Source organism: Streptomyces chengmaiensis (assembly GCF_029846775.1).
In the GTDB taxonomy this organism is placed as follows: Bacteria; Actinomycetota; Actinomycetes; order Streptomycetales; family Streptomycetaceae; genus Streptomyces; species Streptomyces chengmaiensis.
The window spans coordinates 1-114028 of the sequence record NZ_JARWBG010000007.1 but is presented as its reverse complement, the minus strand read 5'-3'; the positions used below and the strand labels follow the sequence as shown (position 1 = coordinate 114028).

General features: G+C 73.0%; 99 protein-coding genes and 3 pseudogenes (1 of these 102 cut by a window edge). 51 read left to right on the top strand and 51 right to left on the bottom strand.

The annotated features are described in order from the left end of the window. From QCN29_RS09030 to QCN29_RS08990, 9 genes are all read right to left on the bottom strand, one after another. Nucleotides 1-39 carry the 5' end (the start) of a glutaredoxin domain-containing protein gene (locus QCN29_RS09030; RefSeq protein WP_279927205.1) on the bottom strand. 267 nt of this gene lie to the left of the window's left edge, so the window shows 39 of its 306 coding nt (coding positions 1-39); it begins with the start codon at nt 37-39; its stop codon lies beyond the left edge, outside the window. Continuing rightward, nucleotides 39-1181: a pyridoxal-phosphate-dependent aminotransferase family protein gene (locus QCN29_RS09025; RefSeq protein ID WP_279927204.1), complete on the bottom strand. Its 1143-nt coding sequence runs from the start codon at nt 1179-1181 to the stop codon at nt 39-41. Before QCN29_RS09025 ends, QCN29_RS09030 begins: the two co-directional genes overlap by 1 nt. Continuing rightward, nucleotides 1178-1654 (bottom strand): YjbQ family protein, encoded by a 477-nt coding sequence (locus tag QCN29_RS09020; RefSeq protein ID WP_279927203.1) that lies wholly within the window; start codon nt 1652-1654, stop codon nt 1178-1180. The genes QCN29_RS09025 and QCN29_RS09020 overlap by 4 nt, the downstream gene beginning before the upstream one ends. Then, nucleotides 1651-2772, bottom strand: coding sequence for a hypothetical protein (locus tag QCN29_RS09015; RefSeq protein ID WP_279927202.1), 1122 nt, complete (start codon nt 2770-2772; stop codon nt 1651-1653). Before QCN29_RS09015 ends, QCN29_RS09020 begins: the two co-directional genes overlap by 4 nt. Continuing rightward, complete coding sequence (locus QCN29_RS09010; protein ID WP_279927201.1) at nt 2769-3704, bottom strand: isocitrate lyase/phosphoenolpyruvate mutase family protein; 936 nt, start codon at nt 3702-3704, stop codon at nt 2769-2771. Before QCN29_RS09010 ends, QCN29_RS09015 begins: the two co-directional genes overlap by 4 nt. Continuing rightward, nucleotides 3701-4726 (bottom strand): beta/alpha barrel domain-containing protein, encoded by a 1026-nt coding sequence (locus QCN29_RS09005; RefSeq protein WP_279927200.1) that lies wholly within the window; start codon nt 4724-4726, stop codon nt 3701-3703. The genes QCN29_RS09010 and QCN29_RS09005 overlap by 4 nt, the downstream gene beginning before the upstream one ends. Next, on the bottom strand, nt 4723-5295 hold the full coding sequence (locus QCN29_RS09000; protein ID WP_279927199.1) for a thiamine pyrophosphate-dependent enzyme: 573 nt from the start codon (nt 5293-5295) through the stop codon (nt 4723-4725). The genes QCN29_RS09005 and QCN29_RS09000 overlap by 4 nt, the downstream gene beginning before the upstream one ends. Nucleotides 5296-5298: 3 nt before the next feature. Next, a complete protein-coding gene (locus QCN29_RS37055; protein ID WP_398859160.1) occupies nt 5299-5625 on the bottom strand; it encodes a hypothetical protein in 327 nt (108 codons plus the stop codon). Between the two features lie 1385 nt (nt 5626-7010). After that, nucleotides 7011-7997 (bottom strand): LacI family DNA-binding transcriptional regulator, encoded by a 987-nt coding sequence (locus tag QCN29_RS08990; protein WP_279927198.1) that lies wholly within the window; start codon nt 7995-7997, stop codon nt 7011-7013. A 296-nt stretch (nt 7998-8293) separates the two neighbouring features. On the opposite strand from QCN29_RS08990, the gene QCN29_RS08985 reads away from it, so the two are divergent. Beyond that, nucleotides 8294-9268, top strand: a complete 975-nt coding sequence (locus QCN29_RS08985; RefSeq protein ID WP_279927197.1) for an ROK family protein — start codon at nt 8294-8296, stop codon at nt 9266-9268. Between the two features lie 15 nt (nt 9269-9283). Here QCN29_RS08985 and QCN29_RS08980 read toward each other — a convergent pair whose 3' ends face one another. Then, nucleotides 9284-9490 (bottom strand): hypothetical protein, encoded by a 207-nt coding sequence (locus tag QCN29_RS08980; protein ID WP_279927196.1) that lies wholly within the window; start codon nt 9488-9490, stop codon nt 9284-9286. A 141-nt stretch (nt 9491-9631) separates the two neighbouring features. Between QCN29_RS08980 and QCN29_RS08975 the strand changes: the two genes are divergently transcribed. Beyond that, nucleotides 9632-10672 carry an NUDIX hydrolase gene (locus QCN29_RS08975; protein ID WP_279927195.1) on the top strand — a complete coding sequence of 347 codons (1041 nt, stop codon included), beginning with the start codon at nt 9632-9634 and terminating at the stop codon, nt 10670-10672. Between the two features lie 168 nt (nt 10673-10840). On the opposite strand, the gene QCN29_RS08970 is transcribed toward QCN29_RS08975, so the two are convergent. After that, a complete protein-coding gene (locus QCN29_RS08970) occupies nt 10841-11545 on the bottom strand; it encodes a GntR family transcriptional regulator (RefSeq protein WP_279927194.1) in 705 nt (234 codons plus the stop codon). Between the two features lie 114 nt (nt 11546-11659). On the opposite strand from QCN29_RS08970, the pseudogene QCN29_RS08965 reads away from it, so the two are divergent. Further along, nucleotides 11660-11788, top strand: a pseudogene (locus QCN29_RS08965) (YbhB/YbcL family Raf kinase inhibitor-like protein); the annotation flags it as partial. Between the two features lie 51 nt (nt 11789-11839). On the opposite strand, the gene QCN29_RS08960 reads toward QCN29_RS08965, so the two are convergent. Further along, nucleotides 11840-12529: an MBL fold metallo-hydrolase gene (locus QCN29_RS08960; RefSeq protein WP_279927193.1), complete on the bottom strand. Its 690-nt coding sequence runs from the start codon at nt 12527-12529 to the stop codon at nt 11840-11842. Between the two features lie 97 nt (nt 12530-12626). After that, on the bottom strand, nt 12627-13994 hold the full coding sequence (locus tag QCN29_RS08955; protein ID WP_279927192.1) for a dipeptidase: 1368 nt from the start codon (nt 13992-13994) through the stop codon (nt 12627-12629). Between the two features lie 113 nt (nt 13995-14107). Here QCN29_RS08955 and QCN29_RS08950 point away from each other — a divergent pair, with 113 nt between their 5' ends. Continuing rightward, nucleotides 14108-15385 carry a geranylgeranyl reductase family protein gene (locus tag QCN29_RS08950; RefSeq protein ID WP_279927191.1) on the top strand — a complete coding sequence of 426 codons (1278 nt, stop codon included), beginning with the start codon at nt 14108-14110 and terminating at the stop codon, nt 15383-15385. 282 nt (nt 15386-15667) lie between these two features. Here the strand turns inward: QCN29_RS08950 and QCN29_RS08945 are convergent, their stop codons facing one another. Next, the gene (locus QCN29_RS08945) at nt 15668-16117 is read right to left on the bottom strand and encodes a nitroreductase family deazaflavin-dependent oxidoreductase (RefSeq protein ID WP_279927190.1); all 450 of its coding nucleotides are present in this window, start codon (nt 16115-16117) and stop codon (nt 15668-15670) included. Nucleotides 16118-16255: 138 nt separating this feature from the next. Between QCN29_RS08945 and QCN29_RS08940 the strand changes: the two genes are divergently transcribed. Continuing rightward, nucleotides 16256-16957, top strand: a complete 702-nt coding sequence (locus QCN29_RS08940) for a TetR/AcrR family transcriptional regulator (protein ID WP_279927189.1) — start codon at nt 16256-16258, stop codon at nt 16955-16957. A 481-nt stretch (nt 16958-17438) separates the two neighbouring features. Here the strand turns inward: QCN29_RS08940 and QCN29_RS08935 are convergent, their stop codons facing one another. The 4 genes and pseudogenes from QCN29_RS08935 to QCN29_RS08920 form a co-directional block, all read right to left on the bottom strand. Beyond that, complete coding sequence (locus QCN29_RS08935) at nt 17439-17759, bottom strand: DUF6332 family protein (RefSeq protein ID WP_279927188.1); 321 nt, start codon at nt 17757-17759, stop codon at nt 17439-17441. A gap of 59 nt (nt 17760-17818) precedes the next feature. Next, a complete protein-coding gene (locus QCN29_RS08930; protein ID WP_279927187.1) occupies nt 17819-18562 on the bottom strand; it encodes a maleylpyruvate isomerase family mycothiol-dependent enzyme in 744 nt (247 codons plus the stop codon). Beyond that, nucleotides 18549-19919 (bottom strand): MFS transporter, encoded by a 1371-nt coding sequence (locus tag QCN29_RS08925; protein WP_279927186.1) that lies wholly within the window; start codon nt 19917-19919, stop codon nt 18549-18551. The genes QCN29_RS08930 and QCN29_RS08925 overlap by 14 nt, the downstream gene beginning before the upstream one ends. Before the next feature lie 50 nt (nt 19920-19969). Continuing rightward, a pseudogene (locus QCN29_RS08920) lies at nt 19970-20438 on the bottom strand (endonuclease); the annotation flags it as partial. Nucleotides 20439-20563: 125 nt separating this feature from the next. On the opposite strand from QCN29_RS08920, the gene QCN29_RS08915 reads away from it, so the two are divergent. The 4 genes from QCN29_RS08915 (at nt 20564) to QCN29_RS08900 (ending at nt 24898) form a co-directional block, all read left to right on the top strand. Beyond that, nucleotides 20564-21778, top strand: coding sequence for an ROK family protein (locus tag QCN29_RS08915; protein ID WP_279927185.1), 1215 nt, complete (start codon nt 20564-20566; stop codon nt 21776-21778). Between the two features lie 205 nt (nt 21779-21983). Next, nucleotides 21984-22832, top strand: coding sequence for a YhjD/YihY/BrkB family envelope integrity protein (locus tag QCN29_RS08910; RefSeq protein WP_279927184.1), 849 nt, complete (start codon nt 21984-21986; stop codon nt 22830-22832). Nucleotides 22833-23087: 255 nt separating this feature from the next. Further along, complete coding sequence (locus tag QCN29_RS08905) at nt 23088-23291, top strand: cold-shock protein (RefSeq protein WP_030575165.1); 204 nt, start codon at nt 23088-23090, stop codon at nt 23289-23291. An 86-nt stretch (nt 23292-23377) separates the two neighbouring features. Next, the gene (locus QCN29_RS08900; RefSeq protein WP_279927183.1) at nt 23378-24898 is read left to right on the top strand and encodes a DEAD/DEAH box helicase; all 1521 of its coding nucleotides are present in this window, start codon (nt 23378-23380) and stop codon (nt 24896-24898) included. Between the two features lie 4 nt (nt 24899-24902). Here the strand turns inward: QCN29_RS08900 and QCN29_RS08895 are convergent, their stop codons facing one another. Next, nucleotides 24903-25517 (bottom strand): ATP-binding protein, encoded by a 615-nt coding sequence (locus QCN29_RS08895; protein ID WP_279927182.1) that lies wholly within the window; start codon nt 25515-25517, stop codon nt 24903-24905. A gap of 110 nt (nt 25518-25627) precedes the next feature. Then, nucleotides 25628-25945 (bottom strand): hypothetical protein, encoded by a 318-nt coding sequence (locus tag QCN29_RS08890; protein WP_279927181.1) that lies wholly within the window; start codon nt 25943-25945, stop codon nt 25628-25630. Between the two features lie 185 nt (nt 25946-26130). Here QCN29_RS08890 and QCN29_RS08885 point away from each other — a divergent pair, with 185 nt between their 5' ends. Further along, the gene (locus tag QCN29_RS08885; protein WP_279927180.1) at nt 26131-27264 is read left to right on the top strand and encodes a PLP-dependent cysteine synthase family protein; all 1134 of its coding nucleotides are present in this window, start codon (nt 26131-26133) and stop codon (nt 27262-27264) included. A gap of 113 nt (nt 27265-27377) precedes the next feature. On the opposite strand, the gene QCN29_RS08880 is transcribed toward QCN29_RS08885, so the two are convergent. Beyond that, the gene (locus QCN29_RS08880) at nt 27378-27869 is read right to left on the bottom strand and encodes an SRPBCC family protein (protein WP_279927179.1); all 492 of its coding nucleotides are present in this window, start codon (nt 27867-27869) and stop codon (nt 27378-27380) included. 60 nt (nt 27870-27929) lie between these two features. Next, on the bottom strand, nt 27930-28430 hold the full coding sequence (locus tag QCN29_RS08875; RefSeq protein WP_279927178.1) for an SRPBCC family protein: 501 nt from the start codon (nt 28428-28430) through the stop codon (nt 27930-27932). Nucleotides 28431-28584: 154 nt separating this feature from the next. Between QCN29_RS08875 and QCN29_RS08870 the strand changes: the two genes are divergently transcribed. After that, on the top strand, nt 28585-31149 hold the full coding sequence (locus tag QCN29_RS08870; RefSeq protein ID WP_398859159.1) for a hypothetical protein: 2565 nt from the start codon (nt 28585-28587) through the stop codon (nt 31147-31149). Here the strand turns inward: QCN29_RS08870 and QCN29_RS08865 are convergent. Then, a complete protein-coding gene (locus tag QCN29_RS08865) occupies nt 31076-33523 on the bottom strand; it encodes a right-handed parallel beta-helix repeat-containing protein (RefSeq protein ID WP_279927177.1) in 2448 nt (815 codons plus the stop codon). The two genes, QCN29_RS08870 and QCN29_RS08865, sit on opposite strands and share 74 nt — an antisense overlap. A gap of 292 nt (nt 33524-33815) precedes the next feature. Continuing rightward, nucleotides 33816-34295, bottom strand: a complete 480-nt coding sequence (locus QCN29_RS08860) for a DUF6643 family protein (protein ID WP_279927176.1) — start codon at nt 34293-34295, stop codon at nt 33816-33818. 347 nt (nt 34296-34642) lie between these two features. Here QCN29_RS08860 and QCN29_RS08855 point away from each other — a divergent pair, with 347 nt between their 5' ends. Next, nucleotides 34643-35947 (top strand): TerD family protein, encoded by a 1305-nt coding sequence (locus tag QCN29_RS08855; protein ID WP_279927175.1) that lies wholly within the window; start codon nt 34643-34645, stop codon nt 35945-35947. Between the two features lie 18 nt (nt 35948-35965). On the opposite strand, the gene QCN29_RS08850 is transcribed toward QCN29_RS08855, so the two are convergent. After that, nucleotides 35966-37156 (bottom strand): glycosyltransferase, encoded by a 1191-nt coding sequence (locus QCN29_RS08850; RefSeq protein WP_279927174.1) that lies wholly within the window; start codon nt 37154-37156, stop codon nt 35966-35968. 58 nt (nt 37157-37214) lie between these two features. Here QCN29_RS08850 and QCN29_RS08845 point away from each other — a divergent pair, with 58 nt between their 5' ends. The 9 genes from QCN29_RS08845 (at nt 37215) to QCN29_RS08805 (ending at nt 46533) form a co-directional block, all read left to right on the top strand. Beyond that, nucleotides 37215-38003 (top strand): glutamate racemase, encoded by a 789-nt coding sequence (locus QCN29_RS08845; protein WP_279927173.1) that lies wholly within the window; start codon nt 37215-37217, stop codon nt 38001-38003. Between the two features lie 27 nt (nt 38004-38030). Then, nucleotides 38031-38579, top strand: a complete 549-nt coding sequence (locus QCN29_RS08840; RefSeq protein WP_279927172.1) for a hypothetical protein — start codon at nt 38031-38033, stop codon at nt 38577-38579. Nucleotides 38580-38821: 242 nt separating this feature from the next. Next, a complete protein-coding gene (gene lnt, locus QCN29_RS08835) occupies nt 38822-40432 on the top strand; it encodes an apolipoprotein N-acyltransferase (RefSeq protein WP_398859158.1) in 1611 nt (536 codons plus the stop codon). Nucleotides 40433-40441: 9 nt separating this feature from the next. After that, nucleotides 40442-40921 (top strand): NUDIX hydrolase, encoded by a 480-nt coding sequence (locus QCN29_RS08830; RefSeq protein ID WP_240134675.1) that lies wholly within the window; start codon nt 40442-40444, stop codon nt 40919-40921. Nucleotides 40922-41116: 195 nt separating this feature from the next. Continuing rightward, nucleotides 41117-41806: a protein-L-isoaspartate(D-aspartate) O-methyltransferase gene (locus QCN29_RS08825; protein WP_279927171.1), complete on the top strand. Its 690-nt coding sequence runs from the start codon at nt 41117-41119 to the stop codon at nt 41804-41806. Between the two features lie 185 nt (nt 41807-41991). Beyond that, nucleotides 41992-42144, top strand: a complete 153-nt coding sequence (locus tag QCN29_RS08820; RefSeq protein WP_279927170.1) for a hypothetical protein — start codon at nt 41992-41994, stop codon at nt 42142-42144. 336 nt (nt 42145-42480) lie between these two features. After that, the gene (locus QCN29_RS08815; protein ID WP_279927169.1) at nt 42481-43791 is read left to right on the top strand and encodes a hypothetical protein; all 1311 of its coding nucleotides are present in this window, start codon (nt 42481-42483) and stop codon (nt 43789-43791) included. 39 nt (nt 43792-43830) lie between these two features. After that, on the top strand, nt 43831-45975 hold the full coding sequence (locus tag QCN29_RS08810) for a tetratricopeptide repeat protein (RefSeq protein ID WP_279927168.1): 2145 nt from the start codon (nt 43831-43833) through the stop codon (nt 45973-45975). Nucleotides 45976-45987: 12 nt separating this feature from the next. Continuing rightward, nucleotides 45988-46533 (top strand): flavin reductase family protein, encoded by a 546-nt coding sequence (locus QCN29_RS08805; RefSeq protein WP_279927167.1) that lies wholly within the window; start codon nt 45988-45990, stop codon nt 46531-46533. A gap of 102 nt (nt 46534-46635) precedes the next feature. Here QCN29_RS08805 and QCN29_RS08800 read toward each other — a convergent pair whose 3' ends face one another. Then, the gene (locus QCN29_RS08800) at nt 46636-47544 is read right to left on the bottom strand and encodes an AfsR/SARP family transcriptional regulator (RefSeq protein ID WP_279927166.1); all 909 of its coding nucleotides are present in this window, start codon (nt 47542-47544) and stop codon (nt 46636-46638) included. Between the two features lie 651 nt (nt 47545-48195). Here QCN29_RS08800 and QCN29_RS08795 point away from each other — a divergent pair. The 5 genes from QCN29_RS08795 to zwf all read left to right on the top strand — a co-directional run bounded on the left by QCN29_RS08795 (nt 48196) and on the right by zwf (nt 54903). Next, nucleotides 48196-49059, top strand: coding sequence for a universal stress protein (locus QCN29_RS08795; protein ID WP_279927165.1), 864 nt, complete (start codon nt 48196-48198; stop codon nt 49057-49059). A 145-nt stretch (nt 49060-49204) separates the two neighbouring features. Further along, the gene (tkt, locus tag QCN29_RS08790; protein ID WP_279927164.1) at nt 49205-51268 is read left to right on the top strand and encodes a transketolase; all 2064 of its coding nucleotides are present in this window, start codon (nt 49205-49207) and stop codon (nt 51266-51268) included. After that, the gene (gene tal / locus QCN29_RS08785) at nt 51265-52338 is read left to right on the top strand and encodes a transaldolase (RefSeq protein WP_279927163.1); all 1074 of its coding nucleotides are present in this window, start codon (nt 51265-51267) and stop codon (nt 52336-52338) included. Before tkt ends, tal begins: the two co-directional genes overlap by 4 nt. Before the next feature lie 62 nt (nt 52339-52400). Beyond that, a complete protein-coding gene (gene gnd / locus QCN29_RS08780) occupies nt 52401-53432 on the top strand; it encodes a phosphogluconate dehydrogenase (NAD(+)-dependent, decarboxylating) (RefSeq protein ID WP_398859157.1) in 1032 nt (343 codons plus the stop codon). A gap of 4 nt (nt 53433-53436) precedes the next feature. Further along, the gene (gene zwf, locus QCN29_RS08775; protein WP_279927162.1) at nt 53437-54903 is read left to right on the top strand and encodes a glucose-6-phosphate dehydrogenase; all 1467 of its coding nucleotides are present in this window, start codon (nt 53437-53439) and stop codon (nt 54901-54903) included. A 49-nt stretch (nt 54904-54952) separates the two neighbouring features. On the opposite strand, the gene QCN29_RS08770 is transcribed toward zwf, so the two are convergent. Both QCN29_RS08770 and QCN29_RS08765 read right to left on the bottom strand, forming a co-directional pair. Continuing rightward, a complete protein-coding gene (locus tag QCN29_RS08770; protein ID WP_279927161.1) occupies nt 54953-55948 on the bottom strand; it encodes a cytochrome d ubiquinol oxidase subunit II in 996 nt (331 codons plus the stop codon). Next, entirely contained in the window at nt 55938-57404 is a 1467-nt protein-coding gene (locus QCN29_RS08765; RefSeq protein ID WP_279927160.1) for a cytochrome ubiquinol oxidase subunit I, read from the bottom strand. The genes QCN29_RS08770 and QCN29_RS08765 overlap by 11 nt, the downstream gene beginning before the upstream one ends. 184 nt (nt 57405-57588) lie before the next feature. On the opposite strand from QCN29_RS08765, the gene QCN29_RS08760 reads away from it, so the two are divergent. The 5 genes from QCN29_RS08760 (at nt 57589) to QCN29_RS08740 (ending at nt 62027) form a co-directional block, all read left to right on the top strand. After that, nucleotides 57589-58332 (top strand): HAD family hydrolase, encoded by a 744-nt coding sequence (locus QCN29_RS08760; RefSeq protein WP_279927159.1) that lies wholly within the window; start codon nt 57589-57591, stop codon nt 58330-58332. Nucleotides 58333-58342: 10 nt separating this feature from the next. Then, nucleotides 58343-60781: a glycoside hydrolase family 65 protein gene (locus tag QCN29_RS08755; protein ID WP_279927158.1), complete on the top strand. Its 2439-nt coding sequence runs from the start codon at nt 58343-58345 to the stop codon at nt 60779-60781. Nucleotides 60782-60883: 102 nt separating this feature from the next. Further along, nucleotides 60884-61030, top strand: a complete 147-nt coding sequence (locus tag QCN29_RS08750) for a hypothetical protein (protein WP_240134661.1) — start codon at nt 60884-60886, stop codon at nt 61028-61030. Then, the gene (locus tag QCN29_RS08745; protein ID WP_279927157.1) at nt 61027-61587 is read left to right on the top strand and encodes a PRC-barrel domain-containing protein; all 561 of its coding nucleotides are present in this window, start codon (nt 61027-61029) and stop codon (nt 61585-61587) included. Before QCN29_RS08750 ends, QCN29_RS08745 begins: the two co-directional genes overlap by 4 nt. Beyond that, on the top strand, nt 61587-62027 hold the full coding sequence (locus tag QCN29_RS08740; RefSeq protein ID WP_279927156.1) for a PRC-barrel domain-containing protein: 441 nt from the start codon (nt 61587-61589) through the stop codon (nt 62025-62027). The genes QCN29_RS08745 and QCN29_RS08740 overlap by 1 nt, the downstream gene beginning before the upstream one ends. A gap of 24 nt (nt 62028-62051) precedes the next feature. On the opposite strand, the gene QCN29_RS08735 is transcribed toward QCN29_RS08740, so the two are convergent. After that, nucleotides 62052-62975 carry a glutamate ABC transporter substrate-binding protein gene (locus QCN29_RS08735; RefSeq protein ID WP_279927155.1) on the bottom strand — a complete coding sequence of 308 codons (924 nt, stop codon included), beginning with the start codon at nt 62973-62975 and terminating at the stop codon, nt 62052-62054. A 308-nt stretch (nt 62976-63283) separates the two neighbouring features. On the opposite strand from QCN29_RS08735, the gene QCN29_RS08730 reads away from it, so the two are divergent. Next, entirely contained in the window at nt 63284-66022 is a 2739-nt protein-coding gene (locus QCN29_RS08730; protein ID WP_279927154.1) for a LuxR C-terminal-related transcriptional regulator, read from the top strand. Nucleotides 66023-66143: 121 nt separating this feature from the next. Continuing rightward, the gene (locus QCN29_RS08725) at nt 66144-66344 is read left to right on the top strand and encodes a hypothetical protein (RefSeq protein ID WP_279927153.1); all 201 of its coding nucleotides are present in this window, start codon (nt 66144-66146) and stop codon (nt 66342-66344) included. Between the two features lie 168 nt (nt 66345-66512). Here the strand turns inward: QCN29_RS08725 and QCN29_RS08720 are convergent, their stop codons facing one another. The 4 genes from QCN29_RS08720 to QCN29_RS08705 all read right to left on the bottom strand — a co-directional run bounded on the left by QCN29_RS08720 (nt 66513) and on the right by QCN29_RS08705 (nt 71448). After that, complete coding sequence (locus tag QCN29_RS08720) at nt 66513-66923, bottom strand: SHOCT domain-containing protein (protein WP_279927152.1); 411 nt, start codon at nt 66921-66923, stop codon at nt 66513-66515. A gap of 75 nt (nt 66924-66998) precedes the next feature. Next, complete coding sequence (locus QCN29_RS08715; RefSeq protein ID WP_240134654.1) at nt 66999-67409, bottom strand: DUF7144 family membrane protein; 411 nt, start codon at nt 67407-67409, stop codon at nt 66999-67001. A gap of 502 nt (nt 67410-67911) precedes the next feature. After that, nucleotides 67912-68577 (bottom strand): hypothetical protein, encoded by a 666-nt coding sequence (locus QCN29_RS08710; RefSeq protein WP_279927151.1) that lies wholly within the window; start codon nt 68575-68577, stop codon nt 67912-67914. A 219-nt stretch (nt 68578-68796) separates the two neighbouring features. After that, nucleotides 68797-71448, bottom strand: coding sequence for a SpoIIE family protein phosphatase/ATP-binding protein (locus QCN29_RS08705; RefSeq protein WP_279927150.1), 2652 nt, complete (start codon nt 71446-71448; stop codon nt 68797-68799). Nucleotides 71449-71708: 260 nt separating this feature from the next. On the opposite strand from QCN29_RS08705, the gene QCN29_RS08700 reads away from it, so the two are divergent. From QCN29_RS08700 to QCN29_RS08685, 4 genes are read left to right on the top strand one after another with little or no spacing between them, the layout of a single operon-like run. Further along, nucleotides 71709-73067, top strand: coding sequence for an ABC transporter substrate-binding protein (locus tag QCN29_RS08700; RefSeq protein ID WP_279927149.1), 1359 nt, complete (start codon nt 71709-71711; stop codon nt 73065-73067). Continuing rightward, the gene (locus tag QCN29_RS08695) at nt 73064-74008 is read left to right on the top strand and encodes a carbohydrate ABC transporter permease (protein ID WP_279927148.1); all 945 of its coding nucleotides are present in this window, start codon (nt 73064-73066) and stop codon (nt 74006-74008) included. Before QCN29_RS08700 ends, QCN29_RS08695 begins: the two co-directional genes overlap by 4 nt. Next, nucleotides 74008-74841, top strand: coding sequence for a carbohydrate ABC transporter permease (locus QCN29_RS08690; protein ID WP_279927147.1), 834 nt, complete (start codon nt 74008-74010; stop codon nt 74839-74841). Before QCN29_RS08695 ends, QCN29_RS08690 begins: the two co-directional genes overlap by 1 nt. Nucleotides 74842-74879: 38 nt before the next feature. Then, complete coding sequence (locus QCN29_RS08685; RefSeq protein ID WP_279927146.1) at nt 74880-76070, top strand: ABC transporter ATP-binding protein; 1191 nt, start codon at nt 74880-74882, stop codon at nt 76068-76070. A 408-nt stretch (nt 76071-76478) separates the two neighbouring features. On the opposite strand, the gene QCN29_RS08680 is transcribed toward QCN29_RS08685, so the two are convergent. From QCN29_RS08680 to QCN29_RS08670, 3 genes are all read right to left on the bottom strand, one after another. Beyond that, a complete protein-coding gene (locus QCN29_RS08680) occupies nt 76479-77177 on the bottom strand; it encodes a hypothetical protein (protein ID WP_279927145.1) in 699 nt (232 codons plus the stop codon). Further along, nucleotides 77174-78841, bottom strand: coding sequence for a serine/threonine-protein kinase (locus tag QCN29_RS08675; protein WP_279927144.1), 1668 nt, complete (start codon nt 78839-78841; stop codon nt 77174-77176). The genes QCN29_RS08680 and QCN29_RS08675 overlap by 4 nt, the downstream gene beginning before the upstream one ends. Nucleotides 78842-79105: 264 nt before the next feature. Next, a complete protein-coding gene (locus QCN29_RS08670; RefSeq protein ID WP_398859156.1) occupies nt 79106-79600 on the bottom strand; it encodes a Tm-1-like ATP-binding domain-containing protein in 495 nt (164 codons plus the stop codon). A gap of 258 nt (nt 79601-79858) precedes the next feature. Between QCN29_RS08670 and QCN29_RS08665 the strand changes: the two genes are divergently transcribed. Further along, nucleotides 79859-80362: a flavodoxin domain-containing protein gene (locus QCN29_RS08665; RefSeq protein ID WP_279927143.1), complete on the top strand. Its 504-nt coding sequence runs from the start codon at nt 79859-79861 to the stop codon at nt 80360-80362. 16 nt (nt 80363-80378) lie between these two features. Further along, nucleotides 80379-80702 (top strand): DUF1876 domain-containing protein, encoded by a 324-nt coding sequence (locus QCN29_RS08660; RefSeq protein ID WP_279927142.1) that lies wholly within the window; start codon nt 80379-80381, stop codon nt 80700-80702. A 175-nt stretch (nt 80703-80877) separates the two neighbouring features. On the opposite strand, the gene QCN29_RS08655 is transcribed toward QCN29_RS08660, so the two are convergent. From QCN29_RS08655 to QCN29_RS08640, 4 genes are all read right to left on the bottom strand, one after another. After that, nucleotides 80878-81879 carry an Acg family FMN-binding oxidoreductase gene (locus tag QCN29_RS08655; RefSeq protein WP_279927141.1) on the bottom strand — a complete coding sequence of 334 codons (1002 nt, stop codon included), beginning with the start codon at nt 81877-81879 and terminating at the stop codon, nt 80878-80880. Between the two features lie 24 nt (nt 81880-81903). Continuing rightward, a complete protein-coding gene (locus QCN29_RS08650; protein ID WP_279927140.1) occupies nt 81904-82785 on the bottom strand; it encodes a universal stress protein in 882 nt (293 codons plus the stop codon). Between the two features lie 142 nt (nt 82786-82927). Then, complete coding sequence (locus QCN29_RS08645; RefSeq protein WP_279927139.1) at nt 82928-83629, bottom strand: DUF4389 domain-containing protein; 702 nt, start codon at nt 83627-83629, stop codon at nt 82928-82930. A 37-nt stretch (nt 83630-83666) separates the two neighbouring features. Beyond that, nucleotides 83667-84992 (bottom strand): nicotinate phosphoribosyltransferase, encoded by a 1326-nt coding sequence (locus QCN29_RS08640; protein ID WP_279927270.1) that lies wholly within the window; start codon nt 84990-84992, stop codon nt 83667-83669. Nucleotides 84993-85175: 183 nt separating this feature from the next. Between QCN29_RS08640 and QCN29_RS08635 the strand changes: the two genes are divergently transcribed. Further along, entirely contained in the window at nt 85176-87812 is a 2637-nt protein-coding gene (locus QCN29_RS08635) for a cation-translocating P-type ATPase (RefSeq protein WP_279927138.1), read from the top strand. Nucleotides 87813-87908: 96 nt separating this feature from the next. Here QCN29_RS08635 and QCN29_RS08630 read toward each other — a convergent pair whose 3' ends face one another. Further along, on the bottom strand, nt 87909-88619 hold the full coding sequence (locus QCN29_RS08630; protein WP_279927137.1) for an OsmC family protein: 711 nt from the start codon (nt 88617-88619) through the stop codon (nt 87909-87911). Nucleotides 88620-89040: 421 nt separating this feature from the next. On the opposite strand from QCN29_RS08630, the pseudogene QCN29_RS08625 reads away from it, so the two are divergent. The 3 genes and pseudogenes from QCN29_RS08625 to QCN29_RS08615 form a co-directional block, all read left to right on the top strand. Further along, nucleotides 89041-89286, top strand: a pseudogene (locus QCN29_RS08625) (DUF1918 domain-containing protein); the annotation flags it as partial. A gap of 23 nt (nt 89287-89309) precedes the next feature. Continuing rightward, nucleotides 89310-90197: a universal stress protein gene (locus QCN29_RS08620; protein ID WP_279927136.1), complete on the top strand. Its 888-nt coding sequence runs from the start codon at nt 89310-89312 to the stop codon at nt 90195-90197. Between the two features lie 122 nt (nt 90198-90319). Further along, on the top strand, nt 90320-91675 hold the full coding sequence (locus QCN29_RS08615; RefSeq protein ID WP_279927135.1) for a phosphoribosyltransferase family protein: 1356 nt from the start codon (nt 90320-90322) through the stop codon (nt 91673-91675). Nucleotides 91676-91779: 104 nt separating this feature from the next. On the opposite strand, the gene QCN29_RS08610 is transcribed toward QCN29_RS08615, so the two are convergent. Beyond that, entirely contained in the window at nt 91780-92202 is a 423-nt protein-coding gene (locus QCN29_RS08610) for an Hsp20/alpha crystallin family protein (protein WP_279927134.1), read from the bottom strand. A gap of 172 nt (nt 92203-92374) precedes the next feature. Between QCN29_RS08610 and QCN29_RS08605 the strand changes: the two genes are divergently transcribed. The 6 genes from QCN29_RS08605 to QCN29_RS08580 all read left to right on the top strand — a co-directional run bounded on the left by QCN29_RS08605 (nt 92375) and on the right by QCN29_RS08580 (nt 100580). Beyond that, a complete protein-coding gene (locus tag QCN29_RS08605; RefSeq protein ID WP_279927133.1) occupies nt 92375-93259 on the top strand; it encodes a universal stress protein in 885 nt (294 codons plus the stop codon). A gap of 186 nt (nt 93260-93445) precedes the next feature. Continuing rightward, nucleotides 93446-94306, top strand: a complete 861-nt coding sequence (locus QCN29_RS08600; protein ID WP_279927132.1) for a CBS domain-containing protein — start codon at nt 93446-93448, stop codon at nt 94304-94306. Between the two features lie 58 nt (nt 94307-94364). Then, complete coding sequence (locus QCN29_RS08595) at nt 94365-95114, top strand: SDR family oxidoreductase (protein ID WP_279927131.1); 750 nt, start codon at nt 94365-94367, stop codon at nt 95112-95114. Nucleotides 95115-95189: 75 nt separating this feature from the next. Beyond that, nucleotides 95190-97730 (top strand): SpoIIE family protein phosphatase, encoded by a 2541-nt coding sequence (locus tag QCN29_RS08590; RefSeq protein ID WP_398859155.1) that lies wholly within the window; start codon nt 95190-95192, stop codon nt 97728-97730. Beyond that, the gene (locus QCN29_RS08585; protein ID WP_279927130.1) at nt 97727-100231 is read left to right on the top strand and encodes a SpoIIE family protein phosphatase; all 2505 of its coding nucleotides are present in this window, start codon (nt 97727-97729) and stop codon (nt 100229-100231) included. The genes QCN29_RS08590 and QCN29_RS08585 overlap by 4 nt, the downstream gene beginning before the upstream one ends. A 100-nt stretch (nt 100232-100331) precedes the next feature. Continuing rightward, on the top strand, nt 100332-100580 hold the full coding sequence (locus tag QCN29_RS08580) for an SCO4226 family nickel-binding protein (protein WP_279927129.1): 249 nt from the start codon (nt 100332-100334) through the stop codon (nt 100578-100580). Nucleotides 100581-100646: 66 nt separating this feature from the next. Here the strand turns inward: QCN29_RS08580 and QCN29_RS08575 are convergent, their stop codons facing one another. From QCN29_RS08575 to QCN29_RS08550, 6 genes are all read right to left on the bottom strand, one after another. After that, a complete protein-coding gene (locus tag QCN29_RS08575) occupies nt 100647-101711 on the bottom strand; it encodes a trypsin-like serine peptidase (protein WP_279927128.1) in 1065 nt (354 codons plus the stop codon). 39 nt (nt 101712-101750) lie between these two features. Continuing rightward, a complete protein-coding gene (locus QCN29_RS08570; protein WP_279927127.1) occupies nt 101751-102875 on the bottom strand; it encodes a trypsin-like peptidase domain-containing protein in 1125 nt (374 codons plus the stop codon). Then, nucleotides 102872-105775: an ATP-binding protein gene (locus QCN29_RS08565; RefSeq protein WP_279927126.1), complete on the bottom strand. Its 2904-nt coding sequence runs from the start codon at nt 105773-105775 to the stop codon at nt 102872-102874. Before QCN29_RS08565 ends, QCN29_RS08570 begins: the two co-directional genes overlap by 4 nt. Next, nucleotides 105756-106883, bottom strand: coding sequence for a hypothetical protein (locus tag QCN29_RS08560; RefSeq protein ID WP_279927125.1), 1128 nt, complete (start codon nt 106881-106883; stop codon nt 105756-105758). The genes QCN29_RS08565 and QCN29_RS08560 overlap by 20 nt, the downstream gene beginning before the upstream one ends. 128 nt (nt 106884-107011) lie before the next feature. Next, the gene (locus QCN29_RS08555; protein WP_279927124.1) at nt 107012-107977 is read right to left on the bottom strand and encodes a hypothetical protein; all 966 of its coding nucleotides are present in this window, start codon (nt 107975-107977) and stop codon (nt 107012-107014) included. Between the two features lie 59 nt (nt 107978-108036). Further along, nucleotides 108037-108933 (bottom strand): DNA/RNA non-specific endonuclease, encoded by an 897-nt coding sequence (locus tag QCN29_RS08550; RefSeq protein WP_279927123.1) that lies wholly within the window; start codon nt 108931-108933, stop codon nt 108037-108039. A gap of 165 nt (nt 108934-109098) precedes the next feature. Here QCN29_RS08550 and QCN29_RS08545 point away from each other — a divergent pair, with 165 nt between their 5' ends. Then, complete coding sequence (locus QCN29_RS08545; protein WP_279927268.1) at nt 109099-109959, top strand: caspase family protein; 861 nt, start codon at nt 109099-109101, stop codon at nt 109957-109959. Nucleotides 109960-109997: 38 nt separating this feature from the next. Here the strand turns inward: QCN29_RS08545 and melC2 are convergent, their stop codons facing one another. Continuing rightward, a complete protein-coding gene (gene melC2 / locus QCN29_RS08540; protein WP_279927122.1) occupies nt 109998-110828 on the bottom strand; it encodes a tyrosinase MelC2 in 831 nt (276 codons plus the stop codon). Nucleotides 110829-110896: 68 nt separating this feature from the next. Then, nucleotides 110897-111316, bottom strand: a complete 420-nt coding sequence (melC1, locus tag QCN29_RS08535; protein ID WP_240134622.1) for an apotyrosinase chaperone MelC1 — start codon at nt 111314-111316, stop codon at nt 110897-110899. 388 nt (nt 111317-111704) lie between these two features. Here melC1 and QCN29_RS08530 point away from each other — a divergent pair, with 388 nt between their 5' ends. After that, nucleotides 111705-112166, top strand: a complete 462-nt coding sequence (locus tag QCN29_RS08530) for a cyclic nucleotide-binding domain-containing protein (RefSeq protein ID WP_279927121.1) — start codon at nt 111705-111707, stop codon at nt 112164-112166. Between the two features lie 424 nt (nt 112167-112590). Here the strand turns inward: QCN29_RS08530 and QCN29_RS08525 are convergent. Continuing rightward, a partial coding sequence (locus QCN29_RS08525; RefSeq protein ID WP_279927120.1) for a hypothetical protein occupies nt 112591-114028 on the bottom strand: 1438 nt, incomplete at its 5' end.

Genomic DNA, 114028 nt, shown 5'->3' with positions numbered 1-114028 from the left:
GCAGTCGGGGCAGGTCTCGCGCTGGAACAAGACAAGCATCAGCGGCCCTCCTCGTGGAACGTACGGATGATCTCGCCGACGCCGGAGCCCGGCGTGAACGTGTAGCCCAGGTCGAGCAGGGCCATTTCCAGGGCGCCGAAGATTCCGCTCAGGTCGAGGGCGTCGGCCGCGCCCACGTGCCCGACCCGGATGAGCTTGCCCTTGAGGTGCGCCTGGCCGCCGGTCATCGTGACGCCGTACGAGGTGGACAGCGTCTTCAGCAGCTGACCCGTGTCGATGCCCTCCGGCGCGAGGGCCGAGGTGATGACGTGGCTGCGCCGGTGCGGGGCCTGCACGAAGGTGCTGAACCCAAGCTTCAGCAGGCCGCGTTCGGCCGCCTTGCCCAGCACGGCGTGGCGCCCGCGGAAGGCCTTCATGCCCTCCTCGTCCAGCATCTTCAACGACTCGTGCAGGGCGAGCAGCAGGGACACCGCGGGGGACGAGGACGACATCGGGTAGAAGTGGCGCAGCCGCTCGAACGACCAGTAGTAGCTCGGTCCGGTGGACCGCTCCACGGCCGTCCACGCCTTGTCGGAGAGGGCGACGAAGGCGAGCCCCGGCGGCAGCATGAAGCCCTTGTGGGAGGCGGCGAGGACCACGTCCAGGCCCCACGCGTCCATCTCCAGCGGGTGCACCAGAAGACCGCTGATGGCGTCGACGACCACGACCACGTCGGTGTCGCGGAAGATCCGCCCGATCGCCTCGACGTCGTTGAGCGCACCGGTGGACGTCTCGCTGTAGACGACGAACGCGCCTTGGATCTCTGGGTGTTCGCGGTAGGCGGCCGCCACTCTCTCGGGGTCGGCGCTGGTGCCCCAGTCACTCTCGATGACGTGCACGACGAGGCCGTAGGACTTGCAGATCGCTTGGAAGCGCTCGCCGAAGTAGCCGTTGGAGACGACTAGGACCTCGTCGCCGGCCGAGAAGCAGCCCGCGACCGCGGCCTCCATCGCGCCGGTCCCGGAGGAGGCGATGGTGTACACCGGGGCGCTGGTGCCGAACAGCGGGGGCAGGCCGCCGCTGATCTCGTGTATCAACTGCTGCATCTCGGTGGAGCGGTGGTGGATGATCTCGCGGGCCCCGGCCAGCAGCAGGCGCTGCGGCACTTCGGTGGGTCCGGGTGTGGCAAGCCGCAGCTTCACCGGCTGTTCTCCTTAACGTTGGTCGTCACGTCGGTGTCGTGGGCGCTGGTCGCCCCGATGCGGGGCGCGTCGATGAAGACACGGCGGGTGGCGGGCTTCAGGTCGAAGTCGAAGAGCACTACGCGGTGGCTCGGTGACATGGCGAGGCGGCCGTCCCGGAACGGGACGAGCAGACTGGTGCCGAGCAGCGACGACTTCAGGTGGGAGAAGCCGTTGGGGTCGGCGGTGGTCAACTCGTGCAGATAGCGGCTGCCGTCAGCGGGGGACTCCGGGGCGATGCGCTCCAGGGCCCGCAGCAGGTCCTGCACGGCACCCGGTTCGTAGCGCATGACGGCGAGTCCGATGGTGCTGCCGTGCGCGAACACCCCGGCCAGACCGTCGCCCGTGCCGTGCTCCTGGAGAGCGGCGGCGATCCGGTCGGTGAGGTCGTAGTGAGAGTTGAGGCCTGTGCTCTCCACCGTCAGTTCGATCACCGGGCCACCTCAGTGGGCCCGCCGATCGTGGGCGGCACGTTCTCGGCCGTCAGGTCGCCCGGTCCGGTCAGCGTCCAGGCGGGCACCCCGGCCAGTATGTCGGTGATGCGGGTGAGCAGCTTGGTGTGGGCGGCGCGGCCGTCGTCGAGGTAGTGGTGCCAGCCGGCGTTGGCTCCGTCGAACGCCGATTCCACGTTGGCGCGTAGCACTTCGGCGTGCTCCTCGCGGCTGCCCGGCAGTGGTTCGACGGCCGTGCGCTCGCCAGGGCCGATCGCCGGGTGCAGGATCGCCGCCACCGGTACGCGCACGCCGACCGGCGCGCTCGGGAAGCGGTCCCGGAACGGCAGCGGGTCCACCGCGAACTTCCCCACCGGCGAAAACGCGTGGCTCTCGGCGGGCACGTAGTCGTCCCCGATGCTTGCGATCTCCTTCAGGCCTGGGTACTTGGCGACGGTGCCGTAGCCGAGGTGCGGGTAGTCGGGCCAGCCGGCAGCGACGACCGAGCCGTCCGGCAGCTCGTGCAGCACGGTCTTGTCGCCACTGAGCACCTCGTACCCGAAGTGCTCCACCAGCTCCAGGAGCACCGTGCTCTTGCCGGCCCCCTTCGCCCCGGTGACCAGCACGACCTCACCGTCCCGGTAGGCGGCAGTGGCGTGCAGCACCGCGGCGCCGGTGTTCTCCTGGTGCTTCAGCACCAGGTCGCGCACCAGCTCGACGAGGTCCATGTGCCCGCCGACCCCAAGCACCACGTCGATCACGCGGGCGGCGCGGTCGAAGACGAAACGGCTGCCCGTCTTGGTGCACTCCAGGTACTCGCGGCCGTCCACCGAGGCCCGCCGGGCCGGCACGGTGAAGAACTCGCTGGCGCTCTTGCGGAGGTAGATGTCTTCCTGCAGAATCCCGGCCGATGGCGCGAGGCGCTCGGGGCCGAAGGCGTGGACGCGCAGGGTCGCGACCGGCTCGCGGCCGCTCTCGTCGGGCTTGGCCTCCTCGGCGGTCAGATGCGTGGCGAGGAAGGCGAGCGCGTCCTCGACGCCCGAGCCGGCACCGGGCGCCACCTCCAGGTCGAGCTGGGTGCCGTGGAAGTCCAGCCGCAGGGCGGTGGGGTGGGTGGTCACTGTGCGGCCTCCGCGAGTTCGCGTCCCAGGGACTCGTATCGCTCCTGCTGCTCCAGCATCTGGGGCATGCGCTGCAGGTCGAAGATCTCCTTGACGGGGACGAGCTCAGGCTCCACGTTCAGCGTGGTGCCGTCCCGCATGATCCGGGTGAGGGTCTCCCGCATGGCTCGAATCGAGCTGCGTAGCGCCTGGTTGGCGTAGATCGCCATGGCGAAGCCGCGCTGCTCCAGCTCCTCGACGGTGACCTGGTTGTAGGTGGTCGGCACGACGATCACCGGGAGGGCGCCGCGGTAGGCCTCGCGGAAGGCGAAGACCTCCTCGGGGTCCTTGCTCTTGGAGTGGATGAGCAGGGCGTCCGCCCCAGCCCGCTCGTAGACGTCGGCCCGGCGCAGCGCCTCCGCAATGCCCTGCCCGGAGATCAGCGCCTCCAGGCGGGCCACCACGGCCATGTCGGTACGGGTCTCGGAGGCGGCCCGTATCTTGCCCGCAAAGTCGTCCAGCGGGGCGAGGTCCTGATTGCCCTCGACGAAGCTGTTGAGCTTGGGGAACTGCTTGTCCTCTATGCACACGCCGGCCACGCCGCGCGCCTCGTAGGAGCGCACCATGTGGATGACGTTGTTGACGTTCCCGAACCCGGAGTCGCAGTCCGCGAGGACGGGGATGTCTACCGCGGACGCGAGGTCCGCCGCCGCGTCGAGGCACTCGCCCATGGCGAGGATGTTGGCGTCGGGCACGCCGGCCGTGGCGGAGATCTCCAGTCCGCTGGACCAGACGATGTCAAAGCCGGCCTCCTCGGCGAGCCGTGCGCTGAGCGGGCTGTGCGAGCCCATGGCACGTGTCAGCCGCGGGGCGGCGAGCGCTGCGCGCAGCCGCTGTGCCGCACTCGGCACCTGGTCGGTCTGTTCCTGCTGGGGCGGTCGGCTCCCGGTCATGCATCCCCTCCGTTGGTCTGTTTCGTCTGTTCGGCCAGTTCCCGGCACACGTCCTCGACCGTCTCGTCGAGGACCTTGCGCGGCCGTGCCGCACCGGTCCTGCGCCCGACCTCCCACGGGTCGAGTCCGTGGGCGGCGCTGATCTTCTCGATGCGGTCCTGGAAGTAGAAGTGGTGGTCGTTGATCCCAGCCGCGATCTCGGCCCGGCGCACTGTCATGGGACGCGGCAGCACCTGCTCGGCCACATACTCCGCGGCCTCGCAGACCAGGGGCAGATTGGCGTGGGTGTCGTACTTGGGCCACGCGGTGAGGAAGGCCGCGGCCTGCTCGGTGGCGAGGTTCCCGGCGCCCCGCGCCATGGCGCACAGCGAGGCGTCCAGCCAGCTCACGCCCGCGTCCAGCCCGGCGACCGCGTTGGCCGCAGCTAGGCCGAGGTTGTTGTGGGCGTGGATGCCGAGCGGTGTCGGCAGCCGCTCGGCCAGCAGCTCGACGCGCCGGTGGACGTCGTCTGGGGTGAGCGCGCCGAAGGAGTCGGCGATGTAGAAGACGTCTGGCGCTTCCGCGGCCACGACCGCGGCGACCTCGGCCAGTTGCTCCTGGGTGGTGTAGCTGACGGCCATCATGTTGACGCCGACCTTGAGGCCGAGCGCTCGCACGGCACGGACGTACTCCGGGACCCCGTCGATGTTCCACGGGTAGGCGGCGATGCGCACCATGGACACCGGGCTGTCGGGCAGGTCGTCCATGGCCCGTACCGGGCACACTGTGGGAACGACCATCACGGCCAGCTCGGCGTGCGAGACGGCCGGCAGCGCCGCGAGGTACTCGGGCGTGCAGTGCGCCGAGGGTCCGGCGGTGGCGCTGGCCCTGCTACCGGAGCCGCCGCGGTAGCCAACCTCGATGACGTCGATGCGGGCGGCGTCCAGGGTGGTCACGATGGTGTGGACGTCGGTGGAGGTGAACTGCCAGTCGTTCTGGTTCCCGCCGTCGCGCAGGGTGCAGTCGAGCAGGGTGGGTTTCACACGGCTCCTTCCAGGTGCGCCGCAGGATCGGTCAATTGAGAGCGGAAACGTTTCACCAGCTCCTGGGGCGTCTGCTCCACGCGCCTTCCGGCGGGGTGGCTGCGCGGCTTGCAGCGGATCCGCACCAGCGTGGGCGTGCCGGTCAGGTCCAGGGCGGCCAGCTGGTCGAGGTCGGCCACGGTGTAGGCGGCGGCGTAACCGGCCGCGAGGGCCATGGCCGCCGGGTCGCCGAGGGCGACGGTGCGCTGGCCGCCGGTGCTCTCATGGGCGCCGTTGTCGAGGACGACATGAACCAGATTCGGCCGGTGTTCGGCGAGCATCGGCAGACAGCCCGGGTTCATGGCGAACGAGCCGTCGCCGTCCAGCACCAGCACCCGGCAGTCAGGGTGGGCCAGTGCGATGCCGAGCCCGATCGGCGCGGCCATGCCCATGGAGCCGACGAGATAGAAGTGGTTGGCGCGATCGCGGATGTTGTACACGTCGCGTGTGATGTAGCCGCAGGTACTCACTGTCAGGGCGGCATATTCGCGCTCCAGAAGTGCTCCCAGGGCGTCACGGATGTCCAGCAACGCTCAGATCCCTTCCCGGACGATCAGCACGGCGGTACACCGGCCGGAGTCGTACTGCTTGAAGAACGCCTCCACGGAGTCCTCGGGGCGTTCGTTGTCCAGCACGGTCCAGGGAAGCCCGAACACGTCAAGCAGCCGGGTGAGTTCGCGTCCGATGATGTCGTGCTCGACGGCGTCCTTGCCGTCGTGACCGCGCCAGCTGACCACGATCGGCAGGTGGACGTCGTAGATGAGGTTGAACGAGGTGAGGACGTTGAGCGAGTAGCCGAGGCCGGAGTTCTGCATGAGGACCACGGGCTTAGCCCCCGCCACGGCGAGACCAGAGGCCACACCCAATGCGCTATCCTCACGCGGCGCGGGTATGTACGCGGCCGGACAGTCGAGATCCTCGAGTAACCGGAAGAATCCCTTCAGCAGGGAACACGGTACGCCGGTGAAGTGTGAATGCCCGCGGATTAGGAAGGCATTGAGCAAGGTCTCAGCGACTTTGTTCCCGGATTCTGCCGCCAATGAAGATTCAGGCAGCACGCATGACCTTTCTTTTAACGAAGCACGGACGCGATCACGCCCGGCGAGGAGCGTCTCCGTGCCCCCCGGCGGTGTGGATCGTGCATGACGCCAAAGTGAATCCGCAATTGCATTCCAAAATTCGGACAGGTGAATTCTGTAGAATTTGGTCGACATGTCGTACATTTGCTGGCCCTGCGGGCCACCGCTGAATCGGCCGATCCCCCGAAGTGCAATGGCTGAATATCGACGTTTGGAGTAAGGGATTGCGCGGCCGTGATTCCGTATGTCGGCCATCACTCACGCCATGCATGGCGGATCGGGCTGCACCGGCAGGGTGGTGCCTCCTCGGTTCGCCGTGCTCACCCGACGTGAGCGTGCGTTTGTGCACCCCAAGCTGCCGAGAGGTGGCAAGTAGCTCAGCGTAATGTTCCAGTCTCGGGTCATAGGTGAAGATCGATGGGCAGCAAATAACGGTAGCAGTGATTCCGCTTAGGGTCGTTTATCGGACGTCCTGGTAGCCCGGCAAGGTGCTGTCGCAGTAAATGCCGGATTTGCTGCGGCGGGGCCTCTACCGTGATCGTCGCGACCTACGGCGAGGCCTCCGGCCGCCGCAGGCGAGGTGTACGCGTTTACTGCGACAGAGCCAGGCAGGGGCGGGCGGGTGGCAGTCGAACTCGCGAACGTGTCGGAGGGTGGGGGCGTGCTTCCGCCGCCGCGCGCCCGGGTGGTGCCTCTGTCCGCCCCTACGGGGACGTACACCGCGGCGGTCGAGAGAGGTACCGCACCGGTGCGGGCATCGCGAAGTCCTCCGCACGGATCTACCGGATCTCGTTGACCATGTGGGGATGGATGCTCGCCGGCGAAACCGCGCCGACCGGACCCGCCCGCCGCGGCGCGAAACCGCCCGCCGTCCCCGTCTCCGTGAAAGATGACCCCGGCCTGCCGGAGGTGGTGGCCGAACTCGCCGCCGCACGGGCGGACGAGATGGACGCCGGGCTGAGGGACAGGTCGCTCCGGAAGATGCTCTACGAATCGGCGGCCAGAGCCAACGAGGTGCTGGGTCTGAACGTGAGGACCTGTATCCGCAGGACAAGCGCAACAAGGTCACATCGAAAGGCGGGGCGACCGAGTGGATTCACTGGCAGTCCGGCACAGCCCGGCTACTGCCCCGGCTGATCGCCGTGACGTCCCTTCGGCGGGTTCCGTCAGATGTTCGCCGCCGGGGGCAGCTCGCCCGAACCGCGGGGTATCAGCGTCGTCTTGAGCGTGACGCTCTCAGGCTCCTCGTTGACGCCGTCGAGCCGGCGGAACAGCCGTTCCGCGGCGGTGCGCCCCAGGGCCGCTGAGTCCTGGGCGATGACGGTGATGCCGAGCAGATCGGCGAGTTCGATGTCGTCGAACCCCACGAGCGCGGTGCGGCGGTCGCGTTCGGCCAGGACGCGCACCGCCGTGACCGTCACCCGGTTGTTGCCCGCGAAGACGGCGGTGACCGGCTCAGGGGCGTCCAGCATCGTCTCGACGGCCGACCGCACCCGGTCCGGCGAGGTCGAGCCGAGGGCCACCCAGCGCTCGTCGACGTCCAGTCCGGCGTCCTCCAGCGCCGCGCGATAGCCGCGCAGCCGCTCCACCGCGGTGTGGATGCGCGGGTGGTCGCCGACGAAGCCGATCCGTCGGTGCCCGTGCGCGATCAGGTGCGCCACGCCCTCGCGGGCGCCGCCGAAGTTGTCGGAGAGCACCGTGTCCGCGTCGATCCGCCCGGCGGGCCGGTCCACGAAGACGGTGGCCACTCCCGCTCTGATCTCGGGCTCCAGATAGCGGTGGTCGTATCCGGCGGGGATCACGATCAGCCCGTCCACGCGGCGGGCGCACAGCGCGAGCGCCAGCTCCTGCTCGCGATCGGGGTCCTCGGCGCTCGAGCCGTTGATGAGCAGGGCGCCGTGGGCGCGTGCCACCTCCTCGACGGCACGGCTGAGAGGGCCGTAGAACGGGTCGGCGAGATCTTCCAGGACCAGCCCGACGGAGGCGGTGCGGCCCTTGCGCAGCACACGGGCGCTGTCGTTGCGGCGGAACCCCAGGAACTCGATCGCCTCCTGCACCCGGCGCTCGGTGTCCGGGGTGACGCCCGGCTCGCCGTTGACGACCCGGGAGACGGTCTTGAGGCCGACGCCCGCCCTGGCCGCGACGTCCTTCATGGTCGGCCGATTGCCGTAGCGGTGCTCGGGAGCCCCGGGGCGACGGCCCGGCGACGACGGAACACGGTCGGTTTTGGCCACAGTGTGCTGTCCTGTCTCGATACGCGGCATACGGCGGCGGGCGAGGTGCCGAACAAGCCGGTGACTCCGGGTGGTTGTCCGACGCCTGCCCGTGGGTGTTGGATCTGGTGTGCAAGGCTGCGGCGTCGAGCATAGGGCCTGGACAACGTTGTCAGGGCAGTGGAGACTGTTCCCGAATCCGCAGGTCCGACAGCTCACCGGGGGACACCGCACCGATGCATACCGACCTCGTCGCCGCGCTCGACATCGGCGGCACCAAGATCGCCGGGGCGTTGGTGGACGGCGGGGGGAACATACGACTGCGGGCCCGTCGGCCCACGCCCGCGCAGGACGACGGCGAGACCGTGATGGGGGCGGTCGCCGCCGTCCTGGCCGAGCTGAGCGAATCGCCGCTGTGGGCGCGGGCATCGGCCATCGGCATCGGCAGCGCGGGGCCCGTGGACGCCTCCGCCGGGACGGTCAGCCCCGTCAACGTACCCGGCTGGCGGGACTTCCCGCTGGTCGCCCGGGTACGGGAGGCGACGGGCGGACTGCCGGCGGAACTCGTCGGCGACGGCGTGGCCATGACCGCGGCGGAGCACTGGCAGGGCGCCGCCCGCGGCTTCGGCAACGCGCTGTGCATGGTCGTCTCGACCGGCGTCGGCGGCGGCCTCGTCCTCGGCGGCCGACTGCACACGGGCCCGACCGGAAACGCGGGACACATCGGCCACATCAGCGTGGACCTGGACGGCGATCCGTGCCCCTGCGGCGGACGCGGCTGCGTCGAGCGGATCGCCAGCGGCCCGAACATCGCCCGCCGCGCCCTGGAGAACGGCTGGCGGCCCGGTCCCGACGGCGACGCCTCGGCCGCCGCGGTGGCCCGGGCGGCCCGCGCCGGCGACCCGGTCGCCAGCGCCTCCTACGAACGTGCGGCACAGGCCCTGGCGGCGGGCATCGCGGCGACGGCCACCCTCGTGGAGATCGAGATCGCGGTCATCGGCGGGGGAGTGGCGGGCGCGGGCGAGGTGCTCTTCGCCCCCCTGCGGCGTGCGCTGCGCGACTATGCCGCGCTGTCCTTCGTCCGGCGCCTGACCGTCGCTCCGGCGCTGACCGGCACGGACGCGGGACTGGTAGGGGCGGCGGCAGCGGCGACCGCAGCGGCGACGCGCACGTGCGTCACCCCGCCCGTCGTCGCCGGCGGGCGCGCCTGACCCGCGCAGGCCCCGTCATCGGGTGCGGTCCGGCGGAGCCGGCGTCCCGGTCCCCGGCTGCGGGCTTTGCCGCGGGACCACCACCAGGAACGCGTCCGCGTCCAGGTTCATTACGACTTCCGCCGGCAGCCCCTCGCCCCGACGTGCCCGGGCGAACTCCTCGGCGGGCCGGCTGCCGCGCGGGTCCCCTGCGGGGAACTGTTCCAACACCGTACGGTGCATCCCGCACCCCCTTGTCTCGTCCGCTCCAACGACCGGCCGCGGCCGCTGTCACGGCCGGCCCGCGACGGGCGCGGGTGAAGTCGGGTTTTCACTGCGGGGTGTTGCGGGCAATCCACTGAAGGCTACGGAAGAGGGGGAACCGTGATCGTCTGGATCAACGGCGCGTTCGGGGCGGGCAAGACCAGCACGGCGCGTGAACTGGTCGAGCTGGTTCCCGGCAGCACCCTGTTCGACCCGGAGCTGATCGGCGCCGGCATGCGCTGTCTGCTGCCGGCCAAGCGGCTGGCCGAGGCAGACGACTTCCAGGACCTGCCGATCTGGCGGCGGCTCGTCGTCGACACGGCCGCCGGGCTCCTCGCCGAGCTGGGCGGCGTGCTCGTCGTCCCCATGACCCTGCTGAGGCAGGAGTACCGGGACGAGATCTTCGGCGGCTTCGCCGCCCGCAGGATTCCGGTCCGGCATGTGCTCCTGTCTCCGGAGGAAACGATCCTGCGCCAGCGGATCGCCACCCGTGAGGAGCCGGACGTCCCCGACGCCGAACAGCGCGTACGGCAGTGGGCGTACGACCACATCGAGCCCTACCGCCAGGCCCTCGGCTGGATCGCCGCGGACGCCCATGTCGTGGACAACGGGCGGATCGGCCCCGTCGAGACCGCGCGGCGCATCGCCGACGCACTGAACAGCGGCGAGGCGGGGGCCTGCGCCATCGTGCAGACCCCGGAGCCGACGGCCGAGACCCTCGCCGCGGGTGTGCTGCTCTTCGACGAGGAGGACCGGGTGCTGCTCGTCGACCCCACGTACAAACCTGGCTGGGAGTTCCCGGGCGGCGTCGTGGAGCCGGGCGAGGCGCCCGCCCGCGCCGGAATGCGGGAGGTCGCCGAGGAACTGGGCATCACACTCGGCGAGGTGCCCCGGCTGCTGGTCGTCGACTGGGAGCCGCCCCAGCCGCCGCGGTTCGGCGGGCTCCGGCTGCTCTTCGACGGCGGGCGGCTGAGGCTGCACGGCGTCGGCGCGCAGCGCGTGCGGCTGCCGGGCGCCGAACTGCGGGGCTGGCGCTTCGCCGACGAGAGGCAGGCGGCCAAGCTGCTGCCGCCCGCCCGCTATGAGCGCTTGCGGTGGGCGCTGCGGGCGCGCGGGCTGGGGACGGTGCTGAACCTGGAGGCGGGCGTGCCGGTGGGCTGACCTGCCGGGGCTCCGCCCCGGGCCCCGCTTTACGGGGCTCCGCCCCGGACCCCCGCGCCTCAAACGCCGGCGGGGCTGGGTTCGAGCGCTGGTGGGGTTGGGTGTGTGCCTCGAGCGTCGGTGGGGTTGGGTGTGTGCCTCGAGCGCTGGCGGGGCTGGGCGTGCGCCTCAAGCGCCGGACGGGGGTTTAGGCCCCTCAGGTGGCTGTAGCGCGGCGGCCGTCAGGGTGAGGTGACGGGTCAGCACCTCGGCCGCGGCGTCGGCGTCGCGGGCCAGTGCCGCCTCCTCCAGGCGGCGGTGTTCGCCCGCGGCGTCGCGGTCGGGGTTGCGGTGTGCCGACCAGCGGCGGGCCAGTTCGCTCGCGGTCCACATCCGGTCGAAGGTCTCCAGCAGGACGGGGTTGCCGCACCCCTCCAGCAGGGTGCGGTGGAAGAGCCGATGGGCTTCGGACCATGCGCTGCTGTAGTGCTCGCCCTCTTCCGGCATATGCGCCGGGGTGCGGGCCAGACGGTGGTGGGCGGCTCGTACTCGGGCCTCCCAGTCGACGTCGCCGCGCTCGACGGACATGCGCAGCACGACCGGTTCGACGGTCCGGCGGGCCTCCGCGATCTCCTGCCAGCGGCGGTCGGAGAAGGCCGGGACGGCGAAGCCGCGGTTGGGCAGCCGGTCGGCGAGGCCCTCGCCGACCACCCGCACGAGCGCCTCCCGCACGACGGCCAGGCTCACGCCCTGTTCCTTGGCGAGGTCCTGCGGTTTGAGGGCGTCGCCGGGGGCGTAGTCCCCGCGCATGATCGCGTTCCGCAGGTGTGCGTAGACCTGCTCGGAGAGCATCTGCTTCCCCGGCGAGGGCGGGGTGTGGGCGGTCTGAGTCATACGCCTCAGCATAACGATCAAGTAAATAATCGACTATTGGCGTTATGGTCGACCTGTTGGGGAGGAGGGGCGACGCGACGCCTCTGCGTGACGCTGCGGGCCGCCTTCGGGGCCATCGGCCTCCCGGCCGACGCCGCCCCCCCCGCCGCCCTCGGCTTCACCGCGGTCGGGCACACCCTCGGCAGCGCGGTCCTGACCGCCACCGCCGAATCCCCGGCCCGGCGAACAGCGCGTCCGGACTGATCGACACCACGCGCTGAGCCCGGCCGGGTCACGGGGCGGCGGAGCCCCGCCTCAACGTGCCGCGTCCGCCGCCGCGACCAGCGTCTCCGCCGCGCCTTCCGTCAGCGGCGCGCCATGCCCGAAGCAGACCGTGGACGGCGCGAGCGAGGCCAGCCGCCGCATCGAGACCAGCGCGGCCGCGCGGTCCACATTGAACGCGCCCAGCATCACCTGCCCCACGGCGGCGACGCTGTCGCCGGTGAACAGCACGCCGTGGCGCGGCAGATGGACGGCGATCGAACCGTCCGTATGGCCGGGTGAGTGGAGCGCCACCGCTCCGTCGCCAAAGCCCAGCTCGTCACCGTCCTCCAACTCACGGTCGACGCGCGTGGGCGGGGCCGGCGGGACCGCGAGCCCCCGCTCGTAGTACGGGATCTCCCAGTCGAGCAGCACGGGCTCCGGCGCCGGCGCCTCGCCGCGGATCACCGGCGCGTCCAGCCGGTGCGCCAGCACCCGGGCGCCGTGACGCTCCGCCAGTTCCCCGGCCGCGCCCACATGGTCGCGGTGGCAGTGGGTCAGCACGATCCGGCGTATGTTCCCGGGGGACAGTCCGGCGGACCGTATCGCCTCCTCGATCGAGCGGGCCGAGTCCACCCGGCCCGCGTCGACCAGCGTCAGTTCACCGCCGTCGTTCCACAGGTAGGCCTGGCCGACGGGGAAGGCGAACATATGCAGTCGGGGCAGCACCTGGATGACGTCCATACGGTGACCGTAGGCGGTCGGCCGCGTCCGCCGCGGGACACTATGCCGACAGCGATCTCCGCCCTGAGCTGAACGCCCCAGGCGCGCGCCCGCTTCGCTACGCCTGCTTGGAGGACGCGTAGTTGAGCAGGAACAGCGCCTCCGCCACCGACAGCCGCTCCAGCTCGTCGGGGGAGACGGACTCGTTCACCGCGTGGATCTGCGCGGCCGGGTCGCTCAGCCCGATCAGCAGGATCTCCGCCCGCGGGTACAGCGCGGCCAGCGTGCTGCACAGCGGGATCGAGCCGCCCATGCCCGCGCTCTGCATCTCCTGGTCCGGGTAGGCCACTCGCATCGCCTCGGCCATCGAGGTGTACGCGGGGCTGGTGACGTCCGCCTGGAAGGGGTGTCCCTGCCCCACCTGCTCCACCGAGACCTTCGCCCCCCACGGGGTGTGCGCCTCCAGGTGCGCCGCCAGCAGCCCGGCCGCCGCCGTGACGTCCTGACCCGGCGGCACCCGCAGGCTGACCAGAGCCCGGGCGCTCGCCTGCACCGAAGGCGTCGCGCCGACCACCGGAGGGCAGTCGATGCCCAGCACGGTGACCGCGGGGCGCGCCCAGACGCGGTCCGCCACGGTGCCGGAGCCGATCAGCTCCACGCCGTCCAGCACCTTGGCGTCCTTGCGGAAGTCCTCCTCCGGATACTGCAGGCCGTCCCACTCCATGTGCGCGTCAAGACCGTCCACCGTGGTCGAGCCGTCCTCGGCGCGCAGCGAGTCCAGTACGCGGATGAGCGCGGCGAGCGCGTCGGGAGCGGCGCCGCCGAACTGACCGGAGTGCAGATTGCCTTCGAGCGTGTCCGTCTGCACCCGCATCAGCGTCATTCCACGCAGCGTCGCGGTCACGGTCGGCAGGCCGGTGCGGAAGTTGCCGCAGTCGCCGATGACGATGGCGTCGGCGGCCAGCAGCCCGGGGTGCGCCTCCGCGTAGCGCTCCAGGCCGCCGGTGCCCTGCTCTTCCGAACCCTCGACGACGACCTTGACGTTGACCGGCACGCCGCCGTTCGCCTTGAGTGCGCGCAGCGCTAGCAGATGCATGATGAAGCCGCCCTTGCAGTCCGCGGCGCCGCGGCCGTACCAGCGGCCGTCCGGGCGCTCGGTCAGCGCGAACGGCGGAGTGGTCCACGCGGACTCGTCGAGCGGCGGCTGCACGTCGTAGTGCGCGTACAGCAGCACGGTCGGGGCGCCGACCGGACCCGGCAGGAAACCGTAGACGGACTGGGTGCCGTCCGGGGTGTCCAGCACCGCCACGTCCTCGAAGCCCTCGGTGCGCAGCGCGTCGGCGACCCAGGCGGCGGCCGCCTCGCATTCGCTCTTGGGGAACTGGGCGGGGTCCGCCACCGACTGGAAGGCCACCAGCTCCGTGAGCTCCGCTTTTGCACGGGGCATCAGGGACACGACGGTCTCGGCGATCGGACGGGCGGTCATGGGCACGCTCCTTGTGGGTGCGACGTTGTCCGTGATGTGTGTACGGCGAATGCGTCTTCGATACTCCCACAGCGGAAATCCCCGGACCGCGCCGTAGGATGCCGTGCAACAGCATGTGCCATGCGTCGGATCGGGAGCAGAAACACATCGTGAGCAGCGAGAACGGGGCCGTTGGAGCGGGCGCGGAAGGTGAGCCGGGCGAGCCGGCGGGAGAGGTGTGGGACGTCGTCGTGGTCGGCGGCGGGCCCGCGGGGGCCTCGGCGGCGTATGCGGCGGCCGTCGCGGGCCGCCGTGTGCTGCTCCTGGAGAAGGCGGAGCTGCCCCGCTACAAGACCTGCGGCGGCGGGATCATCGGTCCCTCGCGCGACAGTCTGCCGCCGGGGTTCGAACTGCCGCTGAGCGACCGGGTGCATGCGGTCACCTTCTCGCTGAACGGCCGGCTGGCGCGTACGCGCCGTTCCAAGAGGATGCTGTTCGGCCTGGTCGACCGGCCGGAGTTCGACGCGGGCCTGGTCGAGCAGGCGCAGAAGGCGGGCGCTGCGCTGCGCACGGGCGTCACCGTCACCCGAGTCGAGCAGCACGGGCCCGCCGTGCCGGACCGGCGCACGGTCGCCGTGGTCCTCGCGGGCGGCGAGACGGTCCTGGCGAGGGCGGTCGTCGGCGCGGACGGCAGCGCCAGCCGCATAGGGGCCCATATCGGCGTCAAGGTCGACCAGGTCGACCTCGGCTTGGAGGCGGAGATCCCGGTACCGGAGACGGTGGCCGAGGACTGGGCGGGGCGGGTGCTCATCGACTGGGGCCCGATTCCCGGCAGTTACGGCTGGGTCTTCCCCAAGGGGCGGACGCTGACCGTCGGGGTGATCTCGGCGCGTGGCGAGGGAGCGGCGACCAAGCGCTATCTGGAGGACTTCATCGCCCGGTTGGGCCTTGCGGGATTTGAGCCCGCGATCTCCTCCGGGCATCTGACGCGCTGCCGCAGCGATGACTCGCCGCTGTCGCGCGGACGGGTGCTGGTGTGCGGGGACGCGGCCGGGCTGCTGGAGCCGTGGACGCGGGAGGGGATCTCCTTCGCCCTGCGCTCCGGGCGGCTCGCGGGGGAGTGGGCGGCGAGGATCGCCGAGGCGCACGACGCGGTGGACGCGCGCCGGCAGGCGCTGAACTACGCCTTCGCCGTCAAGGCGTCGCTCGGCGTGGAGATGAGCGTGGGTCGCCGCATGCTCACGGTCTTCGAACGCCGGCCCGGGCTGCTGCACGCGGCGATCACCGGCTTCCGGCCCGCGTGGCGCGCTTTCACGGACATCACGCGCGGCGCGACGAGCCTCGCGGGCCTTATGCGCACCCATGGGATCGCCCGCCGTGCGCTGGACACCCTGGACCGCCGCGGGGGGTAGGCCCGCCGCGCCCGTGACCGGGGCTGCGTCCCGGATCCCGCGCGGGGGCTGCGCCCTGGATCCCGTGCGGGGACTCCGCCCTGGCCCCCTGCGCCTCCACCGCCGGAGACGCTTCTTGCCCTCAACCCCGGACAGGCTTGGTTTTCCGGTCCGTCCGGGGAGAGTTGGCAGGGGCTTGAGGGCACGGGCCTCCGTGCCGTACTGGGAACCCGGGCTCCGCCCCGGATTCGGGAGCCGGACGCGGGGCGGCCGGTGCGTCCGTCGTCAGCAGCGCGTCCGTCGTCAATCGGACACGGTGATGCGGAAGACCGGGTGCCGGTGCGCCGCCGCCAGGAGTTCGGCGTCGGTCGAGTCCGCGTTCACGTCGCCGAAGAAGCGGCCCACTTCCCAGCCCCACCGCCTGAGGTACCTCCGCAGCAGCTCCGGCTTCTCCTCGTCCGGCAGCTCCACGGCCGTGAACGGGCGGGTCCTGCGGCCGACCTGGAGGCGGCCGCCACCCGCGGCGCGGAGGTTGCGGACCCACTGGGAGTGGCCGCGGGCGGAGATCAGGTACGGCCCGCCCTCGTACGGCAGCGGGTTCACCGGGAGCCGTCGCCACTCGCCGCTCGTACGGCCGCGCACCGACAGCTCCGCACTGCCCATGAGGCTGACGCCGCGCCGCGCCAGCCACCCCACCGCGCCGTTGAAGACCCGGTCGAATCGTCCCGGCTTGATGTAGTGCGTCTGCTCCATGTCCCTCCGCCTCCCGGCCGCCCCGACTGTGAGAGCGCTGCTCTCGCTTGAGAGCAGTGTGCGCCCACGCCCGTGGATTGCGCAAGAGCAGTGCTCTCATTCTTGAGCGGTGATCTGAAGCCATGGAAGACTGTCGCCATGAGCGCGATCCGAGGGGCCAGAGAGCGGGCCCGCACCGAAGTCACCACGGCCATCAAGAACGAGGCTCGCAGACAGCTCGCGCAGGAGGGCGCCGCCAAGCTCTCGCTGCGCGCCGTCGCGCGTGAGCTGGGCATGGTCTCCTCCGCGCTCTACCGCTACTTCCCGAGCCGCGACGACCTGTTGACCGCCCTGATCGTCGACGCCTACGACGCCGTCGGCGCCGCCGCCGAGACCGCCCTGGCCGACGGCCGGGACGGCCCGGGGGGCCTCGGCCCCCGCGACCGCTGGAGCGCGGTCTGCTCCGCCGTCCGCGCCTGGGCCCTCGCCCACCCCCACGAGTACGCCCTGATCTACGGCTCCCCGGTGCCCGGCTACACCGCCCCCGGCGACACCATCGGGCCTGCCTCCCGCGTCGGACTCACCCTGATCGCCATCGCCCGTGACGCCTCCCGCGCGGACGCGCTCGCTCCTCCGCCGCTCTCCGTCGAGCTGCGTCCCGAGGCGGCGCGGATCGCCGCCGACATCGCCCCCGATCTGCCGCCCGCCGTCGCCGTCGCTCTCGTCGCCGCCTGGGCGCAGCTCTTCGGGCTGATCTCCTTCGAGGTCTTCGGCCAGTTCAACCGGATGGTCGAGGAACGGGACGCCTTCTTCGCGCAGGCCGCGTCCCGCCTCGCGGAGGACGTCGGCCTGCGGGGCTGAGCATGCGCGCCGGCCCGGCTGCGCCCGCGACACGGCTCGGGGGACAGCCGCGGCTGCCACGCGGGGCCGACGCGGCTCGGCAGCCGCCGTGGGCTCGCTCGACTGCCGCCCGTGCGGACTGGGGCGATGCGCGGCGGACCGTGTCTTCGGCCCGGTGGAACACATTCGCGGCCGGGCCGTGGTCCGAGACCGACGAGCTTCGACGGCATGGAATCACCGTGGAGGTTGCGACCGGGGTGCTGGACCTTCTTTCGGGCCTGGCAGGTCGGGCATCCTCGACAGGATGTCGCCTGTACTGCGGATGGGCCCTGTGACTGAAGGCCCTGGGCGGGATGGGCCGTCCGGAGAGGACTTCTCCCGCCGACCGGTCGTCAGTCCGCTCACCGCGGAGACGGACGTCAGCCGGACCGCGACCAAGGGACGTACAGAAGGCTGCGGCCGGGCTCGGAGCCCGGGGGCAGACCCAACCGGCGGCGCCGGCCTAGGAGTCGGGCCTGGTGAAGCCACGCCGGCCCGGCCGATCCGGCTCCCGCACGGGCGTCGCGGGGGCCGTACGGGCGAAACGCCACAGGACCGTGACGACCCGGAGGACGAACACCACGGCCGCGGCGGCCGTGCCGACGACCCGCAGACCCCCCTCCAGTGCGGTCGGCAGCGTGAAGGCCAGGGCGGGCCCGGCGACCGCTCCGAAGACCAGTGCGGCGGCGAAGGCCGCACTGGCCAGCGCATAGCCGATCTCGACCGTGATCGCGTCGCGGTCCGCCCGGGTTCGCCTCACGCTCCGCCGTGTGGGTCCTGTCATGCCCGCAGTCTCACACGCGGGCGACTGAGACGGCCAGGAGCGGGCCGACGGCGAGACGGCTAGGACCAGGTGACGGCCGAGCGCTCGCGCCACAGTTCGGCGAGATCCGCGTCTCCGGTGACCGAAACGGCCGTCAGCGGCAGCCGGTTCCACAGGGTCAGATAGAGCCGGTCGGCCGGGCCGCTCAGTTCGCAGTCCGCGGGGCCGTCGTCCGTGCGCGCGGTGCGGGGCGGCTCCGGAGAGAGCCGGACGGTCCACACATCGCCCGAGTCGACGGCCCGCACACGCAGCACGCGCGGCTCCTCGGTGCGCACCCGGCTGCGGGAGCGGGCGTGGAAGCCGCCGAGCAGTTCGTCTACGCCGTCGGCGGCGAAGCGCGCGACTACCGGCCCCGGCCTGCCGTCGCGCGCCCACTCGGCGTCCGCGCGGTGCACCGCCGTCTCGTGGGCCTGCCGCCGCGCCCAGAACGCCAGCGGTGAGGGCGCCGGCAGAAACGTCCAGCACTCGAGGTCGTCGGCCGCTTCGCCGAGCGCGGCCACCAGCAGTCCATGGCCGTCCCTGAACCACTCCAGCAGAGCCTCGCCGTCGAGGTCGGGCTCGCCGTCGCCGGGGCGGAACCGGGTGAGGCCCTCGGTCACGAAGGCCGTCGCCCACCGGTGGACCATGCCCGTGTGCCGCAGCAGATCCCGCACGGTCCAGCCGGGGCACGTCGGCACGGCTGCCGCGGTGTCGGCCGCCTGCGCGGCTTCCGCCAGCAACCGGCCCTCCCGGTCAAGGCACTTGATCAGTTCAGCGGTCTCCATGCGGCGATTGTGCCACCCGGCTCGGACGGCCGGCCGGTGCGAGCGCACGGTGCTCCTGCGGGGGCCGCGACTCCGCGCCGTGCCGGGACTCGTGTCCGGGGCGGACCTCGGGCATGGAGCCGGACCCGTGCCCCGGGCGGGAGACACCGCGTGAGCCGTATCCGATGACCGCGGCCGCGGCCGCGAGCGCCGCCACGGTCGTCAGCGCCGTCGGCAGCGAGAACCAGTCCGAGAGGAAGCCGATCGCGGGAGGCCCCAGCAGCATTCCGCCGTATCCGAGCGTCGAGGCGGCCGCGACGCCCGCGGGCCCGGCGAGCGAGCCCGCCCGGTCCACCGCGACCGGGAAGATGTTGGCCAGGCCGAGACCGGTCACGGCGAAACCGAGAAGTGCCGCCCAGACGGTCGGGGCGAGCGCGCCGAGGAGCATGCCGACGGCGGCCGTCGCTCCCCCCGCAACCAGGGTGCGGGTCTGCCCGAGCCGTTCGAGCAGGGCAGTGCCGCACAGCCGTCCGGCGGTCATGGCCAGCGCGAACAGGGAGTACCCGGCGGCCGCGAGGCCCGGGTGGGCGTGCAGGTCCTGTTCGAGGTGGAGTGCTCCCCAGTCGGCCAGCGCACCTTCTCCGTACGCCGTGCACAGGGCGATGACGCCGAAGAGGATCACGATGCGGCGGGTGCCGTGCGGCATACGGCGCGAAGCGTCCGCACCCGTCGACGGCGACGTGTCCCCGGCCGCGCCGGTCCCCGGCCCGACCGGCGCGGGTGTGCGCAGCAGCGCGGGTCCGGCGGCCGCTGTCACCAGCAGCCCGACGCCGGTGAGCGCGGTCAGATGCGCCGTCGGGTCCAGGCCGCCCGCCACCAGCCCGCCGAGGCCCGCGCCCAGCATCCCGCCCAGACTGAAAGCGGCGTGGAAGCTCGGCATGACCGGCCTGCGCAGAGCGGCGACGAGATCGACGGCGGCGCTGTTCATCGCCACGTTGATCGCGCCGTAGGCGGTGCCGAAGACCAGCAGCACCAGTCCCAGGGCGAACGCCGAGTGGGTCAGCGGGGGCAGCGCGATGCTGAGTGAGAGCAGCGCACCGCTTGCGACCGTCATGGGACGGCTGCCGAAGCGGCGGCAGAGGCTGCCGGTGAGCGTCATCGTCACCACGGCGCCGGCGGAGACGCCGAGGAGGGCGAGCCCGAGGTCGCTTGCGGACGCGCCGGTCTGCTGCTTGATCGCCGGAATGCGGACGACCCAGCCGGCGAAGAGGAAGCCGTCGAGGGCGAAGAAGACGGTCAGCGCGGTGCGGAGGCGGGTGAGGTCTGCGGGGCCAGGGCCTGAGGGAACGGCCGTTTCGATTTTGTTTATGAGCGGCACAAACTCAGGATAGGGGCCGTCGCCCATCGGCGTCCACTTGCCGACGGCCCGTCAGCGGCCCACCCGCCGATGCCCGGCGTCCGCCGGAGCAGACCGCGCAGCGCGACCGGATCGCCGTCCGCCTGTGCGCGCAGCCTGCGCAGATCGCCGCCGTACGACTCAAGCAGCAGCTCCGCTCCCTCGCCCAGCTGGGCGGCCGTCCGCTCGTCATAGTGCCGGTAGCCCCCTCGCCGAGGGCGTCCATGCGCTGCTGCCGGCCCGCCTCCGCCACAGCGCGAGGAGTCCGCATCCCGGCGGCGAACAGCGCGCGTGCCGTGGCCGCCGCCGTTGTGGCCCGGATCCGCGCACTGAGCAGGCCGCCAGCAGCCGGTAGCGGGGCTGCGGGGTGCCCTTCAACCGGATGCCGGCGTCCTCGGCGTATGTGCGGCCGTGCCGGTCGAGCAGTGCCCGCACGGTCGCCGAGTCCGGGTCGGAGCCCGATCCGACCGCACGGTTCGTGCGACTCGTACGGCATGCCATGACGCCTCCGGGCTCTCGGTTTCGCTGCCCGCATCACCCCACGGCCAGGGGCTGAAACAGGCCATGTGTGTTCCGCGGCGGCCTGGCCGCCGGTCCGATCGCCCGATCATGGGAGACTCGCACCCATGAACGGCAAGGCGACGACGGCGAGAACGCGGCTGGAGAGAGGGCGCAGCGCCCTCGGTCCCGCGCTGGAACTGGTGCACACCGGAAGGGCCCCCACACGCGCCGTGCTCACCGCCGAACTGGGCGTCACCCGCGCCACCGCGGGGGCGGTGGCGGCGGAACTCGAGGCGCTCGGTCTCATCCGCGTCGACTCGCGGCCGACCGCCGCCGCGGGCCACCAGGGCCGTCCCTCGCACCGCCTCGCCGTCGACGACACCGGGCCCGTCGTGCTCGCGGCCCAGGTGCACGCCGACGGCTTCCGGGCCGCGCTCATCTCGCTCGGCGGGCGCATGGTGGCGACCGCGCCCGGCTGCGTCACCGTCTCCGCAGACCCCGCACAGGTGCTCGGCGAGGTCGTGCGGGCGGGCGCGGGTCTGCTGCGCGAGAGCGGCCGACGCTGCGTCGGCGCAGGCCTTGCCGTGCCCTCCGCCGTCGCCGAACCCGAGGGCACCGCTCTCAACCCGCTGCATCTGGCGTGGCCCGCCGGCGCACCGGTGCGGGACATCTTCGCCGCGCAGGTGCGGGCGGCCGGCATCGAAGGCCCCGCCTTCACCGGCAACGACGTCAATCTCGCGGCGCTGGCCGAGCACCGGCACGGGGCCGGGCGCGGCGCGCAGCATCTGCTCTGCGTGGCCACCGGGCACCGCGGCGTGGGCGGCGCCCTCGTCCTCGATGGCCGTCTGCACACCGGCAGTTCCGGCCTGGCCCTCGAGGTAGGCCACCTCACCGTCAATCCCGAGGGCCGCCCCTGCCACTGCGGCAGCCGTGGCTGCCTCGACGTCGAGGCCGACCCGCTGGCCTTCCTCACCACGGCGGGCCGCGAGCCCGGCCCCGAGGTGTCGCTGCTCCAGCAGTCCCGCGACCTGCTCCGCGGGGAGTACGACGACCCCGGAGTGCGCACCGCCTGCGAGGAGCTGATCGACCGCCTCGGCCTCGGGCTCGCCGGCCTGGTCAACATCCTCAACCCCGACCGCATCATTCTCGGCGGGCTGCACCGCGAACTCCTGGACGCGGACCCGGAGCGGCTGCAGGCCGTGGTCGCAGACCGCAGCCTGTGGGGGCGCAGCGGGGGAGTGCCGATTCTGCCGTGCAGCCTCGACCACAACAGCCTGGTGGGGGCGGCGGAGCTGGCCTGGCAGCCGGTGCTGGACGACCCGCTCGCCGCCCTCGCCTGAACCGGGGGCTCCAACCGCAGGGCCGCTGCTGCTCCATCGCCGGAGGCCGGGGCCTTCCGGCCTCTCCGACGACGGGGCAGCCTGGGACGCGGCCGAAGGCCGTACCCGGCGCCAAGGGCGCTGGAGCGGACCCGCGCACAAGGGGTGTGACCCGTCCGGAGGCACGGGGGGCGGGTCGCCCGCGCCCTGCGGGTAGCGAGCACGTATGAACCACAGGCGTGCCCGCGCGGCCCACCACGCCCACCGCCTCCGGGACCTGCACCGCAGGATCCTCGAGTCGCCCGTCGGGCTGGGCTGGAACCGGGCCCGCCGGATGGAGCTGATGCACCGCGCGATGGGCTTCGCGGCCCTGGGGTTCCTCACGCTCGTTCCGCTGCTCATCGTGGTCGCCGCGGCGGACCCGGCCAGCGGTGAGGGGTTCGCCCGCTGGCTGGGGGAGGCCCTGGGGGTCTCGGAGTCCTCCCAGGAGGAGGTGAGGGACCTGTTCGGGGTCCCGGACGAGGCGCTGCAGCGCACCACCGCCTTCGGTCTCGCCGCGCTGACCGTGTTCGGGCTGACCTTCGGCTCCGTGGTGCAGACCGGCTATGAGCGGGTCTGGGACCTGCCCACCGCGCGCTGGCACACGATGTGGCGGCATGTCGTCTGGCTGGCGCTGCTGATCTTCGCGCTGGTCGCGTTCGTCAACAACCCGGTGCCGGAGGACGCGGGCTGGCTCGGCTACGCGGGGGCGCTGCTCGATCTGATCGGCACCTTCGTCTTCTTCTGGCTCTCGCAGCGGCTGCTGCTCGGCGGGCGGGTGAGGTGGCGGGCCCTGCTGCCCGGCGCGGTGACGACCGCGCTGGCGATGCTGGGCCTGCGGATCTTCTCCCAGCTCGTCTTCTCGCCGCTGATCGCTTCGAACGCGGTCACCTACGGGCCCTTCGGGACCGTCCTGGTCATCCAGTCCTGGCTCGTCGGCGTCGGCGTGGTCGTCTACGGCGGGGCGCTCGTCGGCCGGCTGATCCACGAACGCCGCACCGAGCGCAGGATCCGCAGCGATTTCGGCCTGCCCTGAGCGCCGCCGCGAGGAGCAGCCGCGGGTCCCGCACTCCCCTCGCGGGCAGTGCCGGCGGCCGCACGACGACCGGGTCGCCATCCGGCGCGCGCGTCGGTGATCCGCCACGGGCCGTCCGAGCTGTGCTACGGTCCTGGAGTTGCAGTTGTGGTACCCATGAACCTATGTGCGCCTGACGGGAATGCTTCTCCTTCAGGTGCATTATTTGTTTCCGGCATCTCCGGATGGGGCCTCTGCCTACAGAAGGAGAATGTCATGGCACAGGGAACCGTCAAGTGGTTCAACTCCGAAAAGGGTTTCGGCTTCATCCAGCAGGACGGCGGCGGTCCCGACGTCTTCGCCCACTACTCGAACATCGCGACCCAGGGCTTCCGTGAGCTCCAGGAGGGCCAGCGGGTCTCCTTCGACGTCACGCAGGGCCAGAAGGGCCCGCAGGCGGAGAACATCGTCCCCGCCTGACCGCCGGACGCGTATCCGCGCACCGGGGTCTGCACCGTCAGGGTGCGGACCCCGGTTTGCGCTGTTTCCAGGAAGGTGAGAACCGCATGTCCCGCAGGCCTCAGAAGCCGAACCGGCGGGCCTCGTCGCCCCGACCGTCCGCGTCGCCGCCGAGGGAATTCCGACTGCCGGAAAGCACGACACCCGCACTTCCCGCCGTCGAGGACTTCGCCGGTCTGGACATGCCCGCGGGGCTGCTGAAGACCCTCAGCGCGCAGGGCGTCACCACCCCGTTCCCGATCCAGGCCGCCACGCTGCCCAACTCGCTCGCCGGCCGTGACCTGCTGGGGCGCGGACGCACCGGCTCCGGCAAGACGCTCGCTTTCGGGCTTGCGATGCTGGCACGCACGGCCGGACTGCGTGCCCGGCCCAAGGCGCCCCTCGCCCTCGTGCTGGTGCCCACGCGTGAACTCGCCCAGCAGGTGTCGGACGCGCTGACCCCGTATGCGACTGCGGTGAACCTCCGGCTGGCCACCGTGGTCGGCGGGCTGTCCATCACCAGACAGGCCGGTGCGCTCCGGCGCGGCGCGGAAGTGGTCGTGGCGAGCCCCGGCAGGCTCAACGACCTCGTGGAACGCGGGGACTGCGTGCTCGACGACGTACGCATCACGGTGCTGGACGAAGCCGACCAGATGACCGACATGGGCTTCCTGCCGCAGATCACCAAGCTGATCCGGCAGGTACGGCCCGACGGGCAGCGCATGCTCTTCTCCGCCACCCTGGACCGCAATATCGACCGCCTGGTGCAGCAGTTTCTGACCGACCCCGTGGTGCACTCCGTCGACCCGTCCGCGGGAGCGGTGACCACCATGGAGCACCATGTGTTCCACATCCAGGACGAGACCGACAAGAAGGCCGTCACCACGCGCATCGCTGCCCGTGACGGCCGGGTCATCCTCTTCCTCGACACCAAGAGGTCCGCCGACCGGCTCGCCAAGCGGCTCCTGGCCGTCGGCGTCCGCGCGGCGGCACTGCACGGAGGCCGCTCCCAGCCGCAGCGGAACCGCACCCTGGAGCAGTTCAGGAACGGTCAGGTCAGCGCCCTGGTGGCGACGAACGTCGCGGCCCGGGGCATACACATCGACGACCTCGACCTCGTCGTCAACGTCGATCCCCCCGCCGACCACAAGGATTACCTCCACCGGGGCGGCCGCACGGCCCGCGCCGGCGGCTCCGGCAGTGTGGTCACGCTGGTCCTGCCCGCCCAGAAACGGGACGTCACCCGCCTTATGTCGGACGCCGGCATCCGCCCCAGGACGACCCGCGTCACGTCAAGCGATGCGGAGCTGGCCGCCATCACCGGCGCCCGCGAGCCCTCCGGCGTGGCCGTCACGCTCGAGGTGCCCCCGCCGTCGACACGGACGGCGTCCCGCCCGGACCGGGAGACCGGCGCCAAGCCCGGCAGGCGATCCGGCCGCCGCCGCCGAAACGGCGGCGGGGCCAGGGGGGCGGCAGGCGCTGCCGCCAGAGTGGGGAGCCGGGGTTCCGACCGCCGGTCCGAGGCCGGGGCGACGGCATCCGGCAGTGCGTCCGCGACCGGCGGGGCGGTGAACCGAGCCAAGCGGTAAACGGTCAGCCCGCCACCGCGGACCGCGCGGTCGAGGGGCCCCGCCGCCCCGGCCGGTCCTCCTCCGCCGCGAAGGGGCCGTCCGCCGACGCGCCGTACAGGGCCGGGTGGGCGGCCGCCAGGGGCGGCGGGGGCGGCGCGGCGAGCGTGAACCAGACGACCTTGCCGTCCTCGCCGTCGGGCCGTGCGCCCCAGCTCTCGCTCATCGCCTCTATGAGGGCGAGCCCACGGCCGGATGTGGCGAACGGGTCCGCGTCGCCCCTCCCTCTCGTGCCGCCCCTCCCTTCCACGCCGGCAGCCCCTCCCGTGTCGACGTCGGCACGGGAGCCGAGACCGGTCCCGACGCCGCCGTGCGGGACGGGAAGGCGCGGGTCGTGATCGCGGACGGAGACCCTGAGCACCCCCCGCAGCAGCTTGAGCTCCACCCGGCACAGCTTGTCCGGCTGTGCATGGCGATGGACGTTCGTCAGCAACTCGGTGACGCCGAGCGCCGCGTGGTCGATCAGCGGATCGAGGTGCCAGTAGCGCAGTTGAGCGGAGATGATTCTGCGTACCTGACCGATCCGCGACGGCAGGGCCTGGAGCTCCACCGTGCAGTGCCTGCTTGGCTGGCTGATCACGGCTGCGACTCCCCGAATGAGGTCCGGAAGAAGACGAAGGATCGGATGCGTAAGGCCAGGGTGAACCAGCGCGTACCGCCGCGCAACTCATGGCATCCGGACGGACACGCTCAGCGACGGGGGCCCCGAACGGCCTCCAGGAAGTGCCCGGCCAGAGCCCTGCCGTCGCGTATCCGGCTGCTGCGCTGCCCCATGGTGAGCCGGTACCGGTGGCCGTTGAGCGTGGCGACCGTGCTGTCGTCGCCCGCGAACCACGGCTTGCCCGCCCGCACGGCACGCAGCGGGGCGCTGTCGATCACCCGGCCGTAGCTGGTCAGCAGCGCCAGTCTGCCGTCCTTGATCAGCACCTGTCCGGCCCTGGTGAGCGAACGCGGCCACCGCTCGATCCGCACACCGGTCGCGCGGAACTCTGGCTCCGTCATCTCCATCGGCACAGGCCCCTTTCGCGCAGGTTCCTGCTCGCAGTCTGCACAACAACCGGCCCTCGCACCAGAGCCTGTGGGACGACCGTCCACAAGTGACCCCTATGGATGCCCAAAGCGAATGTTTCCGCAGGTCGTGGGCTTACTGTTGCAGGTGTGGACCGATGGCGAAGAGGCAAGGAACGGCACGCATGAGCATCAGTGAGCAGGCAGTGACAGGCCAAGCGGCCGCCACCGTGGACGTGGACCGCAGTGACCTCGGGTACCGGGAGTGGCTCAAGGACGCCGTGCGCAAGGTGCAGGCCGACGCCAACCGCTCCGCCGACACCCATCTGCTGCGTTTCCCGCTCCCCGAGAAGTGGGGGATCGACCTCTACCTCAAGGACGAGTCCACCCATCCGACCGGCAGCCTCAAGCACCGCCTCGCCCGCTCGCTCTTCCTGTACGGGCTGTGCAACGGCTGGATCAGGCCGGACAAGCCGGTCATCGAGGCGTCCAGCGGCTCCACAGCGGTGTCGGAGGCGTACTTCGCCAAGCTGATCGGGGTCCCGTTCATCGCCGTGATGCCCCGCACGACCAGCGCCGAGAAGTGCCGGCTGATCGAATTCCACGGCGGGCGGTGCCATTTCATCGACGACCCGCGCACGATGTACGAGGAGTCGGCGGCGCTCGCGGAGCGCACCGGCGGCCACTACATGGACCAGTTCACCTATGCCGAGCGGGCCACGGACTGGCACGGCAACAACAACATCGCCGAGTCGATCTACCAGCAGCTGCGGCTGGAGCGCTACCCGGAGCCCGCCTGGATCGTCGCCACGGCGGGCACCGGCGGCACGTCGGCGACCATCGCCCGCTATGTGCACTACATGCAGTACGACACCCGCGTCTGTGTGCCGGACCCGGAGAACTCCTGCTTCTTCGACGGCTGGACACGCGACGACCCCTCCGCCACCAGCGACTGCGGCTCCCGGATCGAGGGCATCGGCCGGCCGCGGATGGAGCCCAGCTTTGTGCCCGGGGCGATCGACCGGATGATGAAGGTGCCGGACGCGGCCACCGTTGCGGCGGTGCGGGCGCTGGAACGGGTCATCGGCCGCAAGGCGGGCGGCTCCACCGGCACCGGGCTGTGGAGTGCGCTCAGGATTGTCGCCGAGATGGTGCAGCGCGGGGAGCGGGGCAGCGTCGTCACCCTGATCTGCGACGCCGGCGACCGCTACCTCGACAAGTACTACTCCGACCACTGGCTGGCGGAGCAGGACCTGGACATCGCTCCGTACACGGCGGCCGTCGAGCTGTTCCTCGCCACCGGGGAGTGGCCGGACTGACCGTGACGGGCCGTCGGCGGCGTGCCGACGCGGCCCCGGCGCCGCCGCGTCGGGGCCGCGTCGGGGGCGCGGAGCATTGCGGTCGGGGAGCGGTCGGGGCGTGGTGGGAGTCGTCAGGGAGTGGTGGAACGGGCGAGCAGACGCTCGAGATTGGCCACCGCCTTGGCGAAGGCCCGGGCCAGCCCCCGACGGCCCAGACGCATGGCGATCCGCAGCGGCGCCGGGCCGTCCGCGGCCATGGTCCACTGCACGCGGCAACCGCCGGGGACGGGCGTGAGCCGCCACTCCTCCAGCAGCGCCCGCGGCCCCGGCGCGTCCGTCCCGTCCACCCGGTACACGTAGCGCACGCCCGGTTCCGCCGCCAGGACCGTCTCGACGAAGCGGGTCCCGCCCTTGAGCCGTATCTCGCGGCCCGCCCCCTGACGCGTGGACCGTGCCGAGGTGACGGCCGTGAACCAGCGCGGCCAGCCGGCGACATCGTCTGCGAGCGCCCGGTACACCGCCTCGGGCGTGGCCGCGATCTCATCGGCGAACACCAGCCGCACCGGCGCGGACGGGAAGAAGTCGAGCTCCACACGGCGGAGAGAGCGGAGTCCTCGGGCCATGGACCGTACCTCCTGCGGGAGAGGGGTCGGACGGTCCGCCCCACCATAACTGGCGTCCCGTCAGTTGTCTTCGGCGGGCGAGCGCAGCGCACCGTCCAGCGCCCGGCCGAACACCACCCGCCCGACCCGTGCGACCAGCGGGTCCAGCAGCCGCGGCAGCGGCCGGAGGGACAACTCCTCCGTCCATACGACGACACAGCCGGCGTCCGGCCCCGCCCGCGTCGGCAACACCTCGATCTCCGCCCAGCCCTTGACGACGTTTCCGCGCTTGACCAGCCGGCAGCGCCCCGGGCGTCCCGCAGCGGGCGGCGTCCAGCAGACGACCTCCATCGGATCGTCGACGCCGACGCGCCCCACGCCCGTACGCACCGTGAACACCGTGCCCTCTGTGAACACCGCTCGCTGTCCCGAGGACGGCGGCCCGGCGGCCGCGCCGCCGGACACGACCCCAGTGACGGACGTCAGCGGCACCCGGGCGGCATGCGCCCGCCAGTCGGTGACCCGCCGCCACGCCTTCTCGGCGGACAGCGTCGTGGCACGGGTGAGCCGGAAGACGGTCACGACGCCATACTCGCATGTGCCGCGCCGCATGTGAGGAGGCGTCCGGACGCGGGGAGATTCCGTGATATCAGTGTGCCCGGCCACCCCGGTCCGGGATCCTGACCGTTGCCCCGCGCCGCAGTCCCCGCGCCGTGCCGCAGAGAGCGAGTCGACCGTGCCGCCAGCCCCTTCGCTCCCTTCCCCATCACCCGTCTCCGGCCCGCAGGGCGGAGCGGGGCCGGCACTGGAGTTACTGGTCCACGGCGTCGGCGGCGCGACCCCGCAGGGCATGCTCGACGACCCGCGCACCGTGAGGATCAGCGGCGACGAACGTGCCGCAGTCTTCCGGCGCGCCGCCGACGCGGATGCGGAGCGGCGCCCCGAGCATTACCGGGACCGGCCCATCCCGGAGGCGTACTGCTGGTCGAACCTCACCTCGGGCAACGGCGCCCGCGCCCTGTGGCTGCTGCTCCTGCCGTTCATGGTGGTCAATCTCGCCCACTGGATGCGCCCCCGCGCGAAAGGGCTGCGCCGCACCACCCGGCTGTACGGGGCGCTGGTGCGGCTGGTCGCGCTCAGCCTCACCGTGCTGCTCACCGCCGCCGCCTGCGAAGTGGCCCTCGATCTGATCGCCTGGCAGTGCGCGGGGTCGGCCGGGTGCAGCACAGACCGGTCCTGGCTCGGCTTCCTGTCCGGCGCCCGGGGGGGCTGGTGGGCGCAGCCGGGCCGCCGTCTGGCCGTCGCCGCGGTCGTGCCCGCCGCGCTGGTCGCCCTGTTGTGGTTCCTGTCCAACCGCACTTGGAGCGCGTACGAGTCCCAGCGCCCGCCTGCCGGGGAGATGGACGCCCCGCCCGCGGTCGCCGACGCCGAGGCCGACGCCGACGCCGACGCCGACGGCTACGGCGACTCCGACTCCGACTCCGACCCTGACGTCGACTCCGGCGACGGCGATCCCGGCGAATGCGGGCCGGCCGGCGGCGGACCGGCGGTGCGGCCCGCGCTCGGCAGGCCGGGCTTCTGGTACGGGCGGCGGCTCGTCGCCCGGCTGCGCGCCGCGCATACCGCGGCCGGCCTGCTCACGATCGCCGCCGCGGTCGCAGGGGCCGCGGCGCGTCACGACCGCGGCGCGGACAGCGCCGCGCTGGACGTCGCCGGACGGCTGCTGGAAGGAGCGCTCGCCCTAGCGGGCGCGGCGGTGGTGTGGGTGGTGCTGCGCCGCGGGCGCAGCGAGCGCCGCATCGACGCCCGCCTGGACCGCGCCGCCGTCCGGGCGCTGCCGAGCACGGCCGTCGTGCTCCTCGTCCTGTCGGCCGGGTACGCCTCCTGGTCCCGCCCGGACTGGGTCTCCGCGGGCACGCTCCCCGGCGATGTCGCCTTCCGCGTGATCGCACTGGCCCAGGGCGCCCTGGTCATCGCCCTCGCGGTCGCCGCACGCGCTCTGCACCGCCGGGCCCGCCACCCCCGCACCGTCATGCACGGACTCGCCGGACCGGCCGTCGCGATGGTGTCCTGCGCGCTGGGCGGGGTGATGACCGGGGGGCTCGCCCAGTGGGTCGGGGACTATCTGGACGGCGCGGGCGTCCCCGGCACGGGCGACGAGGGCGACATCATCGGTCCGCCGGTGCTGCTCAGCTGGCAGGCGTCGGTGATCCCCGTGCTGCTGCTCGTGCTGTTCGTGCCCGCGGCCGCGCTCGCCGTGCGGACCTCGTTGAAGGCGCGGCGGCTGCGCGGGACCGTGGAGGGGGAGTACGGCGGGGAGGACGGCGGCAACGGGGCCGGCCGCCCCGACCCGGTGCGGACCCGGCGGATCGCCGGCGTCCGCGCCCGCGCGGCCCTCACCGACGCGGCGCCCGCGATCGTCGGCACCGTGTCCGCGGCGACGCTGCTGCTCGGAGCGGGCGGGGTCTTCGGCGCGTGGATCAGCGGGCAGGCGCCGGGACGCGCCTTCGCCGACGCGCACCCGTTCACCGAGTCGCTGGCCACCACCGTGCAGGCGCTGGGCTCCTGGCTGATCGGCGTGGGCTTCCTGCTCTTCGTCACCTGGGGCCGCCGCGCCTACCGGGACGCCTCCGCGCGGCGCACCATCGGCATCCTCTGGGACGTCGGCACCTTCTGGCCGCGCGCGGCGCACCCCTTCGCGCCGCCGTGCTATGCGGAGCGCGCGGTCCCCGACCTGACCTGGCGCATGTGCACCTGGACCGCGCGCACCGGCGGGCGGCTCGTCATCTCCGGCCACTCCCAGGGCAGTGTGCTGGCCGCGTCCGCCGTCTGGCAGCTTCCGGCCGCCACCCGGCGGCGGGTCGCCCTGCTCACCTACGGATCGCCGCTGGAACGGCTGTACGGCCGCTGGTTCCCCGCGTACTTCGGCCCGGCGGCGCTGCAGGGGCTGAGCTCCGAACTGCACGTCTGGCGCAACCTCTGGAGGCGCACCGACCCCATCGGCGGACCGGTGCTCATCCCGCCGGACGGACCCGGGGAGCGGACCGTGGACCGGGAGGCGCTCAAGGACCCGGTGGCGTACGGCCGTTCCGACCGTCATCCGCTGCCGGAGCCGATACTGGGGCACTCCGACTACCAGGCGGATCCGCTCTTCGCGGCCGAACGCGCCCGCCTGCTGGCCCGGCTGACGCCGCCGGTTCCACACCAGGCGTCGCGCCGGCCCTCGCCTACCCCGGGCCCGGAAGGGACGGGAGGTCCTCCGGATACAGCAGCGTCAGCGCGTCCGTGTCCGCCTCCGTGAGGGCGGCCACACGTCCCGCGTGCTTCTCCACCATGGACTCGAACGTCTGGCGCGCGGTGCGGCCGTTGCCGAAGGCGGGGCCCTTGGGGAGTTCGGTGAAGTACTTCAGCAGCGCCTCGGCGGCGCCCTCGGCCAGCCGGTACTCGTGTTCCTCGGCCTGCTGCCGCACGATCCGCAGCAGCTCCTCCGGAGCGTAGTCACGGAAAGTGATGGTCCGTGAGAAACGGGAGGCCACACCGGGGTTGACGGACAGGAAGCGCTCCATCTCGTCCGTGTACCCGGCGACGATGACCACCACCGCCTCCCGGTGGTCCTCCATCAGCTTCACCAGCGTGTCGATGGCCTCCTTGCCGAAGTCCCTGCCGGAGTCCTCAGGCGAGAGCGCATACGCCTCGTCGATGAACAGCACCCCGCCGCGAGCCCGGTCGAAGGCCTCCTGGGTGCGGATCGCAGTGGAGCCGATGTGCTCGCCGACGAGGTCGACGCGGGAGACCTCGACCAGATGACCGCGCTCCAGCACCCCGAGGGACGCCAGGATCTCGCCGTACAGCCGGGCCACGGTCGTCTTGCCCGTGCCGGGGGAGCCGGTGAAGACCAGATGGCGGCGGACGGACGCGGCCTTCAGTCCGGCCTCCTGCCGGCGCCTGCCCACCTCGATCATGTTGGTCAGGGAGCGGACCTCCCGCTTGACGCTGTCCAGGCCGACCAGCGCGTCCAGTTCGCCCAGCACGGCGGCGGAGTTGCGCGTCGGCGCGCCCGAGAGCCCCGGAGCGGACGGGGACGCGTCCGCCGGGCGCTGGTCCGGCACCGCCGAGAGCAGTCCGGGGGACTGCTGCGCGGTGAGCACGGCGGTGGTCCGCCCGGTCGCCGCGGCGACCGGCGGCTCGGCCGGGGCCTGCAGCATGGCGCTCTCATCGCTCGCGCAGTCGTCGACGGAAGTCGCCCCGTCCTCTCCCAGTTCATAGCCGCCGCGCGCACACCGCTCGGTGCGACACCGGCTCAGCGTCGTACGGCAGCCGTCCATCACATGGAATCCGTAGCCCGAGCTGCCGGTGACGCGGCAGCCGCGGAACGTCCCGCGCCCCTCGGCCGAGACATAGAAGCCGGCCTCCAGGGGCGAGGTGACCGTGCAGCGCTCGACGACCGGGTCCGCCCCCTTGGTGACGATCACTCCGGTCTGCACGGAGTCGAGCGTGCAGCCGCCGAGCGTGCCGCCGCTGCCGTGGTCGCGGAACCAGGCCCCGGTGGACGCCCGGCTGATCCGGCAGTCGTCGAGCTGGGCCGTCGCCCCGTCGCTCACCGACACCGCGGTGTTGCGGACCTGGCTGAGATCGCTGTCGACGACGTCCACGCGGGAGCCGCGGTCCAGGACGAACAAGGCGTCCGGCACATCGTGCACCTTGCACGATTCGAGGACGGCGCTTGCGCCGTCGCTGACCCACACCGCCGGATAGTCGCCGGTGCTGTCGTGGATGTCGCACTGGTTGGCGTCCACGCGGGTGCCCGGGTCCCAGACCGACAGGCCGTTGCGGCCGAAGCGGCGCACGGTGGAGCGGGTGAGTGTGAGGACCGAGCGGGAGCGCAGATCGATCCCGTTCTCCGGGACGTCGTGGATGTCGCAGTCGGACAGCGTCAGCACCGCGTCCGTGTCGAGCGTGACGCCGTCGGCGGTGGTGCGGTGCACGGTCGAATCGGTCAGATGCGCCCCGGCGCGTGCGCCGATCTGCACGCCGGTGCCCTTGATCTCGTACACCTCGCAGCCGATCGCCTCGAATCCGCTGCCCTCCCCGGAGGCGGCGAGGCCCGCGCCGCCCGCGTGGTGGATCCGGCAGTTCTCCAGACGGGGGTGCGCGCCGTCGCGGACGAAGACGCCGGACTGGCCCGCCGAGACGACCTCGCACTCCTCGAACAGCCCGCCGGCGCCGTCGAGTACGCCGATGCCCACGCCCGCGGGGTTGTCCACCGTGCAGCGGCGCACCGTGGGCCGGGCGGCGCCGCGTACCTCGAGCCCGGACGCGGAGCGGGTGACGATGCGCAGATCGATCAGTTCGGGGGTGCCGTCCTCGACCAGCAGCGCCGGGGCGGCCGTGTCCTGGCCCTCGACCTGGAGGTCCCGCACGGTGGCGGAGGCCCGGACGGTCAGCGGCACCCCGTCGGCGGGCGCGATGCGCACGGAGCCGACGGCCCCCTCGGCGCCGCGCAGGGTGACCGCGCGCCGGACGACGAGGTTCTCACGGTAGGTGCCGGGCGAGACGGTGAGGACGTCGCCGTCCGCCGCGGCTTCCAGTGCGGCGGCGAGGGAGGCGTACTCGCCCGTGCGGCGTCGCCACCGGGACGTGCTGGTGTGCGTCACCTGGACCGTGCCCTGTGCCATGGCGCTGTTCTGCCCCCACCTCGTGATCCCGTTCCGCGCGCCTCTGAGGGGGACGCCCCCGAATGCCCCCGCAGGGGATCGCACCACCGTAGCGCGGGAAGGGCCGGGGAGTTGACGAGATGTGACGGCCGGAGCGAGGTTCAGCCGCACGGGCCGCCACGGGGGCCGAGGCATGCCGGAACGCGGTGCGGGCGCCGGGCCCCCCGCGGTCCGGCGCTCACACCGCTCGGCTTTCTGCCGACTTCAGCGCGCCTCCGTCCGCAGCACGGCTCCAGAGCCGCTCGGCGCCGGCTCAGTACCCGCGGTTCTGGTACGGGCGCTGGTACGGGTCCTCGTACGGCGAGGGGGCCGGGGCGGGCCGGGGGGTCGCGGGGCGCATCGCCTCATAGCCGGTCGCCATGGGGCGATGATGCTGGTGCGCTGCGGGCATGGGCTGCTGGGGGCCGGGGTAGCCACGCGGGGCCGAAGGCTGCTGGGGGATATGGGGCGCGGTCGCATGCTGCAGCGGAACGGGCTGCGGCATCGGCTGCGGATAGCCGTATGCGGGGGCGGGCTGGGGATGGGAGGGCGCCGACGGCAGGGCGGGAAGGGCCGCCGGGAGGGCAGGCAGATGGGTGTTGCCCGTGCTGCCCGAATCGTATGCGGAGGGCACTCGGATCGGGGCGATCTGAGGCGTGCCCCGCTCCGCGACCAGCGAGTCGTAGATCGGGGTGTCGGGGAACGACGGCGCGGAGTAGTAACCGCCGCCATAGGTGGAGCGGGGGGAGGTCATGGAACATAAGTTAAGCCCACGATGTGCTGGTTGGGGAGCCCGATAAGAGGGTTGTTTCGGTGGCTCCGTGTGACGGTGGATCCCCAATGCGAGCGAACGTGGGAAAAACGGTCGCCGGGAGACGTGCGGATCGTGTAAAGAGCGAGTTGAGAGAGGGTTACCGGCGGATGCACCCCGGGGGCGGGGAGACTCCAAGGACGGGAGCTGCCCCAGGGGACGGCCGCTTTCGCACAATAGGTTTGGCCGCGCAGGCGGCGACAGCGGCGACTGCGGCAGCGACGACAGGCGACGCCGCCGGCACACCAGGGGGCCCGCGGCGGCCGATTCGGTCTGGGGGCGAGAGAGGCATGTCCATGCTCAAGGGAGCCAACACTCCGGTGCCTGCGCAGCAGGTCCGTGTCGAGCTGTGCTGGCGTGCGGGGCCCGGCGTTCCGGATGTCGACGCCTCGGCCCTTCTCCTGGCGTCGGGAAAGGTCCGCTCCGACGCGGACTTCGTCTTCTGCGACCAGCCGTCGCACTCCTCGGGTGCGGTGCGGCACGAGGGCAAGACGACGACGGGCGGCGAGGGGCTCGACCGGGTTGCGGTCGACCTCCGGCGTGTCGAGCCCGAGATCGAGCGGGTCGTGCTCGCCGCCTCGGCGGACGGGGGCAGCTTTGGGCAGGTGCCGGGGCTCTGCATCAGAGTGCTGGACTCCGCCTCCGGCGCGGAACTCGCGCGCTACGACAGCCAGGACGCGACCGTCGAGACGGCCTTCGTCCTCGGCGAGCTCTACCGGCGGCAGGGCGCCTGGAAGTTCCGCGCGGTGGGGCAGGGCTACAGCTCCGGTCGCGAGGGACTGGCCACGGACTTCGGCATCACGGTGGACGAGCCGCAGGCCCCCGCGCCCGCCGCCGCACCTTCCGCCCCGGCTCCCTCGTCTGCCCCGGCTCCCTCTCCCACGCCGGTGATTCCGGCTGCCCCTGCCGCGCCCCCTGCGCCGCCCGCACCTCCCGCCCCGGCGGCGTCCACGGCTCCCGTACGGCTCACCAAGGTGACACTCACCAAGGACGCCCCGTCCGTCTCCCTGACCAAACAGGGCGGCATCTCCGGCGCGATGCGCGTCAACCTCAGCTGGCAGATGCGCAAACAGTTCCGCGGCTGGGCGGCGAAACTGCGGCGCGCGGTCGCCACGCACTCCGACCTCGATCTGGACCTCTGCGCCCTCTACGAACTGACCGACGGCCGCAAGGGCGTCGTCCAGGCCCTCGGCAACGCCTTCGGCGCGCTCCACCGGCCCCCGTACATCCACCTCGACGGCGACGACCGCACCGGCGGCTCGGCCGGCGAGAACCTCACCGTCAACCTGGACCACAAGGACAAGCTCCGCCGTGTCCTCATCTTCGTCACCATCTACGAGGGGGCGCGGAGCTTCGCCGACCTGGACGCACACGTCACACTCCAGCCGCAGCACGGCGCGCCCGTCGACTTCTCCCTCGGCGAGTGCGCCGTGCCCTCGCCCGTCTGCGCCCTCGCCCTCATCACCAACACCGGCTCCGACCTCGTCGTCCAGCGCGAGGCGCGCTTCCTCATCCCCGAGCGCGGCGTCAGCCCTCAGCGCACCGTCGACTACGCGTACGGCTGGGGCATGAGCTGGACGCCCGGCCGCAAATAGGGTGCCGCCGCCGGGGCTTCATCGGTCCGGCGCGGCGGGTTCGGGGCGGCTGTACGTCCGCCCCTTCCACGCCGCGCCGCGCCCCCGCCGGTGCGCCACGGCCGAGTCGACCGTCATCAGCAGATACAGCAGCGCCGTACACGGCAGCAGCAGCGCCCACAGCGGCGACTGGCCGTAGTAGCGCAGCATCGGCAGATATGTGCCGGCCATCACCGCCCACGCAGTGCCCCCGGCCCAGGCGGCGGGGGCGTCGCCCAGGAGCAGACCCGCGCACAGGGCCGCAGGCGGGGCCAGGTACACGACGGCGAGCCCGGCCACCGTGCCCGCCAGCAGCAGCGGGCTGTGCCGCAGTTGGGCATAGGCGCAGCGCGACACCATCCGCCACACATCGGCCAGCCGCGGGTAGGGCCGCACGCTGTCCACCGCCTCCGCGAGCCCCAGCCAGATCCGTCCCCCGGAGCGCTGCACCGCCCGCGCCAGCGACACATCGTCGATCACCGCCTCCCGGACGGACTCCGGGACGCCCGCCCGCTCGGCCGCCTCCGTCCGCAGCAGCACACAGCCCCCGGCCGCCGCGGCGGTCCGGGCCCGCGGCCGGTTGACCCACCGGAAGGGGTAGAGCTGCGCGAAGAAGTACACGAAAGCGGGAACGGTCAGCCGCTCCCAGGCGCAGGCGACGCGCAGCCGCGCCATCTGCGACACCAGATCGAGGCGACCGGTGCGCGCGGCGGCGGTCAGTTCCCGCAGGCTGTCCGGGCCGTGTGCGATGTCCGCGTCGGTGAGCAGCAGATACTCCGGCCCCTCGGCGACCGGCCTGCCCGCACGGGCCGCCTCGATGCCGTGCCGCAGCGCCCACAGCTTCCCCGTCCAGCCCGGCGGAGGCTCACCGGGGGACACCACCCGCAGCGGCAGCCCGCCGTACCGATCCGCCAGCGTGCGGGCCAGCTCGCCCGTGCCGTCCGAGCTGCCGTCGTCCACAAGAACGATCTCCGCTCTGCCCGGGTAGTCCTGAGCCAGCAGCGTCGGCAGACTGACCGGCAGCACCCCGGCCTCGTCCCGGGCGGGTACGACGACGGCCACATCCGGCCAGTCGGCGGGCGGTTCGCGGGGCGGCAGACGCTGATCGGTGCGCCAGAAGAAACCCTGGCCGAGCAGCAGCCACAGCCAGGCGGCCAGCGAGACGACGGCGGTCCATGCGAGGGCGCTCACCCGTCGCAGTCTGCCCCACAGGACAGCTCCCGCAAGGGCCGTCGACTATGGTGACCGGGTGAAGATCGCGCTTTTGGACTCCGGAATCGGCCTGCTGCCGGCGGCTGCCGCGGTGCGGCGGCTGCGGCCCGACGCGGATCTCGTGCTGTCCTGTGACCCCGGCGGCATGCCCTGGGGGCCGCGCACCCCCGAGGATCTGACCGAGCGCGCGCTGACCGTGGCCCGCGCGGCCGTCGCACAGCGCCCCGACGCGCTGATCGTCGCCTGCAACACCGCCTCCGTGCACGCCCTGCCCGCGCTGCGCGCCGAACTGGAGCCGGGCGTCCCCGTCATCGGCACCGTTCCCGCGATCAAGCCCGCGGCGGCCGGCGGCGGCCCCGTCGCCATCTGGGCCACGCCCGCCACCACGGGCAGCCCCTACCAGCGGGGGCTCATCCGCGACTTCGCCGACGGCGTCGAGGTGACCGAGGTGCCCTGCCCCGGCCTTGCGGACGCCGTGGAGCAGGGGGACGAGGCCGCGGTCGAGAGGGCCGTGGCCGCGGCCGCCGCGCTCACCCCCGACGCCGTCCGCGCCGTCGTCCTCGGCTGCACCCACTACGAGCTGGTCGCCGAAAGCATCCGTTCGGCGGTACGGCCCTCCATGGATCCGCCGCTCGTTCTGCACGGCTCGGCCGGCGCCGTGGCCGCGCAGGCGCTGCGCCGCCTCGGCGCGGAGCCCGACCCCGACGCCCCCCGGGGTGAGGCGTCGCTGACCGTCCTGCTCAACGGGCGGGAGGCCCCCCTCCCCGAGGCCGCTCTCGGCTATGCCGAAGGCCGTCTGCTGCGGACGGTCACTCCCGCGCACTGACCCGCGATCCTGAGTAACCTGCTTGCCATGAGGGACGACCCCCATGGCGTGAGGCGCGCCGCCGAGCCGCCCCTTCCCGCGATCTGGACCGGCCGCGCGACCAACCGTGTGCAGTGGCTGCTCTCCGCGGTGGGCGCGGCGTGTGTGGCACTCGGCGTCGAGCTGGCCGTGGTCTCGAACTGGACCTCCGGAGTCGCCCCGCTGCTGATGTCCGTGGTCGGGTGCGTGGCCGCCGGCCTGCTGATCATGTACGGGACGCTCGCCTTCGTCCATGTGGCCGTCACCGTCGACCACGAGTCGCTCGAGGTGCGGTGCGGCCACATGGGCCTGCCGCGCCGCCGCATCCTGCTCGCGCACGTGGTCGGCGCGGATTTCGTGCCCAAGGTCACCCCGCGCCAGTGGGGCGGCTGGGGGTACCGCTGGCGGCCGGAGAAGGGCACGGCCGTGGTCGTCCGCAGAGGCGAGGGCATGGCGGTCACGCTCGGCGACGGCAGAACGTTCACCGTGACGGTCGACGACGCGGCGACCGCGGTGCGCGTGATCCGGGCCCGCCTGGGCCTCGCCGCGGAGTCCTGACCGGGGGCTCCGCCCTCAGACCCCCGCGCCGCAGACTCCCCCAGCTACCTCCCCCAGACTCCGTCCGGGGGCGCCCCCACGGAGGCGCCCCCAGGGGGTACCCCCAGGGGGTACCCCTAGGGGGTACCCCCACGGAGGCGCCCCCAGGCGGGGCTTGATTCACGGGAGCGGAAGCCCCGGTTTCGGGAGGGGAGGGGTGGGGGACCTCCGAGCCCCCGGCCGACCGCCGTAGACTCCGCCACGTGAGCTCCACCATGACCGCCGTCGAGACTCCCCGGCCCTCCGCCACCGCGGACGCCCCGCTGCCGCGGCTGCTGCGGCGGCTCCCGCGGCCCGGCGCCGCCGCGCTCTCCGGGTTCCTGCTGTACGCCAGCTTCCCGCCCCGCCTCCTGTGGTGGCTCGCGCCGCTCGCGTTCGCCCTGCTCGGCTGGGCGCTGCACGGACGGCGGCTGCGCGCAGGCCTGGGGCTCGGCTACCTCGCAGGCCTCGGCTTTCTGCTGCCGCTGCTGATCTGGACGGGCGAGGAGGTCGGCCCCTTCCCCTGGCTGGCTCTCGCCGCGGTGGAGGCGCTGTTCATCGCCGTCGCCTGCATGGGCGTCGCCGCCGTCAGCCGGCTGCCCGCCTGGCCGCTGTGGGGCGCGGCCGCCTGGGTCGCGGGGGAGGCCCTCCGGGCGCGCGTGCCGTTCGGCGGCTTCCCCTGGGGGAAGATCGCATTCGGGCAGGCGGACGGCGTGTTCCTGCCGCTCGCGGCCCTCGGCGGGACGCCACTGCTCAGCTTCGCCGTCGTGCTCTGCGGCTTCGGGCTGTACGAGACCGTGCGCAGGGGCCTCGCCTTCCGCCGCACCGGTCTGCTGCCCCGCGGGGCGGCCGCCGCCGCGCTGGTGTCGCTCCTCGCCCCGTTCGCCGCCGCCTTCGCCGCCCTCCCCCTGGTCGACGACTCCGCGGAGGACGGCACGGCGACCGTCGCCGCGATCCAGGGCAACGTTCCGCGGCTGGGCCTGGACTTCAACGCGCAGCGCCGCGCGGTCCTCGACAACCACGCCCAGCGCACCGAGCAGCTGGCCGAGGACGTGGCGGCGGGCAAGGTCCCGCAGCCCGACTTCGTGCTGTGGCCGGAGAACTCCTCCGACCTCGACCCGTACCGCAATCCCGACGCCCGCACCGTCATCGACGAGGCGGTGCAGGCGATCGGCGCGCCGACCGTCGTGGGCGCGGTGGTCAGCCCCGAGACCGGCAGGCTCCGCAACACCCTCATCGAGTGGGACCCCGAGCGCGGCCCCGTCGACACCTATGACAAGCGCCATGTCCAGCCCTTCGGCGAGTACATCCCGCTGCGCTCCTTCGTGCGGATCTTCAGTGAGGACGTCGACCGGGTGCGCCGCGACTTCGGCCCCGGCCAGAAGGTCGGCGTCTTCGACCTGGCGGGCGCGAAGGTCGGGCTGGTCACCTGCTACGAGGCGGCCTTCGACGACGCCGCCCGGGACACCGTCGACCACGGCGCCCAGCTCATCTCCGTACCCAGCAACAACGCCACGTTCGGGCGCAGCGAGATGACCTACCAGCAGCTCGCGATGTCGCGGGTGCGGGCCGTCGAACACGGCAGATCGGTCGTCCTCCCGGTGACCAGCGGCGTCAGCGCGGTGATCATGCCGGACGGCGAGGTCGTGCAGCAGACCGAGATGTTCACCCCGGACGCCCTGGTCGCCGAGGTGCCGCTGCGCTCCTCGCTCACTCCCGCCACCTGGCTCGGCGTCTGGCCCGAGGCGGCCCTGCTCCTGGTGGCCGCCGGAGGAATCGGCTGGGCCGCCGGCGGTGCGGTGAAGGCCCGTCGGCGCGAGCACGCCGAAGGCTAGTCTCGGGCCATGCCGACCCCTGACTTCATCCGCGCGATCCGGGCCAGCGCCGGGCATCAGCTGCTGTTCCTCCCCGGCGTCAGCGCCGTCGTCCTCGACGACGCGGGCCGGGTGCTACTGGGCAGACGCGCCGACACCGGCAACTGGTCGATCATCGGTGGAATCCCGGAGCCGGGCGAGGAGCCCGCAGCGACGGCGGTCCGCGAGGTGTACGAGGAGACCGCGGTGCGCTCCGTCGCCGAACGGGTCGTGCTCGTCCAGGCGTTCCAGAAGCCGATCACGTACCCCAACGGCGACCGGTGCCAGTTCATGGACATCACCTTCCGGTGCCGGGCGACCGGCGGCGAGGCGCGGGTCAACGACGAGGAGTCCCTGGACGTCGGGTGGTTCCCGGTGGACGCGCTGCCGGAGCTGCAGGAGTTCGCCGTGTTCCGGATCAAACAGGCGCTGGCGGACGGCCCCGCCTGGTTCCAGCCCGCGGAGCGCTGACGTACGGAAGCCGGGCCGTACCGCCGGATCGGGCGGCGGGCCCCGGGAACCCGGCCAGGGAGCAGCTCCGCTGCGAGGACTTCAGGCCGTCTTGCGGTCTCCCCCCGCAGCCCTTCGGGCGCGGGGTCGCCCCCGGCGCCGGACGACGCTCCTTGACGGGCAGGCACTGCCGGTCGCGGCACTAACCTGGGAACGGTGACCGGGGCGCGCTCTCCCGAGGACCTCGTGCGGACCCTTCGAGCGGTCGGCATCCGCGACGAGCGGCTGCTCCGGGCCGTGCGCGACACGCCGCGGAGCGGGTTCGTCCCCGCCGAGCACGCCGCCCTCGCCTATGAGGACGTGCCCGTCCCGATCGGGCACGGGCAAGTGACCACGCAGCCCTCGTTGTCCGCCATGATGATCGAAGCCCTCGGCCTGCGCGGCGGTGAACACGTCCTCGAGATCGGCGGCGGTCTCGGATTCCAGACGGCGCTGCTCGCCCGTCTCGCCGCCGACGCGGTCAGTGTGGAGCTGCTGTCGGACGTCGCGGCACAGGCCCGGCGCAACCTCGCCCTGCAGGGCGTCCGCAATGTCGATCTGCGCGTCGGGGACGGCAGCGGGGGCGCGCCGGACCGTGCGCCGTACGACGCGGTCATCGTCTCGGCCGCGTTCCCCGAGGTGCCGCCCCCGCTCGCCGCGCAGATGATGATCGGCGGCCGCCTGGTGCAGCCCATCGGGCCGGGCGGACGGGAGGAGGTCGTGTGCTTCCGCCGCACGGAGTCCGGGCTGGCGCGGGTGCGCGTCCTCACGGCGGCCCGCTTCGTGCCTCTGCGGGGCCGGTACGGCTACCCCTCCTCCGGCCAGGGCGACGGATCAACGGGCGTCGTCATGCCCCCTCGGCGGTGAGCCGGCCGATGACCCGGACGACTTGCCGCCGGGTGGCCAGGCGGCGGGCGAGTCAGGCCATCACCCGGTGCATGCGGCCTGCGATGACGCTGGGGGCGGGTTCCTGCGGTCCAGGGCGGCCAGCGGGGTGCGGACGGCGTCGGCGGGCGAGGCGAGCCTGGTCCCTCCGGCGGCCTGCTCACCACGTGGCCCTGGATCCGGTGGTGCGCGCGCAACTCCGCGGCCGGCTCCTCCAGGCGGCCCCTGCGGCGGGCGACCAGCACCAGGCCGGAGCCGCGGGCGGCGAGTCGGCGGGCGAACTCGACCAGTGCCTCAGGGCGGTGCGCGGCCGCGGCTGAAGCGCACCTCCCCCGTGCCGTCGGCCCTCGGGGATCCCGCGCGCGGAGCGTCGCCGATGCGGCTCCGCGACATGTGCCCATGCCGTGAAGGGGATTTGGCGGGCTTATGGAGAAAATCTGGCGGACCTCGCCAGGATGAAGGACGTCCGCAGCCCCCGCTCCTGCGAAGGAGGTGCTCTGATGAAGAAGATCCAGATCCGCAAGGCCGGCCCGGTCCGTCTGACGTCCTCGGCCTGCAGCCTGTACACGAACCCCAACTGATCCCGGATCAGCTGAGTTCCGGGCCGCTGGCGTGCTGCCAGGGCCCCGGGCGCCGTCGTGTCCGCGGGAGAGCCCATGCGGTTCGGACCCCCGCGGTACGACGGCGCCACCGGCGGACGGTCGCCCGGCGCCGGGACCGGACCGCGAGCCGAGGGAGAACACATGGCGGAGCACGGCATCCGCGCCGATGCTGACACCCCGCTGACGCTCCACCCGCTGGTGTATCTGGAAGACGGCGGGGAAGTCACCATCGGGCGTCCCGACACCGACTCGTACGCGATCTTCCCGCCGGACGGGGCCCGGCTGGTGCGCCGACTGGCGGAAGGGGACACGCCGGCGCAGGCCTCCGACTGGTACGCCGCCGAGTACGGCGAGCGGGCCGACGTCCAGGACGTCGTCGACGCCCTGCGCGAACTGGGGTTCGTCCGGGAGGACGGCGAGGAAGCGGGCGCCCCGGAGCAGTTGCGCTGGCAGCGCCTCGGCCGGGCGCTGTTCTCGCCCCTCGCCTGGGTCTGCTACGCGGCGATCGTGGCCTGGGCGGCGCTGCGCATGATCCGCTCCCCGGACCTGGTCCCGACCGCCCAGGATCTGCTCTTCAGCGACTACTACGCGGTGATCAGCGTGGTGCTCCTGATCGCCGCCGTACCGCTCATCGCCATCCACGAGGCCTTCCACGCGCTGGCCGCACGCCGTCTCGGCGTGCGGTCCAGAACCCGGATGTCGTACCGGTTCTACTTCCTGGTGGTGGAGACGGCGCTGGACGGCCTGGTCGCCGTCGAACGGAGAAGGCGCTATCTGCCGATCATGGCCGGGATGCTGGCCGACTGCGTCCTGATCGCGCTGCTCATCACGGTGGCCGACGCGGCGCGCGGCCCCGGCGGAGCGGACACCTTCACCAGCCGGGTGTGCCTTGCGCTGGCCTTCGCGGCGGTGCTGCGGCTGCTGTGGCAGTTCTTCCTGTATCTGCGCACCGACGTCTATGTGCTGATCACCACCATGCTCGGCTGTGTGGATCTGCACACCACGTCCATTCGCCTGCTGCGCAACCGCGTTCTGCGGCTGCTCGGGCGGACCGGCCGACTGGCGGACGAGTCCCTGTTCCACCCCGTCGACCGCCGGGCGGCCCGCTGGTACTCCTGGCTGATCGTGGTCGGCTACACGGTAAGCCTCGGCACCTTCGTGCTCGCCCTCGCCCCGGTCCTGGTCCAGATGGTGTCGGGGGCGGTCGACCGCTTCGGCGCCGGGCAGCAGGCGAGCTGGGTCGGGCTCCTGGACTCCTCGGTCTTCCTCTTTCTGACGTTCGCGCAGCTCGCCCTCACCGTCTGGATCGCCGTCAGAGAACGCATCCGCGAACGGCGGTCCCGGCCCCACCACGTCATCGCCTGACGGACGCCCCCGAACGGCCCCGCTGTGAAAGGCAGGTTCATGACCGGCCACTACTGGATATCGGCGCCCCGGCGCCGCGAGCGCGACCGGCTGTGCGCCGGCGTCGAACTGCCCTCCCCGTCGGCGGCCGTGGACGCCCACCGGCGGCTGCGCGGTCCGTACTCCGCGGCCGGGGCGCTGCTGCGCCTGACGGCTCCCGAAGCGCTGCGCCGCCGCCCCGAACTGGCCGAGCGGCACTACATCGAACTCCAGGAGAGCACACCCGAGCTGCTTCCCCTGGTGCCGCCGATCGTGCGGGTCCTGGAGCAGAAGGCCAAAGCGCCGGGCCAGGCCAGCAGGTACCCGGCCCGGCTGCACTCGCTGCGGATCGCGCACGGCCTGGTGGACTTCCTGCTCGCCGCGCTGCCCGACGCCGACGGGGCCCCGCGCACCCTGGTCGTCGAGAACGTCCACCACGCCGACGTCACCGACCAGGAGTTCCTGGCGGCCGCGCTTCGGCGCATCCCCGCCGAACTGCTCACCCTCGTGGTGTGCACGGACACCCGGACCCCGGCCGACCCGCCGGGAATGCTCTCGGTCTCGCTGCCCAAGGCGCTCGCCGCGCACACCACCCGGGTCATCCGCCCGACAGCCGCACCCGCACCCGCACCCGCAGCCGCCGCGGCCTCGGCGCCGGAGCCGGCCGGCGACCGGGAGGCCGCAGCCCGCTATGTGGAGGGCGACTGCACCGACGACGACCCCGCGCTCCCCGCCGCGTACGAACGGATCTCCGCCGCCGAGCGCACGGCCCTCCACGACCGCAGGGCCGAGACCCTGCTCGCGCGGGCGGACGAGGAACCGTCGCTGAAGCTGGGCGCGCTGCCCTACCATCTGCTGCGCGGCGGCGACCGCGACGGCGCCGGGCTGGAGGCCCTGCGCTGGGCCCTGAGCCGCTGCAAGTATCTGGGCTTCTACCACGCCGCCGCCGAGCTCGGCGAGGACGGCCGACACCGGGTGGATCCCGCCGAACGCCCGGAGCTGTGGTGGACCTTCACCCGCGACACCTGCGTGTGCCTCGCCGCGGCGGGACGTCCGGAGGAGTCGGAGGCGGTACAGGAACAGGCGCGCGCCGCCACCGTCGTGCCCCTGCACCATATGAGCCTGGCCTATGAGACGGGCATGCTCTACGCCCGCCACTTCCCGCCCGAGCGGCGTGACGAGCGCCGCGCCAGGGCCTGGGTGAACCAGGCGATCGCGATATCGGATCTGCTGCCCGACCCCAAGGAGCGCGCTTTCTACTCGGTGTTCAACCGCAACGGGCTCGCCCTGGTGGAGGTCAGGGCCGGCCGGCACGACGAGGCGCTGCGGCTGCTCGACGAGGGAATGGCCCGGCTGGACCGGGAACTGGGCATCGGCGAGCGGACCTGGCACCGGGTGGGCCTGCGCTACAACCGGGCACAGGTGAACGGCATGAGCGGCCGGTCCGAGGACGCGCTCGCCGACTACGCCCAGATCATCGACGTGGACAGCGACTTCGCCGACCACTACTTCAACCGGGGCGGCATCCTGCGCGGACTCGGCCGGCTGGAGGAGGCCGTCGCCGACTACGAACGGGCGCTGACCCTGGAACCCCCCTTCCCCGAGGCGTACTACAACCGGGGCGACGCCCGGCTGGAACTCGGCGATGCCGAAGGGGCGCTGGCCGACTTCGACCGCACGCTGGAACTGGAGCCCGGCCATCCGGAGGCGCTGCTGGCGCGTGCGGGACTGCTGGCCGACCTCAAGGGCCCCGACGCCGCACTCGAGAGCGTCGCGGCGGGGCTGCGACAGGTCCCCGGCCACGCCCGTCTGCTCTGTCTGCAAGGACGCCTGCTGGGGGAGCAGGGCCGCCTCACCGAGGCCCGCGAGGCGCTGGCGGCGGCGCTGGGCAGCGATCCGCAGCTGGCCGAAGCCTGGGCGGTCAGGGGCGAACTGGCCTATCTGGACGGCGATCTGACGGCAGCCCTGTCCGACTTCGACCGCGCCGTGGAACTCGGCGACCGGCCCGAGTTCCGGTTCAACCGCGGCGTGGTCCACCAGGCCGCGGGCGGCTACCCGCGGGCCGTGGCCGACTTTGACGCCGTGCTGGAGGCCGCCGAGGACCCCGAGGCGCGCAGCCGCCGGGAGTCCTGTCTGCGCCGCGCCGCAGAGCGCGAGCAGGCTTAGGGGCGGGGCCGCATGGGGCTGGGGCAGCGGGAGACGGGTCTGGGACGGCGGGAGCAGACCGAGTCGGCGGAACGCTTCACCGAGGCGATGTCCCGCCTGGTGTCGGGCGTGGCGGTGGTATCCCTGCGGGGGGCCGACGGCCGGCCGTGCGGGCTGCTGGTGTCGTCGCTCTGCTCGTACAGCGTGGACCCGCCCTCGGTGCTCGTGGCGCTCGCCCGCAGCTCGCGCACCTGCCGCGAGCTGGGGACCGGGGCGGGCGCCGCCTTCGGCGTCCATCTGCTGGCCCGTACGGACGCCGCCCTGGCCCGGGTCTTCGCGGGCAGCGCCGAGGACAAGTTCGCCGATGCGCTGTGGGAGTGGGACGGGGAGGTGCCGCGCCTCGCGGATGTGCCCGTCTACGTCAAGTGCCGGGCGGACGCGCTGTTCCCGCACGGCGACCATGTCATCGTGGTGGGCGAGGCGGTGCACTGCGTGCTCAAGGAGGGCGAGCCTCTGGTGTACTTCCACCGCCGCCTGGACTGGCGTCTTGGCCGCGCCCTGCCCGGCCCGCCGGACTGACCCGCCGCCGCGCCCGCCGCGCTTCGGCGGCCGCCGCCCGGCTCCGGGGCCCTCGCCCCGCCCGGACGGCCCCTCGGGTCGGACCGGCCTCGGCGTACGGCCTCAGCAACGGCCGGCCGCCGGCTGGAGCGTACGGGCGCCGCACCGCTCATGGCCGGCGTTGCCCGGGAGGGCCCCGGTCAGCAGGGCCTGCTGGGTGCTCCTGAGGCCGGGGCCCGGCTCGATCCCAGTGTTCTCCACCACCGTGCGCCGGGCCCGCGCATACGCGTCCAGGGCCTCCGCGAGGCGTCCGGTCGCGGCGAGGGCCAGCATCAGCTGCTCGTGGAAGCCCTCGCGCAGTGGGTGACGTGCGCAGAGCTCCTCGAGTTCGCCCACCACCTCGTGCGCCCGGCCCCGGCAGATGTCCGCGCCGACCCGGTCGTGGACCAGCGCCAGGCGCTCCTCCTCCAGCCGTACCGCGTAGTGGGCGGGGAGGCCGCTCTGGCCCAGATCGCCGAGGGGGGTGCCCCGCCACAGGGCCAACGCCTGCCGAAACGATTCCGTGGCCGCCGGGCAGTCACCGGCGGCCATCAGCTCCCGGCCGTGGGCGGCCGCCGCCCGGAACCGGTCCAGATCCAGCTCACCCGGTCGTACGCACAGCAGATAGCCGGAGCCGGAGGTGCGGAGCAGCGGATGCCGTCGGGGGTCGCGGCCCTCGCGGCTGTGCCCGGGGTCCAGCGTCCGGCGCAGCCCCGACACATACATCTGCAGCGTCGCCACCGCCGACCGGGGAGGCCGGCCGCCCCACAGTTCGTCGATCAGGGCGTCCACCGGGAACGACCGGTTCGCGTGGAGCAGCAGCAGCGCCAGCAGCGCGCGCCGCTTGCGCGCCGTGGGGGTGCACGGCACACCCGCCCGCCGGACCTCCAGCGGGCCCAGGACCAGATACGTCGGCGTTTGCGGCCCGCCCGCCTCGCCGTCGGCGCTCCGAGCGCAGTCCGGCAGAGAGCCGTATCCGTCATGAGAAGTCAAGCCCGCCGTAGGTCTGGTCCGCTTGGCCAACACTGATCTGCCACCCCCGCGATGCCGGCGCCCGCGGGCGCGCTTTCCTGTCGGTCGACTGGTCGTCGGGATCTCGCACACGTATGCCATAGATAAGGGATCGGCTGAGGGGTGTCACCGGCGCGAATAAGCCAACTCACAGGCATCAGACGTGTGTCGGCGCTCAAAAACCCCAGCGGAGCGGTTGCGGAACAGAAGGCTCCAGCCAGTCGGCCCATCGGCTGCCGCCGTGTGCGAGGAGCCCGGCGGGCGGCGCGGGCGGTCCGTCGGGCCCCGCTCCCGTCCGGCTGCACGGACAGCCAGATCCGGTCGGGCAGGATGCGTGCGGCCCGGCCGAGATCGACGTCGTATGTGCCGGCCGGCCACCGGCGCGCGGTCTCGACGACGGGGCCGAGGACCAGCACCCCGATCACCGGCTCGGGCAGGGCGGCGACCTCTCCCGCGGCGACCCGCCGCCGCAGCCGACCATGACATCCCGTTGAGGCCCGGAGAGCGACTGACTGAGCGACCGTCATGGCATGATTTCGCCAGCGATGATGAGTTTTGATCAGAAGTGTTCTCCTGTGCGGACACCCGCGACGGATCGTTCGCAGGAACCCCCACGAGACGAGGAGAGGCAGCATGCCGGGACAGATCGCGGTCGGCGTGGACGGCTCCGACGAGAGCCTGGCGGCGGTGGACTGGGCCGCGGACGAGGCCGCCCTGCGGGACGCCGGACTGCGGCTGGTCAACGCCTCGCTCTGGCAGGAGCATCCGATCGTCGCCGTACAGCCCGCCCGTGACGAACTGGCCCAGCGGGCGCGGAGTCTGCTCGACGAGATGGAGGAGCGGGCGCGGTCGCGCAGGCCCGGGCTTGCCACGACCGCCGAGGAGATCGAGGACGCTCCCACCCGCGTGCTCCTGGCCGCGGGCGCCGACGCCGAGATGCTGGTGCTGGGCTCCCACGGCTTCGGCGCGGCCGGCGGCTTTCTCTTCGGCTCGGTGGGGCAGGAGGTCGTGGCGCAGGCCGAGCGGCCGGTCGTGCTCGTGCGGCACGGTGACGGGACGCGTCCCGGAGAGCCCGGCGACGGCCGGGTGGTCCTCGGACTGGATCTGAAGCACCCTGCGGACGAGGTGATCGACTTCGCCGCCGACTTCGCGGCCCGCCACTCCGCGCCGCTGCACATCGTGCACAGCTGGCGGCTGGCCGCCCTCCACCACAGGGCCGTCGCGGAGAGCGACGCGGGGGCGAAGGCGGAGCAGCAGCTGACGACGGCAGTCTCGGACGCCGTACGCCCGTACCGCGACCGTTTCCCCCAGATGGCGGTGGACGAGCAGGTGGTGTCCGGGCGGTCGGGCCGGCGCCTCGTGGAGGCGGCCGCCGGGGCGCGGCTGGTGGTCGTGGGCCGCCACCGCGGGCATGAGCCGCGAACGCACATCGGCTCCACCACGCACGCCGTGATCCACCACGCCCCGTGCCCCGTCGCCGTCGTCCCGCACGGCTGACCGGGCCCGCCCGCCCGCCCGCGCCGGGCCCGGGGCCGCGGGCGGCGGGCAGATGGCGTACGGCGGAGCCCCGTGCGGGTGCGGGTGCGGGCGATGCGGCATGTACTGGAAGTGCCCGTGTCCGCCCGAGCAACGGAAAGCGCCCATGACCGACCTGGACACTCTGTCGGTGAACACCATCCGCGGCCTGTGCATGGACGCGATCCAGCAGGCCGAGTCCGGCCATCCGGGTACCCCGATGGGGATCGCGCCCGTCGCGTACACGCTGTGGCAGAGATTCCTCCGCTTTGACCCCCGGGACCCCATCTGGCCCAACCGCGACCGCTTCGTGCTGTCCGAAGGCCATGCCTCCGCACTGCTGTGGTCCCTGCTGCATCTGACCGGTGTACGGGCCGTCGACCCGGACTACGAGATCCTGGGGCGCGCCTCGGTGACGCTCGACGACCTCAAGAGCTTCCGGCAGCTCGACTCCCGCTGTCCCGGGCACCCCGAGTACCGCTGGACCAGCGGGGTCGAGACCACCACCGGCCCCCTCGGCCAGGGCGTCGCCACCTCCGTCGGCATGGCGATGGCGGGCCGCTGGCTCGCCGCCCGGTACAACAAGGAGGACTTCGAGCTCTTCGACTACGACGTCTACGCGCTCGCCGGAGACGGCTGCATGATGGAGGGCGTCTCCTCCGAGGCCGCTTCCCTCGCCGGACACCACGGACTGTCCAACCTGTGCTGGATCTACGACTCCAACCGGGTGACGATCGAGGGCCATACCGGCATCACCTTCACCGAGGACGTCGCCGCCCGCTTCCTCGCCTACGGCTGGAACGTCACCACCGTCTCCGACGCCAACGACCTCGACGCCGCGGCACGCGCCTTCCACGCCTTCCATGCCGAGACCGAGCGCCCCACCCTCATCCTGGTGCACAGCCACATCGGCTACGGCTCCCCCGTGGAGGACTCCCCGAAGGCCCACGGTGCGCCGTTCGGGGCGGCGGGGGTACGGGAGACCAAACGCTTCCTCGGCATGCCGCCTGACGAGACCTTCCACATCCCCGACGGCGTGCGGGACTGGTTCGACCGGGGCATCGGCGCACGCGGAGCGGAGCTGCGCGGCGCGTGGGAGAAGCAGCTCGACGCCTACCGCGCCGCCTGGCCCGGCCTGGCCGACGAACTGGACCGCATCCAGCGCCGTGAACTGCCCGACGGCTGGGACGGCGACCTGCCCGACTTCCCCGCCGACCCCAAGGGGATCGCCAGCCGAGACTCCTCGGGACAGGTGCTCAACGCCCTCGCCCAGAAGGTGCCCTGGCTGCTCGGCGGCTCGGCCGACCTGTCGCCGTCGACCAAGACCCGCCTCACCTTCGGCGGCGCGGGCGACTTCCAGCCCGACGAGCCCTCCGGGCGCAACCTCCACCTCGGCATCCGCGAGCACGCGGCGGCGGCCGTCGCCAACGGCATGGCGCTGACCAAACTCCGCCCGTACTGGTCCGGATTCCTGATCTTCTCCGACTACGCCAAGGCGGCCATCCGGCTGTCGGCCCTGATGGAGATCCCCGTCATCCACGTCTTCACCCACGACTCCATCGGAGTGGGCGAGGACGGCCCCACCCACCAGCCCGTAGAGCAGCTCGCCGGACTGCGCGCCATGCCCGGTCTCCTCGTCTTCCGCCCCTGCGACGCGGGCGAGGTGACCGAGACCTGGCGGACCGTCACGGCACTGCGCCGCGAGCCGGCCGCGCTGGTCCTCTCCCGGCAGGCCCTGCCGACGCTCGACCGCTCGCGGCTCGCGCCCGCCTCCGGCCTGGCCCAAGGCGCGTACGTCCTCGCCGACGCGCCCGACGGGCAACCGGACGTCATCCTGCTGGCCACCGGCTCCGAAGTCTCCCTCGCGCTGTCCGCCCGCGAGGAACTCGCCGGAGACGGCATCGCCGCCAGGGTCGTCAGCATGCCCTGCTGGGAACTGTTCGACCGCCAGCCCAAGGAGTACCGGGACCGGGTGCTGCCGCCCGCCGTCACCGCTCGGGTGGGCGTCGAGCAGGCCTCTGCCTTCGGCTGGGACCGGTACGTGGGCGACCGGGGGATCGTCATCGGCATGCACACCTACGGCGCGTCGGCCCCGCTGAAGCATCTGCTGACCAAGTTCGGCTTCACTCCCGAGAGAGTCGCCCAGGCCGCACGCGAACTGGTCGCCGAGCGGCAGGGGGTGGCGGTGTGAAAGCGACCGAGACCCTGCGCGAGCACGGCCAGAGTCTGTGGCTCGACAACATCACCCGCGGCATGCTCGACTCGGGGAAGATCCAGCACTACATCGACGCGTACTCCGTCACCGGCCTCACCTCGAACCCGTCCATCTTCGACAAGGCCATCGCCTCCGGCGACTACGACAGCGCCATCGCGGAGCTGTCGGCGCGCGGACACTCCGGCGAGGAGCTGTTCTTTGAACTGGCCCTGGAAGACCTGCGCCGGGCGGCGGATCTGTTCCTGCCCGTCCACGACCGCACCGACGGCGTCGACGGCTGGGTCTCCCTGGAGGTGTCCCCCGACCTCGCCCACGACACCCGGGCGACTGTGCGGGCCGCGAAGGACCTGCATGCCCGCGCAGGCCGACGCAACCTCTTCATCAAGATCCCCGGCACCCCGGAAGGACTCCCGGCGATCACCGAGTGCATCGCCGCCGGCGTGCCCGTCAACGTCACCCTGCTGTTCTCCGCCGACCACTACCGCGCAGCCGCGAACGCCTTCCTCGAGGGGGCCGAGCGGCGTGTCGCGGCCGGTCTGGACCCAGCCGTCGGCTCGGTCGCCTCGGTTTTCATGTCCCGCTGGGACGTCGCCGTCGCCGACCGGGCGCCGCAGGAGCTCCAGGACCGGCTGGGGCTCGCCGTGGGGCTCGACGTCTACCGCGCCTACCGCACGCTGTCCGACTCCGACCGGGTGCGGCGCCTGCAGAACGCGGGCATGCGGATGCAGCGGCTCCTGTGGGCCAGCACCCGCACCAAGGACCCGGAAGCCCCCGACACGCTGTACGTCCACGGGCTGGCCGCGCCGTTCACCGTCAACACCATGCCCGACGCAACCCTGGAGGCCTTCCACGACCACGGAGAGGTCGACCGGCCCCTTCCGGCCGACGGCGGCGACTGCGACGAGACGCTCGGCCGGTTCGCCGCCGCGGGCGTCGACCTCCAGGCGCTCGCCTCCCGCCTCCAGAACGAGGGCGCGGCGTCCTTCGTCGCCTCCTGGCGTGACCTGATGGCCCGCATCACCGCACAGAGCTCCGCCCTCACCTGAGACCCGCAACCCGACGCGCCCCGACGCGAAAGCCCCACCCACCGACCAACGGGAGGCCGCCCATGACCACGGACACACCTATGCAGCTCGGCATGGTCGGGCTCGGCCGCATGGGCGCCAATCTCGTGCGCCGGCTGATGGGGGACGGCCACCGATGCGTCGTCCACGACCTCGATCCCGCCGCCGTGCAGAAGCTGGCAGACGAGGGCGCGACGCCCGCCTCCTCCATGGAGGCCCTCGTCGCCGAGCTGACCCCGCCCCGCGCCGTCTGGCTGATGGTGCCCGCCGGAGTCGTGCAGCCGGCGCTCGACCAGCTCGCCGGTCTGCTGCAGCCCGGCGACACCGTCATCGACGGCGGCAACTCCTACTACCGCGACGACATCGTCCGCGCCGCGCAACTCGCCGAACACGGCATCCACTACGTCGACTGCGGAACCTCCGGCGGCGTATGGGGGCTGGAGCGCGGCTACTGCCTGATGATCGGCGGCGAGGCGGAGGCCGTGACCCGGCTCGACCCGATCTTCAAGACCATCGCCCCCGGCGCGGACAGCGCCCCGGCCACCCCCGGCAGGACCCGTGCCGACGGGACGGCCCCCGACGGCTACCTCCACTGCGGGCCCAACGGCGCCGGCCACTTCGTCAAGATGGTCCACAACGGCGTCGAGTACGGGATGATGGCCGCCATCGCCGAAGGGCTCAGCATCATCGAGCACGCGGACGCAGGGCTGACCGGGCGCACCGTCGACGCCGAGACCGCGCCGCTGCGCGAACCCGAGGCGTACCAGTACGAGATCGATGTCGCCGAGGTCGCCGAGGTGTGGCGGCGCGGCTCCGTCGTCGGCTCCTGGCTGGTGGACCTCACCGCCGACGCGTTGGCGCGCTCACCGCGGCTCGACGAGTTCGCCGGCCGGGTGTCGGACTCCGGCGAAGGCCGCTGGACCGTGCTGGCCGCCGTCGACGAGAGCGTCCCCGCCCCCGTCATCAGCGCCGCCCTCGCGCAGCGCTATGAATCGCGCCGGCTGGGGGAGTTCACCGGCAAGGTGCTGTCCGCGATGCGCGGCGAGTTCGGCGGACACGCCGAGAAGGCGGGATGAGAGCATGAACACGGCCGACGCGACAGCGCACGACGACCCGGCGCCCGTCCCCGACGACCATGTGATCGTGCTGTTCGGCGCGACCGGGGACCTCGCCCGGCGCAAGCTGCTGCCGGGCCTCTTCCACCTTGCCAGGGCCGGACTGCTGCCGCGCCGCTACCGGATCGTCGGCACCGCGCCCGCCGAGTTCGCGCTCAGCGGCGACGCCTTCCGCGCCCACGCACACGACGCCGTCGCAGAGTTCGGACGGTCGGCTCCCGAAGGCGACGCCTGGGAGGCGTTCGCGCGGACGCTGTCCTTCGGCGCGGCCGACCCCGGCGCCGCCGAACCGCTCCTCGCCGCCGTGGCGGCGGCCGAACGCGAGCTCGGCCCGGACGCGCGGCGGCTGTTCCATCTCGCAGTGCCGCCCGCGGCCTTCACCTCCGTCGTGGAGCTTCTCGGCGCCACCGGACTGGCCGACGGCGCACGGCTGATCGTGGAGAAGCCCTTCGGCACCGACCTGGCGTCCGCCCGCGCCCTCAACGCCGCGGTCCACGCCGTCTTCGACGAGTCCCGCGTCTTCCGCATCGATCACTTCCTGGGCAAGGAGTCCGTCGACAACATCCTCGCCCTCCGCTTCGCCAACGGACTCTTCGAACCCGTCTGGAACCGCGACCACGTCAGCCATGTGCAGATCGACGTGCCGGAGAAGATCGGCATCGAGGGCCGGGCCGGGTTCTACGAAGGGACCGGCGCCTTCCGCGACATGGTGGTGACCCATCTCTTCCAGCTCCTCGGATTCGTGGCCATGGAACCGCCCGCCGTGCTCGCCGCCGCGCCCCTGAGGGACGAGAAGGAGAAGGTCTTCCAGAGCCTCCGGCCCCTGTCCCCGCAGAACGCCGTGCGCGGACAGTACAAGGGCTACCGGGACGAGCAGGGAGTGGACCCCCGCTCCGACACGGAGACCTACATCGCCCTGCGCGTCGAGATCGACAACTGGCGCTGGGCGGGCGTGCCCTTCTACCTCCGCTCGGGCAAGGCGCTGGCGCAGGGCCGGCACGTCGTCACGCTCGGCTTCCGGGAGCCCGCCCTGCGGATGTTCCGGCTCGCCGGCGGAGGCGACCCGGGCGTACGGAACAACGAGCTGGTGATCGACTTCGCCGACCCCGGCGCCATCGCCGCCCGTTTCCTGGTCAAGTCGCCCGGCCCTGCCATGCGCCTGAGCGAGCAGGAGATGCTCTTCAGCTACGCCGAGTCCTTCAACACCGTGCACGCGCTGGAGGGGTACGAGCGGCTTCTGCTGGACGCCATGCTCGGCGACCAGTCGCTGTTCACCCGCTCCGACGGGATCGAGCGGCTCTGGGAGGCGGCCGACCCGCTGCTCAAGGACCCGCCGCCGGTCGAGCCGTACGCCCCCGGCTCCTGGGGCCCGGCCGGCGCCGACCGGCTGATCGCCCCGCACCGCTGGGCGCTGCCGGACAGCCGGACCTGAGGCGCGCACGCCTGTCGGCAGGCCTGCCTCGGCTGCCGGCCCGCCGCCGTCATTCCAGTTCCCCGCGCGTGTCCAGCCAGTACAGCAGCACCAGCGCCGGCCCCACCAGCACCACGGCGATCACCGAGACGATCACCAGCCAGCGCATCGTCGCCTCCGCACCCGCCCCCTGGGCCACCGTCAGCGAGGTGGGCAGCAGATACGGGCGCTGCGCCAGCCCCCATGCGATGACCACCGCCCCCACGGCCCCCACCGCCGCCCCTCGGGTGATCTGCGTGCCCGCATCCCTCAGCAGCAGCCATGCGGCGCCGAGCGCGCACACCCCCGCGACGCACACGACCGCAAGCCCCGCCCCGTGCGTCAGCCCCCGGTGGACATAGGGCGCGTCGTCCCGGGTGAGGAAGACGCCGGCGAAGGCCAGCGCCGCGAGTGCGGCCAGCGCCAGCAGCGCCCGGCGGCGGAAGTACCCGACCAGATCCGGCGCGGCGAAGCGCCGGGCGTCCCCGGTGAGGAAGACCGCCCCGAGGAACGCCGCGGCCGCCACGGTCATCGCCCCGGCGAACAGCGACGTCGGGTTGGTCCACACCTCGGCGGAGGCCGGCTCGCCGGGCACGACCCGACCGGAGGCGACCGCCCCCACCGCGGTGCCGAGAAAGAACGGCGTCAGCAGCGACGAGACGGCGAAGGCGGCCCCGTACACACGCCGTTCTGCCAGTCGCCGCGTGGGCTTGCGCAGCGCGAAGCCCGCGCCGCGCAGCACCAGCCCCGCGACGGCGAGCAGCAGCGGCGCCCACAGGGCCGAGAAGACCGCCTGGAACATGACGGGGAAGCCGCTCCACATCACCACCAGGACGAAGACCAGCCACACGTTGTTGACCTCCCACACCGGGGCCATGGCATGGTCGATCAGCTGCCGGGGCCGCCGCCCCCGCTCGGCACCGCCCGCGACGAGGTCCCAGAAGCCGGCGCCGTAGTCGGCGCCTCCCCCGCAGGCGTAGGCCGCGACGGCGAGGACGAGGACCCAGGCCACCAGGTCATCGATCATCGGCTGCCTCCCTCGGCGCCTCGGGCCGCGGTCCGTACGGGATGGAGTGCTCGGGCCCCTCGCCGCCCCCGTGCGGCCCGCCCTCCCGCACCCCTGTGGTCTCGTCCTCCAGCCGCCACCGGGTGCGCATCCGCAGCAGGACGGCGACGAACGCCGCGAGCACCGCCGCATAGCCGACGACCACGATGCCGAACACCGCCCACAGCGTTGCCGCCGACTCGTCCGTGACCGCCTCGGAGACCCTCATATGCCCGTAGACGATCCACGGCTGCCGTCCCACCTCCGTGGTCACCCATCCGGCCTCCACCGAGATCAGCGAGGCGACGCCCGCGCAGGCCGCCGCCCGCAGGAACCAGCGCGACTTCGGCAGATCACGCCGTCGCCACCACGACCAGGCGAACCACAGGACCAGCACGATCAGCAGGCTGCCGAGCACCACCATGATGTCGAACGCGGTGTGCACGATGGTTGCCTGCGCGGTCGTCGGCCGGTCGGCCGCCGGAACCGAGGTCAGCCCCGTCACCTCGGTGCCGGGGGTGAACCCCGCCAGCACCGAGTCCAGTGAGGGGATCTTGATGCCGCCGGAGACCGAGCCGTCCTCGTTGAGCACGCCGAAGATGTACTCGGGGACATGGGTGTCGGTCTCCCACACCAGTTCCATGGCGGCGAACTTCACCGGCTGCTGGTGGTAGACGGAGCGCGCGATGAAGTCGCCCAGCACCAGCTGCACCGGGGTGAGCAAAGCACCCGCGGTGAACGGCACCAGAAAGCCCAGCCGGTGGTACCGGTCGCGCCGTCCGCGCAGCATCCCGGCCGCGTACACCCCGGCGACGACGAATGCCGCGGTCATGAACATCGCGACGACGAAGTGCCAGTACTCGGGCCCGAACATCGGGGTGAAGACCGCCTTGCGCACATCGACGCCGACCGGTTCGCCGTCCGCGCCGACGGTGAAGCCCCGGGGGGTGTTCATCCAGGAGTTCGCCGCGAGGATGCCGAACGCCCCGAGCAGCGCCACCAGCGGCAGCGGCAGCCCCAGGGCGAAGTGCGTCCACGGCTTCAGCCGGCGCCAGCCGTACAGATAGATCGAGATGAGGATGGCCTCCAGGAAGAACGCCCAGGCCTCCACCCCGAAGCCGAGGCCGAAGACATCGCCCCACCGCCCCATCAGCCCCGGCCACAGCAGGCCCAGTTCGAAGGAGAGGACGGTCCCGGTCACCACACCGACCGCGAACTGCACCGCCATCACCGCCGACCAGCGGCGGGCCAGCAGCCAGGCCGCCGGCTCCCCGGTCCGCAGTGCGCGCCAGTGCATCAGCAGGGTGATGAACGGGAGCGCCACACCCAGCGGCACCAGCAGAATGTGCGTCCCGAGGGTGAAGGCCATCAGCTCGCGGGCCGGGAGCAGCTGGGGCGGCGTCTGCGCCAGCAGTCCCCACCCTGACCATGCGTCCATATGTGGTCCTCCGGGCCGCCGTCACGTTCGCAGGCCAGCCAAACACCGGCGGCCGCGCGGCGGAGCGCCGACCGCACCGCGTTGGTCCGGATGGCACCGGCGACTCATCCGGCAGGGTTGCCCGCGGCGCGGCGGGGCGGGGACGCTGTGGCGGCGGTGCTCCGGGCCTCCTAGCCTCGGCGGCATGCTGGGGCTTCCGGACCATGTGCGCACCTGTCTGTTCGACCTCGACGGCGTCCTCACCCGCACCGCCGTGGTGCACGCCGCCGCCTGGAAGGAGATGTTCGACGCCTATCTGCGCGAGCGCGCCGACCGGGAGGGCGCCGTGTTCACTCCCTTCGACGCCGTCCACGACTACGACGCGTACGTCGACGGCCGCCCCCGCGCCGACGGTGTGCGCACCTTCCTCGCCTCGCGGGGCATCGAGCTGCCGGAGGGCGAGCCCGACGACCCGCCGGAGGCCGAGACGGTGACCGGCCTGGGCAGCCGGAAGAACGCGCTGGTCCTGCGCAAGATCCGCGAGGAGGGAGTGGCGGCGTACGACGGGTCGGTCGCCTATGTGCGGGCCGTGCGGGACGCGGGGCTGCGCCGCGCCGTGGTGTCGTCCAGCGCCAACTGCCGCGATGTGCTGGCCGCCGCGGGCATCGAGGACCTCTTCGACGAGCGGATCGACGGCGTCGTCGCGCGGGAGCAGCGGCTGCGCGGCAAGCCCGCCCCCGACACCTATCTGGCCGCGGCCCGCGCCCTGGACGCCGAGCCGGGGGCCGCCGCGGTGTTCGAGGACGCGCTGGCCGGCGTGGCGGCCGGACGCGCGGGAGGGTTCGGGCTCGTCGTCGGCGTCGACCGTACCGGACAGGCGGACGAGCTGCGGGCGCATGGCGCGGACGTGGTGGTGCGCGACCTCGCCGAGCTGATGGAACAGAGCTGAGGGAGGCCCGATGATCACTCATTCCAGCTATGTGGTCGAACCGTGGCGGCTGCGTGAGACGGAGCTGAGCCTCGACGTCCTGGCCCAGAGCGAGTCGGTGTTCGCCCTGTCCAACGGCCATGTCGGCTGGCGCGGCAACCTCGACGAGGGCGAGCCGCACGGACTGCCCGGGGCCTATCTCAACGGAGTCCACGAGACGCGCCCGCTGCCGTACGCCGAGGCGGGGTACGGCTATCCGGAGTCCGGCCAGACGATGATCAACGTCACCGACGGGAAGGTCATCCGGCTGCTGGTCGACGACCACCCCTGCGATCTGCGCTACGGCGAGCTCACGGCGCACGAGCGGGTGCTGGACTTCCGCACCGGCGTGCTGCACCGCACCGCCGAGTGGACCACCCCCGGCGGCCGGGCGGTGCGCATCACATCCAGCCGCCTGGTGTCCCTCACCCAGCGTGCCGTGGCCGCCGTCGTGTACGAGGTGACGCCGCTGGACGGTCCGGCCGCGGTGGCCGTGCAGTCCGAGCTGGTCGCCAACGAGCAGCTCCCGGACACCGGGGGAGATCCGAGGGTGGCGGCGGCGATCGGCTCCCCGCTGCGGCCGGAGGAGGACTTCGCCCAGGACACCCGGCTGCGGCTGGTGCACCGCACCGAGCGCAGCGGGCAGCGGGTGGGAGCGGCGGCCGACCATCTGATCGAGGGCCCCGAGGGAACCCTCTGGTCGTCCCAGAGCGAGCCGGACGTCAGCAGACTCACCGTCACCGCGACCCTCGAGCCGGGGCAGCGGCTGAGGCTGGTGAAGTTCGTGGCCTACGGATGGTCCGCCGAGCGGTCGCTGCCCGCCGTCCACGACCAGGTGGACGGGGCCGTCGCGGCGGCGCGCAGCACGGGCTGGGAGGGGCTCGTCGCGGAGCAGCGGGAGTATCTGGACCGCTTCTGGGCCTGCGCGGACGTCGAGGTGGGCGGCGACGCCCAGATCCAGCAGGCCGTGCGCTTCGCCCTGTTCCATGTGCTGCAGGCGGCGGCACGGGGCGAGGAGCGGGCCATCCCCGCCAAGGGCCTGACGGGCACCGGGTACGACGGCCACTCGTTCTGGGACATCGAGTCCTTCGTCCTTCCGGTGCTCACTTCCACGGCGCCGCAGACGGTGGCCTCGGTGCTGCGCTGGCGGCACGCGACCCTGCCCGCCGCACGGCAGCGTGCCCGGCAGCTCGGCCTCGCCGGTGCGGCGTTCCCCTGGCGGACCATCACCGGCGCGGAGTGCTCCGCCTACTGGCCGGCAGGCACTGCCGCCTTCCATGTGAACGCCGACATCGCCAATGCCGTCATCCGCTATGTGACCGCCACCGGCGACATGGAGTTCGCCCGGGGCCCGGGGCTCGAACTGCTCGTGGAGACCGCCCGGCTGTGGCGCTCGCTCGGCCACCACGACACCGAAGGCGTGTTCCATCTCGACGGCGTCACCGGGCCCGACGAGTACAGCGCAGTCACCCACGACAACCTCTACACCAATCTGATGGCCCGGCGGAATCTCGTCGCCGCCGCAGAGGCGGCCGTCCGCTACCCGGAGCGGGCGGCGGAACTCGGCGTCGACGACGAGGAGAGCGCCGCCTGGCGGGACGCCGCCGCCCGCATCGCGGTCCCCTACAACGCCGCGCTCGGCGTGCACGAGCAGTCGGAGGGCTTCACCCGTCTCCAGCACTGGGACTTTGACGCCACCTCGCCGGACCAGTATCCGCTGCTGCTGCACTTCCCGTACTTTGACCTGTACCGCAAGCAGGTCGTCAAACAGGCCGATCTGGTGCTCGCCATGCTGACCTGCCCGGACGCCTTCACCGCCGAGGAGAAGGCCCGCAACTTCGCCTACTACGAGCCGCTGACCGTGCGGGACTCCTCCCTCTCGGCCTGCTGCCAGGCCGTGCTCGCCGCCGAGACCGGGCATCTGCGGCTGGCCTACGCCTATCTGGGCGAGGCGGCCCTGATGGATCTGGAGAACCTGGAGCACAACACCCGGGACGGGCTGCACATGGCCTCCCTGGCGGGTACCTGGATCGCCCTGGTGATCGGGCTCGGCGGCATGCGCCACCACGACCGCCCCGACGGCGGACCAGGCGCCCTCGGCGACGGGGCGGACCCGACGGCGGCCGGGGCACGGCTCGGCTTCGCCCCCCGGCTGCCCGAGCCGCTGTCCCGGCTGGCGTTCACCGTTCTGGTGCGGGGCCGCCGGCTGCGTGTGGACATCCGGAGCTCCACCGTCCGCTACACCCTGGCGGAGGGCGGTCCGCTCCGGCTGCTGCACTACGGCGAGCCGGTCACCGTGACCCCGTCCGAGCCGGTGGAGCTCCCGGTGCCGCCGCCGGCGGAGGTCGCTGAGCCCGAGCAGCCGACGGGGCGGCGCCCGGCCGACCGGCTCGGACGCCTGGCCGCGGCCGGGTCGGACGCCGACGGGTGAGCGGCTGCGTCCGGCTGCGTTCGACACCGGGGGCCGAGCGGATCATCCTGGGAAAGAGGGACGGCGTCCACGCCGTCATGTGGCATCACGGAGGGCGGGTTCATGGACTGGTGGGTCTGGGTCATCGTCGTCCTGGCCGTGATCGCGGCCTGCGCCGTGGCTGTCGCGTCCGCGCAGGCGCGCCGACGCAAAGGCGGGGTGATCGCCCAGGGCCGTCCGCGGCGCAGGGGCAGGGGTGACAGGCGATGACGGAGCATCTGCTCGCACGGGAGATCACCGGAAAGCCGGTCGTCACCCTCGCCGGAGAGGACGTCGCCCAGGTCAAGGACATCGTCTTTGACCCCGTACGCGGAAGCGTGCGCTGTTTCACGCTCAGCGGCCGGGGCTTCTTCGCCGGGCCGCTCAAGCGCGCGCTGCTGTGGAGGAAGGTCCATGCCCTGGGGCCGGACGCGGTCATGATCCGCGATGCCGCGGCCATGGAAGAGGACGACGAGGCGGCACGCCGGGACGACACGGCGAAGGGAGGGGGGAACGTGCTGGGCGCGCAGATCATGACGGAGGGCGGCACCGCCCTCGGCAAGGTCACCGATGCGGTCCTCGCCACGGGCACCACCCCCCGCGTCGTCGGATACGAGATCGAGACCGCAGACCGCCGCCGGGCGCTGGTGCCCGTGATCAAGCCCGTCGCCGTGTCCGGAGAACTCGTCATCGTGCCCGATGCGACGGCCGACTTCAGCGCCGGCGACCTCGCCGGGCTGTCAGCCGCCGCGGCGGGGCTGCGGGACCGACTGGATCAGGAGAAGTGATGCTGCTCAGCCAGATCCTCGGGTTGGGGGTGGTCAGCGTGACCACCGCCGAGACCGTGGGCTCCGTCTCGGCGTGCACGGTCGCCGCGTCGCCGGCGCGGGTGACCGGTCTGCGCCTGAAGACACGCGGCCGCGGCGGCCACGTGCTCACCTGGGACAACATCCGGTCGGTCGGCGCGGACGCCGTCACCGTCCGCAGTCTCGACAAGATCGTCGCCGAGAAGGACGCCGAGGACGACGGCGCGACCGACAAGAGCCACGACCCGATGGGCAGGGCCGTGCTGACGGAGGCCGGGGCGTTCAGGGGCGCGGTCGCCGACATCGACTTCGACGAGGACGACGGCCGCATCCTGCGGCTCATCACGGACGACGAGGAGATCCCGGGCGAACGGCTGCTGGGTGCGGGGTCCTACGCGGTCGTGGTGTCCGCGCCCGACTGACGCCCCCCGGGCCCGCCGGGCGGGTCAGTAGCGCTCGATCAGCGTCGTGCCGCCGTAGCTGGACCCGGACCGGCCCAGCGTGGCGTCGAAGGCGCTCTTGCGGTCGCCGTTCTGGTCGTGCGCCTCGATGGCGTCGGAGACCGCCTCGCGCAGCGCCTTGTCGTCCCTGTCCATGCCGATTCCGTACGGCTCCTCGGTGAACGGGGTCCCGACGACCCGCAGTTCGCCGGGGCGCTGGGCGGCGTACCCCATGAGGATGGCGTCGTCCGTGGTGACGGCGTCGACCTTCTCGTCCAGCAGCTGCTCGACGCACTCGGTGTACTTCGCGGTCTCCACGGTCTTCGTGTCGTACTCCGGGCTCTTGATCTCCTTGAGGGCGGTGGAGCCCTTGACCGAGCAGACCGTCTTGCCCACCAGCGAGTAGGGGCCGCTGATCGACCGGTCGTCCTTGCGGACCAGCAGATCCGCGCCGGCCATGTAGTACGGGCCCGCGAACCCGACGCGCTTCTTGCGCTCGTCGTTGATCGTGTAGGTGCCGACATAGAGATCGACCTCGCCGCTCGTGATCGCGGCCTCCCGATTGCTCGAGTCGATCGTCCTGAACTCGATCTGGTCCGGGGAGAAGCCGAGGTCGGCGGCGATCATCTTGGCGACCTCGATGTCGAAGCCGGAGCGGTTGCCGTCGGCGTCCTCGTAGCCGAGGAACGGCTGGTCGTTCTTGGCGCCGACGACCAGCTTCCCGGCCTCCTGGGCGCGCTTCAGCACCGGTGAGTCGATCTCCACGTCCTGGGCCACCTTGTAGGCCGGCAGCCTGGGACCGTCCTGCCCTGCCGCACTGCTGCCGGACGGCTTGGCGTCGGCGCTCTCCGAGCTGCTGCACCCGCTCGCGGCGAGGACGACGGTGATGGCGGCGATCGCGGCGGTTGCCGCGGACTTGCAGGACTTCATGTGGGACATCCTTCATACGTGCGATCGCACGGTGGTGCGACAGCCCTGGCGAAATGCCCGTTATGGAGCTGTTCGTTCCGCCCGCTTGATTGGTGAAGAGACAGTAGGGACGCCGTCGAGCCGGCGTCAGCAAATCTGAGCGGAACTTGAGCATCACGGTCCGGCTACGGGCGGACATCTCCACCGAGAGCGGGCGGCCTGTTGCGGCCCCCGGCCCGACGGGTAAAGATCGAATAAAGAGCGCTTCGCGGGGGTTCCACCGGGTTCCCCGGCCGCGGGCGCTCCACGCCGGACACAGGGTGAGTGCGATGTCCCCACCGACGGGGCGTCCCGGCCGTCCGCCCGACGCCGCAGACCGCAGGAGCGGGCCGGGCCGCGTACACCGGGCCGCCCTCCTTCCCGGCGGCGATCCGGCGGACGGGGCCCGGCTCGCCGTCCCGGGCCTGCCGTCGGCCTTTGTCCGCAGGCAGCGCCTCACCCGGCGGCTCACCGCGGGAGCGGCCGGGCCCCTGGTGCTGATCACCGGCCCCGCGGGCGCGGGCAAGACCCTGCTCGCCGCCCACTGGGCGGCGTCGTCCGCCCCGCCCGCGCCGGTGGCCTGGCTGACGCTGGAGCCCGAGGACGATGCGCCGGGCGTGTTCTGGGCCGGTGTCCTCACCACCCTGGGCGGGAACGGGTCCGTACGCCCCGGAGCCGTCGGCAGCCCCGTACACGCCGACGAGGTGGACCCCTCCCTGCTGGCCAGGCTGGCCGCTCAGCTGAGCCGGCGCACCGAACCGGTCATCCTCGTGCTCGACGCATACGACCACATCAGCTCGCCGGAGGTCGCCGCCGGGCTCCAGTCGGTGCTGCGGCATGCCGCGCCCGGGCTCCGGCTCGTCCTGACCAGCCGCAGCGAGCCGCTCCTGCCGCTCCACCGCTACCGGGCAGCGAGCGAGATCACCGAGATCCGCGGCGCGGATCTGGCCTTCACCCCGGACGAGACGGCCCGGCTGCTGCGCGGCCACGGGCTGTCCCTGCCGGCCGACGCCGCCGACGCGCTCACCGCCCGCACCGAGGGCTGGGCCGCCGGGCTGAGGCTGAGCGCGCTGGCCGCACGGGACGCCGCGAACCCCGCGGGCTTCCTCGCCGGCTTCGAGGCGGGCCACAGCACGATCGCCGACTATCTGCTCGCCGAGGTTCTCGGAGCACAGCCCGAAGCCGTACAGGACCTGCTGCTGCGCACCAGCGTCCTGGACCGGACCTGCCCGGACCTGGCCGACGCGCTCACCGGACGCGGGGACGCCGAGGGAGTGCTCGCCGATCTGGCGCGGTCGAACGCCCTCGTCGAGCCGATCGGCCACGGCTGGTACCGGCACCATGCGCTCTTCGCGGAGATCCTCCGCGTCCACCTGCGGGCCAGACACCCCGGCCTGGACACCGAGCTGCACCGCCGTGCGGGACGCTGGCTGGGCGACGCGGGGCGGATCGACGAGGCGCTGCCCCACGCGGCGGCCGCGGGCGACTGGGAGTGGGCCGCGACCCGTTTCGTCGAGGACCTGGCCGTGGGCAGGCTGTTCACCGGCCTCGACGCCGACCGGCTGACGGGGCTGTTCTCCGCCATGCCGCCCGCCGTCCCGGGGCTCGCCGCCTGCCTGGTCCGCGCCGGGTGCGCACTGGCCCGCTACGACCTGCCCGGCGGCCTGGAGTGGCTGCGCGGGGCTTCCGGGGAGGAGGCCGCGGCCACGGCGTCGGCCGAGGCCCTGATCAGCCGGGCGTTCCTGTGGGCGCTGGCGGGACGGCTGACCGGGTCGGCCGGAACGGCGCGGACCGCCGTGTACGAGGTGGAGAGGGCCGCACTGCGGCTTCCCGAGGACCTGCGGGCCCGCCGCCCCGAGCTTTTCGCCCTGCCGCTCGCCGCCCTCGGCTCCGCTCTGCTGTGGGAACACCGCCTCGACGCCGCCCGGCAGACGCTGCACGACGCGGGTGGGGCGATCGACATCTCCGGGGCGGCCGAGGCCCCGGAGACGGTCCACCCCCGGTACGAGGCGCTCAGCCGGCTGGCCCTCGCCGACGTGCTGAGCGGTCTGCCGGGCCCCGCCCAGGCACATGCGCGACAGGCGCTCGCCGTGGCAGAACAGGGCGGCCTCGCCCCCCGCTCCCGTACCGGAGTGGCCCACCTCGTCCTCGCGGCCGTCGCCCTCGACCGCGACGACCCCGACGCCGCCCGGGGCGAGCTGGACCGCGCCGCCGAGTCGTCCGGCGCGCACCACGACCCCGTCGCGGCATCGGCGGCGGCCCTCTGGCGCTCCCGGCTGCTGCTCGCCGAGGGCGACCCCCTCGCGGCGCTCGCCGCCCTCGAAGGGGCCCGGCCGCCGGCGACCGCACATCCGTCCCCCTGGGTCTTCGACCACGCCGCGGTCGTCCGTTCCGCGGCGCTGCTGGCCCTGGACGATCCGCACGGCGCGGTCGGGGCACTCGGCGGAGTGTCCCCGCACGATCCGCTGTGCGCGGCCGCCTCCGCACGGGCCCGCCTCGCCGCAGGAGACGCCGATGCGGCGCTGGCGCTCCTTGACGCCCTGCCTCGGGGCGGCGGCCGGGACGCGGGTCCCGGCATCCGTGTGCGGCTGCTGCTGGCCCGGGCGGAGACGCTGGACCGCCTCGGCGATCCGGCCGGGGCCCGGAGCGTCCTCGCCCAGGCGCTCGCGGCGGCCCGCCCCGACCGGCTGCGTCTTCCGTTCCGCGAGTCCGGGCCGTCCCTGCGGCTGCTGCGTCGCCGCCCGGACCTTGCGTGGGCCCACGCCTGGCTCGGGCCGGCGATCCTCGGCGGGCTGCCCGCCCCCCATCAGGACGGGGACGCCGCGCCCCCCGTGCTGGAGCCGTTGAGCGAGCGGGAGCGGCAGGTGCTGGAGCGGGCGGCGCAGATGCTCTCCACACAGGAGATCGCCGACGAGCTCCATCTCTCGGTGAACACCGTCAAGACCCACCTCAAGAGCGTCCACCGCAAACTCTCCGCACGCCGCAGGGGCGAGGCGGTGCGGCGCGCCCGGGAACTCCGTCTGCTGTGACGGCTTGCGCTCCCTCGCGCGGCTCACCGGGGGTCACCTCGGCAGGGTGATGCCGGGGGAGGAGAGCCGGGGCGAGCATGGTCGTACCGGGGGGACGCAAGGACGGAAGAAGCGTGCGCATATGCGCTACGAGATCCGCATCGCCGGAGCCATGTCGGAGGTAACGCGCCATGAGGCGTTCCCCGAACTGGACAGCGCCGTCGTGCCGTCGCAGACGCTGCTGTTCGGCCAGGTGACCGACGACGCGCACCTGTTCGGCCTGCTGAGCCGCTGCCAGGCGTTGGGGCTGCGGGTCGTCGAACTCCGTCGGCTGCCCGAGTAAGGGGCCTCGCGAGATCGAGATCCGGGGCCGCGCGCGGGTTGCGAGAGATCACGCGCGAGTTACACGCGCGAGTTACGCGAGATGCTGGCCGCACGGGCGGCGGCGCACTCCGGACGGCGGGAGCGTGCTGTGCACGCTCCCGCCGTCCGGGCGCTCAGGCCCCGGAGTTCAGCCCGCCAGGACCCTCGTCTTGGCCCGCTCGTACTCCTCGGCCGTGAGGTCGCCCTGCTCGCGCAGACCGGCGAGCTTCGCCAGCTCGTCCGCATGGCCCGTGCCCGCGCCGCCGCCGGGCGGGCTCTCGGCGGCCTCCCGGACGTAGCTGCGGAAGGCTTCCTCTTGGCGCCGGGCGTGGCGCAACTCGCGCTCGCCCATGTCGCGGCCGCGGGCGACCAGATAGACGAAGACGCCCAGGAACGGCAGGAGGCATACGAAGACGGTCCAGCCCGTCTTGCCCCAGCCGCCCATGCTGTCGTCGCGGAAGATGTCGGCGATGATCCGGAACAGGAGCATCAGCCACAGGATCCAGATGAAGAACCACAGCATGGTCAGGAACAGGTTGAGGAGGGGAAAGTCGGTCATCGCGACCTCCTGCCGGTGGGAAGGGGGCGCCGACGGCCCCCGCGGAAGTTCAGCTGCCGGACGCCCCGCGACCGCTCAGGACTCTTCTGGCTTGTACACACACAGGGCCCAGATGATGAACCCGTACACCGCGATCAGCACGATCGACCAGAACGGGTAGTACGGGATCGTGAGGAAGTTGACGATGATCAGGATTCCGGCCAGGCCCACTGCCGCGACACGCGCCGCGACGGAACCCGCGAAGAGCCCGAGGCTCACCAGGATGGCGACGGCGCCGAGGATCAGCTGGAACCAGCCCCAACCCGTGAGGTCGAACTGGAAGACGTAGTCCGGCGTGGCCACGTAGATGTCGTCGTTTCCGATGGCCATGATGCCCCGGAAGAGGTCGAGCAGACCGCCGATGAACAGCATCACGGCCGCGAAGGCCACAAGGCCCCTGGCAGCCGCGGTGGCTTCCTCGGACCGGTGTCGAGTAGTGGTCGCCATGGCTCTCTCTTTCCTGACGAACCGTGCAGCGTGCGCTGCGGTACATCTCAGAGCATCCGCCCGGTGCGGCCCTTCGGCCTCACCCCCGGCGGGTGAGCTGCCCCCGCGGGCCCCCGGCGCGGTGTGCCGCACGGTCCGCAGCGCCCGGTACCCGGTACGCATGTCCGACGCCGGCTCATGGCGCGCCCCGACCGGCCGCGCAGCGGAGCGACGCCTGACAGTGAGGATGTGACGTGGTGACGCCGCTGGTGGGTCTGACCCCTCGCCTGACTGACGTCCCGCGGGGTGCGAACGCCGTGGAGACGAGGGCCCGGGCGCGGAAGCACCCGGCAGTCGAAGCAGCGGCGCGCGCCATGAGCCGGGACGGCGGGTGGGCGGGTGCTCGTCCGGCGACACGCCGTGACCGTCGTGCGTGACCGTCGTGCGTGACGACGAAGCGGGCCGCGGCCTCCCCGGCCGCGGCCCGCCTCTGCGTCCGCTCGTCAGTGCGTCAGCTCGCCGGTCACCGGCGCTCGACGAACTTCTTGCCGCGATACCCCTCGGCGGAGCACGACCGCTTCTCCGCAGCCGTCATCTTCCGCGTCTTGACGATCACCGCGTTGTTCTTGCCGTCCGCGCCGTTCTTGGCCGGACCGGTGATCGCGTCCCCGAAGAACCAGTAGTAGTGCCCCCACTTGGGGCTGTCGTAGTGGGTCTGCCAGGTGCCGTACACCTTCTGCATCACCTGAGCGCGGGATATCCAGCCCACCTCGCCCGGAGCGACGGTCATGCTCAGCGAGCTGCTCTCGGAGTGCGTGCTCGACCAGGTGTGGTTGTAGCTCGCCGTCACACTGAGGTCCACCAGGCCCGCGATCTTGCCGCCGGCGGTGACCGACACGCCGAAGGAGTCCGTCGAGCCCACCGAGTCGCTCCAGGTCATCGACTGGGTCGCGGGTGAAGTGCTGCAGTTGTAGAGGGAGTCGGACACCTGCCGGAACGAGCCGAGGTAGGCCTCGCCCAGCTTGGGGTCGTTGAAGGTGCACTTGCCCAGGCCGGAACGGCAGTCCGCCATCAGCAGCTCCCGGGTCGGCCCGTCGTCCGCCGCCGCGGGGGAGGCCGTGGCGGCCATCACGCCGAATGCAGCCGCCGCGAGGGCGAGCATCCTGCCGCCGCGCCTCAAGGGGTTCATCGTCATGCGGTACCTCTCGCACTGTGCTTGGGGGGCCGGCGAACTCCAGCCTGAAGCACGGGACTTGAGTGCCCCGAGGGCTGGTCGAGTGATCGCCGCCTGGTCCCTGCGAGACTCGCTTACCAGCCATCACAGCTACACCAAAGGAAGGTAAAGTTGTAGTTGATTCCGAAACCTGAAGGAGTCCTTCCAGTGATCTGACGCAACGTCAGAAAGCCTTCAGGGTACCAACGGAGTGGCGAGCTCCGCCCAGATGATCTTTCCTGCCGGGGTGTAGCGGGTACCCCACCGGTCGGCGATCTGCGCCACCAGAAACAGCCCGCGCCCGCCCTCGTCCATCGTCGCGGCGTACCGCAGATGCGGCGAGGTGCTGCTCCCGTCGGCCACCTCGCAGGTCAGCCCCTGGTCGTGCAGCAGCCGTACCCGGATCGGCGCCACGCCGTAGCGGATCGCGTTGGTGAGCAGCTCGCTGAGCAGCAGCTCCATGCTGAACGCCAGCTCGGCCAGCCCCCACTGCTGAAGCTTCTCGCCGACCGTGGCGCGCATCCCGGACACGGCGCTCGGCTCGCTCGGCACGTCCCACTCCGCAACCCGGTCCCGCCCCAGCACCCGCGTACGGGCGATGAGCAGCGCCACATCGTCCTTGGGCCGCTCGGGCAGCAGGGCCGCCAGCACCGCGCGGCAGCTCTCCTCCGGGGGCCGGTCCGGGTGGGTCAGGGCCTGCCGCAGCAGCTCGATGCCGACGTCGATGTCGCGGCTGCGGTCCTCGATCAGACCGTCCGTGTAGAACACCAGCTGGCTGCCCTCCGCCACGTCCAGCTCCGCCGCCTCGAACGGCATGCCGCCCAGACCCAGCGGCGGCCCGGCGGGCAGCTCGGGGAAGTCGACCCGGCCGTCGGGATGGACCAGGGCCGGCAGCGGATGCCCGGCCCGCGCCATGGTGCAGCGCGCCGCCACCGGGTCGTAGACCGCGTACAGGCAGGTCGCACCGGTCATCGCCCGGCCCTCGTCGCCCGTCGCCTCGGCCTCGTCCTGGTCGATGCGGCCGACCAGGTCGTCGAGGCGTCCGAGCAGCTCGTCGGGAGGCAGATCGAGCGTCGAGAAGTTGTGCACGGCGGTGCGCAGCCGACCCATCGTCGCCGCGGCGTGCAGCCCGTGTCCGACCACATCGCCCACCACCAGGCCCACCCGGCTTCCCGGCAGCGGAATCACATCGAACCAGTCGCCGCCCACGCCGGACTGCGCCGGCAGGTACCGGTGCGCCGTCTGGACCGCGCTGCGCTCGGGCAGCGCCCGCGGCAGCAGGCTGCGCTGCAGCGTCACCGCCATGGCGTGCTCGCGGGTGTAGCGGCGTGCGTTGTCGACGGAGACGGCGGCGCGGGCCACCAGCTCCTCGGCCAGCGACAGATCCTCGTCCTCGAACGGCCCCGGCTTCTCGGAGCGCCAGAAGTTGGCCACGCCCAGCACCACCCCGCGCGCCTGGAGCGGCACCGTGATCAGCGAGTGGATGCCGTACTCCACGATCTCCTTGGCCCGCTCGGGGTCCTGGGCCTGCCAGCCCGGCGCCCTGGACAGCTCCGGGACCAGCTCCGCCTGGCCGCTGCCCAGCCCGCGCGCCTGCGGTGTCGAGGCGACGAACTCGATCAGCCTGCCGCGCTCGTACAGCGGATGGTCGTCCCGGATGCCGTGGACGGCGGTACGGCGCATGCCCGCACGTGCACCGGGCTCCTCGCCCCGCAGGACGGGGTCGGCGAGGTCGACGGTGACGAAGTCCGCGAAGGCGGGGACGGCGACTTCCGTGAGCTCTTCCGCCGTCCGGGTGACATCGAGCGAAGTGCCGATGCCGACCCCGGCGTCGTACAGCAGCTTGAGGCGCTTGCGCGCCACCTCCGCGCGCCCGGCGAGCGCCTGGAGCTCCGTGGAGTCGCGGATCGTCGCCACCGTGCCCAGCGGCCCGCCGGGGCCGTCGGTGGTCCGCTGGTTCACCGCCAGCAGCCGGTCTCCCGCCAGTCGAACCTCGTCGGAGACCGCAAGTCCGGAGGCGAGCAGCTCCGCCATCGAGGGGTCGAGCCCCGGCAGATCCGCGATCCGGTGCCCCTCGGCGTCGGGACTCAGCTCCAGCAGCCGTTTGGCCTCGTCGTTCGCCAGCAGCAGCCGCCCGTCGCCGCCGACGATGAGCACCCCTTCGCGCACGGCGTGCAGCACCGCGTCGTGGTGCTCGTACATCCGGGTCATCTCCTCCGGACCCAGACCGTGCGTCTGCCGCTTGAGCCGTCTGGTCGCCAGCGCCGTGCCGGTCATCGCCACCGCCAGGCCCGCGGCCCCGGCGCCGAAGATCAGCGGAAGCTGCTCGTACACCTCCCCGGTTACGTTCTCGACCTTCATCCCCGCGGACACCAGCGCCACGACCGTGCCGTTCGGGGCCGTCACCGGCACCACGGCCTGGACCTCCTGGCCCAGCGGCCCGTCCACGCTCTCCAGCAGCACCTCTCCCTGGAGGGACGGCTCGATGGTGCCGACGAAGCGCTGCCCGATCCGCTCCGGCAGCGGATGCGAGTAGCGGATGCCCTCGGTGTTCATCACCACGATGAAGTCGACGCCCGCCGCCCGGCGCGCATCCTCCGCGAGCGGCTGGAGCACCTCGGAGGGGTCGGGGAGGTTCAGCGTCTCGATCAGCCCGGGGGAGTGCGCGAAGGTCTCCGCGACGGCCACGGACCGGTTCTTCGCCTCCGCGTCGGCGTCGGCACGGCTCTGCAGGAAGAGCGCCAGGATCGCACCCACGACCAGCAGGACCACGACCGCCACCTGGAGGACGAAGACCTGCCCGGCGACCGTCCGGGGGCGCACGCCGAAAAGTGACCGGGCCGACACGCCCCGGAGTCGGTCGAAGCGGCTGATCACATGCTCATTTGTAGCACCGGCCGAGGTTGCGGGCCACGGGCTTGCGCGATCTGCCCGCCGCGAAGGCCCCGAAAGTTTCCGGCCATCCGGGTGACCGCTGCGACACGGGACGAGGGCGCCGCGGCGCACTCATGGGCCGGGTCTACGGTCGACGCCACGCCCGGCCTGCTGCGAGGACGCACGGCGAGGCTGCGACCAGGCCCGAACACCGCGGCACGGGGAGGTGAAGGGTGGGGCGCACGACGGGACGGAGACGGCCGGCCGGCGGACGTGACGCCGGCACGGAGCCCGCGGCGGGCGAACGGTCCAGGCCACGGCGAGCCCGGCCGCGCACCGCACGGCGGCGGCTGCGCATCCTCACCGCGCTGCCCCTGCTGGCCGCGCTGCTCAGCTCCTGCGGCGGTGAGGACACCGGCCCGCCGACCCTGAACTGGTACAACTTCCCCGACGACTCCGGGGCGCTGCAGAGCGCGGCGGACAACTGCACCCGCGCGTCCGGCGGCCGCTACCGCATCGACTACAACAAACTGCCGCGCACCGCGGACGGGCAGCGCCAGCAGCTCGTGCGCCGGCTGGCCGCCGAGGACGACTCCATCGACATCATGGGCCTGGACGTGACCTGGGCCCCGGAGTTCGCCGAGGCCGGATGGATCCTGCCGTGGACCGGCGAGCAGCGCGCACGCGCCGTGGACGGCACCCTCGAGGTCCCGTTGCAGACCGGCACCTGGAAGGACCAGCTGTACGCCGTCCCGTACAACACCAACACCCAGCTCCTGTGGTACCGCAGCGACCTGGTGCCCGAACCCCCGCGCACCTGGTCCGAGATGCTGGACACGGCCCGCGAGCTGGCCGCCGAGGGCCGACCGCACTATGTGGAGATCCAGGGCGCCCAGTACGAGGGGCTCACGGTCTGGTTCAACACCCTCGTCGCCAGCGCGGGCGGCTCCATCCTCAACGCCGACGCCACCGCGCCCTCCCTCGGGCCGCCCGCCGTGGAGGCCGCCGCGGTCATGCGTGAACTGGCCACCTCACCCGCGGCCGACCCCTCCCTCCCCAACCAGATGGAGGACCAGAACCGGCTGGCGATGGAGTCCGGCACAGCCGCCTTTGAACTCAACTATCCCTTCGTCTATCCCTCGATGCAGGCCAACAATCCGGAACTGTTCCAGAACTTCCGCTGGGCGGCCTACCCCCGCGTGGACGCCGACCGGCCCGCCAGACCCACCATCGGCGGCATCGACCTGGCGATCGGCGCCTACTCCCGCCACCCCGACATGGCCTTCGAGGCGGCGCTGTGCCTGCGGAACCGGGAGAACCAGATCGCCGCCGCCGTCCAGGGCGGACTGCCACCCACCCTGGAAGCTCTCTACCACGATGCGGAATTCGTCGAGAACTACCCCTTCGCCGACGCCATCCTCCAGGCGCTCGAGCACGCCAGCGTCCGCCCGCAGACTCCGGCGTACCAGAACGTGTCCATCGTCATCTCCCACGCGCTGTCCCCGCCCTCGGCCATCGATCCGAGGCCCACCGTCGACGAGATCTCCGCCCAGATCGAGGACGCCCTGGAGTCGAAGGGGCTGATCCCATGAACCAACCGACCCTCGGCGCCCGGCAGACCGACGACACGGCGGACATCGCGTCCCGCAGGCTCTCCGAGGGAGCACGCCAGGAGCGACGCCTCGCCTGGCTGCTGTGCGCGCCCGCCGTCCTCGTCATGGCCGCCGTCACCGCCTACCCCATCGGCTATGCGGTCTATCTCTCTCTGCAACGCTATGACCTGCGCTTCCCCGGCCAGGCGGAGTTCGTGGGCCTCAGCAACTACGGGGCGGTCCTGTCCTCCCCGTTCTGGTGGGAGGCCTTCTGGGTGACGCTGTTCATCACCGCCGTCTCCGTCGCCGTGGAACTGGTCCTCGGCCTGGCACTCGCCCTGGTGATGCACCGCACCATCTTCGGCCGCGGCACCGTGCGCACCTCCATCCTGATCCCGTACGGCATCGTCACCGTCGTCGCAGCCTTCTCCTGGCAGTACGCCTGGACGCCCGGCACCGGCTATCTGGCCGCTCTGCTCCCGCCGGGCGAGGCCCCGCTGACGGAGCAGTGGCCCGCGATCGGCCTGATCATCCTCGCCGAGGTCTGGAAGACCACGCCCTTCATGGCGCTGCTGCTGCTCGCAGGCCTCGCCCTCGTTCCCGAGGAGACGCTGCGCGCCGCCATGGTCGACGGCGCCGGCGCCTGGCAGCGCTTCACCAAGGTCACCCTGCCGCTGATGAAACCGGCGATCCTGGTGGCGCTGCTCTTTCGAACCCTGGACGCCTTCCGCGTCTTCGACAGCATCTACGTGCTCACGGGAGGCGCTCACGGCACCGGCTCGGTGTCGATCCTGGGCTACGACAACCTGTTCACCGCGCTCAACCTCGGCATCGGCTCGGCGGTCTCCGTGCTCATCTTCCTATGCGTCGCGGTGATCGCCTTCGTCTTCGTCAAACTCTTCGGGGCGGCCGCCCCCGGATCGCAGCAGGGGGGACGCTGATGCCCAGTGCGCGGAAGCGGCGTATCACCGGGTGGACCGTCGCCAACATCGTGGTCGTCGCCTACGCCCTGTTCCCCGTCTGGTGGATCGCCGCGCTGTCCTTCAAGGCCCCCTCCACTCTGACCGACGGCAACTTCATCCCCACCAAGTGGACCTGGGAGAACTACCGCGGGATCTTCGAGACCTCCGAGTTCACCCGGGCCCTGATCAACTCCATCGGCATCGCGCTCATCGCCACGGCCATCGCCGTGGTGCTCGGCACCATGGCCGCCTACGCCGTGGCCCGGCTGCGCTTCCCCGGCAAACGGCTGCTGATCGGCGTGTCGCTGCTCATCGCGATGTTCCCGCCGATCTCGCTGGTGTCCCCGCTGTTCAACATCGAGCGGATCCTCGGGATCTTCGACACCTGGCCCGGACTGATCATCCCCTATATGACCTTCTCGCTGCCGCTGGCGATCTATACGCTGTCGGCGTTCTTCCGGGAGATCCCCTGGGACCTGGAGAAGGCCGCCAAGGTCGACGGGGCCACCCCCGCCCAGGCGTTCCGCCTGGTGATCGCACCGCTGGCCGCGCCCGGCGTGTTCACCACCGCGATCCTGGTCTTCATCTTCTGCTGGAACGACTTCCTCTTCGCGATCTCCCTGACCTCCACGGAGGCCGCACGCACGGTCCCGGCGGCGATCGCGTTCTTCACCGGAAGCAGCCAGTTCCAGCAGCCCACCGGCTCGATCGCCGCCGCCGCGGTGGTGATCACCGTGCCCATCGTCATCTTCGTCCTGCTGTTCCAGCGGCGCATCGTCGCCGGACTGACCTCCGGCGCCGTCAAAGGCTGACCCGCGCACTGGCCCCACGCTTTCAAGGAGCACCGACCGTGGCCGAGATCGTTCTCGAGGGCATCACCAAGCGGTACCCCGACGGCGCCCTTGCCGTACAGGACGTCAATCTCACCGTGGCGGACGGGGAGTTCGTCATCCTGGTCGGCCCCTCCGGCTGCGGCAAGTCCACCACCCTCAACATGATCGCCGGCCTGGAGGACATCACCGCCGGCACGCTCCGCATCGGCGACCAGGTCGTCAACGACAAGGCGCCCAAGGACCGGGACATCGCCATGGTCTTCCAGAGCTATGCCCTGTATCCGCATATGAGCGTGCGGGAGAACATGGGCTTCGCGCTGCGGCTCGCCAAGACCGACAAGGCCGTGGTGAAGGAGAAGGTGGAGGAGGCCGCCCGCATCCTCGACCTCACCGAGCACCTCGACCGCAAGCCGGCCAATCTCTCCGGCGGCCAGCGGCAGCGCGTCGCCATGGGACGCGCGATCGTACGCAGCCCCAAGGCGTTCCTGATGGACGAGCCGCTGTCCAACCTCGACGCCAAGCTGCGGGTGCAGATGCGCACCCAGATCTCCCGCCTTCAGCAGCGCCTGGGCACCACCACCGTGTATGTGACCCACGATCAGACCGAGGCGATGACGCTGGGCGACCGGGTCGTCGTGATGCGCGGCGGCGTCGTCCAGCAGGTCGGCACCCCGCAGCACCTCTACGACGAGCCGCGCAACCTCTTCGTCGCCGGGTTCATCGGATCGCCCGCCATGAACTTCCTCCACGCCACCCTGGAGGAGGACACCCTGCGCACGGCGATCGGCGCGCTCCCGCTCACCCCCGAGACCCGCCGGACCCTGGAGCGGCAGAGCGCGCCGCGCGACCTCATCGTGGGCCTGCGGCCCGAGGTGTTCGAGGACGCAGCCCTGGTCGACCCCGGAAGGGAAGGGCTCCGCTTCACCGCCACGGTGGAGGTGCTGGAGTCACTGGGCTCCGATGTGTACGCCCACTTCACCGAGGAGGGCTGGGAACCCGCGTCCGCCGCGGAACTGGACGAACTGGCCGCCGACTCGGGCGCGAGCGAAACCGGCGGCGCCGGCAACCAGATCGTCACCCGGCTGTCCACCGGCACCCGCATCCGGGAGGGAACCGAGGCGGACCTGTACGTGGACGTGTCGGGGATGCACGTCTTCAACCCGCAGACGGGCGTCAACCTCACCCACCGCGAGAACAGCGGGGGATGAGCCCGGGGCGCCAAGCGCTCCCACGGGGGTGCACATCCGCGCCGGACGGCCCGGATGCGCCGCACCTCCGCGCCCGCGGCCGCGTCGGACCGCGGGCGGCCGTCGAGAGCGTGCGGTCCCGCCGTGCCGGCCGCGCCCACACGGCGGAGCCACATGTCGACCCGGCCCCGCACCCCGTTGGGGCGCTGCGGCGTCGCGGGGCGAGGCCGCAGCGCCGGGGTGCGGGGCGAATGCGTGTGCCGGGGTGGCTGTTCGCGGCGTGAGGCCGCAGTGCCGGGGGCCGGCGCCGCCCCGCGTGCCGTCCCCCTCCCCGGAGGGGGTGCGGGGCGGAGCCCCGGTTTCGGGACGGGGATCCCCACGCCCTCGGGGCGTAGGGGCAGGGTGGGGAAGGGGGAGAAGCCCCGCGCCCTACGGACACCGGTAGACGAACCCCGCCGCGGCCGTCCGCCGCTCCGGCGAAACGATCCGCAGCTCCGCCTCCGCCCGGAAGTCCCCCGTGCCCTCGAACGACCACAGCAGATGCAGCCGCGTCTCCCGCTGTCCCCGTACCAGCCGCTCGGTCAGCTCGCCGGACGCCGTCCCGTCGTTGCGCACCCACCGGTACGTCAAGGTGCCGGGCCGTCCGTTGGTGGTGACCAGAGCCGTCACATCGGCGGTGCCGCCGCAGGACGGGCCCTGCGGGTCGGTCCGCACGGACACGTTCTGCACGGCGAGCGGAGCCCCGTACCGCTGCCATGCGAGGTAGCCGAGCACGGCGAGCAGGACCACCAGCGCCAGGGTGTAGCGGCGCAGGGCTGTGACGAGTCGGGAGGGGCGCGGGCGTTCGGGCGGCGGCGGGGGCTCGCCGCGCCAGAGGACGGCGGTGACGTCCCGGTCGCCCTGCGGGCGGACCGCGGCGGTGACGCCGGGGCCGAACCGGAGCACCGAACCCTCGACGCGGTCGGGTCGCACGGCCGGCCGTTCGACCCAGTGGCTGGCGAGCACGGTGGCGCTGTAGCTGTGCTCGACGCCGTCGGCCGCGGGCTGTTCGCCCTCCGGCGGGCCGCTCTGCGGCGGCCCGCTCTCCGGCTCGGGAGGTCTCATGAAGGCGGCGCGGGGGTCCTTCATCCGACCGGGCACTGCCTGGCCTGGAGCTGCTGCACGGACGAACCGTTCGCCGAAGCGGGCTCGGTGCGGGCGGCGACGCTCCAGTAGCAGCCCTTGCCCTGGAAGGTGTGGCTGATGGTGTACGCGCTGGCCCCGCTGTGTTCGAAGCTCTGGGCGGGTCCGTCGGGGATGCCCGCATCGCCCTTGGTGAACGCCGTGGCCCAGTCCACGGTGATCGTCACAGGGCCGGTGCCCCGGGTGCGGACCTCGACCGTCGCGGTGGCGGTGGCGGTGTCCCCGATCCGCCGCAGCGACGTGACGTACACGGAGACGACGGACACGGCCGGCGGGTCCGGGCGCTCCGGCGGATCGGGCGACACCGGGGGCTCAGGGCTGCCCGGAGGCGTGGGCGTCGTGGGCGGGCCCGGCGGGACCGGGGGCGTGAGGGAAGGCGACGGCGTCGGAGGCGGGGTCGGGGTGGGTGTTCCGGGCGGGGTGGCCGGGGTGAGGGAGGCTGCCGGAGACGGCGTCGGGGCCGTGCTCACCGAGGGAGAGCCGGACGGAACACCGTCCGGCGGCGAGGCCGTCGGCTCCTCTTGGGGTGACTGCGGCGACGCGCTGGTCGTCGCCACGGCCCGGACGGCCGTGTCCTGCGGCGCGTCGCCCGTGGCCTGCGCGGCGACGGACAGCACCACGCCCAGCACGAGCGCGAGCGCCGCGGCGAGCAGGCCCTGCTTGCCCGGCCAGAGCACACGCAGACCGTGCCCGTGGCCGAGCGATGTGGAGGCCAGGGCCGTGGTCCCGGCGGGCGGCGCGCCCGCCGAGGGGAACAGCAGCGGCAACAGCGCGGCGAGGGCGGCCAGTTTGCGCTGGCCGCGCTCCTCCCAGTCCGGGCCGTAGGCCGCGCAGGCCAGCTCCTCCAACTCGGCCACGAACGCCTCGGCGTTCTCCGGGCGCTCGTCCGGGGCCTTGGCCAGCCCCCGCCGGATCAGCGGACGCACCTCCTCGGGCGCGTCCTCCTCGGGGACGGGCGCGCTGGTGTGCGCCAGCGCCAGCTCGGCGAAGTTGTCTCCGGCGAACGGCTTGCGGCCCGTCACACACTCGAAGAACGTCGCCGTCGCGGCATAGACGTCGGCGGCCGGCGAGGCGGGCTCGCCGCTCCACTGCTCGGGCGCCATATACGCGGGAGTCCCGGCGACGCCGGGCGTCGTGCCGCGCCCCGCCGCGATGCCGAAGTCGACCAGCTTGGACGAGCCGTCCGCGGAGACCAGCACGTTCTCCGGCTTGTAGTCCCGGTGCACGACACCCGTTGAGTGCGCTGCCGCGAGCCCCAGCAGTGAACCCTTCAGCACGGTGAGAGCCGCCTCGGGCCCGGTGCTCCCCTCACGGGCCAGCAGCGCGCGCAGCGCCACCCCGTCGACCAGCTCCATGACGATGGCCGCGCCGTCCGGGGCCTCGACGTACTCGTACAGACGCACCACATGCGGTGAGTCGAGCCCGCCGAGCAGCCGGGCCTCGGCCCGGAACTCCTGGACGAACGCCTCGTCGCGCCGCATCCGCTCGTTGAGGTACTTGACGGCCACGGGGGTGCCGGTGGCGTCGTGCACGGCGAGCACGACGCGTCCGCTGCCGCCGGAGCCGAGCTCCCGGGTCTCGCTGTACCCCGGGACCGACCATGTGCTCATTTCGCTCCCTTGTCTCGGCTCGCTTCCCCCCGGACGCCGTCCGGGGGCCTCATGGGCGCTTCAGCGTCTGTCGACGGTCGATCGCGCTCGCCTGCCCTTTCCGCACAAGCTCCGCGCGTTCGCCCTCCCGACACCCGCGCGCCTCTTTGCCCCACTCGCCCGAACGGCCGGGCGCCAGGCTCTGCACCGGTAGGTGCGACAGGTGTGTCTCGCCACCACAGACACATTTCCGCCACACGGCGGTTCCCGTCAACGGCGACCGGCTCATGAGCGGTCCGGCGTTGGGCAGTCGGTGATCAGGCGGTGCAGCAGCTTCGCGGCCGCACGGCCGGAGGCCGGGTCGTTGAGGTGGGCATCGTACTCGGCCAGTTCCACCGCGCTGCCGCGCAGCCCGCCGCGTACGGCAGTGAACAGGGCTTCGTCCGCCCGAGGGTCGTGGATGCCGCCGGCCAGGTCGTCGGCGAGTTCGCAGAGGGTGAGGTCCAGCACGCCCGCGAACAGCCCCTGGCAGGCGAGGTCCTCCAGGGTGCGGCCGCCCGCGCCGCTGGCGTGGAAGACCAGCACCTCGTAGCCGAGCGCGGTGAGCTGCTCTCGTGCGGCGTCGACGCCCGGCGTGGTCACGCCCGCCATGCTGGCCGCGACCAGCGGTCTTCCGCCCGCGCCGAGTTCGGCGGGCACGAGGGCGCGTGAGGCCGCGGCGAATCCCTTGGCCATCCCCGCGGCGGCGTCCGCCGCGTTCGCCAGGATCGGCGCGGACACGCTGTTGATCCGGCTCGAAGCTCGGTGCGCCGTGGCCGGCTGTGCGCCCTGCTTTCACGCGGCGCGCGGTATCGCGCACGGCTCACCGCGCCCGCCGCCGACCGTGACGCTGAGCGACCGACCGGAGCGCATATGGGCCGACCGGCCCCAGGACGGGACTGAATGCCTCAAGACGGCGACACGGCGGCCGGACGAGCGTGAGAAGCGTACGAACGGCACTTCGCGGCCGTACGACCGCACCTCCCGGGAGATGACGTCATGACAACGAAGCGCGTGCTCGTGGCCTACGGCAGCAAGCACGGGGCCACCGCAGGCATTGCGGACGAGATCGGCAGGACCCTGCGCGACGACGGGTACGACACGGCCGTCCTTCCAGCCGGGGACGTCAAGGACGTCAGCGCCTACGACGCGGTCGTCCTCGGCAGTTCCCTCTACGCGGGACACTGGCACCGCGACGCCCGGCGCTGCGCCAAGCGCAACGCCGACGCGCTGCGGGAGCGGCCCGTGTGGCTGTTCAGCAGCGGTCCCGTCGACACCTCCGCCGACGAGCGGGACATCACGCCGGTCCCCGGCGCGGCCAAGGTCATGGAGCGCCTGCACGCCCGGGAGCACAAGACGTTCGGCGGCAGCGTGACCGAGGAGACGCCCGGCTGGATCGCACGCTCCATCGTGCGCCGGGGCAAGGGCGGAGACTTCCGCAACCCCGAGCGCATCCACGCCTGGGCGCACCACATCGGCGAGGCGCTCACCGAGGCTCCCTGACGGCATGGAGGCGGAGATGACCCGCACGCTGGAGTGGAAGGCAGGCGTCTACCTGTTCGAGGAGGACGGCAGGACGAAGGCGAAGGCCGTGCTCGACACGGGCGTCACCCGGCTCACGGGGCGCGGGGTCGCCCGCTGCAACCCCCAGGACGTCGATGTGCCGGAGATCGGCGACGAACTCGCGGTGAGCCGGGCGATGAGCGATCTGGCGGGCCAGCTGATGCGGATCGCCGACCGGGACCTGGAGGCGGTGGGGGCGGGGGAGGGCGGGCAGACGGCCCCGGACGCCGCGGAGCGGAAGGCGGACGCCCAGTACGGCTGGCCCGATGTCACGGCATAGGGCCACGCCCCCCATGTCGCGGGCATAGGGCCACGCCACCGGGCTGCTCGCGCGGCCGGTTCGCGAGGCCGCCCGGCTGTCCGTCCGCCTGCCGGCGGGCCGCCGAGGTCGCCGGCCGCCGAGGTCGCCGAAGCCGCCGAGGCGGCCGTCTGCCGCCGGGGCACGTCATATGACGTCATATGACGTCCAGCATCTCGCTCACCGGGCGGCGCGGCGTCTCCGGGCCCTGCGGTCCGTACCCCAGGCGCAGCACCATGTGCACATGGCCCATCGCGGACTGCGGATCCCGCACCGCCCAGCGCAGCTCGGGCCACTCCAGCGCCTGTGAGGTGAGGGAGGCGACCAGCCCGTCCAGGGTGGCCTGGAGCAGCACCCGCTCCATGGCCTGCCCCGCCCGCAGCCAGTCGGCCCTGGCATCGCCGGCCGTGCCCAGCAGCCCCAGACACGGGGCCTTCTCGAACACGGCGGAGGCGCGGCCGAGCGTCGGCCGCCGCCCGGCGAAGTCCCGCACCGGCGAGGTGACGTCCCATTGCCGCGGGCCGAGCGCATAGGCCGGGATGCCCTCGGCACGTTCGCCGCCCTCCGCCGCGTCCGTCCGGACCCAACGGGCGGTCTCCTCCCGCTTCGCCGGGTCGGCGGCCTCGCGGCCCTCGGCATCGTGCACCAGATCGAGCACCGACCGCACATGCCATGGGTCGGGGAAGACCAGCCGGGCCCCTTCGCGCACGGCACATCCGCTCAGCCCGTCGAGCAGGGCCTCGGGGATCTCCTCGTCGGTGAAGGGGAGCCGACTGGTGTGCCGCCGGCGGATCGCGGGGTACAGGGCGGCGGCATCGTCGCCGTCGGCGCGTACGGGCCGGACGAGCCGGACCTCGGCCGCCAGCCAGGGGTCGGCCGGATCGGGGAGCAGCTCGGTCTCCGGCTCAAAGCCCGCATGGGCGGCCGCTGTGCGCAGATTGAACAGCGCCGCCCCGCAGCCCAGGTGCAGACCGCGGTGGTCCGGGTCCGACCGCGGCATGGCCCGCTGAGGGTCGGCGCGCAGCTGCACCACGCCGCTGCGGCGCAGGAAGCGGAACCGCCACGGCTGTGCGTTGTGCATGGACGGGGCCCGGACCGCGTCCGCCACCAGGGCGGTCACCAGGGCTTCGTCGAGTGAGGGGACGGAGGGAGAAGACACGGGAGCCTCCTGACGGCGGCGTGGTCACTCATGGGCCACGACGGCCACGGGCGCGCCGCAGTGATGGATCACGGCGTGGGCGACATGGCCGATGTGGGCGCCGAGCGGGGACCTGCGGACACGGCGGCCGACGATGACGAGGTCGGCGTTGTCAGCCGCGTACACCAGCTCGCGGGCGGGCGGACCGATGACGGCGCGTTCGACGATATGCACCGAGGGGTACTTGAGCCGCCACGGCGTCAGCATGTCGCTCAGCGACTGGGCGACCGTACGGCCGACCTCCAACTGGACGCCGGGGTCGAGCACGGGCGCGTAACTGAAGACCGGCGGGAGCGTCCAGGCGTGCACCACACGCAGGGTGCAGCCCCGGTGCGCCGCCTCGTCGAAGGCGAAGGCCAGCAGCCGGTCGCAGGACTGGTGGATGTCCACGCCCAGCAGCACTTCGCCGTACGGGCCCGAGCGGTCGCGGCCCGGACCGCCCGCCCGCGCGTCGGCGGCCCGCACCAGCACGACCGGCCGCTCCGTGGCGCCGACCGCGGCCATGCCGACCGAGCCTACGAGGAAGCCCAGCACCGTGCCGAGGCCGCGGGAGCCGAGCACCAGCAGGTCCGCGTCCAACGCGTCCACGGCGAGGGCCGCGGCCGGCCTGCCGGTCAGCCGGCGGGTGCTGATCTCCAGCCCCGGGTGGCGTCGCCGCAGCTCCTCCGCCGCCTCGGTGAGGATGCCGTCGGCCCAGTCGCGCACCACGTCGGGCCGCACCAGCGGGGCGGCGGAACCGGCTGTGATCTCCTCGGCGTGCACCAGGCGCAGCACCGCCCGCCGCAGCAGCGCCTCCTCGGCGGCCCATTCGGCGGCGGCGAGGCTCTCCGGTGACCCGTCCAGGCCGGCGGCCACGTGGTGTGTCATGGTGCGGACCTCCTTTCGGCCGCCGGTGCGGCCGCACCCTCAGCCTCGCCGCCGCCCGTGCGGCGGCAGCAGGGGCCGAGGGTCCCGCCGCGGGACCGAACAGCCCCCTCTCCGAGCGCTTCGGCGCCTGCGGCCGCCCCGGTCACGACTTGAGCGGCGGCTGCGGCTGCGTGGACGGCGGTGTGGGCACGAGCGGCTGGGAGGCGGGATCGATGCCGCCCATGTCCAAGCGGAACGGCGGATACTCGTCCGTCATCAGGCTGGCGTACGCGGTCACCCGCAGCGTCCACCGGTTCAGTCCCATGATCAGGTCGAACAGATCCCGGGAGTACGCCGTGGTGACGGCGACGATCACGGCCGCGATGACCGCCAGCACCGAGATCAGTCCGCCGATCCACATGCGCGCCTGGTAGCCGCCCACGAAGAAGCCGACGACGATGTAGTGCGGAATGGCCAGCAGCCACCACTTCACCAGCACCAGGCCGCGCGACAGCCGCTCGGGATAGGCGATCTCCAGCCGCGCCGGGTAGCCGGGCTCCTCGCCCAGGCTGAAGGGCGGGTAGCGGTCGGTCGCGAGTGCGCCGTACGAGTAGAACGACACCCGCCAGGACCAGCGCAGCACACCGACGTTGAAGTCGAACAGCGGTCGCGGATACCTCTCGGTGAACAGGATCGCGAAGAAGGCGATGACGCTGACGACGAAGAACGCGATCCAGAGGAAGAACAGCACGATGTAGTGCGGGATCACCAGGATCCACTTCACCAGCCACAGCCAGCGCGAGAGGGGGGAGTCCAGCGCCGCGTCCACACGGACGGGCGGATAGACCGCGGGTGTCGAAGTCATCGCTTGCTCAGCTCCTTTGCCGGAAGACCTGGGAAGGTCACGGGTGTTCTCGGGTGAGACGGCCGCGCACCTCGTCGGTGAGCGCGGCCAGCCGGGGGGAGAAGACGGGCACGGGCGCTTTGGGCCCGCGGATGCGCCGTGCCGAGGCCGGCAGGGCGGCGAGGTCGGCCTCGAAGCGGGCCCGGGCGCCGTCGAGCGTGTCGGGGGGACCGGTCCTGCGCCCGTCCCGCATCACCGTGCGCAGCAGCGGCTCGGCGTCCTCGGGGGGCGGCTCGTCGTACAGCCCGATCACGTCGGCGCATCCGGGGCGGCGGAAGACCTGTTTGCGGCCCGGCGCGGTCACCTTCGCCGACGACAGCTTCATGACCGGCCGGCCGTCGTACGCGACGAGCTTGTAGGCCGCGTCGAGGTAGGGGGCGTCGGCGGCGACGCCCACCCGGGTGCCGACGGCGTAGACGTCGACCGGCGCGCCCGCCCGCACGAGGTCGTCGACGCCGTACTCGTCCAGGCCGCCGCTCACGATGATCCGCACATCGCCGAGCCCGGCGTCGTCCAGCATGCTCCGCGCCCGGCGCGCCAGCGCCCCCAGGTCGCCGCTGTCCAGCCGGACGGCGCACCCCGGACCGCGCCGCAGCTCCGCGAGGACCCGCGCGGCCACGGCGACGCCCGCCTCGGTGTCGTAGGTGTCGACCAGGAAGGTGACCGGGCCGGGGTGGGCGCGGGCGAACGCCCGGAACGCCTCCTCCTCGCCAGGGAACGCCTCGACGTAGGAGTGGGCCATCGTGCCGGAGGCGGGGATGCCCAGCCGCACGGCCGCCGCCACATTGCTGGTGCCCGCGAAGCCGGCCAGCGCGGACAGCCGGGCGGCCTGCAGCCCCGCCTGTGTGCCGTGTGTGCGCCGCAGGGAGAAGTCGATCAGCGGCTTCCCGGCGGCCGCCAGCACACAGCGCGCCGCCTTGGAGGCCACGCAGGTCTGGTGGCACACCTGGTTGAGCAGATACGTCTCGACGAGCTGGGCCTGCGGCAGCGGTGCGGTGACCTCCAGCAGCGGCTCGTCCGCGAAGACGAGCCGCCCTTCCCGAACCGCTCGAACCTCCCCGTCGAACTCCAGGCCGAGCAGCGGCTCCACATCCCCGACCGGCCGCTCCAGGGCCTCGGCGAAGTCCCTCACCTCCCGCGGACCGACCCGGAAGGCGGAGAGGTAGTCCAGTGCGGGCTCCAGCCCGGCGGCGACCAGAAAGCCCCGGCCGGCCGGCAGGTCCCGGACGAACAGGCTGAACGTGGCGTCCTGCCGCATGTCCTCGCGCACATACGACAGCGCCATGGTCACTTCGTACAGATCGGTGACGGTGACGTCGGACATCGTGCGCTCGCCGGTCCCTTCCGGGCACATTCGGATCACACCCTGTCTCACCAGAGTGGAGCGGAGGCGATCATTGCGCACAGGGGCCGTTCGGCCCCCCGCGGCACCCCGGAGGCCCTCACCGCGGGCGCACCGCGGTGCCACCGTGAGACAGACACCGAGGCGGCCCGAACGGAGACCGATGTGACGCCCTCCGCCGAACGGACCATGCCGCGTGCCGCCGGAGAGGGCGGCGGCCTCACCGACGCCGAGGCGGCGCGGCGGCTCGCGGAGCACGGACGCAACGAGGTGACGACCCGACGTTCCGTACCGCTGTACGCACGGATCGCCGCCCAGCTCCGCGATCCACTGATCATGGTGCTGCTCGGAGCGATCGCGCTGACGGTCGCCATCGGCGACCACGCCGACACGGTGGTCATCGCGCTGGTCGTCGTGGTGAACACCGCGGTCGGAGTGGTCCAGGAGATCCGGGCGGACAACGCCGTCGCCGCCCTGTCGGCGCTCTCCGCGCCCGCCGCGCGCGTGGTGCGGGGCGGAAGGCAGCGGGAGGCGCCGGCCGCGGAGGTGGTGCCCGGCGATGTGATCCTGCTGGGGGAGGGGGACATCGTCCCGGCCGACGCCCGGCTGACCGAGGCCTCGGCGCTGCTCGTGGACGAATCCATGCTGACCGGCGAGTCCGTGCCCGTGGACAAGGACCTCCGAGCGGAGGCCGGCGGCAGCGCGGAGGCGGCGACGCTCAGCGCGGGCACCGTGGTCGTCCGCGGCAGGGGCGTCGCGGACGTGACGGCCACCGGCGCGGACAGCGCGCTCGGCAGGATCGCCGCGCTGCTCGAAGGCAAGCAGGAGCCCTCGCCGCTGCAGCGCAGGCTCGCGGCGCTGGGCCGCGTCCTCGCGCTGGTCACCCTGGCGCTGTGCGCGGTGGTCTTCGGACTGGGACTGCTGCGGGGCCTGGGGTTGGGCACGATGTCGGTCACCGCCATCAGCCTCGCCGTGGCCGCCGTGCCCGAGTCGCTGCCCGCCGTCGTCACCCTGGCGCTCGCCCTGGGAGCGCGGCGGATGGCCGCCCGCCACGCGGTGGTGCGCCGGCTCCCGGCGGTGGAGACGCTGGGCTCCGTCACCATGCTGGCGACCGACAAGACGGGCACGCTCACCGAGGGCCGCATGGTCGTCCGGCACATCTGGACACCCGGCGTCGCCGTGGACGTCACCGGCGTCGGCTACGAGCCCGAGGGGGAGCTGCGGACCGGGGACCGGGCGGCCCGGCCCGGCGAGCTGGCCCCCGTCCGACGGCTGCTGACCGCCGCCGTACTGTGCAACGACGCCGCCCTGCGGCCGCCGGGCGAGCGGAACGGCGGCGCGGTGCGCTGGAGCGCTCTGGGCGACCCCACGGAGGCGGCGCTGCTCGCCGCGGCGGCCAAGGCCGGCTGCGACGAACCCGGCCGGCTGCGCCGGACGCACCCGAGAATCGCCGAGGAGCCCTTCGACAGCCTCCGCAAACGGATGACCACCCTGCACACCGCGCCGTCCGGCGAGATCCTGGTCTGCCTCAAGGGCGCGCCCGAAACCGTCCTCGACGCCTCCGTCCTCGACGACGGCCCCGCCCAGCTCGACCGGGCCGGGCAGGAGGCCGCCCGGCTCGCCGCCCTGGGCTACCGGGTGCTGGCCGTGGCCTCCGGGACGCGCCGCCGGGCGCCCGCCAGCGCGTCCGATGCGGAGAGGGGCCTGCGGCTGCTGGGGCTGGCCGCGATCAGCGATCCCCCCAAGCCCGCGGCGGCCGCCACGCTGGCGGCCTGCCGGTCCGCGGGCATCACACCCGTGATGGTGACCGGAGACCACCCCGCGACGGCCCGGGCGGTCGGCTCCGAGGTGGGGCTCCTGGGCGCCGACGGCCCCGACGGCGCGGCCGAACAGGTGGTCACCGGGCACGCCCTGGCCGCCGGCGAGGTCCCGGACGTCACCGCCGTACGGGTGTTCGCCAGGACCGACCCGCAGCAGAAGCTGGACATCGTCGAGGCCTGGCACACCCACGGCGACGTCACCGCGATGACGGGCGACGGGGTCAACGACGGCCCCGCGCTGCGCCGCGCGGACATCGGCGTGGCCATGGGCCGGCGGGGCACCGAAGTGGCCCGGCAGTCCGCCGATCTGGTGCTCACCGACGACGAGCTGTCCACCGTCGTGGCGGCCGTCGAGGAGGGGCGGCGCGTGTACGACAACATCCGCCGCTTCCTGCTCTACGGGCTGGCGGGCGGCGCCGCGGAGATCCTCATCATGCTCATCGGACCCGCGCTCGGGCTCACACTGCCGCTGCGGGCCGGACAGATCCTGTGGATCAATCTGCTGACCCACGGGCTCACCGGCGTTGCGATGGGCGCGGAGCCCGCCTCGCCGTCCGTGATGCGCCGTCCGCCGCGCCCGCCCGAGCAGCATGTGCTCGGCCACGGCCTGTGGCAGCGGGTGCTCTTCCTGGGGGCCGCGGTCACCGTGGTGTCGCTGGCGGCCGCGCTGGCGGTGCACGCCGTGGACGGCCCCTGGCAGAGCGTGCTGTTCCTGTCGCTGCTGGCGGCGCAGCTCGGGGTCGTCCTGGGACTGCGGTCGCCGCTGCTCACCCGGGACAACCTCTTCCTGCCGCTGTCGGTGCTCGCCTCGGCGGCCCTGGGAGCCGCCGCCGTGTATCTGCCCTTCCTGCGTTCGGTGCTGGAGACCGAGCCGCTGGGCTGGGCCGAGGCCGGTCTGGCCGCTGCCGTCGGCGCGGCGGGGTTCGCCCTCGCCCGGCTGACCGGACAGCCGTGGGTGCGCAGGCTTCTGGCTGCGGGCTGATGCGCGGGCCGGCGCACAGCCGGTTCAGGGCTCCTGCGACCGGCCTGAGTTGACAGGCCCTTAGGCGGCAGGCGCTTCGGCGTCAGGCGTTGTGCGTCAGGCATGCTCGCGGCTCTGCCGGCGGGCCGCCGCACCGCCGTGCTGCGCCGGTGCGTCGTCCTGCTGCTCCCCGTACACGGCGAAGGTCACCTCGGGCGGCGTCTCAAGGGTGTTCGTGACCGTGCAGCGCCCGGCCACGGCCTCAAGGGCCCTGACGCGTGAAGGCGGCAGATGCGGGGCGTCCACCCGGACTGCGATCGAGGCGACGCGGGCGGGACGGTCCGCGGCCGTGGTGTAGTCGGCGCGCACCCGGAGTCCGTCACGGCTGATGCCGTGCCGGTCGAGGAAGCGGCCCGCGTAGTGCGCGGTGCACGAGGCGACCGACGCCGCGAACAGCTCGACCGGGGAGGGGGCGGTGTCCGCGCCGCCGTCCTCGACCGGCTGATCGACCGTCACCACATGGCCGCGTACGCTCACCTCATAGGCGTCCCCGCAGATCGGGACGGCCTCGGCCCGGCCGGGCGGGCCCGGCGCGGGCGGCTCGACGGCCGCCGCGTGGAAGAGCAGCAGCCCGGCGATGCGGCGCGCCTCCTCGGGCGTCAGGGAGGCCCACACCTCACCGTGGTCATAGGGCTCCCAGGCGGTGTCCAGCACCACGCGCCCCATTCCGGGCGGCAACGGCTCATGGCCGAAGCGCGAGACGCTGATGGTGCGCCCGCACCGGGTGTGCACACGGCTGCCGCTCCCGGTCTGATCGCCCTGGGCCACGAGTCTCGACCTCCCCGGTCCGCCGGGTCCTGCCAGGGTTCGAGCCTGCGAGCCGGACGGCCGCGCGGAACAGGGCCGGGCGGGGGTCTTTCGGGGCCGGTCGGCCCTGGCGGGACCGGCGGCCGGGTGCTTTCCTGGATATGACGGAAAGGGCCCTCGAGAGGGCGCGGAGAAGCGGCGGCAGGTCGCGCACCGCGCAATCAGGATCCGCGAGAAGCGGATGGGCCCTTTCCGCCTGCCGGCCCTGCGGACGCCGTCCGCGGCTCGCCCCGCCTCCCGCCTCCCGCCTCCAGCCGACGGCACCGCCGAACGCCGACGGCAGTGCCGAACGGGTCCCCGAAAGGGACCGACCGCCCCAAGACCGCCCACCGCCGCCGGGGGACGGTGGGGGTACACCCCACAGGTGCGAGGAGGCGTCGGGATGACCGCGAAGACCAAGGGAGACACCCGCCTTTCCGAGCCTGGCGCACAGGCCGGACCGCATGCCCGCGTCGGCGACCGGATCGTGGTCGGCGGGCCTGCCGTGGGGGACGCCGGGCGCGACGGAGAGATCGTGGGCCTGCACCACGAGGACGGCACGCCGCCCTATGACGTGCGCTGGTCGGACACCGGGCGCGTGAGCATGTTCTTCCCCGGCCCGGACGCCCATGTCAGGCATCGCGGTCAAGAACACGGGAGGCAGTGAGAACGATGGCCCAGCCGCTTGTCGTGGGCGTCGACGGATCCGCACCCAGCCTTGACGCGCTGGACTGGGCGGTGGACGAGGCGATCCTGCACCGGGCGCCGCTGCGGATCGTCCACGCCTCGAGCCGGGAGCGGTTCGAGGGGCGTCAGCCCTCGTTCGACGTCCGGCGCGGCGCCGGACGGACCCTGACGGAGAACATCGCCGCCGTCGCGCTCGAACGGGCCAGGCAGCGGGCGGGCGACGTCTCGGAGACCGAGGTGACCAGCGAGATAGCGAGCGAGGACGCGGCCGATGCGCTGATCAGGCGGAGCCGCGACGCCCTCGCCGTGGTGGTCGGCAGCCGCGGCCGGGGTGAGCTCGCCGGGCTGCTGCTGGGCTCCACCGGGCTCTCCGTCGCCGCGCACGCGGAGGGCCCCGTCTTCGTCGTCCGCGGCGAACGCCCCCGCGACGGCGGCCGGGCAGGCGACGGCGTCGTGACGGTCGGCGTCGGCGACCCCGAGGAGGCGGCCGCGGCCCTCGACTTCGCGCTGAGCGAGGCGGAGCAGCGCGGCACGGCGGTCCGCGTCGTGCACGCCTGGCAGACCCCCTCCCTGGACCTGGCCGACCACCCGGAGTTCGCGGACGCGGAAACCGGCAGACGGCGCGCTGCGGAGGAGACCCGGCTGGAGGACGCGCTGACCTCGGCGGGCCGTCGCCGCCCCGGCGTGGTGCTGGAGCGCAGCACTGTGGAGGGCCATGCGCGTGACGCGCTGCTGAGGGCCGCGGCGGACGCCGCGCTGCTCGTCGTCGGCGCACGCCGCCGCGGTGGACACGTCGGCATGCAGCTCGGGCCGGTCAACCACGCCGTGCTGCACCACGCCGACTGCGCCGTCGCACTGGTCCCGCACCGCTGACCACGCCGTTCATGCCCCGCGCGGCCGCCGGACCCGTCGGCCGCCGCGCCGACTGCCCGCGCCGCATCGGGGCACTCTGAAAGCACCGGCGGCCGCACAGCAGGCCTTCAGGAGGTCGGACCATGTACTTCGAGGACCGTGTCGACGCCGGACGGCGGCTGGCCGCCCGGCTGGAGCACCTCAAGAGCCAGGATGTGATCGTGCTGGGGCTGCCCCGGGGCGGGGTTCCGGTCGCAGCCCAGGTCGCCTACGCGCTAGACGCCCCGCTGGACATCTGCCTGGTCCGCAAGCTGGGCGTGCCGTACCAGCCGGAGCTCGGCATGGGCGCGATCGGCGAGGACGGCGCACGCGTCATCAACGACGAGGTCATGGGCAGGGCGGGCGTCTCGCCGGCGGACCTCGCGAAGGTCGAGCGGCACGAGCGCGATGTGCTGTGGGAGCGTGCCCGCCGCTACCGGGGAGACCGCGCCCCCCTCGCGCTCGACGGCAGGACGGCCGTGGTGATCGACGACGGTGTGGCGACCGGCTCCACCGCGCTCGCCGCATGCCGGATCGTCCGGCAGCGCGGCGCCGCCCGCGTCGTGCTGGCCGTGCCCGTGGCCCCGCCCGGCTGGACCGACCGGCTCGGGGCGGCCGCGGACGAGCTGATCTGCCTGGACACCCCGCCCGGCTTCTACGCCATAGGGCAGTTCTACGCGGACTTCGATCAGACCAGCGACGAGGAGGTCCTCAGCTGCCTCGCCTCCGCCGAGAGGCGCTCGCGCGCACGCGGCGACCCGCACGGGCGCGCCGCACAGGGTACGGCCGGCGCCGCCGGGCCCGTGGACCGGGAGACCGACGTGGCCGCCGGACCCGTGCGGCTCCAGGGGCGTCTGACCGTCCCCGAGGGCGCTGTGGGAGTCGTGATGTTCGCCCACGGCAGCGGCAGCAGCCGGCACAGCCCGCGCAACCGGTTCGTCGCGGCGGGGCTGAACGAGGCCGGGCTCGGCACCCTGCTGTTCGACCTGCTCACCGAGCAGGAGGCGCACGACCGGGCCAAGGTCTTCGACACCCCGCTGCTGGGCCGCCGGCTGGCGGACGCCACGGCGTGGCTGCGCGAGCAGCCGGAGACGGAACGGCTGCCCGTCGGCTACTTCGGCGCCAGCACCGGCGCGGCCGCCGCCCTGTGGGCCGAGACGGAGACCGGGGCGCCGATCGCCGCGGTCGTCTCCCGCGGCGGAAGGCCGGATCTCGCCGGCGACCGGCTCCCGCTCGTCAGCGCCCCCACGCTGCTGATCGTCGGCGGCGAGGATGTGATGGTGCTCGACCTGAACCGGCAGGCGCAGGCCCGGCTCCGCTGTGAGAACCGGCTCGAGGTGGTGCCCGACGCCACACATCTGTTCGAGGAGCCCGGCACCCTCGAAGCGGTCACCGAGCTGGCCCGGAACTGGTTCACCGACCACTTCGCGGCGCTGCCGCACAGCGCGTCCGGACGGTGAGACCGGTGCCGGGCCGACGGCCCGGGTGCCGGGCCGACGGCCCGGCACCCGCAGCGCCCCACGGCGTACCCGCCGTGCCCCACGGCGTGTACGGCCCGGGCCCGTCAGGCGGTGTGCTTGATCTCGACGTGCCTGGCCTCGCGCTTCTCTTCGCCGAGACCGACGCTGACCGTCAGCATCCCGTCGGCGTACTCGGCCTGGACGTCGTCCTCCTTCGCACCCGCCGGCAGCGCCACGCTGCGGGTGAACGACCCGTAGCGGATCTCGCTGTGGGTCTTGTCGACCTCGCGCTCGGTGCGCTCCGCCTTGATGCTGAGCATGCCTTCCTCGACGGTGACGTCCAGGTCCTCGACGCCGACGCCGGGCAGCTCGGCCCGGACCACATAGCGGTCGTTCTCCATGTAGGCCTCGATGCGCACGGTGTAGAGATCGGCCATGGCCGGCATGGCGAACCGGGACGGGAACGCCTCGAACCACTCGGGCAGATCCGGGAACGGGAACCTCTGCTTGCGTGCCAGGGTCGCCATGATTCCTGCCTCCTCGACAGTGCTGAGCCGGACGCTGGGCTTCGGACACCTCCAGTGCAGCGCGCGCACCGGCGGCGCGCAGGGGCCGAACAGTCCGCATCAGGGGCCGAACGTCCCCCCGACACGCACCGTCCGCCCGACCTACGGTGCAGTGACCAGCTGTGGAGGAACCATGACTACTGCCAGTGAGAACCCTCCGGTCGTCTTCGGCGTCGACGCCCAGGAACCGGCCGACACCGCAGCGGACTACGCGGCGGACGAGGCCGTGCGCCGCAGAACCTCGTTGCGCCTGGTGCATGCGGTACTCCCGGTGACCCATCATGTGCGCGGCGTCGAGGAGTCGGCCCACCACAAAGCACTGCGCGAGCTGGGCGACGAGGCGCTCGACAAGGCCACGGCGCGCGCCCTGGAGCGCCACCCGGGCCTGGAGCTGTCGACGTACATCACGGACGCCACCCCCGCCCAGGTCCTGGTCCAGCAGTCGCGGCACGCCCGACTGGTCGTCGTGGGCTCACGGGGGCTGGGCAGGGTCGCCCAGCGGCTGAGCGCATACTCGGTGGCCGAACCGGTCAGCGCCCATGCGGCCTGCCCGGTCGCGGTCGTGCCCGAGGGAGAGCAGGCCGTCGAAGAGCCGCCGTATCTGGTGGCCGGCGTGGACGGCAGCCCTTCGGGGGCGGCGGCCCTCGACCACGCCCTGGAGGCGGCGGCCCTGCGCGGGGCCTCGGTCCGCGCCCTGTGGGTCTGGCAGCCGCCGCTGCTGTCCTTCCTGGACGACGAGCGCGCAGCGCTCGAGGAGTGCCGCACCCGGCTGGACGAGGCCGTCGCGGCCCGCGCACACGCCTGGCGCGAGGTGTCGGTGACCCACTCCGTCGTACGCGGCCACCCCGTCGACGTGCTGGCCGAGGAGTCGGGCCGGGCGCTGGCGCTGGTCGTCGGCCGCCGCGGCAGCGGAGGCTTCCGCGGCATGCTGCTCGGCTCCGTCCCGCACGGCCTGCTGCAGCGCGCGGAGTGCCCGGTGATCACCGTCCCCGCACCGGAGGGCGGGGACGAGACCTGACCCGACCGCCCCGCCGTCTGAGCCGTATTCCGCCGGAGGGGCGCCAAAGGGGCCGTCCGACGGACGTCACGGGGCCGACCGGCCCTGAGAATCCGGCGTCGCGCGGCGAAGACTGAAGAAGACGGCCGGTACGCGGGCCGTGAAGGCCACGCAGGCCACATGAGCAGCCGGAGTGAGGAGCCCACCGTGAACGAACGCGCAACCTTCTCCGCAGGAGCGGAAGCCCGCCGGGCCGCGGCAGCGGACCGGCCCGGGGCGACCCCTCACCACGACGCGCTGCTGCGCTATCTCGGCGCGGTCACCGCGGCCTCGGCACAGCAGGCCGCGCAGCGTACGCCGGTCCGTGCGGCGGAGCCCAAGCCCGCCGGGGAGCCCGGCGCGCAGCAGCCCCAGCAGCCGCCCGCCCCCGGTCCGCTCGAGGTCCGCGACGTCATGGACGTGCCCGCGCCCTCGGTTCCGGGGCAGTTGCGGTTCCCGGACATCGCCCGGGTGCTCAACCGGGAGCAGACGGGTCTGGTGGCCGTCGTCGACGAGGAGGACCGGGTGATGGGCGTGGTCTCGGCGTCCGATCTGCTCGCCAAGGCGGCGATCGCGGCGTCCGGACGGCGGCCGGCCCTCATCAGCCGCTCCAGGGAGCGCAGACTCCATGAGAAGGCCCGCGGGCAGACCGCGGAGACCTTGATGACCAGCCCCGCCATCACGGTGTACCCCGGCACGCCGGTCGCCGAGGCGGCATGGCTGGCCGCCCTGTCCCGCCTCAAGCGGATGCCGGTCACCGACCACGAGGGACGCCTGGTCGGCGTGGTGCACCGCGACGCGCTGCTCCAGGCGCTGCTGCGGAGCGACGACCAGATCCGCTGGGAGATCGAGAGCCAGATCCTCGCCGCGGACTTCCCGGCGGCCCGCGGCGACGTCACCGTCGCCGTCCGCGACGGGGTGGTCGAACTCGGCGGCCGTATGGCCGAGGCCGACGCCAAGCAGCTGATCGTGCGGATCGAGGACATCGACGATGTGATCGACGTCCGCAACCGCCTCGCCCCGGCGTGAGACGGAGGTCCGCCCCGTACGGGCCGCACGCCTCGTACCACAGGACAAGGGGCTCGTGATGAACCGACTGGACGGCAGGACCGCCCTCGTCACCGGCGGGGCCCGCGGCATCGGCGCGGGAATCGTGCGGCTGTTCGCCGACGAGGGCGCCTCGGTGCTCGTGGCCGACGTACTCGAGGAGCAAGGCGGGGAACTGGCCGCGAAGGCCGGCCCCGCGGTGGCGTTCCGGCGTCTCGACGTCACCAGCGAGAGCGACTGGGCCGACGCGGCGGCCGACGCGGAGGAACGTTTCGGCCCGGTGTCCCTGCTGGTCAACAACGCCGGCATCGTCACGATGGAGTCCATGGAGGACACCGAGCCGGAGACCTTCCGCCGGGTGCTCGACGTCAACCTCTACGGGCCGTGGCTCGGGATGCGCACCCTCGCCCCCTCGCTCCGGCGGGCCGGGGGCGGCGTCGTGCTCAATGTGTCGTCCATCGCGGGCATGACCGGCTACGCCAACATCGGAGGGTATGTGGCCAGCAAGTGGGGGCTGCGCGGGCTGACGAAGACCGCCGCCCTGGAACTCGCGCGCGACGGCGTCCGGGTGTGCTCGATCCACCCCGGACCGATCCGCACCCCGATGGTCGAGGGGATGGGCGACGAGATGGTGGCGGCCCAGCCGATCCCGCGCTTCGGCACCGTGGAGGAGGTGGCCCGTCTGGCCTTGTTCCTCGCCGCCGACGCCACGTACTGCACCGGTGCGGAGTTCGTCGTGGACGGCGGCGCCACCGCAGGCGCCATGATCCTCACCGACGAAGGCGAGTGACCGCCGGCACGCACGACGGCCGTGACCCGTGCGCACGAGGTGCGCCTCCCCTGAGCCGTGGAGCATGCTGGCACTGTGACCCGGTATCGCTCGGCCGGGCACACCCCGCCGAGTGCGAGCACGGCGTTGCCCGGCCGAGACAGCAGTGACAGCCGCGTCCCGGACGAACTGGCCCTGGTGCTCGCACAAGCCGCCGTAGGAGCGACCGAGGCCGTCGGCGGCTACGCGGGCGGCGTCTATCTGCGCTCGGGCACGCCGGGACTGCTGCGGCTCGCCGTGCTCGGCGGACTGCCGGGACCGCTGTTCCGGCCCTGGTGGCGGATGCACGCCAACCGGCCCTTCCCCGTGGCGGAGGCCTTCAGCACCGGGCACCCCGTCCACCTCGCCGACGCCGAGGAGGCGATGCGCCGCTTCCCGCAGCTCATGGCGGGGCTGCCCTTCCCCTTCGGTTCGCTGTACGCCCCCGTGTCCGCAGCCGAGGAGCGGTTCGGCGTGCTGGTGGTGCTGCGCGCCGCCACCCCCGGCAGACCCGTCGGACACGCCGACCGACGCCGTATGCAGATCGCGGCCCGCCGTCTGGGCGCAGGCCTCGCCGCGCTGCACGCCGACGGCATGGATATCGCCTGGAACGGCGAACCCGTCTGTGTCCAGTTGCCCGGCGCCGTCCTGCCCCCGGTCCGCGTCGGCCACCTCGAATGGGACCTCGACACCGGCGCGGTCACCGCCGACGACGGCGTCTGCGCCATCCTCGGCGTGGCTCCGGAGGCGTCTCCCGGCACCATCGACGCGCTCACCGGCGGGCTCGCGTCCGAGGACGTCTACGGGCTGTGGACGCTCGCTCGGCAGACCGCCGCCTCCGGCCGCCCCGTGGCACACACCATGCGGCTCCTCGGCCCGGACGGCCGACCGCACCGCATCGAACTGACGGGGCACGGCACCCGCCCGCCCTCCGGGCAGGGCGCCTCCGGCCGGCTCGTCGGCCGCCTCGTCGACCTGGGGGCCTCGCCGACGGTCGCCGACGCCACCGACCGCATGCCGCACGGCGTGCTCTCACTCGACCGGCTCGGCCGCATCACCTACCTCAACGACGAGGCCGAGACGCTGCTCGGCCGCCCGCGCGGCGAGCTGACCGGCAAGGTGCTGTGGGACGCCCTGCCCTGGTTCGCCCACCCCGCCTACGAGGAGCACTACCGGGCCGCCATGATCTCGCACGAGCCCGTCCACTTCATGGCCCGCAGCGACCCCGAGAGCTGGCTGTCCGTGTCGCTCTACCCCGGCCACGACGGACTGACCGCCATGCTCAACCAGACGGATCAGCCCGCCTATCTCCCCGCCTCCTCCGCCGCCCCCGGCACCGGACCGGGCTCGCCCGCCGACCGGGCCTCGGCGCTCTACCGCCCGGTCGCCCTGGCCATCGCCCTCACCGAAGCCGTCACCGCTCGCCAGGTCTCCGCCGTGGTCACCGAGGAGCTGCTGCCCGCCTTCGGCGGCCGCCAACTCGCGATCTACCTGCTGAGCGACCGCCGCCTCTACCTCGCCTGGGAGACCGGCTTCCCCCAGGGTTTCCTCGACCGCTTCGACGGCGTCGGACTCGACGCCCGGCTTCCCGGCGTCGAGACGCTCACCACCGGCCGCCCCATCTTCTTCGAATCCATGCAGCGCCTGGCCGACGCCTACCCCGGCATCCCCATGGACGCCAACATCGGCGCCCGCGCCTTTCTGCCGCTGATCGCCTCCGGTCGCCCCGTCGGCTCCTGCATCCTCGGCTTCGACCAGCCCCGCGGCTTCAGCCCCGAGGAACGCACCGTGCTCACCGCGCTGGCCGGGCTGATCGCCCAGGCCCTCCAGCGGGCCCGCCGGTACGACACCGAGGCCGCCCTCGCCCGCGGGCTCCAGGACGGCCTGCTGCCCCACCGGCTGCCCGCCGTCCGGCACGTCGACACCATCGGCCGCTATCTGCCCGGCACCCAGGGCATGGACGTCGGCGGCGACTGGTATGACGTCGTCGAGACCGAGCAGGGCCTCGCCCTGGTCATCGGAGACGTCCAGGGCCACGGCGTCGCAGCGGCGGCCACCATGGGGCAGCTCCGCAGCGCCGTGCACTCCTTCGCGCTCAGCGGACAGGAGCCGCGGGCCGTGATGAGCGGCGTCAACCGGCTGCTCATCGACCTCGACCCCGGCCAGTTCGCCAGTTGCTGCTATGTCGTCCTCGACCCGGAGAGCGGCCGGGCCCACGCGGTGCGGGCCGGACACCCACAGCCGCTGCTGCGCCGCCCCGACGGCCTCACCGAGGTCCTCGACCTGCCCGGCGGCGTGGTCCTCGGCGTCACCCCCGAAGCGTCCTACCCGGTCGAAGAGCTGCTGCTGGGGCCCGGCGACATGCTGGCCCTGTACACCGACGGGCTCGTCGAACAGCCCGGCGTCGACATCGACGTCGGCGTCGAACGGCTGCGTGCCACCATCGCCGCGGCCGCCGCGCTGTCGCTCGCCGAGACCGCCGACCGGGTGATCCGCGAGGCCCGGCAGTCCGCCGACCGACCCGACGACATCGCGCTGCTGCTCGCCGCGCGCTGGCGGGGCGAGGGCGCGGCGGACGACGAGGGGGGTGCGGCATGAGCACGGTCAACCCCGCCGAGGACGTCGCCGTGCACGGCCCCCTCGACATCACCCGGGCCGCCACGGCCGTACTCGACGCCGACGGCGTGATCGTCGGCTGGAGTCCGGCCGCCGAGCGGCTGCTCGGATACGAGCCCCGGGAGATCCTCGGACGCCCCGCCGGTGCGCTGCTGGCCTCCCACAACGCCCGCGGCGACGCCCTGGCCGACCTGCCCGCCGGAGCCCCCTACCACCGCCGGGTGCTGCAGCTGCGCCACCGCGACGGCCGCTCCCTGAGCATCGCGGCGGCCCGGCTCCCCCTCGCCCACCACGGCGCGGGCCCCACCCGGCTGCTCGCCCTGGCCGACGCGGAGGAGACCGAGCAGTGGGAGGCGCTGCAGTCCATGCTCAAGGGTCTGGCCACCCAGTCGCCCGTCGGCCTGGCCATCTACGACACCCGCCTCAAGGTGGTGTGGACCAACGCCGCCCTGTACGAGGAGATGGGCCCCGCCGACTACCACGGCATCGGCCCGGACGACATGGTCACCCACGGCGAGGTCCTCTCCGCCCGCCGCGCGGGCACCCTCGAGGAAGTCATGCGGGAGGTGCTCGCCACCGGCGAGCCGGTCATCGAACTCCACTACCGCGGCCGGCCGCCCGTCGACCCCGACCGCGACCACGTCTGGTCCTGCTCGTACTACCGGCTCCAGGACGCGTCCGGCGCCACCCTCGGCGTCTGCGAGGAGACGGTGGACATCACCGACCGCTATCTCGCGCAGCAGCGCCTCGATCTGCTCGTACGGGCCGGAGGGCGCGTCGGCACCACCCTGGACATGGACCGCACCGCCCAGGAGCTGTGCTCCGTCGCGGTCCCCGGCTTCGCCGACGAGGCCGCCGTCGACGTCCTCGAAGCCGTCCTGGACGGCGAGCTGCCCCCGCCCGGCCCGGTCCCGGCCACGGGTCTGGTGCGCGTGTGGGGCACGCACGGCCGTACGGCGTCCGCGCCCCCCGGCGGACGACCCCACGGCCGGGAGCGCGCCGCGTACCCGCCCGACGCACCGCAGGCACGCAGCCTGGCCACCGGCAGCCATGTGCTGGAACATCTGGGCGACGGCCCTGACGGCCCTGACGGCCCTGATGGCCCTGATGGCCCTGATGGCCCTGACGGCCCTGACGGCGCCGACCGCGCCTCCGGGGCCCCGGCGCCGGCGGCGTCCCAGCTGGCCGTGCCGCTGCGTGCCGAAGGCGTCACCCTCGGGGTGGTCACCTTCGCCCGGACCCGGCACCCCGACCCCTTCGACACCGCCGATCTGGCCGTCGCACACGAACTGGTGGCACGGACCGCCGTCTGTCTGGACAACGCCCGACGCTTCACCCGCGAGCACTCCGCCGCCCTGCTGCTCCAGCGCAGCCTGCTGCCGCGCCGGCTGCCCCGGCTCACCGCGGCCGAACTCGCCTACCGCTATCTGCCTGCGGACAGCAAGGCCGGGGTGGGCGGCGACTGGTTCGACGTCATCCCCCTGTCCGGCACCCGCGTGGCCCTTGTCGTCGGCGACGTCGTCGGCCACGGGCTGACGGCCGCCGCCACCATGGGGCGGCTGCGCACCAGCGTCCGCGCGCTGGCCCAGCTCGACCTCGCCCCCGACGAACTGCTGGCCCGCCTCGACGACCTCGTGGTGCAGACGGCCGACCACTCCGCGGAGGCCGGCGAGCCGCAGCCGACGTTCAGGGAGCAGCTCACCGAGGACGAAGCCGTCGGAGTCACCTGCCTGTACGCCGTCTACGACCCGGTCTCCGCGCTGTGCCGCATGGCGCGGGCCGGCCATCCGCCGCCCGCGGTCGTCGACCCCGAGTCCGGTGTCGTCGACTTCCCCGACGTGCCCGCGGGCCCGCCGCTCGGCCTGGGCGGTCTGCCGTTCGAGTCCATGGAGATGGAGCTCCCCGAGGGCAGCGTCCTCGCGCTGTTCACCGACGGTCTCGTCCGGGGCCGCGGCCGGGACCCCATGGCCGGCTTGGACGCGCTGCGCGGGACCCTCGGCGACGTCGCCGAGTCCCTCGAGACGCTGTGCGACCGCTGTGTGGCCCGGTTGCTGCCCGACGGCGCGGTCGACGACGACGCCGCCCTCCTGCTGGTGCGCACCCGCACCCTCGACCGGCGCCAGGTGGCCGTATGGGAGCTCGCCCCTGACCCCGAGGTCGTGGCCCTCGCCCGTGCAGAGGCCGGACGCCAGATCGGGGAGTGGGGTCTGGACGAGCATGTGTTCACCATCGAACTGGTGATCAGCGAGCTGGTCACCAACGCCATCCGGTACGCCGGGGGCCCCATCCAGGTGCGCCTCATCCGCGACCGCACACTGATCTGCGAGGTCTCCGACACCGGCCACACCTCGCCGCATCTGCGGCGCGCGGCCAGCGACGACGAAGGCGGCCGCGGTCTGTTCCTGATCGCCCAGCTCACCCAGCAGTGGGGCACCCGCTACACGCCGACCGGCAAGACCATCTGGGCCGAGCAGCAGCTGTAGGCGGCCGCGCGGGGTGGGCCGTACGGGTGCAGCATGGAAGGGAAGGGACACCCGGGACACCCCCTGGCACCCGTACGGCACACCGCGGAGGTGTTGGACCATGGCGAAGTACATGGACGTCCACCACGGCATGAAGGGCGTCACCGCCGAACAGGTCAAGGCGGCCCACGAGGCCGACCTCGCGATCGAGAAGGACGAGGGCGTGCACTTCGAGCGGGCCTGGGCCGACCCGGAGTCCGGGACGGTGTACTGCCTGTCCGAGGCGCCCTCGGCGGAGGCGGTGCAGCGCATCCACGAACGCACCGGACACAAGGCCGACGAGGTCCACCCGGTGCCGATCATCGTGTGAATCGCCTCCGGGCCCCCGCACGGCGTTCACACGGCGTTCAGACGAAGCCGGCCCCGGCCGCGGAGTTCAGACGAAGTTGACCCCGGCGCGGCCCAGCAGCGGATCGTCCGTCAACTGCCACAGCGGCACGGCGTAGTTGCCGAAGCCGTAGCGGCCGCCGAAGTGCAGACCGAGCACCCGGTGGTCGGTCAGGTCGAAGACCGGCGAGCCGCTGTTGCCGCCGAGAGTCGAGCAGTCGTGCTTCATCACGTTCTGCCCGGGGACGAGTTCGGTCGCGGTCCCGGGCTGGAGCCGTTTGACGTTGTAGACGTCCATGAAGATCCTGCGCATCGACTCGGGTTCGTTGCGCCGGCCGTCCCAGGCGGGGTAGCCCACGCAGTACACCGCACGCCCCGGGAGATCGGCCGGCGCGTCCGCCGCCACGGCGAGCGGCGTCGGCAGCGAGGTGCCGTTCACGGGCGGCGCGATCCGCAGCAGCGCCATGTCCGCCTCCGGGTGGATGCCCAGCACCTCGGTCACCGCGAACGTGGGCGAGGCGGTCCCCGGCAGCGTGCCGAACTCCTCGGCGAAGTCCAGCTCGGCGCTCACGCCCTGCTGGAAGGTCCACCCCGCGCCGTCCCCCCGGGCGAACTCCACCGCGACATGACGATTCGTCATGATCACATCGGCGCCGACGAGAAACCCGGTGCCCACCCAGTCCAGGTTCACATGGCCCGACACCTCCACCCGGCCGACGCGCGCCAGCGATGCGCGGATGGCGGCCCGGTGGTCCTCCAGGACCGCCCAGTCGCCCTGCTGCACCGGGAAGTCCCCGCCCTGCACCAGAATCGCGGGCCTGCCCTCGAGCAGCACGATGGCCTCGATGCCGAACGACTCGTCGTCGCCGATCTCGTCGGCCCGACCGGCGGCGAGCTTGTCCAGACCGCTCGCCCCCGCCTCCAGCACCCGTGCCCGCTCCAGCTCCGCGAAATGGGCGATCTGCCCTGCGGGCGCCTCGTCGGCGTGCAGCTGCCGGGAGGACTCGGGCACCTCCTGCAGCACCCGCTCCCGCACCCGCCGCGCGACCTCCCGCGGGTCCGCGAAGATCTCCTGGGGTGTCGCCGCGACCGGCGATCCGCTCTGCCTGACCATGGTCCTTGACCTCCTCATGTCCGACTCACCGCTGACTGCTCAGTTCCGCCGTGCCGCCCGGATCTCGGCGTGCACGTCCGGCGCGTGCTGCGCCAGATGCGCCAGCACCGCGCTGATCTGCGTTCCGACGTTGACGAACGCGGTGGTTCTGCCCTGGAAGGACACGTTCTCGACGCGCCGGGTGCCCCGGTGCAGCGCCACGACCTTCCAGTCGTCCGTCATGACGGGCGATCCGGAGGAGCCGCCGCGGGTGTCGGTGAAGTACCGCACATCGCGTTCGTCCGCCTCGTAGACGAGGTTGTTCCGCAGGGCGACCCGCTTCGGCAGCCCGCCCGGATGCTGAATGATGTTGACGGCGGCCACCTCGCCGGCGACGACCTTCAGCGGGGCCTCGGCCGGCGTCAGCGCCGGCCGCGACGCACCGGGGGCCAGCCGCAGCACCGCGTAGTCCAGTGCCGGGTCGGAGGCCGCCAGTTCGACGGCCGGCGTCTCCTCCGACCCGCTGTCCTCGCCCTCGTAGTCGAACCGGGCATGGGCGTGCCGCGCCTGGAGCGCCAGGTCGTCCGGCGCCGCGAGGACCCTGGCGCCGCCGCTGGACGTACGGGCGTTGACCACATGGTGGTTGGTGACCAGCAGCTCCGGGGTGATCAGCCAGCCCGTGCCCGCATGCGGATGGCCGCCCGGCTGCAACGGCGCCCCGCCCTCGTACGGGGGGACCCTGACGCGGGCGACGGCCGCGCCCGCCAGGTCGCCGCCCCGCAGAAACGCGAACGGGACCGTGTCGTCGCGGTGGATGACCTGCTCTTTGATCTCGGGAGTCTCCCGTCCCGCGAGCACATCGGGCTCTCCCCCCGCGTCCCGTGCGACATCGTCCAGCGCCCGTTGCAGCACGGCGGCGGGGCCCGCTTCCGCGGTCTGCGCCACGGCGTTGCGCAGCCAGATCTCCAACGGCACCGAGCCGTCGATCAGCCGCTCCACCCGGTTCATCTCCGTCAGATCCGAGTGGACCTGACGGCCCGGCGCGGCGTGCAGCGGCAGTGTGCCGCGGTACCTGGGCAGGATGCCGTCGAAGAGCAGCGGCCGCACCGAGGGGTCGGCAAGCCCGCTCTCCAGCGCCGCGTCGCGCACCCGCACGAGCTCCGCAGAGGACAGATATCCGGTCATGGCCCACCAGGCCCGGCCGGGCCGTCCCCTTCGCTCCCCGCGCACATCGCGGCCGCCACCCCGGCCGCGATCTCCCCGCTGTCGTCGGGCAGCGCCAGCAGCTGCCGCGCCAGATCGTCCAGCGTGCCCCGCTCGCGGGCCAGTCGCAGAATGTCCGTCACATCCGCCGGCGCCGTCCCTTCCGACCCCGCCTTGCCTTCCGGCGCTTCCGTCTCTTCCGGCCCCGCCGTCCGGTCCAGCGCCTCCATCAGGGGGCCCAGCAGCGCCGGCCGCGCCTCGACAGCCCGACGCACTCCGCCGCCCAGCAGCTCCAGCGCCTCATCGCCCTCGGGCAGCCCCACCAGACCCACCGCATGGTCGAGCGCGCCGGGGTCCTGCGGATAGACCTGGGAGGCGACCGCCCGGACCAGCGCCGGCTGACCGGCCAGTGCGGAGTCCGGCAGCGTCCGCAGCCGCCGGGCGAGCCTCGCGTCGGCCTCGCGGTCGCCCGCCGTGGCCCGGGCGGCCAGCCGCGCCCGCGCCAGCAGCGCCCCCATCGCCTCCAGGTCCTGGCCGAGGCTCACGGCGAGGTCCTCGGCCGCGCGCAGCCTGCGGTCCGCGGCCGTCGCCTCACCCGCCTCCTCGTCCAGGCGCGCCGCGAGCAGCAGCAACTCCAGCTGCCGCCCCGCGCAGCCCGCCTTCCCGGCCTCGGCCACGGCGTCCGAGGCCGCGGCACGCGCCTCGGCCCGCCGCCCCAGCCGGTTCAGGGTCTCCGCCCACAGCGAGTGCAGCGCACTGCACGGCGTCCACGGCCGGCGCTCGCCCAGCCGTACCAGGGCCTCCTCGGCGAAGCCCTGCGCAAGCAGATCCTCCACCTCGCGGGCCGCGATCCGCTCCCAGTCCTCCTGGTCCGCCTCGGCCAGCACCTTCCTCGGGGCCACGCCGCCGAGGTGCGCCGTGATCAGCCCCGCCGCACGCGGGTTCATCTCCTGCTGCGCCCCGACGAGGAGCCGCTCCACGCCCGGCAGCCACCGCTCCTCCACAGCTCGCGGGCTCTCGTTCAGCCGCAGCCGGTGGTAGATCTCCTCGGCGCGCGCCTGCACCCCGTCACGGGCCGCGTAGTAGGCAACGGCCCGCTGCTCGATGTCCCGCATCACGGCGGCGCGGTCGCTTCCGGACAGCCGCAGCATGATGGCGCGCACATCGGGACGGTGGCGTACGGCGTCGGGGCCCGCGGGCTCCACCAGGTCGATCCGGGCGAGCGCGTCGAACAGCCGCCGGGCGTCCTCGGGAGAGTCCACCCGCAGCCCGCACGGCACGGCCAGCACCTCCTGGATGATCTCGGGGGTGATCACCCGCAGCACCAGCCCCGGGTGGGCCAGCCTGCGCACCTCCTCGTCCGGGATGTGGTGCAGGATCCGCTCGTACAGCAGGCCCTGGACGAGCATCTGGTCGACGCGGCGGAAGAAGCGCCTCCGCCGTGCGGGCAGGCCGCCGATGAGTGTGTCCAGCCGCTCCCCGCGGTCCTGCGCCGACAAGGCGGCGCGGGCCGCCAGCTTGAGGCTGAGCGGATGGCCGCCGACCCGCTCCGCCAGCAGCCGCGCCGCCTCCGCGTCACGCACCCCGCAGGCCACCAGCAGCGCCACTGCGGAGTCCGGGTCCAGTTCGCCCAGGGCGATCTCCAGCGGCACCGCGGACTGTGCGGGATGCCCCACGGGAGCCCGGCCCGAGGCGATGACCCGCAGCCGCGGATAGGCCTGCCGGAGCGCCCCGAAGACCGCCCACATCCGGCCGAGGGCGGGGGAGGCGCGGTACTGGGCCTCCTCGAAGGAGTCCATCACAAGGACGAACGGCGGGTCGGCGGGCGCGACGGCCCGCCGCAGCAGTGCGGCGGTACGAGTGACCAGTTCGGTCTCCTCCTCGACGGCCGAGAGCTGGAACTGCTCGGAGGAGCGGCGCCCGGGACCGGCGCGCGTGGTGGCCAGCCCCCGCAGCTGGACGACCTGCTCCTGGCGCGCCCGCTGACTGCGGGCCGTGCGCCGGCACTCGTCCTCCAGCACGTCGAACGCTGCCCGGAACGCCGGGTACTGGATGCCGAGCTGGCGGGCCGACTCGGCGATGAGGGTGACCGGCTCGTGCACGGAGAGCGTGGGCCGTTCGAAGTCGATGTAGGTGAACGGAAAGCCGGGGGTGCGGCGGAGGCTGTCGAGGAGGAACGCGGCCAGCAGCGTGGACTTGCCGACCCCGCCCGGGCCGTGGATCACCAGCGGCGGGGAAGGGGCCCGCCCGGCGGCGCGGCCGTCCACAAAGCCGCGCAGTTCGCCCAGCTCGGCCTCGCGGCCCACGAACGGGTCGCGCAGCAGCCGCTCCAGGGGCTGCATCAGCCGGGCCCGCTCAAGCCGCGCCCGCACCCCGCCGACCTCCGGGAGCCCGCTCATGCCCGGGATGAGCCGCAGCCACAGCACCGCCTGGAGCAGATCGGCCAGCTGTTCGGCGTCGTCTCCCGGCGTGAGCTTCCCGCCGCGCAGCGCCGCCAGGCAGAGGTGCTCGGGGCCCGGCTCGTCCGGCAGTACGGCCAGGTTGCTCTCCAGCGCCCGCAGCGCCTCCCCGGGGCCGCTCAGCGAGCGCAGCGCCGTCTCCCGGACGCCGGGGAGCAGCGTCCACTCCACACGGTCCTGCGCACCGGTCGCCGTGCAGTCGTCCACCAGCTCCACCGCCGCACGCCCGTCGGGGCGTTCCTGGCCGGGCAGGGCGAGCCGCCGAGGATCGAAGCACGAGAGCAGACAGGCGGCCGCCCGGTAGCCGCGGCGGGTCCCGGAGACGGCCGGCTCGCGGGCGGCGGAGGCGCGCAGTTCCTCGCGCAGCCGCGCGCCGAACTCCGAACGCGCGCTCCCGCTGGCCTCAGAGGGACCGGTAGACACGGATCGCCCCCTCCGCCGCGGTGCAGATCCTGCGCATATAGCTCGCCCCGTCGCCGTCCTCTGCCTCCGCTGCGCGCAGCACTTCGTCGACGGCCTCGTCGACGAGTTCCCCGAGGGAGGCGTCCCGCAGGGCCCCCGAGGCGACGAAGGAGGGCGGGGACTCGTTGAAGTACTGGTCGAAGAAGCCGCGCAGGTCGTCGGGCTGGACGATCCGCGCCGTGTCCCAGCAGACGCTGCCGCGCACGTCGTAGGGCAGCTGACGCATCGTGGGGCCGTAGCCGAGCAGCACCAGGCGCGGGGCCGCGTCGCCCCGCACCGCGGCGTGCTCGTAGACGGCGAGGGCGAGCTGGCTGATCAGGTCCCAGACGTCGGAGCTGGCGTCGAGCTTGTCGCACTCGTCGAGTACCAGCCAGTAGCGCTCGTCCACGGCCGTCGCCCGGCCGACGATCCAGTGCACGGCGTCGTCGAGCGACGGCAGCAGGTCGTTGAGCTCGGTGGGATGGGGCGGGGCGAGCCCGGCCCGCGGGTCGGAGACGAAGCCTGCGAGACGTCGGATCACCTGGTCGGCGGTGGTGGTCGGCGACAGCGTCACCCGTGCGGGCCGGAAGCCGTGGTGCTGGCCGATGTGCCGGATCAGGGTGTACGTGTACGAGCGGCCGCTGTCCTGGGCGCCGTCGACCAGCAGCACCGATCGGTGCGGGTCCGAGACGAACGAACGCAGCGTCTCGCGCAGGTCCTGACGGTCGATGAAGACCTCCGCGCCGCCGCTGAGCACACTGGTGCGGAAGACGTCCTGCGAGCGGTGCGCCCGCAGGTCCTCCGCGAGCCGGTCCCGGAACGCGGCGGCCTTCGCCCCCTCCGGCAGCACGGAAAGCCGATCGTGCGCCGCGAGCGCCTCGAGCAGCCGCAGCTGGCCCTCGATGTCCCTGCACGCATGGCGCACCAGCGCCCGGGCGTTGTCCGCGCTGACTGCCGTGAGAGGGAGGGCGCCGATGAACTCCCGGGAGAAGCCGTGCTCGGCGAGCACGGCGTGCGGGGCGGGCGTGTCCAGCAGATACTGCTGTGCCCACATGGTGACGAGGTCCCACTCGGTGTCTGCCAGCGGCATAGCGCACCTACCCGGTCGCCCAGGGAAAGCAGGAGACGCGCCGACTCCTGTCTGTCATGTTTCCACCGGGTATGACCGGATGCAATTCGGCCATGGCGAACGGGCGTACGGCGAGCCGGCCCGCGCCCCTATGCGATGCGGGACCCCCATGCGGTCGGGCCGAACACCCGCCGGACCGGCTCCTGGACCCGGGCATGGCCGAGGTACTCGGAGATGCCGTGGTGGTTCCCGCTGTCGTTGGACACCAGCAGATCGGTGACCTTGTGGTCCGGCGCGTACTCGCCCCGCAGCGTATGGTCCATGGCCACCAAGTCACGCAGATCGGAGGCGTTGCACCAGGCCGAGACGCACGCCGGCACGGCGGGCCGCTGCTCCAGGCAGTCCTTGATCTCCGTGATGCCCAGCGGTGAGCCGACCGTCAGGAACAGCTCCACGTCCCGGCGCTGCTCGCGCAGCACCTCGTACGCGATGATGCTGCCGAGGCTGTGGCCGACGACCACCAGGGGGCCCGGCCCCGCGTCCGCCACCGTCTCCCGCACCACCGTGCGCATGGCCGCGCCGACGCCGCCGAAGAAGTACCCGTACACGTCCTTGAACGTGCGCTTGATCAGCAGCCGCAGCACCGCCTTGCGGGCCGGGCGGGGCAGCGGCAGCACCTCGGGCAGCGCGTCCGTCCCGCCCTCCGGCAGCCGGTCCTCCTCCTCGGCCGGCGCCAGTGTGTCCGCCAGATAGGTCATATCGCGCAGCCAGCCGCTCAGCGCGGCCGCCGTCTCCGGGCCCGCGACGCCCTCGCGGGGGACGCCGTCGGGCCCGGGCGTCTCCTGGCGCGCCTCGGCCAGGCACTCCTCGATGAAGTCCTCGGCGGACTCCACCGCTGTGAGCCCGGGAGTCTCCTCGATCCACTCCGGCTCGCCGTCCAGCGGATCGGCCCGGAAGTCGGGCAGCGGGGAGTCGTACCGGACCGGCGCCCAGTACGCCATGGCCGACCCCTCGCCCATGTCACGGCCGAACAGCGCCCGGTCCCACTGGGACTTGAGGAGTTCGCGCCGGACCTTGTTGCCGTTGCCGTGGACATAGACGATCCGGGGTCGCATTGCGCCTCCCACTGCCAAGGAGCGGACATCATCGGTGGTGGCAAAGGTGTTGTGCCCGATTACGAGCCGTTCATCACCATCTCCGCATAAGAGCGGAGGCGCTTCCAGCGCGTCTCGGGGGCGCGCGTCAGCGGCATCAGATCCGTCGCGGGCAGCGGGCCCAGATCAAGGCCGGTCAGCTCCGCCACATCCGACACCGGCACCTGGAAGGTGCGGAAGCCGCCCAGCGGCGGCGGCGCGCCCCGCTGCGCCCCCGCGAGCGCCCGCTCCGCGTCCCGGGTCAGATCCGGACTCTGGTCCAGCACATAGGCGGTGGAGGCGAGCTGACCCTCCTGCAGGAAGGCGGCCACCTTCCAGAAGCGCAGCGGCACCTGGACGCCCCGGTAGGGCGGGTCGGAGTCATGCAGCACCGGGCCGGTCAGCACGATCAGTCTGCGGTCGAACCGGGCCGCGTGCTCCAGGAGATGGTTCTCCAGGCCCTGCCACACCTTCTTGCCCTGGTTGAACACATCGGCCTGCGGGGCGGCGTTGGTGTAGTAGAAGGTGTCGTCGTCCGCGCGCAGCACGGCCGCGTGCGCGCCCCACACCGGATCGAGCCGGCGGACCAGATGCCCCTTGTCCAGGGAGTTGTTCTTGTACAGGGCGTCGCCCGCCTGCCACTCCCGCGGCACGCGCGGGTCGTACCGCCAGCCGTCGTGCCGCTCCGGCGGGTCCTTCGCCAGCCGCGCCCCGTCGATGCAGCAGGCGGTGGACGCCGCCAGCCTGCGGTCCGGCCGCAGCACCACGGTGAAGTGCGTATAGGGCAGGACCACCGGCTCGATGCCGGGGCCGACGGGCAGCGGCAGCGGCACCGCGGGGCCGAGGAAGCGCTCGTCGTACCCCGTGCGGTCGGCCAGGGAGGCCCCTGCCGCCGCGCCGACGCCTTCCGGAGCCCCCGAGGAGTCGGATGGGATCATGGTATGACCGGTACCGCGTCCGCGGGCCCGCTGTCGGCGGCCGCGGGGAAGCCACCCGAACAGCCGCGCGCCGTACGCATGATGCGGGCGGCGGCGGGTTCGGCGGCCAAGGGCCCGCGGAAGGCATCCGTGCGACGGACGCCGCCCGGAGAAAGGCAGGGACCCATGGCCGTCGGCCTCTCCCTCCACATCGGACTCAACACGGTCGACCCCGCGCAGTACGGCGGCTGGGACGGCGCGCTGGTCGCCTGCGAGAACGACGCCCGCGACATGGCGGCGCTGGCACGCGAGGCCGGGTTCTCCGACACGGTCCTCTTCGGCGCGGACGGCACCGCCGGCAATGTCACCGCGGAGCTGCGCAAGGCCGCGAGCCGGCTCAAGAGCGGCGACATCCTGCTGCTGAGCTACTCCGGACACGGCGGGCAGATCCCCAACGAGGTCGGCGGCGACGTCGAGCCCGACGCTCTGGACGAGACCCTGGTCCTGTACGACCGTCAGTTCCTCGACGACGAGGTGAACCGCGAACTGGCGCGGTTCACCGACGGGGTGCGCATCCTGGTGCTGCTGGACTGCTGCCACAGCGGCAGCGGCATCGAGGTCAGGGACGTGCTCACCCCCGAGGCCATGGAGAGCCAGTTCCAGACCCGCGACCCCGCCCGGGTCGAGGACCTCTCCCGGCTGATGCCGGTCTTCCGGCAGCAGCAGAGCTACGCCCGGGACAAGGACTTCTACCAGGAGCTCCAGCGGTCGTTCGCCGCGACGCGCGGCGGTCCGCAGAGCGAGAACGAGGCGAATGCGGTGCTCATCTCCGCCTGCCAGGACAATCAGCTCGCCTCCGACGGCCCGGTCAACGGCCGGTTCACCGGCACGCTGCTGGACGTGTGGGACAAGGGCGGCTTCCGGGGCGGGCACCGGGCCTTCCACCGGGCCGTCGTGCGGCGTATGCCGGCCACGCAGAGCCCGAACCTGTACTTTGCGGGCCGGCCGGGCGGCGCGTTCGTCGGCGAACGGCCCTTCACGGTGTGAGGCTCACGATGTGAGACCGCCCGGCGGGCCCGGCTCCGTCAGGCGGCGGTGTCGAAGGTGTAGAACGCGGTGTGGTCCAGCATGTCGGCCGGCGTCACATCGTTCCAGGGCCGCATCGTGTCGTCGAGGTCGACCACGTTCCGCGTACCGCCCCGGGGCAGATAGGAGGAGTCGGGGTGGAGCGCCTGCCAGTCGGCCCACAGCTTGTCCACGAACGCGTGGTGCAGCCAGAAGACGGGGTCGTTGGGAGAGACGCCGGTGGCCATCTGGCCGCCGACCCAGACGTGCACCCTGTTGTGCAGATTGACCCCGCGCCAGCCCTCCAGATGGTTGCGGAAGCCGTCCGAGGAGCTGTTCCAGGGCGCGGTGTCATATGTGGGCATCGCCAGCACGGAGTCCACCTCGGCGCGGGTGGGGAGCGTCAGCCCGCCGCCCGCGCCCAGCGAGCGCCGCAGATAGCCGCGTCCGTCGACCCGCACCCGTATCGGCCAGTTGCCGGAGCCGAAGGCGAACGGACCGTCCATCACCCGGCTGTCGCGGCTGCGGCCGGTGCCGCCGAGGAAGTCCGCCGCCCACAGCGACGAGCGGGCGGTGCGGTCCGCGGTCCAGTCCCAGTACGGCAGCGTGACCGAGGAGTCGATCGACTGCAGCGCCTGTTCGAACTGGAGGAGGAATCTGCGGTGCCACGGCAGGAACGACGGCGAGCGATGGCCGACGCGGTCGCCGAAGTCGGTGTCGCTCATGATGAACTCGTTGTGCGTGGTGACGAACGTGTCATAGCGGCCGCTGCGCTTCAGCTCGATGAGCGCGTCGACGAAGCGGCGCTTCTCATCGGCGGTCAGGGTGGCCTGGTTCTTGCGTACGGTCATGGACGTGCTGCTCCCCGATCGGGTCGTGCGGTGTGCGGTGTGCGGGTGTGGACGCTGCCCCTGACGGGTCAGGCCGGGAAGGGCGCGAGCGTCGAGCCCTGCAGCTCGACGACGGCAGCGCGGGCCACGGCCCGCGGGTTCGCGAAGGTCTCGTAGTGGTTGACCACGCTGATCCAGGTGCCGTCGGCGTTGCGCATCACATGCAGCTCGCGGCCGTCCACATGCACCTGGTAGCCGGCCGAGTGGTGGCCGCCGTGCGGGGAGCCGCCGCCGTGCGACGCGGGACGGCCCTGGATGCGGCGGCCCTCGTAGATCTCGTCGAAGGACTCCGGCATCGCGTCGTGGCCCGCGAGGGCCGGGTGGTCCCGGTGGCCGTCCCGGGCGCGGTCGGCGGAGGCGTGCGCGGCCCCGGCGAGGGCCAGCCCTCCGAAGACGCCGAGGGTGGCGCCCAGGGCGCTCCTGCGGGACAGAGAAGAAGTGGTTGACAACTCAACCTCCAAGTAGACGGCGGGAGTTCGGTGGTTCCGGCACGCCGACGGGCGTGCGAGACCGATGCCTACCTGGGGGTCGCCCGGCCGGGGAAATCCCCGGCGGACGGTTGGCTGCTATGCGGACATGTCCAGATACGCAGTGCAGGATTGAACAAAGTTGATCTTGCTGTGGGAACGCCTTCCTGGAGCGGGTGGAGAAAGATGTTTCGTTTGTATGGCGAATCTGTGAAGATTCTTTTGCTTGGGTGGGGAAAACGTGACCGGGGTCATGTCGCAAATCTGACCGAATAGCTACGACATGCCGGGACGCCGCATCGGCCGGACACTGGGCATGCGGATCCGCGACGACCGGACCAGTGGACGAGCGGCGAGCAACGGAGCGAGCATGACGACCGGGCCTCCCCTGCTGAATGACCTGCCTGCGGAAGGCAGGCACCGGCTGCTGCAGCTCGCCGCGGAGACGTCCTTCCAGGCGGGCAGGCGCATCTTCGAGGAGGGGCGGCGCGCCGACCGCTTCTGGATCATCCGTACGGGCGCGGTCGACCTCGACCTCCATGTGCCGGGGCGGCGCGCCGTGGTGGTGGAGAAACTCGGGCCCGGCGAGTTGCTCGGCTGGTCCTGGCTGTTCCCGCCGCACCTGTGGCATCTGGGGGCGGAAGCCGTCAGCCCTGTGACGGCCTTCGAGTTCGACGCGGTCGCCGTACGGGACCTCTGCGACGACGACCCGGTGTTCGGCCTTGCCTTCACCCGCGCCGTCGCGCAGCTCATCGCCCACCGGCTGACTTCGGCGCGCACCCGGCTGCTCGACATGTACGGGCCGTCCGGAGCGGGCGGGCCTGGCCTCTAGCAGCGTGCCGGGCGGTTTCTGCCTGCTCCTTCCCCTGTGCCCTGGGGTGTGGGGGCCCGCCTCCGGAAACCGGCTCCGCCCCGGACCCCGGACGCCCTTCGGCCGTGTCCTCGAACTCCCCCCGACTCCGTTCGGGGGAGTTCGTCATGTCTTTCGCGGTCCGGCAAGAGGGCCGTTGGCCTCCGGGCCCCGGCATGTCTGTCGACCACCAAGGCGCGCCCCCCAGGGGGTTTCTCCACGGGATCCAGATGAGAGACGCCCCAACGGGGCTGAATCGGCGTTGTGTCCGATTCAGCCCCGCCTGCGCTCGAGGCGCGGGCTTGCACGGGGTTGGAGTCCCGCGCAAGCCCGTGGGGTGCGGGGTCCGGGGCGAAGCCCCGGTTTCGGGAAGGGGCGGGGCAGAGGACGAACCCGCCGGCCACGGCTACCGCGGCGCGCCGCACTGCCAGGAGTCACGGACCAGCGCGTGCTCGGCAGCGGCCAGGTGGACGGCGGCGGCGAGCCAGGCACGGGCGTATCCGTCGGAGCCGGAGCCGGAGCCGGAGCCGGCTGCCGTCGGGCGGCCGAAGGCGTCGCGCCGGCGGCGGCCCGCCTCGGCGGCAAGCTCCCCGGAGAGCGCCGCCGCCGTGTCGAACCCCGCCCTCCGCAGTACGACCGCACGGTGGCGTGCTTCCTCGCCGAGGCCCGCCTCGGCGACGGTACGGCGTCCCCCCGCGACAGCCAGCTCCACCAGACGGCGCACCCGCCACAGGGGCACGTCGGCCGTCGGAGCGGGACCGGATGACGCCTGCGGCGGGCCCGCCTCCCCGGAGGCGGGCAGATGGCCGCCCTGCAGCAGGTCGTAGCCCAGATCAGCACGGCCGAGCCAGGACGCGGGCAGCCGCAGCGTCCGCTCCGCACCCGGAACCGGGCCTACGGCCAGCGGACGCAGCGTGGCCGCCCGGGCGGCGTCCAGCCGGGCCACCACGCGTACCCGCAGCCCCGGACGGGCCGCCAGCCGCCGGAAGTTCGCGGAATGGGCCAGTTCCGGGTGGTCGTGCGCCGGCAGCAGCCGGATTGCCGAAGGCCCGCCGGGCCCGTCGCCGCAGGGCAGCTCGCGGGCGAGCAGGGCTCCTCCCTGGACGCCGGCGAGCTCCAGATCGCAGCCGAGGAGTTCGTCCGCTCCGTCCGCTCCGTCCGCTCCGTCCGCGCCGCTCAGGGGACCGTCCGCCAGCCGCGCGGCGACCGCGGCGTGCAGCGGCGTCGAGAACAGCGTGGCCAGGGGCTCCTCCGTCCAGGGAGCAGCGCCGAGCGGAGTGGCCCGCACCCGGCGGCCCGCGCCCAGCCGCCCGTCGGGGGAGACCGTGGCCCCCGCGACCAGCAGTCCGCTGCGGGCCAGCTCTGCATGGTCCAGCGCTCCGCCGCCCAGCGCGGCGGGGGCCGTGCCCGCCGCACGGGCCCGCCCCGGACGGCCCGGGCGGACATCGGCCAGGGTGAACCGGCGGCCGTCCGCTCCGATCAGATGGGTGACCACCCCGGCGTATCCGGTGGCGGTGAGCACCGGCTCGCGGCAGACGCCGTGGACCCGCAGTCCTCCCTCCGGCCGGTAGGCGCGGCGGGCGGTGCCGATCAACGCCGGGTCGTCCCCGGCCGCGGCCAGCGCACCCGACGTCAGCAGCAGCTCCCGGAAGGCGTCGGTGAGATCGGCCAGCCGGTGCCCCGGGTGCTTCTCCCGGGCGGCGCGCAGACCGCGCACCACCCGGAGCGCCGCCGCCTCGCAGCGGTGCAGCCCGGCCAGCCGTGCCGCATGCGCCGCCCGCAGCAGCTCGGCCTGGGCCGGGGCCCCCGCGCCCGGGGCCCCGCCGGAGAGCGCCGCGGCGGCG

What these genes read in the sequence shown, in the direction of transcription:
- QCN29_RS09010 (WP_279927201.1), bottom strand. Translation starts at nt 3,704, where the DNA reads ATGACCGGGAGCCGACCGCCCCAGCAGGAACAGACCGACCAGGTGCCG.
- QCN29_RS08990 (WP_279927198.1), bottom strand. Translation starts at nt 7,997, where the DNA reads ATGAAGGACGTCGCGGCCAGGGCGGGCGTCGGCCTCAAGACCGTCTCC.
- QCN29_RS08985 (WP_279927197.1), top strand. Translation starts at nt 8,294, where the DNA reads ATGCATACCGACCTCGTCGCCGCGCTCGACATCGGCGGCACCAAGATC.
- QCN29_RS08980 (WP_279927196.1), bottom strand. Translation starts at nt 9,490, where the DNA reads ATGCACCGTACGGTGTTGGAACAGTTCCCCGCAGGGGACCCGCGCGGC.
- QCN29_RS08970 (WP_279927194.1), bottom strand. Translation starts at nt 11,545, where the DNA reads ATGACTCAGACCGCCCACACCCCGCCCTCGCCGGGGAAGCAGATGCTC.
- QCN29_RS08960 (WP_279927193.1), bottom strand. Translation starts at nt 12,529, where the DNA reads ATGGACGTCATCCAGGTGCTGCCCCGACTGCATATGTTCGCCTTCCCC.
- QCN29_RS08955 (WP_279927192.1), bottom strand. Translation starts at nt 13,994, where the DNA reads ATGACCGCCCGTCCGATCGCCGAGACCGTCGTGTCCCTGATGCCCCGT.
- QCN29_RS08950 (WP_279927191.1), top strand. Translation starts at nt 14,108, where the DNA reads ATGTGCCATGCGTCGGATCGGGAGCAGAAACACATCGTGAGCAGCGAG.
- QCN29_RS08945 (WP_279927190.1), bottom strand. Translation starts at nt 16,117, where the DNA reads ATGGAGCAGACGCACTACATCAAGCCGGGACGATTCGACCGGGTCTTC.
- QCN29_RS08940 (WP_279927189.1), top strand. Translation starts at nt 16,256, where the DNA reads ATGAGCGCGATCCGAGGGGCCAGAGAGCGGGCCCGCACCGAAGTCACC.
- QCN29_RS08935 (WP_279927188.1), bottom strand. Translation starts at nt 17,759, where the DNA reads ATGACAGGACCCACACGGCGGAGCGTGAGGCGAACCCGGGCGGACCGC.
- QCN29_RS08930 (WP_279927187.1), bottom strand. Translation starts at nt 18,562, where the DNA reads ATGGAGACCGCTGAACTGATCAAGTGCCTTGACCGGGAGGGCCGGTTG.
- QCN29_RS08915 (WP_279927185.1), top strand. Translation starts at nt 20,564, where the DNA reads ATGAACGGCAAGGCGACGACGGCGAGAACGCGGCTGGAGAGAGGGCGC.
- QCN29_RS08910 (WP_279927184.1), top strand. Translation starts at nt 21,984, where the DNA reads ATGAACCACAGGCGTGCCCGCGCGGCCCACCACGCCCACCGCCTCCGG.
- QCN29_RS08905 (WP_030575165.1), top strand. Translation starts at nt 23,088, where the DNA reads ATGGCACAGGGAACCGTCAAGTGGTTCAACTCCGAAAAGGGTTTCGGC.
- QCN29_RS08900 (WP_279927183.1), top strand. Translation starts at nt 23,378, where the DNA reads ATGTCCCGCAGGCCTCAGAAGCCGAACCGGCGGGCCTCGTCGCCCCGA.
- QCN29_RS08890 (WP_279927181.1), bottom strand. Translation starts at nt 25,945, where the DNA reads ATGGAGATGACGGAGCCAGAGTTCCGCGCGACCGGTGTGCGGATCGAG.
- QCN29_RS08885 (WP_279927180.1), top strand. Translation starts at nt 26,131, where the DNA reads ATGAGCATCAGTGAGCAGGCAGTGACAGGCCAAGCGGCCGCCACCGTG.
- QCN29_RS08880 (WP_279927179.1), bottom strand. Translation starts at nt 27,869, where the DNA reads ATGGCCCGAGGACTCCGCTCTCTCCGCCGTGTGGAGCTCGACTTCTTC.
- QCN29_RS08865 (WP_279927177.1), bottom strand. Translation starts at nt 33,523, where the DNA reads ATGGCACAGGGCACGGTCCAGGTGACGCACACCAGCACGTCCCGGTGG.
- QCN29_RS08860 (WP_279927176.1), bottom strand. Translation starts at nt 34,295, where the DNA reads ATGACCTCCCCCCGCTCCACCTATGGCGGCGGTTACTACTCCGCGCCG.
- QCN29_RS08855 (WP_279927175.1), top strand. Translation starts at nt 34,643, where the DNA reads ATGTCCATGCTCAAGGGAGCCAACACTCCGGTGCCTGCGCAGCAGGTC.
- QCN29_RS08840 (WP_279927172.1), top strand. Translation starts at nt 38,031, where the DNA reads ATGAGGGACGACCCCCATGGCGTGAGGCGCGCCGCCGAGCCGCCCCTT.
- QCN29_RS08830 (WP_240134675.1), top strand. Translation starts at nt 40,442, where the DNA reads ATGCCGACCCCTGACTTCATCCGCGCGATCCGGGCCAGCGCCGGGCAT.
- QCN29_RS08815 (WP_279927169.1), top strand. Translation starts at nt 42,481, where the DNA reads ATGCGGTTCGGACCCCCGCGGTACGACGGCGCCACCGGCGGACGGTCG.
- QCN29_RS08810 (WP_279927168.1), top strand. Translation starts at nt 43,831, where the DNA reads ATGACCGGCCACTACTGGATATCGGCGCCCCGGCGCCGCGAGCGCGAC.
- QCN29_RS08805 (WP_279927167.1), top strand. Translation starts at nt 45,988, where the DNA reads ATGGGGCTGGGGCAGCGGGAGACGGGTCTGGGACGGCGGGAGCAGACC.
- QCN29_RS08795 (WP_279927165.1), top strand. Translation starts at nt 48,196, where the DNA reads ATGCCGGGACAGATCGCGGTCGGCGTGGACGGCTCCGACGAGAGCCTG.
- tkt (WP_279927164.1), top strand. Translation starts at nt 49,205, where the DNA reads ATGACCGACCTGGACACTCTGTCGGTGAACACCATCCGCGGCCTGTGC.
- gnd (WP_398859157.1), top strand. Translation starts at nt 52,401, where the DNA reads ATGACCACGGACACACCTATGCAGCTCGGCATGGTCGGGCTCGGCCGC.
- zwf (WP_279927162.1), top strand. Translation starts at nt 53,437, where the DNA reads ATGAACACGGCCGACGCGACAGCGCACGACGACCCGGCGCCCGTCCCC.
- QCN29_RS08770 (WP_279927161.1), bottom strand. Translation starts at nt 55,948, where the DNA reads ATGATCGATGACCTGGTGGCCTGGGTCCTCGTCCTCGCCGTCGCGGCC.
- QCN29_RS08765 (WP_279927160.1), bottom strand. Translation starts at nt 57,404, where the DNA reads ATGGACGCATGGTCAGGGTGGGGACTGCTGGCGCAGACGCCGCCCCAG.
- QCN29_RS08760 (WP_279927159.1), top strand. Translation starts at nt 57,589, where the DNA reads ATGCTGGGGCTTCCGGACCATGTGCGCACCTGTCTGTTCGACCTCGAC.
- QCN29_RS08755 (WP_279927158.1), top strand. Translation starts at nt 58,343, where the DNA reads ATGATCACTCATTCCAGCTATGTGGTCGAACCGTGGCGGCTGCGTGAG.
- QCN29_RS08750 (WP_240134661.1), top strand. Translation starts at nt 60,884, where the DNA reads ATGGACTGGTGGGTCTGGGTCATCGTCGTCCTGGCCGTGATCGCGGCC.
- QCN29_RS08745 (WP_279927157.1), top strand. Translation starts at nt 61,027, where the DNA reads ATGACGGAGCATCTGCTCGCACGGGAGATCACCGGAAAGCCGGTCGTC.
- QCN29_RS08740 (WP_279927156.1), top strand. Translation starts at nt 61,587, where the DNA reads ATGCTGCTCAGCCAGATCCTCGGGTTGGGGGTGGTCAGCGTGACCACC.
- QCN29_RS08735 (WP_279927155.1), bottom strand. Translation starts at nt 62,975, where the DNA reads ATGAAGTCCTGCAAGTCCGCGGCAACCGCCGCGATCGCCGCCATCACC.
- QCN29_RS08730 (WP_279927154.1), top strand. Translation starts at nt 63,284, where the DNA reads ATGTCCCCACCGACGGGGCGTCCCGGCCGTCCGCCCGACGCCGCAGAC.
- QCN29_RS08725 (WP_279927153.1), top strand. Translation starts at nt 66,144, where the DNA reads ATGCGCTACGAGATCCGCATCGCCGGAGCCATGTCGGAGGTAACGCGC.
- QCN29_RS08720 (WP_279927152.1), bottom strand. Translation starts at nt 66,923, where the DNA reads ATGACCGACTTTCCCCTCCTCAACCTGTTCCTGACCATGCTGTGGTTC.
- QCN29_RS08715 (WP_240134654.1), bottom strand. Translation starts at nt 67,409, where the DNA reads ATGGCGACCACTACTCGACACCGGTCCGAGGAAGCCACCGCGGCTGCC.
- QCN29_RS08710 (WP_279927151.1), bottom strand. Translation starts at nt 68,577, where the DNA reads ATGAACCCCTTGAGGCGCGGCGGCAGGATGCTCGCCCTCGCGGCGGCT.
- QCN29_RS08695 (WP_279927148.1), top strand. Translation starts at nt 73,064, where the DNA reads ATGAACCAACCGACCCTCGGCGCCCGGCAGACCGACGACACGGCGGAC.
- QCN29_RS08690 (WP_279927147.1), top strand. Translation starts at nt 74,008, where the DNA reads ATGCCCAGTGCGCGGAAGCGGCGTATCACCGGGTGGACCGTCGCCAAC.
- QCN29_RS08680 (WP_279927145.1), bottom strand. Translation starts at nt 77,177, where the DNA reads ATGAAGGACCCCCGCGCCGCCTTCATGAGACCTCCCGAGCCGGAGAGC.
- QCN29_RS08675 (WP_279927144.1), bottom strand. Translation starts at nt 78,841, where the DNA reads ATGAGCACATGGTCGGTCCCGGGGTACAGCGAGACCCGGGAGCTCGGC.
- QCN29_RS08665 (WP_279927143.1), top strand. Translation starts at nt 79,859, where the DNA reads ATGACAACGAAGCGCGTGCTCGTGGCCTACGGCAGCAAGCACGGGGCC.
- QCN29_RS08660 (WP_279927142.1), top strand. Translation starts at nt 80,379, where the DNA reads ATGACCCGCACGCTGGAGTGGAAGGCAGGCGTCTACCTGTTCGAGGAG.
- QCN29_RS08650 (WP_279927140.1), bottom strand. Translation starts at nt 82,785, where the DNA reads ATGACACACCACGTGGCCGCCGGCCTGGACGGGTCACCGGAGAGCCTC.
- QCN29_RS08645 (WP_279927139.1), bottom strand. Translation starts at nt 83,629, where the DNA reads ATGACTTCGACACCCGCGGTCTATCCGCCCGTCCGTGTGGACGCGGCG.
- QCN29_RS08640 (WP_279927270.1), bottom strand. Translation starts at nt 84,992, where the DNA reads ATGTCCGACGTCACCGTCACCGATCTGTACGAAGTGACCATGGCGCTG.
- QCN29_RS08620 (WP_279927136.1), top strand. Translation starts at nt 89,310, where the DNA reads ATGGCCCAGCCGCTTGTCGTGGGCGTCGACGGATCCGCACCCAGCCTT.
- QCN29_RS08615 (WP_279927135.1), top strand. Translation starts at nt 90,320, where the DNA reads ATGTACTTCGAGGACCGTGTCGACGCCGGACGGCGGCTGGCCGCCCGG.
- QCN29_RS08610 (WP_279927134.1), bottom strand. Translation starts at nt 92,202, where the DNA reads ATGGCGACCCTGGCACGCAAGCAGAGGTTCCCGTTCCCGGATCTGCCC.
- QCN29_RS08605 (WP_279927133.1), top strand. Translation starts at nt 92,375, where the DNA reads ATGACTACTGCCAGTGAGAACCCTCCGGTCGTCTTCGGCGTCGACGCC.
- QCN29_RS08595 (WP_279927131.1), top strand. Translation starts at nt 94,365, where the DNA reads ATGAACCGACTGGACGGCAGGACCGCCCTCGTCACCGGCGGGGCCCGC.
- QCN29_RS08585 (WP_279927130.1), top strand. Translation starts at nt 97,727, where the DNA reads ATGAGCACGGTCAACCCCGCCGAGGACGTCGCCGTGCACGGCCCCCTC.
- QCN29_RS08580 (WP_279927129.1), top strand. Translation starts at nt 100,332, where the DNA reads ATGGCGAAGTACATGGACGTCCACCACGGCATGAAGGGCGTCACCGCC.
- QCN29_RS08575 (WP_279927128.1), bottom strand. Translation starts at nt 101,711, where the DNA reads ATGGTCAGGCAGAGCGGATCGCCGGTCGCGGCGACACCCCAGGAGATC.
- QCN29_RS08570 (WP_279927127.1), bottom strand. Translation starts at nt 102,875, where the DNA reads ATGACCGGATATCTGTCCTCTGCGGAGCTCGTGCGGGTGCGCGACGCG.
- QCN29_RS08560 (WP_279927125.1), bottom strand. Translation starts at nt 106,883, where the DNA reads ATGCCGCTGGCAGACACCGAGTGGGACCTCGTCACCATGTGGGCACAG.
- QCN29_RS08555 (WP_279927124.1), bottom strand. Translation starts at nt 107,977, where the DNA reads ATGCGACCCCGGATCGTCTATGTCCACGGCAACGGCAACAAGGTCCGG.
- QCN29_RS08550 (WP_279927123.1), bottom strand. Translation starts at nt 108,933, where the DNA reads ATGATCCCATCCGACTCCTCGGGGGCTCCGGAAGGCGTCGGCGCGGCG.
- QCN29_RS08545 (WP_279927268.1), top strand. Translation starts at nt 109,099, where the DNA reads ATGGCCGTCGGCCTCTCCCTCCACATCGGACTCAACACGGTCGACCCC.
- melC2 (WP_279927122.1), bottom strand. Translation starts at nt 110,828, where the DNA reads ATGACCGTACGCAAGAACCAGGCCACCCTGACCGCCGATGAGAAGCGC.
- QCN29_RS08530 (WP_279927121.1), top strand. Translation starts at nt 111,705, where the DNA reads ATGACGACCGGGCCTCCCCTGCTGAATGACCTGCCTGCGGAAGGCAGG.